Source organism: Gimesia maris (genome assembly GCF_008298035.1).
GTDB classification, from domain to species: domain Bacteria; phylum Planctomycetota; class Planctomycetia; order Planctomycetales; family Planctomycetaceae; genus Gimesia; species Gimesia maris.
This window is the reverse complement of the sequence record NZ_CP042910.1, coordinates 3,107,743-3,223,085: the sequence shown is the minus strand read 5'-3', so window position 1 is coordinate 3,223,085 and position 115,343 is coordinate 3,107,743. Positions and strand designations below refer to the sequence as shown.

77 protein-coding genes (1 of these 77 running past the window's edge) are annotated in these 115,343 nt (G+C 50.2%); 51 read left to right on the top strand and 26 right to left on the bottom strand.

The genetic code is table 11. The annotated features are described in order from the left end of the window. Positions 1 to 20 precede the first annotated feature (20 nt). From GmarT_RS11995 to GmarT_RS11985, 3 genes are all read left to right on the top strand, one after another. Positions 21 to 1,331, top strand: coding sequence for a UDP-glucose dehydrogenase family protein (locus GmarT_RS11995; RefSeq protein WP_002648178.1), 1,311 nt, complete (start codon positions 21 to 23; stop codon positions 1,329 to 1,331). 94 nt (positions 1,332 to 1,425) lie between these two features. Next, positions 1,426 to 2,536 (top strand): peptide chain release factor 2 gene (gene prfB / locus GmarT_RS11990; protein WP_198139437.1). Its coding sequence is split into 2 segments (ribosomal slippage): positions 1,426 to 1,494 and positions 1,496 to 2,536, totalling 1,110 coding nucleotides; the frame shifts between segments, so codons are not numbered across the junction. A gap of 53 nt (positions 2,537 to 2,589) precedes the next feature. Then, the gene (locus GmarT_RS11985; RefSeq protein WP_002648181.1) at positions 2,590 to 3,888 is read left to right on the top strand and encodes a 3-keto-disaccharide hydrolase; all 1,299 of its coding nucleotides are present in this window, start codon (positions 2,590 to 2,592) and stop codon (positions 3,886 to 3,888) included. On the opposite strand, the gene GmarT_RS11980 is transcribed toward GmarT_RS11985, so the two are convergent. Continuing rightward, positions 3,860 to 4,648 carry an ANTAR domain-containing protein gene (locus tag GmarT_RS11980; protein WP_002648182.1) on the bottom strand — a complete coding sequence of 263 codons (789 nt, stop codon included), beginning with the start codon at positions 4,646 to 4,648 and terminating at the stop codon, positions 3,860 to 3,862. The two genes, GmarT_RS11985 and GmarT_RS11980, sit on opposite strands and share 29 nt — an antisense overlap. Positions 4,649 to 4,859: 211 nt before the next feature. On the opposite strand from GmarT_RS11980, the gene GmarT_RS11975 reads away from it, so the two are divergent. From GmarT_RS11975 to GmarT_RS11945, 7 genes are all read left to right on the top strand, one after another. Further along, the gene (locus tag GmarT_RS11975; RefSeq protein ID WP_157158980.1) at positions 4,860 to 7,193 is read left to right on the top strand and encodes a serine/threonine protein kinase; all 2,334 of its coding nucleotides are present in this window, start codon (positions 4,860 to 4,862) and stop codon (positions 7,191 to 7,193) included. A 157-nt stretch (positions 7,194 to 7,350) separates the two neighbouring features. Next, entirely contained in the window at positions 7,351 to 8,331 is a 981-nt protein-coding gene (locus tag GmarT_RS11970; RefSeq protein ID WP_002648184.1) for an aspartate carbamoyltransferase catalytic subunit, read from the top strand. Next, entirely contained in the window at positions 8,328 to 9,608 is a 1,281-nt protein-coding gene (locus GmarT_RS11965) for a dihydroorotase (RefSeq protein ID WP_002648185.1), read from the top strand. Before GmarT_RS11970 ends, GmarT_RS11965 begins: the two co-directional genes overlap by 4 nt. A 276-nt stretch (positions 9,609 to 9,884) precedes the next feature. Continuing rightward, the gene (locus GmarT_RS11960; protein WP_002648187.1) at positions 9,885 to 10,703 is read left to right on the top strand and encodes a hypothetical protein; all 819 of its coding nucleotides are present in this window, start codon (positions 9,885 to 9,887) and stop codon (positions 10,701 to 10,703) included. A gap of 172 nt (positions 10,704 to 10,875) precedes the next feature. Beyond that, a complete protein-coding gene (locus GmarT_RS11955) occupies positions 10,876 to 13,365 on the top strand; it encodes a vWA domain-containing protein (protein ID WP_081459575.1) in 2,490 nt (829 codons plus the stop codon). Positions 13,366 to 13,411: 46 nt separating this feature from the next. Continuing rightward, a complete protein-coding gene (locus GmarT_RS11950) occupies positions 13,412 to 15,691 on the top strand; it encodes a glutamine amidotransferase (protein WP_002648189.1) in 2,280 nt (759 codons plus the stop codon). Between the two features lie 161 nt (positions 15,692 to 15,852). Beyond that, positions 15,853 to 19,422, top strand: a complete 3,570-nt coding sequence (locus GmarT_RS11945) for a hypothetical protein (RefSeq protein WP_002648190.1) — start codon at positions 15,853 to 15,855, stop codon at positions 19,420 to 19,422. A gap of 27 nt (positions 19,423 to 19,449) precedes the next feature. On the opposite strand, the gene GmarT_RS11940 is transcribed toward GmarT_RS11945, so the two are convergent. Then, positions 19,450 to 22,782 carry a DEAD/DEAH box helicase gene (locus GmarT_RS11940; RefSeq protein ID WP_002648191.1) on the bottom strand — a complete coding sequence of 1,111 codons (3,333 nt, stop codon included), beginning with the start codon at positions 22,780 to 22,782 and terminating at the stop codon, positions 19,450 to 19,452. A gap of 487 nt (positions 22,783 to 23,269) precedes the next feature. Here GmarT_RS11940 and GmarT_RS11935 point away from each other — a divergent pair, with 487 nt between their 5' ends. The 5 genes from GmarT_RS11935 to GmarT_RS11910 all read left to right on the top strand — a co-directional run bounded on the left by GmarT_RS11935 (position 23,270) and on the right by GmarT_RS11910 (position 30,578). After that, complete coding sequence (locus tag GmarT_RS11935) at positions 23,270 to 24,514, top strand: lactate racemase domain-containing protein (protein ID WP_002648192.1); 1,245 nt, start codon at positions 23,270 to 23,272, stop codon at positions 24,512 to 24,514. A gap of 75 nt (positions 24,515 to 24,589) precedes the next feature. After that, a complete protein-coding gene (locus GmarT_RS11930; protein WP_002648193.1) occupies positions 24,590 to 25,393 on the top strand; it encodes an inositol monophosphatase family protein in 804 nt (267 codons plus the stop codon). Positions 25,394 to 26,163: 770 nt separating this feature from the next. Next, entirely contained in the window at positions 26,164 to 26,883 is a 720-nt protein-coding gene (locus GmarT_RS11920; protein ID WP_002648194.1) for a metal-dependent hydrolase, read from the top strand. 112 nt (positions 26,884 to 26,995) lie between these two features. Then, the gene (locus GmarT_RS11915; RefSeq protein WP_002648195.1) at positions 26,996 to 27,844 is read left to right on the top strand and encodes a carbon-nitrogen hydrolase family protein; all 849 of its coding nucleotides are present in this window, start codon (positions 26,996 to 26,998) and stop codon (positions 27,842 to 27,844) included. A gap of 292 nt (positions 27,845 to 28,136) precedes the next feature. Then, a complete protein-coding gene (locus tag GmarT_RS11910) occupies positions 28,137 to 30,578 on the top strand; it encodes a YfhO family protein (RefSeq protein ID WP_002648197.1) in 2,442 nt (813 codons plus the stop codon). A 10-nt stretch (positions 30,579 to 30,588) separates the two neighbouring features. Here the strand turns inward: GmarT_RS11910 and GmarT_RS11905 are convergent, their stop codons facing one another. Then, positions 30,589 to 32,352 carry a hypothetical protein gene (locus tag GmarT_RS11905; protein ID WP_002648198.1) on the bottom strand — a complete coding sequence of 588 codons (1,764 nt, stop codon included), beginning with the start codon at positions 32,350 to 32,352 and terminating at the stop codon, positions 30,589 to 30,591. Positions 32,353 to 32,603: 251 nt separating this feature from the next. Here GmarT_RS11905 and GmarT_RS11900 point away from each other — a divergent pair, with 251 nt between their 5' ends. Then, positions 32,604 to 33,335 carry a class I SAM-dependent methyltransferase gene (locus GmarT_RS11900; RefSeq protein ID WP_002648199.1) on the top strand — a complete coding sequence of 244 codons (732 nt, stop codon included), beginning with the start codon at positions 32,604 to 32,606 and terminating at the stop codon, positions 33,333 to 33,335. Beyond that, positions 33,332 to 34,396 (top strand): glycosyltransferase family 2 protein, encoded by a 1,065-nt coding sequence (locus tag GmarT_RS11895; protein WP_002648200.1) that lies wholly within the window; start codon positions 33,332 to 33,334, stop codon positions 34,394 to 34,396. The genes GmarT_RS11900 and GmarT_RS11895 overlap by 4 nt, the downstream gene beginning before the upstream one ends. An 18-nt stretch (positions 34,397 to 34,414) precedes the next feature. On the opposite strand, the gene GmarT_RS11890 is transcribed toward GmarT_RS11895, so the two are convergent. Next, complete coding sequence (locus tag GmarT_RS11890; RefSeq protein ID WP_002648201.1) at positions 34,415 to 35,767, bottom strand: glycosyltransferase family protein; 1,353 nt, start codon at positions 35,765 to 35,767, stop codon at positions 34,415 to 34,417. A 444-nt stretch (positions 35,768 to 36,211) separates the two neighbouring features. On the opposite strand from GmarT_RS11890, the gene GmarT_RS11885 reads away from it, so the two are divergent. Then, on the top strand, positions 36,212 to 39,235 hold the full coding sequence (locus tag GmarT_RS11885; protein WP_002648202.1) for a PQQ-binding-like beta-propeller repeat protein: 3,024 nt from the start codon (positions 36,212 to 36,214) through the stop codon (positions 39,233 to 39,235). Positions 39,236 to 39,413: 178 nt separating this feature from the next. Then, positions 39,414 to 40,469, top strand: a complete 1,056-nt coding sequence (locus GmarT_RS11880) for a hypothetical protein (protein WP_002648203.1) — start codon at positions 39,414 to 39,416, stop codon at positions 40,467 to 40,469. A gap of 146 nt (positions 40,470 to 40,615) precedes the next feature. Here GmarT_RS11880 and GmarT_RS11875 read toward each other — a convergent pair whose 3' ends face one another. Beyond that, positions 40,616 to 40,843 (bottom strand): hypothetical protein, encoded by a 228-nt coding sequence (locus GmarT_RS11875; RefSeq protein ID WP_002648204.1) that lies wholly within the window; start codon positions 40,841 to 40,843, stop codon positions 40,616 to 40,618. A gap of 80 nt (positions 40,844 to 40,923) precedes the next feature. On the opposite strand from GmarT_RS11875, the gene GmarT_RS11870 reads away from it, so the two are divergent. Together GmarT_RS11870 and GmarT_RS11865 are read left to right on the top strand one after the other, a co-directional pair. Further along, on the top strand, positions 40,924 to 41,130 hold the full coding sequence (locus GmarT_RS11870; RefSeq protein ID WP_002648205.1) for a Sec-independent protein translocase subunit TatA/TatB: 207 nt from the start codon (positions 40,924 to 40,926) through the stop codon (positions 41,128 to 41,130). A gap of 109 nt (positions 41,131 to 41,239) precedes the next feature. Further along, positions 41,240 to 41,566 carry a Sec-independent protein translocase subunit TatA/TatB gene (locus GmarT_RS11865; RefSeq protein ID WP_002648206.1) on the top strand — a complete coding sequence of 109 codons (327 nt, stop codon included), beginning with the start codon at positions 41,240 to 41,242 and terminating at the stop codon, positions 41,564 to 41,566. Between the two features lie 34 nt (positions 41,567 to 41,600). Here GmarT_RS11865 and GmarT_RS11860 read toward each other — a convergent pair whose 3' ends face one another. The 3 genes from GmarT_RS11860 to GmarT_RS11850 form a co-directional block, all read right to left on the bottom strand. Further along, a complete protein-coding gene (locus GmarT_RS11860; RefSeq protein ID WP_149302751.1) occupies positions 41,601 to 43,247 on the bottom strand; it encodes a hypothetical protein in 1,647 nt (548 codons plus the stop codon). Positions 43,248 to 43,592: 345 nt separating this feature from the next. Beyond that, positions 43,593 to 44,240 carry a bifunctional 4-hydroxy-2-oxoglutarate aldolase/2-dehydro-3-deoxy-phosphogluconate aldolase gene (locus GmarT_RS11855; protein ID WP_002648287.1) on the bottom strand — a complete coding sequence of 216 codons (648 nt, stop codon included), beginning with the start codon at positions 44,238 to 44,240 and terminating at the stop codon, positions 43,593 to 43,595. A gap of 45 nt (positions 44,241 to 44,285) precedes the next feature. Beyond that, the gene (locus GmarT_RS11850; protein WP_002648288.1) at positions 44,286 to 44,771 is read right to left on the bottom strand and encodes a hypothetical protein; all 486 of its coding nucleotides are present in this window, start codon (positions 44,769 to 44,771) and stop codon (positions 44,286 to 44,288) included. Between the two features lie 716 nt (positions 44,772 to 45,487). Here GmarT_RS11850 and GmarT_RS11845 point away from each other — a divergent pair. The 5 genes from GmarT_RS11845 to GmarT_RS11825 all read left to right on the top strand — a co-directional run bounded on the left by GmarT_RS11845 (position 45,488) and on the right by GmarT_RS11825 (position 48,780). Further along, entirely contained in the window at positions 45,488 to 45,841 is a 354-nt protein-coding gene (locus GmarT_RS11845; protein ID WP_002648290.1) for a hypothetical protein, read from the top strand. Positions 45,842 to 46,042: 201 nt separating this feature from the next. Next, positions 46,043 to 47,329 (top strand): ATP-dependent Clp protease ATP-binding subunit ClpX, encoded by a 1,287-nt coding sequence (clpX, locus tag GmarT_RS11840; protein WP_002648291.1) that lies wholly within the window; start codon positions 46,043 to 46,045, stop codon positions 47,327 to 47,329. Positions 47,330 to 47,424: 95 nt separating this feature from the next. Then, positions 47,425 to 47,967, top strand: coding sequence for an FHA domain-containing protein (locus tag GmarT_RS11835; RefSeq protein ID WP_081459580.1), 543 nt, complete (start codon positions 47,425 to 47,427; stop codon positions 47,965 to 47,967). Between the two features lie 32 nt (positions 47,968 to 47,999). After that, positions 48,000 to 48,386 carry a DUF4440 domain-containing protein gene (locus GmarT_RS11830; RefSeq protein ID WP_002648293.1) on the top strand — a complete coding sequence of 129 codons (387 nt, stop codon included), beginning with the start codon at positions 48,000 to 48,002 and terminating at the stop codon, positions 48,384 to 48,386. Between the two features lie 19 nt (positions 48,387 to 48,405). After that, positions 48,406 to 48,780 (top strand): DNA-binding transcriptional response regulator, encoded by a 375-nt coding sequence (locus GmarT_RS11825; RefSeq protein ID WP_002648294.1) that lies wholly within the window; start codon positions 48,406 to 48,408, stop codon positions 48,778 to 48,780. Between the two features lie 98 nt (positions 48,781 to 48,878). Here the strand turns inward: GmarT_RS11825 and GmarT_RS11820 are convergent, their stop codons facing one another. From GmarT_RS11820 to GmarT_RS11790, 6 genes are all read right to left on the bottom strand, one after another. Beyond that, on the bottom strand, positions 48,879 to 50,675 hold the full coding sequence (locus GmarT_RS11820) for an aspartate kinase (RefSeq protein WP_002648295.1): 1,797 nt from the start codon (positions 50,673 to 50,675) through the stop codon (positions 48,879 to 48,881). Between the two features lie 379 nt (positions 50,676 to 51,054). After that, complete coding sequence (murG, locus tag GmarT_RS11815; protein WP_002648297.1) at positions 51,055 to 52,212, bottom strand: undecaprenyldiphospho-muramoylpentapeptide beta-N-acetylglucosaminyltransferase; 1,158 nt, start codon at positions 52,210 to 52,212, stop codon at positions 51,055 to 51,057. Positions 52,213 to 52,298: 86 nt separating this feature from the next. Further along, positions 52,299 to 53,759: an FtsW/RodA/SpoVE family cell cycle protein gene (locus GmarT_RS11805; protein WP_002648298.1), complete on the bottom strand. Its 1,461-nt coding sequence runs from the start codon at positions 53,757 to 53,759 to the stop codon at positions 52,299 to 52,301. A 221-nt stretch (positions 53,760 to 53,980) separates the two neighbouring features. Continuing rightward, positions 53,981 to 55,087 carry a phospho-N-acetylmuramoyl-pentapeptide-transferase gene (gene mraY / locus GmarT_RS11800; RefSeq protein WP_002648299.1) on the bottom strand — a complete coding sequence of 369 codons (1,107 nt, stop codon included), beginning with the start codon at positions 55,085 to 55,087 and terminating at the stop codon, positions 53,981 to 53,983. Between the two features lie 279 nt (positions 55,088 to 55,366). Next, positions 55,367 to 56,779 carry a UDP-N-acetylmuramoyl-tripeptide--D-alanyl-D-alanine ligase gene (locus tag GmarT_RS11795; RefSeq protein ID WP_002648300.1) on the bottom strand — a complete coding sequence of 471 codons (1,413 nt, stop codon included), beginning with the start codon at positions 56,777 to 56,779 and terminating at the stop codon, positions 55,367 to 55,369. A gap of 52 nt (positions 56,780 to 56,831) precedes the next feature. After that, positions 56,832 to 58,373 (bottom strand): UDP-N-acetylmuramoyl-L-alanyl-D-glutamate--2,6-diaminopimelate ligase, encoded by a 1,542-nt coding sequence (locus tag GmarT_RS11790; RefSeq protein WP_081459581.1) that lies wholly within the window; start codon positions 58,371 to 58,373, stop codon positions 56,832 to 56,834. 697 nt (positions 58,374 to 59,070) lie between these two features. Between GmarT_RS11790 and GmarT_RS11785 the strand changes: the two genes are divergently transcribed. The 6 genes from GmarT_RS11785 to GmarT_RS11760 all read left to right on the top strand — a co-directional run bounded on the left by GmarT_RS11785 (position 59,071) and on the right by GmarT_RS11760 (position 66,183). Continuing rightward, positions 59,071 to 60,123 (top strand): DUF1559 domain-containing protein, encoded by a 1,053-nt coding sequence (locus GmarT_RS11785; RefSeq protein WP_002648302.1) that lies wholly within the window; start codon positions 59,071 to 59,073, stop codon positions 60,121 to 60,123. Between the two features lie 72 nt (positions 60,124 to 60,195). Further along, entirely contained in the window at positions 60,196 to 60,717 is a 522-nt protein-coding gene (locus tag GmarT_RS11780; protein WP_149302746.1) for a hypothetical protein, read from the top strand. Between the two features lie 114 nt (positions 60,718 to 60,831). Beyond that, positions 60,832 to 62,160, top strand: coding sequence for a PhoPQ-activated pathogenicity-related family protein (locus GmarT_RS11775; RefSeq protein WP_002648304.1), 1,329 nt, complete (start codon positions 60,832 to 60,834; stop codon positions 62,158 to 62,160). Positions 62,161 to 62,332: 172 nt separating this feature from the next. Next, positions 62,333 to 62,647: a hypothetical protein gene (locus GmarT_RS11770; RefSeq protein WP_149302743.1), complete on the top strand. Its 315-nt coding sequence runs from the start codon at positions 62,333 to 62,335 to the stop codon at positions 62,645 to 62,647. Positions 62,648 to 62,997: 350 nt separating this feature from the next. Next, on the top strand, positions 62,998 to 63,549 hold the full coding sequence (gene rimI / locus GmarT_RS11765; RefSeq protein WP_002648306.1) for a ribosomal protein S18-alanine N-acetyltransferase: 552 nt from the start codon (positions 62,998 to 63,000) through the stop codon (positions 63,547 to 63,549). A 12-nt stretch (positions 63,550 to 63,561) separates the two neighbouring features. Next, the gene (locus tag GmarT_RS11760; RefSeq protein ID WP_002648307.1) at positions 63,562 to 66,183 is read left to right on the top strand and encodes an excinuclease ABC subunit UvrA; all 2,622 of its coding nucleotides are present in this window, start codon (positions 63,562 to 63,564) and stop codon (positions 66,181 to 66,183) included. Between the two features lie 16 nt (positions 66,184 to 66,199). Here the strand turns inward: GmarT_RS11760 and uvrB are convergent, their stop codons facing one another. The 4 genes from uvrB to GmarT_RS11740 all read right to left on the bottom strand — a co-directional run bounded on the left by uvrB (position 66,200) and on the right by GmarT_RS11740 (position 72,044). Then, positions 66,200 to 68,245 (bottom strand): excinuclease ABC subunit UvrB, encoded by a 2,046-nt coding sequence (uvrB, locus tag GmarT_RS11755; protein ID WP_002648308.1) that lies wholly within the window; start codon positions 68,243 to 68,245, stop codon positions 66,200 to 66,202. A 175-nt stretch (positions 68,246 to 68,420) separates the two neighbouring features. Next, the gene (locus tag GmarT_RS11750) at positions 68,421 to 69,284 is read right to left on the bottom strand and encodes a segregation and condensation protein A (RefSeq protein ID WP_002648309.1); all 864 of its coding nucleotides are present in this window, start codon (positions 69,282 to 69,284) and stop codon (positions 68,421 to 68,423) included. Between the two features lie 324 nt (positions 69,285 to 69,608). Further along, the gene (locus GmarT_RS11745) at positions 69,609 to 70,373 is read right to left on the bottom strand and encodes a gamma-glutamyl-gamma-aminobutyrate hydrolase family protein (RefSeq protein WP_044239512.1); all 765 of its coding nucleotides are present in this window, start codon (positions 70,371 to 70,373) and stop codon (positions 69,609 to 69,611) included. 474 nt (positions 70,374 to 70,847) lie between these two features. Beyond that, positions 70,848 to 72,044 carry an MFS transporter gene (locus GmarT_RS11740; RefSeq protein WP_044239489.1) on the bottom strand — a complete coding sequence of 399 codons (1,197 nt, stop codon included), beginning with the start codon at positions 72,042 to 72,044 and terminating at the stop codon, positions 70,848 to 70,850. A gap of 216 nt (positions 72,045 to 72,260) precedes the next feature. Here GmarT_RS11740 and tsaE point away from each other — a divergent pair, with 216 nt between their 5' ends. The 15 genes from tsaE (at position 72,261) to GmarT_RS11665 (ending at position 98,917) form a co-directional block, all read left to right on the top strand. Beyond that, positions 72,261 to 72,743 carry a tRNA (adenosine(37)-N6)-threonylcarbamoyltransferase complex ATPase subunit type 1 TsaE gene (gene tsaE, locus GmarT_RS11735; protein WP_002648312.1) on the top strand — a complete coding sequence of 161 codons (483 nt, stop codon included), beginning with the start codon at positions 72,261 to 72,263 and terminating at the stop codon, positions 72,741 to 72,743. A 46-nt stretch (positions 72,744 to 72,789) separates the two neighbouring features. After that, the gene (locus GmarT_RS11730; RefSeq protein WP_002648313.1) at positions 72,790 to 73,794 is read left to right on the top strand and encodes an NAD-dependent epimerase/dehydratase family protein; all 1,005 of its coding nucleotides are present in this window, start codon (positions 72,790 to 72,792) and stop codon (positions 73,792 to 73,794) included. A gap of 695 nt (positions 73,795 to 74,489) precedes the next feature. After that, positions 74,490 to 78,005 carry a DNA polymerase III subunit alpha gene (gene dnaE / locus GmarT_RS11725; RefSeq protein WP_044239493.1) on the top strand — a complete coding sequence of 1,172 codons (3,516 nt, stop codon included), beginning with the start codon at positions 74,490 to 74,492 and terminating at the stop codon, positions 78,003 to 78,005. Between the two features lie 135 nt (positions 78,006 to 78,140). Continuing rightward, the gene (locus tag GmarT_RS11720) at positions 78,141 to 78,707 is read left to right on the top strand and encodes a hypothetical protein (protein WP_002648316.1); all 567 of its coding nucleotides are present in this window, start codon (positions 78,141 to 78,143) and stop codon (positions 78,705 to 78,707) included. A gap of 283 nt (positions 78,708 to 78,990) precedes the next feature. Further along, complete coding sequence (bioB, locus tag GmarT_RS11715) at positions 78,991 to 80,052, top strand: biotin synthase BioB (protein WP_002648317.1); 1,062 nt, start codon at positions 78,991 to 78,993, stop codon at positions 80,050 to 80,052. Between the two features lie 272 nt (positions 80,053 to 80,324). After that, on the top strand, positions 80,325 to 82,481 hold the full coding sequence (locus tag GmarT_RS11710) for a terpene cyclase/mutase family protein (protein ID WP_149302740.1): 2,157 nt from the start codon (positions 80,325 to 80,327) through the stop codon (positions 82,479 to 82,481). A gap of 331 nt (positions 82,482 to 82,812) precedes the next feature. Further along, positions 82,813 to 83,793, top strand: coding sequence for a DUF1559 domain-containing protein (locus tag GmarT_RS11705; RefSeq protein WP_002648321.1), 981 nt, complete (start codon positions 82,813 to 82,815; stop codon positions 83,791 to 83,793). Between the two features lie 373 nt (positions 83,794 to 84,166). Continuing rightward, positions 84,167 to 86,770: a tetratricopeptide repeat protein gene (locus GmarT_RS11700; RefSeq protein ID WP_002648322.1), complete on the top strand. Its 2,604-nt coding sequence runs from the start codon at positions 84,167 to 84,169 to the stop codon at positions 86,768 to 86,770. Positions 86,771 to 86,821: 51 nt separating this feature from the next. Beyond that, a complete protein-coding gene (locus GmarT_RS11695; RefSeq protein WP_002648323.1) occupies positions 86,822 to 87,628 on the top strand; it encodes a DUF4159 domain-containing protein in 807 nt (268 codons plus the stop codon). Positions 87,629 to 87,673: 45 nt separating this feature from the next. Then, positions 87,674 to 88,699: an AAA family ATPase gene (locus GmarT_RS11690; RefSeq protein ID WP_002648324.1), complete on the top strand. Its 1,026-nt coding sequence runs from the start codon at positions 87,674 to 87,676 to the stop codon at positions 88,697 to 88,699. Continuing rightward, positions 88,696 to 89,628, top strand: coding sequence for a DUF58 domain-containing protein (locus GmarT_RS11685; RefSeq protein WP_002648326.1), 933 nt, complete (start codon positions 88,696 to 88,698; stop codon positions 89,626 to 89,628). The genes GmarT_RS11690 and GmarT_RS11685 overlap by 4 nt, the downstream gene beginning before the upstream one ends. A 28-nt stretch (positions 89,629 to 89,656) precedes the next feature. Next, on the top strand, positions 89,657 to 91,765 hold the full coding sequence (locus GmarT_RS11680) for a BatA domain-containing protein (RefSeq protein ID WP_002648327.1): 2,109 nt from the start codon (positions 89,657 to 89,659) through the stop codon (positions 91,763 to 91,765). A 2-nt stretch (positions 91,766 to 91,767) separates the two neighbouring features. After that, positions 91,768 to 95,517, top strand: coding sequence for a hypothetical protein (locus GmarT_RS11675; RefSeq protein ID WP_002648328.1), 3,750 nt, complete (start codon positions 91,768 to 91,770; stop codon positions 95,515 to 95,517). Continuing rightward, positions 95,514 to 97,853, top strand: coding sequence for a glutamine amidotransferase (locus GmarT_RS11670; RefSeq protein ID WP_002648329.1), 2,340 nt, complete (start codon positions 95,514 to 95,516; stop codon positions 97,851 to 97,853). The genes GmarT_RS11675 and GmarT_RS11670 overlap by 4 nt, the downstream gene beginning before the upstream one ends. Then, a complete protein-coding gene (locus GmarT_RS11665) occupies positions 97,853 to 98,917 on the top strand; it encodes a hypothetical protein (protein ID WP_149302736.1) in 1,065 nt (354 codons plus the stop codon). Before GmarT_RS11670 ends, GmarT_RS11665 begins: the two co-directional genes overlap by 1 nt. 38 nt (positions 98,918 to 98,955) lie before the next feature. Here GmarT_RS11665 and GmarT_RS11660 read toward each other — a convergent pair whose 3' ends face one another. From GmarT_RS11660 to GmarT_RS11650, 3 genes are all read right to left on the bottom strand, one after another. Continuing rightward, entirely contained in the window at positions 98,956 to 99,795 is an 840-nt protein-coding gene (locus GmarT_RS11660) for a sigma-70 family RNA polymerase sigma factor (RefSeq protein ID WP_002648331.1), read from the bottom strand. A gap of 480 nt (positions 99,796 to 100,275) precedes the next feature. Beyond that, on the bottom strand, positions 100,276 to 102,201 hold the full coding sequence (rpsA, locus tag GmarT_RS11655; protein ID WP_002648332.1) for a 30S ribosomal protein S1: 1,926 nt from the start codon (positions 102,199 to 102,201) through the stop codon (positions 100,276 to 100,278). A 482-nt stretch (positions 102,202 to 102,683) separates the two neighbouring features. Next, positions 102,684 to 103,862 (bottom strand): aldose 1-epimerase family protein, encoded by a 1,179-nt coding sequence (locus GmarT_RS11650; RefSeq protein WP_002648333.1) that lies wholly within the window; start codon positions 103,860 to 103,862, stop codon positions 102,684 to 102,686. A 338-nt stretch (positions 103,863 to 104,200) separates the two neighbouring features. Between GmarT_RS11650 and GmarT_RS11645 the strand changes: the two genes are divergently transcribed. From GmarT_RS11645 to GmarT_RS11635, 3 genes are all read left to right on the top strand, one after another. Next, on the top strand, positions 104,201 to 105,043 hold the full coding sequence (locus tag GmarT_RS11645; protein WP_002648334.1) for a glycosyltransferase family 2 protein: 843 nt from the start codon (positions 104,201 to 104,203) through the stop codon (positions 105,041 to 105,043). A gap of 285 nt (positions 105,044 to 105,328) precedes the next feature. Further along, on the top strand, positions 105,329 to 107,323 hold the full coding sequence (gene ftsH, locus GmarT_RS11640; RefSeq protein ID WP_002648335.1) for an ATP-dependent zinc metalloprotease FtsH: 1,995 nt from the start codon (positions 105,329 to 105,331) through the stop codon (positions 107,321 to 107,323). Between the two features lie 66 nt (positions 107,324 to 107,389). Next, a complete protein-coding gene (locus GmarT_RS11635) occupies positions 107,390 to 108,646 on the top strand; it encodes a DEAD/DEAH box helicase (RefSeq protein WP_002648336.1) in 1,257 nt (418 codons plus the stop codon). Between the two features lie 5 nt (positions 108,647 to 108,651). Here the strand turns inward: GmarT_RS11635 and GmarT_RS11630 are convergent, their stop codons facing one another. From GmarT_RS11630 to GmarT_RS11615, 4 genes are all read right to left on the bottom strand, one after another. Then, the gene (locus GmarT_RS11630; RefSeq protein WP_002648337.1) at positions 108,652 to 109,530 is read right to left on the bottom strand and encodes an alpha/beta fold hydrolase; all 879 of its coding nucleotides are present in this window, start codon (positions 109,528 to 109,530) and stop codon (positions 108,652 to 108,654) included. 92 nt (positions 109,531 to 109,622) lie between these two features. Then, positions 109,623 to 110,750 (bottom strand): 8-amino-7-oxononanoate synthase, encoded by a 1,128-nt coding sequence (gene bioF / locus GmarT_RS11625; RefSeq protein ID WP_230682332.1) that lies wholly within the window; start codon positions 110,748 to 110,750, stop codon positions 109,623 to 109,625. Between the two features lie 103 nt (positions 110,751 to 110,853). After that, a complete protein-coding gene (locus tag GmarT_RS11620) occupies positions 110,854 to 111,993 on the bottom strand; it encodes a M24 family metallopeptidase (protein WP_149302729.1) in 1,140 nt (379 codons plus the stop codon). Positions 111,994 to 112,047: 54 nt separating this feature from the next. Next, positions 112,048 to 113,100 (bottom strand): FAD-dependent oxidoreductase, encoded by a 1,053-nt coding sequence (locus GmarT_RS11615; protein ID WP_002648340.1) that lies wholly within the window; start codon positions 113,098 to 113,100, stop codon positions 112,048 to 112,050. A gap of 676 nt (positions 113,101 to 113,776) precedes the next feature. Between GmarT_RS11615 and panB the strand changes: the two genes are divergently transcribed. Then, a complete protein-coding gene (gene panB / locus GmarT_RS11610; RefSeq protein WP_002648342.1) occupies positions 113,777 to 114,592 on the top strand; it encodes a 3-methyl-2-oxobutanoate hydroxymethyltransferase in 816 nt (271 codons plus the stop codon). Positions 114,593 to 114,614: 22 nt separating this feature from the next. Here panB and GmarT_RS11605 read toward each other — a convergent pair whose 3' ends face one another. Continuing rightward, positions 114,615 to 115,343, bottom strand: the 3' portion of a protein-coding gene (locus GmarT_RS11605; RefSeq protein ID WP_044239498.1) for a polyprenol monophosphomannose synthase. Its footprint extends 33 nt past the window's final position; 729 of the gene's 762 nt are visible here — the last part of the coding sequence; its start codon lies off the right edge, out of view — the gene reads right to left on this strand; its stop codon occupies positions 114,615 to 114,617.

Below are 115,343 nucleotides of genomic sequence, written 5' to 3'. Positions count from 1 at the left end.
TTCAATCAAAAGAGAATTATATGAAAATTGCAGTAATTGGCACGGGGTACGTAGGACTGGTGACAGGCACTTGTTTTGCCGAAAGCGGAAACCATGTTACCTGCATCGACATTGATGAGCAGAAAGTTCAGAGATTGAACGCTGGTGAGATCCCTATTTTCGAGCCGGGCCTCGAAGAAATGGTGAAACGTAATTCAAAAGCCCGGCGACTACTCTTCACAACCAGTTATGATGAGGCTATTCCAGAGGCCAAGTGTATCTTCATCGCAGTGGGAACCCCTCAGAAAGAAGATGGCTCAGCCAATCTTGATAGTATCTGGAAGGTCGCCGAGTCACTTGCCCCCCTTCTACCAGAGGATTCGATCGTCATCATCAAAAGTACGGTCCCGGTAGGAACGAATCGCAAACTCGCAGAACTGCTTCAGGAACTGACAGGCAGAGTTGTTGATGTCGCTTCGAATCCGGAATTTTTGAAGGAAGGGGCAGCCATAGATGACTTCTCCAAGCCCGACCGTGTTGTCGTGGGAGTTTCTCGACCCGAAATTTCTGACACACTCCACGAACTCTATAAACCATTCCTGCGTACCGAACACCCATTCCTTTCCATGGAACTCGAGAGTGCGGAAATGACAAAATATGTCGCAAACTGCATGCTGGCGACAAAAATCAGTTTCATCAATGAAATGGCAAATCTGTGTGAACGGGTGGGGGCCGATATCAATCAGGTGCGCCGGGGAATCGGCCATGATCAACGGATTGGCTTTTCCTTTCTTTTTCCTGGAGTCGGATATGGGGGTTCCTGTTTTCCCAAAGATGTCTCCGCACTGATTTCCGTAGCCAAAAACCAGCAGATGGAACCATCCATCCTGAACGCTGTCGACCAGGTCAATACGGCTCAGAAAAAAGTGTTATTTGAAAAAGTAAACAAGTACTTCAAAGGCTCACTGCAGGGAAAGACTTTTGCGATCTGGGGACTGGCCTTCAAACCAAAAACAGATGATATCCGTGAAGCACCTGCCCTGGTTTTGATTGACCAACTTCTACAGGCCGGCGCGCAACTGAAGGTTCACGATCCGGTGGCCATGGACAATGTCAAAGATATCTATGGGGATCAGCTTGCTTATTTCGATCATCACTATGATACTCTGCAGGGATCCGACGCCCTCATTATTGTCACTGAATGGAATGAATTTCGGCACGCCGATTTTGATTATATTCTGCATAAGCTGCAGAAACCTGTCATCTTTGACGGACGGAACCTGTATGACCCCGATAAAATGAAACAAAAGGGTTTTGAATACATTGGCATCGGACTCAGTAATGTAAAATAACTGTGGAAAACAATTCACAGACAGTAAAACCGGAATCAGAAATACATACGGTTCTTAGATCTCAGTGATCGAGAACATCAAGAAAGAACGAAAAATGGAACACGAACTCAAAGAGAAATGCACGGGAATCATGGATCGCATCGTCAAGCTACGAGACTCTCTTTGACTACACTGACAAAAAAAAACGCGCTGCTGAAATTAATGAGCTGATGGGAGCTGCCGGCTTCTGGGACAACCAGGAGAAGGCACAGGGTCTCGTCAACGAAATGCAGCAGATTCAACTGGTTGTCAAACCATTAACTCAACTTGTTGAGGGCGCGGAAGATCTTGAAGTCCTGATAGAGTTCATTGAGGAAGAAGGCAGCGAAGACAGTATCCCGGAACTCTCTGCCACCGCCGAGCGACTCGAATCCATTCTGGAGCATCTGGAGCTTCAGGCGATGATGTCCGCTCCGGAAGATGGCTCTGCTGCCTACCTGAGCATTCAGGCGGGAGAAGGAGGCACCGATTCTTCTGACTGGGCAGAAATGTTGCTGCGCATGTATTTGCGCTGGTGTGAACGTAGAGGCTTCAATGTAGAGTTGCTGGATCGTTCCGATGCAGAAGAAGCGGGCATCCGCAGCGCGACCATTCGGATTGAAGGAGATTACGCCTACGGTTATCTCAAAGGAGAAACCGGAAACCACCGTTTAATTCGGATCAGCCCGTTTGACTCTGCAGGACGCCGACATACATCCTTTGCCGCAGTTGATGTTTCGCCGGACATGGGTGAAGTTGCAGAAATTGAAATCAGCTGGGACCAGGATGTACGTGAAGATACCTATCGTGCCAGTGGAGCAGGGGGGCAGCATATTAATAAAACGGATTCTGCCATCCGCCTGACCCATCTTGAATCAAATGTGGTCGTACAATGTCAGAACAACCGCAGTCAGCATAAAAACCGTGCCGAAGCCCGTAAAATGCTGAAATCAAAACTGTTTCAGATTGAGCAGGAAAAACGCGACGCAGAACTGGCTGCAAAACGAGGCGGTAAGTCGAAGATTGGGTTTGGAGGCCAGACAGTGCGAAATTATGTTCTGCACCCCGACCAGTATGTCAAAGATGCTCGTACAGGTTTTAAAGCAGGTAACCCGGGCCCCATTCTGGATGGTGACCTCGACGGATTCCTGGAAGCGTTTTTGCGTTGGGGTATGACAGAAAACTAACAGAAAAAACAGAATAGAGACTGTTATCTCGTCTCATTTGGGGGGAAGAAATCATGTTGCGGAATTCGTTTGCCTGCCTGGTATTCATCACATTTATATTGAGTGCACTGACAGGGTGCCTGAAAGTGGAACATCCTTCCCCGGATGCAAAATCTTATGCGGAACCTCAAGCTGCTGAAGTTGTCAAAACGCCGCCACAAACCAAAGAACCTGCAGGTGATGTGATACCTGAGACAGGCCTGACTGAAGAAGAGATCGCGGCAGGCTGGATCGCACTCTTCGATGGCCACAGTCTGTCTGGCTGGAAACCCAATAATGATGTCAACTGGCATGTCGATGAAGGGGTTATCAAAGCAGACAAGGGGGAACCAGGTCTACTGCTCACCACATCTCCCTTTGCAGATTACGAACTGAAATTCGAATTCAAATTGACTCCCGAAACAAACAGCGGGATTTTCCTGAGAACCACCTTTAACCCCACGGATCCCAGTAAGGACTGCTATGAACTGAATCTGTGTGATCAGAAAACCGAATTTCCAACCGGAAGCCTGGTCGCCCGCAGCAAGATCGATAAACCACTCCCCGTCAGTTCCGAATGGCAAACTTGTGAAGTAAACCTGGAAGGTTCGAACATCAAAGCCATTATCAATGGCAAAGAGGTTCTGAATTTTAATGATACTTCTAAGAATCTGCGGAAAACCGGATTCATCGGTTTACAGAAAAATGAAGGGGCGATTGAATTTCGCAAAATCTATCTGAAACCACTCCGGATGTCGACGATTTTCAATGGTGTCGATCTGGCAGGCTGGAATGTTGTCCCCGGTTCACAAAGTACATTTGAAGTCGTCGATGGCACCATTCACGTCACTGCTGAAAAACAGGGCTACCTGGAAACAGAAGAAATCTGGGGAGATTTCCTGTTTCAGGCAACAGCGAAGTCAAATGGGGACTCACTCAATAGTGGTTACTTTTTCCGTGCGATTAAAGGCTCGGAGAAAGGTATGGCTAATGGATATGAAGTTCAGATTCATAATGGAATCAAAGAGGGTGACAGGACCAAACCTGAAAATGCAGGGACAGGTGCCATATTTCGTAGAACCGAAGCCAGGCGTGTGGTTGCCAATGATCATGAATGGTTCACAACGACGCTTTCTGCCTCTGGACCGCATATCGCAGTCTGGATCAACGGTTATCAGGTGACTGACTGGACCGACACCAGAAAGCCGGATGAAAACCCTCGCAAAGGATTGAGACTGGAAGCAGGGCACATCAGCCTGCAGGGGCATGACCCTACTACAGATCTGAACTTTAAAGACCTGAAGGTCAGCACTCTTCCGGCAGATTCTCCTTGATTCCCCCAATACAGCGAATCGCGTGAAACAACTCAGCCTCAGGAGCAAGCTTAGTCACCACTTTGCGCACTCCCCAGAGTTTTGCTGCAGTGATGATTTCCGGATGCGCCAGTCCCATCATCCCGATGAGGGGGGCAGGCTCAATCCGGGTAATCAATTGATCCAGAACCGTGTCCCAGGGATCCAGATCATATACAATGACATCAGCCGTATTCTGGTGAGAGGCTGTCACGATTTCGCATCCCCAGTTTCTGAGCTGGGCTTCCAGCATGCTGCGATACTGGCTGTCACCGGAAATCACACTGATACGCGGCGCATTCCCCTGTCCATCCAGCCGTAATGGTAAAATCGACGATTCCCACAGGAATATTTCATCTCGGCCGGCAGTCAAAGGAAAGACCTGGGCATCCACCTCAATGATTTCCAGTTCCCTCTGAATTCGGGATGCAGCACTGCGTGCGGGTACGCGGATGCTGAACGGCCAGGTTGCCCGTGTCCGGCCATCAGATTCACACCAGACTCCATAACAGCAGACAAAACGACTCAGTGGAAAGCGACTGACGAGATCATCTAAGATATGAGGACCAAATTCATCAGGCCAGTTCTGACAAACGATGATCAGATCCGGATTTATATTTACGGTCCCGATCAGTTCCATTCTGGAAATTTCCAGTATTTGGGCTTCACTGCAGATTTCTCTGACTGAAGTGGAAATCGAATCCATTTCCGGGGTCAGATCACCAATGATCAACACGTGCATCTGATACAGACCTATTTAAATTACACTTTTGTCCAGATATCAATCTATTAAAACAACTGCATTTATACCCTAAAGATCGGGTTTCTGAAATGCCTTTTCTAAGGAATGAAAACCCTCTTTAAAGCAGCAGATCACTATTGCGAAATATTGTAAATTTTGCCATAACTCATTTTCTATCAGGCTGATCGGACTCAACCTGGACTTACAAATATTGACTCGAGGCAAGCTGCCTCGCTGGAACGTTGTGGAAAAGGATTTCGTCACGTTGCTCGAACCACCGTCTCCCGAATTACTGCATCGATTAACAAAGCTCAAGCTTTGTACCACTACCGATGTGAGACGCTGCAGGCGCCGTGTACGTAAACTGGCGCGGGGCATTCCCGCTTTCGACTCCGTCTGGATCGACGCACTGGTTCAGGCACAGAAAATCACCCCCTTCCAGGCACGCGTACTGGAATCCGGTCACCCGGAACATCTGGCTGTAGGACCGTATCTGCTGATTTCAGAACTGGGACATTCGCCACAATCCCAGACCTATATCGCCAGGGTACCTGATAGCACCGAACAATGCGCTCTGAAAATCACAACTCCCCAATTGGAGCAGCCACAGCAGTTACAGAAACATTTCCAAAGTCTGCTGCAACGGTTACAGGGACTGCATCATCCTTCCCTGGTATTACCCCGGGTCATTAAACAGCTTCCCACACAGTTTGTGATTATCAGCCATTATCTGCCTTCAATACCTGTCTCAGAACTGCTGATTCGCCGGGGACGTTTTCCGGTTCCCGTCGTTCTGGCGCTGGGCGCGCAACTGCTGGAGGCGCTGGTATTGCTTGAACAGCGAAAAGTAGTACACGGGGACATACGCCCCTGGAATGTCCGCCTGGCAGCAAAGGGAAATGCCGCCCTCGTCGATCCGGGCCTGGCCCCCATCCTCTCTCCCGAACTGACCATTCATGCCGCATTACCGCCGCGTTGCTACGATGGTATCGCTCCGGAACTGATCGGAACCGGTCGCCATCCTAATACACAAAGTGACCTGTATGCCCTGGGTTGCTTACTCTGGGAATTACTGGCAGGACGACCTCCGTTTACGACGGGTGACCCCCTGGCCAAACTGGCCTGCCATCAGACAAAATCCGTGCCTGACATCCGCAGTTGGGCTCCCGAAACACCTGCGGGCCTGGCCGAAGCATTAATTCGCTTTACAGCGGCTGATCCCCGACAGCGTCCCGGGGATATGCAGGCTGCACAAAAACTCTGGCCTGGAACAGCATCACGAAATCTTCTCGCCCGATTCCACGATTCTTTTCAGCACCAGACATCACGCGTAGAATCAGAACCGAAATCAGAAAAACCAGGCCGACTACCACTGATTGCCGCACTGATTTTTGTACTCTCGGGATTATCCTATACCCTGCTGGACGAAGGGGCCCGGAACCAGCTGCTGGAAATTACCTCCAAAGTTTCGTTCAACCAGACTGACAAAAAGCTTTCCCCACCCCCTGATACTCAGCCCCCCAAAGTCAAAACAGAAAAAACGGTTCATACTTTGCTCCCGGCCCCCGATGGGCAGGGGGTAATCCGGTTGGAAGCAAATACGGTGTATGAATCAACCAGGATCACCACCGTCGGGCCACTCACACTACAGGGGGATCCAGCACATCCCGCCATTATTGAAATCGAAGCAGATTCATTTCATGTTGTCGCTGAGCAACTGACCGTGGAAAATGTCATTTTCATCAATCGAACCAGTTCGCCCCAGACAGCAGGACAAACCATTCAAGCCCTGTTAAACGTGACAGCCCAAAACGTAAAAATCAACTCGTGTTACTTCACGCAACTGGAATCAAATGCAGAAGCCGGTTCGAATCAGATCTATAGTGCCCTGTATTGGAAACCATTGGATCCACAACATCGAAACGGGACAAACCTGACATTTCAGAATACCTTTTTTGCTTTACCCGGACACGTGGTTCATTTATCTCAATCACCTCAGAATATTTTGCTCAATAATTGTCTGAATCTCACTTCACGCTCACTGCTCTATCTGGAACATCCGCCTGAAATTGACCAGCAGTTAAACCTCAACCTGCAGCACCTGACCATGCGGGAGTCCGGTCCGCTGCTGATGTTGAACTGGTCCGACCAGATTCAGATTCCCGGTGCCATTCAGATGGTAGCCAGGGACTGTGTGTTTGGACTGGTACACTCTGCTCTCATCCAATTCCAGGGATTAAAGCCCCCTGAAAACTGGCTGGCATCAGTCGGCCTGCTGGGAGAAGGGTCTGTAGCTTCTTCCGATATTCTGATCGCTGGCTGGCAGGAGTCCCCCGGAACGTCACTGGAAGAACTCAGTACAGACAAGATGATGATCGAAGGCCTCTCCACTGGAAAATTTCGATATGCGGCTGAAATCAGTCTCCACCCGGCAGATTCTCTGGTCACCGAAGCACAAGTGCCGCGTAAATCTGCACAACCGCCGGGTATTCAGCCTGAATTGATTCCAGACTTTGTCGCAAGCCTGAAAACCCTTAAAAAGTAAGCTGTTGAGTGAGAGTTCTCCGCGCGATCTCCTTGAAGGGAGCAGGGGGGATTGGTAATATCTCTACCAGTCCTGTGATAACATCCTTCGATCGGGGTCTGTACGCATCTGACGTCACCCTGGTTGAAATACGCACCTACACTAATCTGATGCGACTATGAATATCGACCATGAGTATCGAACCGACATCTCCAGTGGATGGAACCGTAAACATATTCTAGGACTGCAGGACCTCACCCGGGATGAACTCAATATCATTCTCAACCAGGCAGCAGAATTTAAGCGGCTTGCCGCCATTGGTGAAACCAAATTAACACCATTAGCCGGTACTGTTGTCGCCAACCTCTTCTTTGAACCATCTACCCGAACCCGTATCAGCTTTGGGCTGGCAGCCAAGCGTCTCAGTGCGGACACCGTTGATTTTTCCGCTTCCGGCAGCAGCCTCTCCAAAGGGGAAAGCTTTGTTGATACTGCCAAAACAATCGAAGCGATGGGAGTATCATATGTAGTTGTCAGGCACAAAACGCCGGGTGCTCCACAACTGCTGGCACAACACCTGGACGCCAATATTCTCAACGCTGGCGATGGGACACACGAACATCCCACCCAGGCGCTCCTCGATATTTTCACGATCCGGGAACATTTTGGCAAAATTGAAGGGCTGACCGTCACGCTGGTAGGAGATATTCTGCACAGCCGCGTTGCTCGTTCAAATATCTGGGGGCTGAAAAAGCTGGGCGCCCACGTGATTGTCTGTGGTCCAACCACATTGATCCCCAGTGAAATCTCAAAACTGGGAGTGGAAGTCTCCAGTAACCTGGATGACGTTCTCCCCCGAACAGACTGTCTGAACCTGTTACGGATTCAGTTTGAACGTCAACGGGGGCACTACTTCCCTTCCATCCGGGAATACGCACACCTCTTTGGTATGAACAAGCAACGCATTAACAAAGCCAAAGAGAATGTCTTAATCCTCGCGCCGGGTCCCATCAACAGGGGTGTGGAAATTACTCCTGATGTGGCTGATGGTCCGCACTCAATCATTCTAGGCCAGGTCAGCAATGGCCTGATCATCAGAATGGCCTGTCTCTACCTGCTTCATCTACAGCGAACTGCCTCCTTGGGAACTCCAGGATGAAATCGATTCTCATTAAAAATGGTCGTATTATCGACCCTTCACAAGATCTGGACCAGTTGGGTAACCTGTTAATTGAAAACGGGAAGATTACCGGTCTGTGCGAAGCGACTGTCACTGCTGACGAAACCATTGACGCCACAGGTCTGATCGTCAGCCCGGGATTCATTGACATTCACGTCTCCCTGTGCGAACCCGGCTTCGAAGAAGACGAAACGATTGAATCGGGAACCGCTGCGGCGTTAGCCGGCGGTGTGACTTCTCTCGGATGTCTGCCGAATACATCGCCCGTGGTTGACGATCGCTCTTCCGCTGAGTTTATTCTGCTCCAGGCGGAACGTGCAGCGAACTGTCATGTCTATCCTCTGGGTGCTATCACCAAAAATCATGAAGGAAAAGAACTGGCGGAAATCGGTCAGTTGGTTGCAGGAAAAGCTGTCGGTTTTACCGATGCTGACCGTCCCATTGATAATGCGCAAATCATGCGATGTGCGCTGGAATACACCCGCATGTTTGACCGCCCGATCTTAAATCGTCCTCAGGTCGCAGAGCTGACTGATAAGGGACAGATGCATGAGGGCTTTTATTCGACAGTACTGGGACTCAAAGGCATCCCGTCCGCTGCAGAGGAGATCATGGTCAACCGGGATATTGCCCTGGCAGAACTGACCCGGGGGCGAATTCACCTGATGTGCATCTCCACCCAGAACAGTGTCTCACAGATTCGTCGCGCCAAAGCTGCTGGAATTCGTGTCTCTGCCGATGTCACCCCCCACCACCTGACACTCACTGATCAGATGCTGGAGAATTATGATCCTAACTTCAAGGTCCTGCCTCCACTGCGTTCCCAGGAACACATCGACGCTTTAATCGAAGGCTTGAAGGATGGCACAATTGATGCGATCTGCTCCGACCACACCCCCCACGCTGCGGAAAAGAAAACTGATGAAATTCTGGGAGCTGACTTTGGAATTATCGGCCTGGAGACGCTACTGCCTGTCTGTCTGCAGAGCCTGATCACTCCCGGTCACCTCTCCTGGCCTGAATTGATCGGGAAACTGACACGGGGCCCTGCTCAAATCCTGGGACTTGAAAAAGGGACTCTGGCGGAGGGAGCAGACGCTGATATTACCCTGATTAACCCGGATATCCGTTACATTCTCGAACCTGCCCTACTCAAATCATCCAGTCACAATACTCCATTTCTTGGAAAAGAACTGCAAGGCAGGGCAGAAGTCGTCATTGTTTCCGGCGAAATCCGATTTCGAGCCGAAAATTAAAAACTTCGCTACACAAAATGATCGAAGTTGACGTTCCCTTCCGTATCATCGACAATATCATTCAGTGATTGGCAAGCAGGGTCTATCGACTTCAGATTGTCTCAAGTTTCAGAATCCCTGAGTCTGATTCAATGTGAAAACGCTGATCCAGACTCGGTAGTTCAGGGAACGGTAAATCTGTCCGTAGATCAGTGAGAGTTGCGGTGCCATTCCGACTTCAGCGACCGTTTTCTACAGATCACAGTCATTCATTTTAGATGGGACATGAAATTGATCATGCAGGACACTTTATTCAGGTTTGATCTGGAGCATTTCACGGGTACTGTCCGAATACTGCTTCTGTCGACAGTGTTGATTCTGTTTCATGGTTGCGGTGCAGAAACCTACGAAAAACGACTCAATGAAACATCAAAATACTTTGCCTACGTGGATACCCGAAATCAGGCGCTTTCCGGTTTCTGGTCATCTCCTACTATCAAAATGAGAGTGCCCCTTGAGTTTCAACAGATGGAGGCCCCGAAAAATCCTGTAGCATCAGCATCAGATGAATCAGAGTCTCCAGCACCGGAGCCAGCACCGACCATTGATCCCCGACAACCTGACTATGCAGACCTGGTACTGCCCGGACTGGAAGGTGCCTGGCGAGCCGAAGTACCCGTCGATCAGGAACAGGATCGCGTCGAGCATCCCGCGTACCTGTATGTTCTCAGTAATCAGTCACTGCTGAAGGAAAAACGTGAAAAAGAGGCACTCGACTTTTTCAATAGCGTCAACAATCAGATTGCCCACACTTTTGACCAGTTTCTGAATCCGGAAAATTTTAAATCAGAACGATTTCCCAAGGGGAAAGGATATTCAAACCCCAAATCATTTTCTGTAGGTACCTTTGTTCCAGAGATGCCGATCAATGGAGTTCCTTATCAGTTTCAGATTTACTTGTCCGAATCAGGAAATCAACAGGTGGTGATTCTACTGGTGATACCCCAAAATATTGCTCGTGCATCAAAACTTAAAGAACAGATGGATTATAGTCTGGAAACCGTGGAAATCATTCCATCAGCATCTCAAGCCCCGTCAGAAAGCGCAAAATTCTAATCAGCAGATCAGATGCAGGATCGCATCCCTTTTAATCACGGCATCTCTCATCCTGTTAAACGCAGTTCAGAGGGCAGGGGAATCGAAACTGTAAACTGGACTCAGACTAAATAGCGTTTCCCGACACCATCGTTTGATTCGCTACTCAATCTCTCCATTAGATTATTGATATATGTCACTTATTCACCCCGGTTTATTACTTGGAATCGTTCTGGCAATAATCCCGGTGATTTTACATTTCCTGCTCCGTTCAAAACCCAAAAAACTGATCTTTCCTGCTCTGGCACTTCTGCAACGTAAAAAAATCCAGAATTCCCGCAGGCTCAAACTTCGTCATTTCTGGCTGCTGTTACTACGCATTCTGGTAATTGTCGCGATTGTCCTCGCGCTGACCAGGCCTTCACTCCCTCCGGCCAATTATGGTTTTTCGACCTATGAACTGACCATGCTGATTACCATCGGGCTGATCGCGGTCCTCGTATACCTCGGCCTGATGCGTCATTTTCAGAAACAGCGAGTTTCTCAGCAGACCCTGAATACACGTCGCACATTTTTACGCGGTGGCATCGGTGCAGCGGCATTTCTACTGGTGGCGTTACTGGTTTTGTGGCCTTATCAGAGACGCATCTTTGCAGAGATTTCTGAACCGCTTCCCGCAGTGGCTGAGAACATCCCGGTCACCGCAGTCTTTCTGTTTGACACCAGCCTCAGTATGGATTATCGACAGGACAGTCTTTCTCGCCTGGACCAGGCCAGAACGATTGCTGATGAGCATTTAAGCAACCTGCCAGCTCAGAGCAGGGTCTCTGTCATGCATAGCAGCAGCGAAGATAATTTTCCCTTTCAATCCGATCTGACAGCAGTCCAGTCCCGTATCAAGTCACTGAAAACATCTGCATTCTCCCTGTACCTGGACGATCGCCTCCGCGCCGCCATCAATCGGCAGGAAGAAGATTTCAAACGCAGCCAGTCAGCACAACAATCCGTTAGCTCCCAGACGGCAGGAGCAGATCAGTTTGTTCGGGAAATATATATTTACACAGACCTGGCCCGTTCGGCCTGGAGAAGCCAGCCAGCACAATCGATCAGACAGCAGTTGGAACGTCTTAAATGGCTCGGAATTTATGTGATCGACGTTGGAGTTACCAATCCGAAAAATATCGGCATTTCGCATATCAACCTCTCGCGCGAAGCGATCACGCTCGGCAATTCCGTAACTGTCAAAGCGGAAATTGTGACCTCCGGAATTACAACAGAAAACACCACTCTGGAACTCTATACTCAAAATGAAAAAGGCCAGTTGATCAAACGTGACCAGCGTCTCCTGTCAACCACCGGTACCTCTGCAGCAAATTCCGATTCCGAGACTGCACCAAAATCAAATCAGGAAACGCAACTCGAAATGAGTCTGACCAATGTCACTCAGAAGGTCACTCAAGGCGAACTTCGGCTGACTTCTTCCGATCCTTATCTTCCAGACGATGTCCGCTATTTCACTGTTCTGGCCGAACCACCTCCCGAAATCTTAATTGTCAGTCCGGACCCCGCTTCAGCCCAAGTCTGGAGTGCTGCTTTGGCACCGGAGAAACTTGTCGCTTTAAAGAAAAATCGCTACCAGTGTAATGTGATTTCGCTGAATGAACTGGAATCGACGCCGCTGGAACAATACGCGGCCGTCTATCTGATTAATGTCACCACTCTGCCTCCCACCGCCTGGCGATTGTGTACCGAGTACGCGGAAAATGGCGGCGGAATCTGCTTCATTTTAGGCAGTGATGGAGATGCACCGGAATCTATGATTGTTTCCTTCAATTCGCTGGCAGCCCGAAAGTTACTTCCGCTGGAATTACTGGGATCACTCAAATTCATCCCTCCGGAATTCCTTGATCTGGAAAATAATCCCCATTCACTGTTTGAATACTTCAAGGAACTGGGTGGAACGGGAGAACTGGCTACAATGGAAGTCTCCCGCTACTGGCGCGTCGAACCGACCGATAAAGGACAGGTGATCGCAACTTATACTGACTCCAGAAACTCTCCCGCAATCGTTGAGCGCAATCTGGGGCAGGGGAAAGTAGTCGTACTCACGACCGGCGTCGATTCCTCTGGCTGGAGTCAACTCCTGTATGCCCGCTGGTCCTATCTGGCATTCGCAGATCAGCTGACCCGCTACCTGATCCACACGAGATCAAATCGTGCGAATTATATAACTGGTGAAATCGCCAGTTATCAATGGCCAGCGACAGCCACGAGACCAGAAACATTTCTGTTGAGAACCCCCGATTTAAAACAATTGCTGATACAGGTTAAATCGGGAGCGCAGCAGGTCACGATACCGGAAACCACCGCTCCAGGTCATTACCAGTTGATCGATAATTCCAGCAATACTGCTCGTTCTTCCAGCGGCTTCAGTGTGAATATCAACGCTGCAGAAAGTAACTTTACGCCGATTTCTGAAAACGAACTTGATCAGTTTCTGGGAGCCGATCGTTACAGCATTACTCACGATATGGAAGGACTGAAACGTACAATTCGCACCGGCAGACTTGGCGTGGAAATTTTTCCCTTACTGGCAACACTGCTGCTGCTGTTGTTCTGTCTTGAACATTTTACCGCGAACTTTTTCTATGAAATCGATCAGGCAGCCGAAACGACTGCCTGAGTTTGAGTCTGACCCCATTCTAATTTCCTGACTTTACAGACATACCATGCAACCGATATTTGAACCAATCTGGTCCTGGCCGACGATGATCCTGCTGATCATCGGGTTGATCACACTGGTTCTTACCACATACCCCAAACGTGTCAGACATTTCTCACCGACAATCCGTCGGCTGCTGATTGGTTTAAGATTAATAACGGTGTTGCTCCTGGCATTCATGTTGCTGCGCCCTTCCATTGAATTCAGTGACCAGACCAGACAGCAGTCATGGCTGTACATCGTTGCTGATGCCAGTCGCAGTATGCAGACTGAAGATGCTCCTGGCAGTGCGCCCCGCCGCAATGAGTTATTAAAAACTCTTCAAACGGTTAAACCACGACTCGATAATCTTGACAAAAATATCGGCATCCGGCGTTTTGATTTCTCAAGCGAACTGATTCCCGTTGAGGCTTTTTCTGAAGAGGCTGCAGGGGATCAGACAGCAATCGGCTATGCGTTGGAAATGATTTCCAGCCAGTTACAACAGGATCGTCTGGTAGGAATCCTGCTGCTTTCCGATGGAGCAGAACGAACAGTGCCTCCCTATGATGTCGATGCCAAAACTCAGGCCAGCTACTTCGGCGACACAGGTATTCCCATCTATACGATCGGCTTTGGTTCATCCAGCCTCCAGGATACAACATTGGATCTGGTCATGGAGAGCCTTGTTATTGACCCGCTGGTATTCGAGAAAAAAAACACTCCCATCAGTGTTAAGGTCCGCAGCCTGGGAGCAGCCAATCGGGATATCACCGTGCGACTGCTGGTTGAAGATCGTACTGGAATCAAAAAAGGCGAAGCGGGCAAGATGGTCCCCGCATCAGCCTACGGTAACTCCCGGGTCGCAACCCAGATCCATCCGAATCAGAACAATGAACTTACCACGGTGGAACTCTTCTGGACGCCGGAAATTCCCGGCGAATACAAAATCGCTGTAGAAGCGGTTCCACTGGAAGGTGAAATCAAACAGACAAACAATCGACTGGAAACGATTGTCACGGTTCAGAAAGGGGGGCTGCAGGTCGTTTATTTCGACTCCCTGCGACCCGAGCAGAAATTCATTCGTTCCATGAATGATCCTAAAATACAGCTGGATTATATTCCGGTGGGAAACGGTTTCTCCGGAAACAACAAACCTATTAATGCAGACCTCAAAGACCTCGCTCGCTACGACGTATTCATCATTGGAGATGTCCCCGCCGACACTTTGGGGCCCACAGTCCTCCGCAAAATTGCAGATCGTGTTGAACAGGGAGCCGGCCTGCTGATGACGGGCGGATATCACAGCTTTGGCCCTGGTGGCTACGCGAATACCCCGCTTGAGAATTTGATCCCGGTCGTCATGCGTGCCAACGAAAAACAGGCCGGGAATGCCATTGCCAAAGATCTACATTACTTTCAGGATCTGAAGATGGTACCGACCTCGCTGGGACTGCAGCGCTATGTGATGCAGCTGGATAGTTCCCGAGAGGCAAACCGACAAAAATGGAACATGCTGGCTCCGCTCAAGGGGGCCAATCGCCTCAAGAAAAGGTTTGATACCGTTGAAGTCCTGGCAGAATCCGCCGGAAATGAAGCCATTCCGCTGCTGTTTGCTTCAGATGTGGGAAATGCACGTGTCATGGCATTTGCCGGCGACACCACGTTTCAATGGTTCCTGACCGGGAATCGAAACGAACATGAACGCTTCTGGAGGCAGATGATTCTCTGGCTGGCTCACAAAGAAAATGAGACTGACCAGAGTGTCTGGGCACGTGTCGAACCGCGTAACGTTGCCCCGGGAAGCCAGGTCCCTGTTCTGTTTGGTGCCCGGGATGACAAAGGAAAGCCCATTTCTGATGTTCAATTCACGGTACAGGTCACAGGACCTTCCGGAAAAACCAGCAAATCGGAAATACAGGGGACCGGGGAAACATCAAGAACCACTTTTTCACAAACGCAGGAACCCGGTGATTACTGGGTCACGGTCAGTGCAGTAAAAAACGGAAACTCACTCGGCTTCGACGCCATCACCCGATTTATCGTCGATCCACGTGATCTGGAACTGGATAACCCGGCTGCTGACTACTCTCTGCTGGAATCCATTGCCTCCCTCTCAGGAGGTAGTTCTTTGCCACCTGAGGAACTGGAAAGTTTTCTGACGCGGATGAACAAAGAAAATTTATGGAATAATGACCTGACACGGTACCGGCGCGTGTCCCTGTGGGATAACTGGTACTTCCTGCTCTGTTTCATTCTTCTACTCAGTGCAGAATGGTTCTTCCGGAAACATAAAGGTCTGGTTTGACTGCCTTTACGGGCATTGTTCCAGTCTCGAAGAGAAAATCAGGGAAAATCAATTCTCCCTGAAATTTCTGGAACATTCATACCATCACCGACGTCGATCATTCTATAATGGGTATAAGTGATTTCTTTCTATTTCTAATCTGATTCAGGCACAGGCTTTCCATGTCAACGGCATCCAATCCGAAGCAGACGACCGAACAGCGATCTGGCCAGTATGCCAAGTTTGATGAATATGTGGATTATCAGGTTTCAAAAACCGGATCCAATATCAAAGCCAATGATCTGCTGACAACAGCTGTGGGAATTACCGCTATCTTCCTAGGCTACCTGCTGGTATTTGTCCTGTTCGATCACTGGATCATCAAAGGCGGGTTCGGTCATACCGCGCGTCTGCTGATGCTGGCAGGAGTTTTTATTGCCTGTCTGGGCTGGGCCGTCTGGAAACTGATTTTACCTTACTTCAAAAAAGTCACACACCTCTATTCCGCACATGCTCTTGAACAGACGTCTGCTGAGATGGAAGGTTCGCTGCTGAATCTGATTGATCTGAAAAACTCCAAACGCGCTGTTAATCCTGAAATCATCAACTCGCTGGAAAAACGCGCAGCGCTGACACTTTCACAAACCGATACCGAGCAGGCTGTCGATCGGCGTCCGCTCATGCGACTTTCCTATATTCTGTTGTTCGTCGTGGCCCTGTTGTGTTTTTATGCACTCTTCTCGCCAAAAGAAATCTGGCCATCCATTTCAGCGGCCATTTCCTTTTCCCCTCAACGAGAGTTTGCCACACAGACCCAGATCAACTCCGTGACACCTGGGAACACAGAAGTCCTCTCTGGGAGTCAACTGGAAGTCATCGTTGACCTGCGGGGAGAAGTACCGGAAACGGTAACACTGTTCTACTCATCCAGCGACGAAGGCCGCGTGGACGAGCCTGTCAAACTGCGTGCCATGGATGAGACTCTGAAACGGTACCAGGGCATGATTGTCGGGATCAACGGACGCGGGATTCGCCAGGAGTTAACCTACCATATCAAGGCGGGAGATGCGACATCAGAAGAGTTTCAAGTCAAAGTCATTCAGCCACCCTCTGCGACCGTACACTCGATTCGTTATGATTATCCGCAATACATGGAATTGGCAGCGGTTGAGCAGCCGGGGGGAGCCATCGATGCCTGGGAAGGGACGAAAATCACCCTCGATGCGACAACGAATATGCCAATCACTTCCTTTGAAGTTCTCTTTTCTGACGAAGAAGATTCTAATTCATTGCTGGAAGAATTCCGAATCGAAAAGAAGATCAATAAGAATTCGATTACTGCTTCCTGGAAGTTGAAACTGCGTGCAGATGGATCCTTTCCCAGATTCTATCAGATCAAATGCCGAAACGAAGCAGGTCAGACAACCCTGTCACCGACCGTCTATCCGCTGATGATCCGTCCGGACCAGGCTCCGGAAATCAGCTTGCTGACACCAAAATCAGATCTGAAGATGCCCGCTAACGGTATCGTCCCCATTTCAGTGATCGCGGAAGATCCGGATTTCAAAATCCGTTATCTGAACCTGAGAGTTGATAAACAACAGGTTCGGATTCTGGATAAAACCCTCTTCGAAGGCGCTGAAAAGAGTGTGGGACTCAATCACGATTTCGAACTGGGGCCACTGCGATTGTCCCCCGGCGAGACCATTTATTTCTGGGTCGAGGCTCGTGATAACAAACACCCGTCTGGTAATCGCCAGAATACCCCCAAGATCAAGATTGAAATCACAGAGCCTGTCACAAAGGAAGAAGCCCAGAAACAACTCGAAGAACAAAAACAGAAAGCGGCACCCCAGAATCCAGACACCGATTCCGATCAGAATAACAAATCGGAACCGATGGAAAACAAATCTGAGAAAGCAGACCGGAAATCGTCTGATCAGGCAGATCCAGACAAAAAAGAAGAAGGACAGCCTGGGGATCAAACCAAACCTGGTGAAGAAAATCAACAGGAGAAAGGTAGCCAGAAACCGGGCAAAAAGAATTCTCCTCAATCCGAATCAACTGACCCTCAAAAGTCAGAAGAGCCGGGCGCTGGTCAGAAACCACAGAAATCTGGCGAAAAAGAGGAACTGGACAGCGATGGCGCCGATGACCAGGAAGCGATAAAACGTATTCTGGAGCAACTGAAAAAAGAAGGGCAGCAACCAGAACCGGGTTCCGAACCAAAACAGGAGCCGGACGCGGAAAAACAGGAACCTGGAAAGTCGGAAAACGATCCACAGATGCAGGACCAGAAATCATCTGGCGCTAACGGCGAAAAGAACAATCCTTCTTCTGATACCGACAAAGGCTCAGAAGGCGAACCTCAGAACGCGCCCGACAAGAACTCAAGCCCCACGTCTTCCGACAAGGCAGACAAACCGGATCATGATCCCAGCGGAAAACAGAAACCGTCTCAGACTGACTCTGTTCCCAAAGGCAAACAGGAACCGGCTGATCCTTCAGATGATGCGATGAAAACCAAATCAAATGGCGATCCTAAAGGAAAAGCAACCCCGAACCATGATCCTGACGCGGATCCCCGTAGAACCGATAAAAATGTAGAACGGGACCCGAACCAGAAACCTGCTACTCGTCCTGGTCAAAAGGATTCTCCCTCCAATGCTTCTTCCCCAAAGCCCAATTCGGATAATCCTGATTCAAAGACTGAAGGTACCGACAATGCTTCAAAAGCAGATCCAAAACAGGGAATGAGGAAACCTGATAAATCAGACCAGAACCCGTCCCCCTCCGACAAACAGCAACCTTCAAATAAACCTGATTCCAAACAAAAGCCGGACCAGCCCGATGGTTCCAATGAACCGCCTCAGGACAAAGGTCGCCTCACAGACCAGAAATCAAAACAACCACAGAATGGCGAGAAGGGTAACAGTTCTCAAAACGACCAGGGGCAGAAAGGGAGTCAGCAACCAGGTAAAGGAGATTCTTCCGGACAAAAGGGCAATCAGGAACAGAGCTCACAGAAACAGCCTGCTGACTCGAAGCAGTCGATGAATAAGCCAGACTCAGACAGCAAATCTGGCGAGAAATCTTCAAAGCAGAACCAATCCGGCCAGAATAAATCCGGCGAAAGTAAATCTGGTGAAAAAGGTGGCAATCAATCGGGTGGGGAAAAAAGTGGTTCAAAAGGTGACAGCCAGTCCAAGTCAAAATCAGGAGAAAGTTCCACCTCCAGTTCCAGTCAACGGTCTGGAGATCCGCAGGGCAGTGGCTCGACCAAGGGAGGGCAGTCTGCAGCATCGGATAATCAGGATTCTGGAAACGCCTCGCCACCGGGCCTGCCTGAGGCAGAAGATGCCAATCTGGAATACGGAAAAGAAGCCGCCAATCTGGTTCTGAAGCGAATTAAAGATGAACTGAAACGCAAAGAGGTTGATCAGGAACTGCTCAAAGAACTGGGTTGGACCAAAGAAGAGATGCAGCAGTTTTCTGAGCGGCTACAGAAGCAGTTGCAGACTCCGGAGCAGGAATTACAGTCGCCTGAATCGCTGGCCCGGAAACGTCAGTTCGAAGAAATGTTGAAATCACTCAAGCCCGCGAATCGGGCAGGACAGCGCGAACGAACCAGTACCCGAAAACAGAATACTGACAGTATTGGCCCCCGACGCCTGCCCGTTCCTGAAGAATACCGGGAAGCATACGAAGCCTTTACGCGTGGTTTATCTGAGAAGCAGGCCTCAGATAAGTAAACCATGACCGACTGTAAGATATCCCGTTTATGACAGCAGCAATTCCAGATCGTCGCTCGAGAGGTTCTTGAGGACGCTCTGGTTCTCTTCCAGGATCGCATCCGCCAGTTCCCGCTTCTGCTGCTGCAATTCGGTGATTTTTTCTTCGACCGTATTGCGGCAGATCAGCTTGTAAGCAAACACGCGTTTGGTCTGGCCGACACGGTGTGCCCGGTCGATCGCCTGTGTTTCCACAGCAGGATTCCACCAGGGATCCAGAATGAAAACATAGTCCGCGGCAGTCAGGTTCAAACCCAGGCCTCCCGCTTTCAAACTGATCAGGAAGACGCCACAATCTTTGTCGGTCTGGAACCGGTCCACGCGTTCCTTACGGTCACGGGTCTGACCATCCAGATATTCGTAGACGATATTCTTCTGATCCAGGTGTTCCTGCACAATTGAAAGCATACTGGTAAACTGCGAGAAGACCAATGCTTTGTGACCTTCTTCAATCAGTTCTTCCAGATGTGGAATCAGTACATCCATTTTTGCAGAAGCGTCCAGGGCCCGACCACGATCTAACAGAGCAGGGTGACAGGCCGCCTGGCGCAGACGTAATAACGCTTCGAGCACATGAATTTTGGTTTTACCCAGACCTTTGGATTCAACCATTCCCAGGATGGAATCCCGGTAGTGCTGTCTCAATTCGTCATACAGGTTGGTCTGATCTTTACCCATATCACAATACAGAGTCTGTTCGACTTTTTCAGGCAACTCGTTGGCAACCTGTTCTTTCGTCCTTCTCAGAATGAAAGGGCGTAATGCATTGCCTAACATGACACGGGCATTTTTATCTTCGATATCATTCGTATAAGCTTTGAAGACGGAACTGCGTCCCAGCATTCCCGGATTCAGGAACTCAAAGATTGACCAGAGATCTCCCAGATGGTTTTCGACAGGGGTACCACTGAGTGCAATCCGATGACGGGCCTGTACCAGTCGCGACGCTTTTGCCACCTGCGAACCCGAGTTTTTGATCATCTGGGCTTCATCGAGCACAGCATAATCAAACTGGATATCTTTGATCTGAGTAATGTCACGTCGCATCGTCCCGTATGTCGTGAGCACCAGGTCATATTCCGTCAGTTGTTCAATCAGCTTACTGCGATCGCCGCCTGCATATTCAATCACTTTCAGCTCAGGGGTAAACTTGGAGGCTTCCTGCATCCAGTTAAACATGAGCGATTTCGGTACAACAGCCAGTGAGGGAAGATGCTCGCCCCGCGCCCTTTTCCGCCGTAGCAGCAGCGCCAGGAGTTGAACGGTTTTTCCCAAACCCATGTCATCGGCAAGACAGCCACCAAAATGGAAGTCCTGCAGGAACTGCAGCCAGCCCAGGCCTTCCAGCTGATATTTGCGCAGATCTCCTTCAAAGCCATCTGGTTCTTTATCGATAGAGATTCCCGAGAAAGAGCGAATCTTTTCACGGATTTCATCGAACTTGGCATCAGTCTCTACAAACTCCTGTGCATTCAGCAGCGCATCCAGCAGCGCGACCTGATTGGGTGCAAATCGCAGATGATCTTCATCCGTGACTGCTATTCCAGCCAGAATTCCGTATTGTTCGATCCACTCTTCCGGCAGGATCCCCAGAGATCCGTCATCAAGGCGAATCGATGAATCGCCGCGTGCCAAGGCGGAAAGCAACTCAGGAAATCGGACGGTCTGACCTTCGAAGTCGACATCGGCATGCAGTTCAAACCAGTCAATGCCCGATTCAACCTTAAACATCAGGCTGGCCGGTTGATGGACCTGCTTACCATCGGCGCGAACGGCCCAACCCTCTTTGATCAGTTCGCGGACCGCTCCTCCCAGATCGCGTGCGGAGATCTCAACATCCCGTCCTTGAATCCGCCGGTCGAGCAGTCTGCGAAAACCGCTATCCTGCAGCAGGGTCCAGGCACTCGATTCTTTTTCCCGGTTTCGGAGAATGCAGCGTTTTTCTTCCCGGTCCACGATCGCCCATTGGGTGCTCGAGCCGGATACCAGATGATCCAGGTAGTTAAAGTGGATCTCACCATACAGACGATCCTGCTGCCAGCGTTTTTTCTGCGGCGAATGGATCAGCAGTTCCGGCAGGGGATCACAGGTCACTTCTTCCAGATGCAATTCTTCAGGAAGTTCCAGCCGAGGCAGTACCGGCATATCCAGCAGACGATCAACCAGTTCCTGCTGCTCGCCTTCTTCCACTTCGATCGTTTCGTTCAGCTGAATCATTTTGATCCAGGGAAATGCATCATAGTCTTCGAGAGGAGTAATTTTATCATGGGTCAATACCAGGCCCCCCGCGACGATCAGTCGTGCAGAGGAGATCTGTAGAACTTCATCGTCCCGTTTCAGATGACCGTGCAGTTTCCAGTTGGAATTTTTCCGGTCCCGTTCTACCCCCATGCAGAACTCCCAGGTATGCTCGCCATCCCATGTCAGGGAATCAACATCGTCGGGCTGACGATCCAGGTAACGTACATGCCCCGTACCGCACATCAACGGCAGAATCAGTTCACACAGTTCATAGGGAATTCGATAACGAAATGCAGCGACCTGAGTTTCTGTCTGCTGTGCCCGCCAGTTTGTCCGTTCGGGCGTTCCCCCGGACAGATAGGCCAGAATCCGTCGGTCGTCTTCATGTTCGACTTCCTGAAGTTGACCTGCCTTCAGCTTGAGGGGTTTCAACTTGCCCCATTGCCCATTCGCTCGTCGCTGACGCTGAGAAGTCTGAACGACCAGTTGCCCGGATTCGAGGCTTTCCTCGATGTCGATTTCATAAAAGATCTCTCGTTCCTGCTGTGTCGTTTTGGAGAGAACGGGAGTCAGAGCGAACTCATTCTTTAGCTCAACCAGACGTGCTTCCCAGTCACGCAGACGCGGTTTGGAAGAAACCGCTGTTGACTGGCTGCTGCTGGTACCAGATTTGGTTTTACGAGACCGCCCGCCACCCAGATCAAAATCGTCGGGCATCGAAAACTCGAAATCGTCCACCTCGTCTTCAAAAGAGATCGGGGCATTTTCGATGATAAACGGCGGAATGTAACCCGGTTTAACCGCACCGGCGAGGTAGCCCGCTTCATCCACGGCCAGGATAGCGGCCCAAAGATGCTTACAGACATTGAACTTCTGAAACTGGTCACAGGTGCAATATGTTTTCAGATTGCCATCATCGCGTGACAGTTGCGTCTGGTACTCGACACCATCGCGCACCACAGCAAAAATATGATCAGCGGTGATCCGGGTCAGTTCAACCCGTTCCGCTTCTATATATGCTGCACCACGAAATCGAATATCGGCACGAAATTGATTTTCAAGCAATTCTGCCAACGTCATGGACGGCCTCCTGCCTGATCCCAAAACGCGTTTCGCATTATTGAGACACTCCCGGATATTTTCATAAGTCAGTCCTGAATTGAACCTGGACCAACGCTGGTATCGGTCGGAACACAAACATTTTAATCGTGCGGCTCTCAAAAAAGCCTGTTGAAGAATTGGGCCTTACAACCCTCAAACCCCATTCAGAGCGCATCTTACGAGGTTACTAGATCACCGTTGCTTTTGACCAGTCATTATGGCGGGTTTTCTTCTGAAATTTTGACTTCCATCAAAAAAGAATGTGAACATTCCGTTATCTCAAAGAGTTAGCCAAGTTCCGCCCCCTGAGACTGGTCCAGCTGTAAAAAGTGTGATATACGACTCCCACAGTCTGCTCAGTCGATTCACTTTTTTGAAAAATAATTTATAGTATCTGTTTTCATCATCAGTCCGGCCCTGAACAGCAATCATGAGGTCGGGGCTTATCTGAAAGCAATATGCAACTATGGAACATCTCCATCAAACTCTTAGCGAGCAGGAAGTCATTCAGTGGTTTGAATCCAACCTGCCTGTTGAAGACTATCGAAACAAGAGTATTCTGCTGATCGTACCCGATGCGACCCGCACGGCTCCTTTACCCCTGTTGTTTTCGACCTTTCATCGAATGCTCAGTCCTGTAGCAAAACGGATTGATGTCCTCGTGGCACTGGGGACACATCCTCCCATGCCTGAAAAAGACATTTGTCGGCTTCTGGGTATCTCTGAAGCAGACAGACAGGCTGAATACAGGGACGTCGGACTTTTCAACCATGAATGGGACCAACCTGACAAGCTTACACAAATCGGGACGCTCACGAAAGAGCAGACTTCACGAATCTCAGCAGGACTCCTGGAAATGGATGTCCCGGTCACCATCAATGCACGTATTAAAGACTATGATATCCTGCAGGTCATGGGCCCCGTCTTTCCTCACGAAGTCGTCGGCTTTTCCGGCGGTAGCAAGTATTTTTTCCCTGGTATTTCCGGCCCGGATCTTCTGAACTTCTTCCATTGGCTCGGTGCCTTAATCACCAATGTCGGGATTATCGGGGTCAAACAGACTCCGGTTCGCGAAGTCGTAAATCAGTCCGCCGCGATGATTCCCAACGAAAAACGCTGCATCACCTTCGTCGTGGCTCCTGACAGTTCGTTATATGGTCTGTTTTACGGCTCTCCTGAATCCGCCTGGGAATCTGCCGCTGACCTGTCTGGCCAGATCCATATTAAACGAAAGCCGAAGCCGTTCAAGCAGGTTTTGTCCTGTGCACCGTTGATGTACGATGAACTCTGGGTCGCCGGCAAATGTATGTACAAGCTGGAACCAGTGGTCGCCGATGATGGCGAACTCATCATCTACGCTCCCCACATGAAAGGAATCTCGATCACACACGGCAAGCTGATTGAAGAGGTCGGCTATCATGTCCGAGACTATTTCACAAACCAGTGGGATCAGTTTAAAGACTACCCCTGGGGCATCCTGGCACATTCGACTCACGTCCGGGGGACGGGGACCTTCGAAAACGGAATCGAACGTCCGCGGGTTCGCGTCACACTGGCATCGCAGATTCCTCCGGAACTGTGTGAGAAAATCAATCTCGGCTACCGGGATCCCGACAGCATCGACATCGAATCGTTTGCCGACCGGGAAGACGAAGGTATTCTGCTCGTCAGAAAAGCAGGGGAGCACCTTTACCGTCTCGAAGAGGAATAGCCTTGTCAGCTTAAAGAAGCAAACTTTCATTCGATCGACAACCATAAACATTCAAGAAATATTCGAAACAAAACCATGAATACACATTCTGAGAAATTTGAATTAAAAGCACGTCTGGAACTGGCTTTAACGGCATCAGAGAAAGCCAGTGACCTGATTATGCAGTATTACCAGTCTCCTGATCTCAAGGTCGATCGAAAATCTGATGACTCTCCGGTAACGATTGCTGATCGTGGTGCAGAAGAATTGCTTCGAAAAGAAATCACGCTCGCCTTTCCTGAAGACAGTATCCTGGGAGAAGAACTGCCACCCGTCGAAGGGACAAACGAGTTCAAATGGATACTCGATCCCATCGATGGCACCAAACCTTTCACACAGGGTGTCCCCCTGTTTGGGACGCTCATGGGACTGGAAGAGAACGGGAAACTGGTTCTCGGTGTCTGTCGATTCCCGGCTTTGAACGAAGTGGTTTACGCCATCAAGGGAGAAGGCGCCTGGTGGAAAATTCGAGATCAGGAACCTCGCCGCGCTCAGGTGTCTGATAAATCTCAGCTCTCGGAGTCCGTCTTCTGTACCACCACCATGACCCGCTGGGAAACGATTGGCAAACAGAAAGCATATGAATACTTCTGCCGCAACTCCTACCTCGCTCGCGGCTGGGGAGACTGCTACGGTCACATGCTGGTCGCCACCGGTCGTGCCGAAGTAATGATCGACCCTACCCTCAGCCCCTGGGATGCAGCCGCTCTGCTCCCCATCCTGGAAGAAGCCGGAGGACACTGGATCGATTTCGACGGCAACCCGTCCATCTACACTGGAAATGGCCTGGCAGTGAATGCGGCCCTGAAAGACGAAGTTCTGAAGATCATCGCTCAATAAACAGCCTGCTCTGTCGCTGTTCTGTACTGAAACGTGTCCAAATATCGTGCTGTTTGCCGTTTGGGGGCGTTTCAGCCTGCGATGAACCCAACTTCGTAATCCAGCAGCATAGACTGAAAATATTCGACTTGACGCCGCTGCGCCGCGAAACATGATAAGCGCTAAATTGGGTCGCGCGCGTGACCAGTTTACAGTGCACTGAAACACGCGACAGTTGTTCGTAGTCTGCACCCGTTTTTCGGTCCTTTTTTCCAGATTTTCAGTTCGCATAACCGCACCAGTTACCAATGTATGCCTGCGGGTCGCCGCACATCGCAGGCTATCACCACAGAACCGCCCCGGCATCGCAGCAGGTCGCGCCTGTGTCACCCTGTATCGCCACCCGATTTTGTTCAGATCCTCTTGACTCACTCGTGCCACTCCACAAAATAGTCCTTCATCACGGAAGCAGAAAAAACAGGCCATCAAAATACCTCCTGATACTCAAAGAAATCGCTTTCTCTCGGTCGAGCATTGATCTTCCGATACCGCGCGAACATTTCCGTATGAACAGAGAAGAAAAATACTCATCGTCAATTCTACCCGATCTCACCAGACCGCACGCAGATGAACAACCTGAACCAGATCAGGTCCCAGCAGCCGATTTCCGCCTCAAAACCAGTGATTTGAACTCCCATTGATCCATGTACCCCAAGTTTGCTACGATTGACTCAGCAAGGACTTAGCTACCAACATTCCGGAATCACACCGTAACATTCAGGGAAGAGACGATGGCCGGTTACACGGAACATATCAGCGTCAGCGGCTTACTGGGAATCGGCTACGGCACAGCCGCCAGCCTGTTCATGGGATTTACGCCGACACAGGGCATTCTGGCCGGTGTACTGACCTGGGTGGGTGGTATGCTGCCGGATCTGGATTCCGAAACAGGCCGCCCGATCAAAGAACTGTTCTCCCTGACCGCGGCTGTCGCCTCATTCGTTGCCATGCGTTGCATGATTCATAAAGGGGCCGACCCGGACAACGCGATTCTGATGGCCGTCGTCACCTATGCTGCCGTTCGTTATGGTGCCGCCGCCATCCTCAGTAAGTTTGCAGTCCATCGCGGTATGTTCCACAGCATCCCGGCATTGATCATCGCCGGGGAAACGGTCTTTCTGGCTTATTTCAGCGATTCCTTTACCGTCAAATTTCTGATGGCCGGTGGAATCTCGCTTGGTTTTCTCTCTCATCTGGTTCTGGATGAAGTTTACAGCGTGGAACGTAAGGGAGTGAGCATCCGATTGAAGAAATCCTCGGGCACTGCGATCAAATGGTTTGGAAAAGGTCTGTTTGGTAACGCCGTCGCCTATGCGATTCTCCTGACGATGACCTATATCACACTAGTCGATTCAGGGGTGCTCATCCCACCTCAACAGACTGCGCCCGTGGAAAAAATCGATGCCCCGGTCCAGCAGGCATCTCCCTTCAGAACGACAGAACGACTTTGATTCAACTGCACCTTGAACAGAAACGATGGAAACCTGCAGCGCAGACTCCTATAATCAGTATTCTGCCTGAATTGGTATATTCATTTATTCGGAATTCTGAGGACCGCACTCAATGAAAATCGCCGGCGTGCAAATGGATATTTCTCTCATGGACAAAGAGGGAAATCTGAGCCGTATAATCGAGAAAATCAAAGAGACTGCTGCCGCAGGAGCCAGTCTCACCGTGTTTCCCGAATGTGCGCTGACTGGTTATTGTTTTGCCAGCCTCGAAGAAGCCCTGCCTTATGCAGAATCGATTCCCGGTCCCTCCACCGACAGACTGCAGGAAATCTGTCGGGAACTGAACCACTCCGTCGTCGTCGGGATGCTGGAACAGGCAGAGCAGGGTGTGTATAACGCGGCTGTTCTGATTACACCGGAAGGTGTCCTGGGCAGCTATCGAAAAATTCATTTGCCCTACCTGGGAGTCGATCGCTTTGCGACCCCTGGCGACCGTGATTTTGCAGTTTACTCACATCCCGAAGCAAACATTGGTCTCAATATCTGTTATGACAGTGCGTTTCCCGAATCATCGCGTATCATGACGATCGAGGGAGCCGATCTGATCGTCCTGCCGACCAACTGGCCCACCGGCGCGAATCATGTCGCCGAGCATGCCATCAATACACGATCGATGGAAAACGGCATCTACTACTGTGCCATTAACCGCATCGGGGCAGAACGTGGTTTTGAGTTTATCGGCAAGAGTCGCATTACGGGTACGGCAGGAGAAACGATTGCCACATCCACAGGTACGGACCCGGAAATTCTCTATGCGATTATAGATCCGGCCCTGGCCCGCAATAAGCGGGTCGACCGTGTCCCCGATAAACATGTGATTCATCGCCTGGCCGATCGACGTCCCGAATTGTACGGCAAAATTACAGAGCCGCATGGACTCCAGCCCCCCAATCGGGACTGAATCACACCCCGGTAGCAGGTTGCCGCCTGGCAGCAGCTGATTGCCTGCGGATTGATTGCCTTGAATTCATCCTGTGCACGGGACGGCTTGGCACGAACTGTGCTCTTAAATCCGCTTCCGACCGTTACCGGCGACAGGCTCTCGATTACCGAACTTTACTCCCGAAACGACTTTCCTTTCGTGGAAAATGTATCTGTTCGCAATCGTTTTGTCCTGTGATGTATCAGAACCTTTACAATGCTTTTGTCTTTCTGATGGTTTCTCCGCTCCAGGTTGAGATGAAACTTTACACATGAAATCCAGACTGTATCAAAATCTGATCGCTGCATTGCTCCTGACCATTGCTACGGGAGCCTGTTTTTTGCCACTGGTAAGTCAGCCAGCCGACGTGCTGGTCGGACCTCAGAGTCAGGGCTATAACGACACGACCAGTCAGTTCATTGCCTTTAAAAGCTATCAGAAAATCTGTTGGGAACAGTTCCAGCAGCTTCCTTACTGGAATCCGTACTCACTTCTGGGCATGCCCTGGCTGGGAACGCCGCAGTCGTCCCTGTTCTATCCTGGTAACTGGCTGTTCTTTTTTACGAATGCCGTGAATACCATCAGCTGGTCGCTGGTGCTGCACCACTGGTGGGCCGGCCTGGGTGCCTTTCTACTGGGTCGAAAATATAAACTGAGTTTTTTCAGCGCGCTCCTGTCCGGGATCGTCTTTCTTGCCGCCCCCTATTTTCTGGCAAAAACAGGCGAAGGGCATTTCACATCAGTCACACAAATTTCCTGGTTCCCCTGGATCTTATATGGCTATGAACTCCTGCGGGAAGGCAGCAGAAAAGCGGTCCCACTCCTGGCAATTTTCATCTCACTCTCCTTCTTCTGTGGCCATGTTCAGGAACTGTACTACCTGCTGTTGTTTCTCAGCCTCTCCCTGACCATCGAATGCCTGGTGGATTTCATGCTGCAGAAACCCCAGACCAGCACCAGAGGCCAGGAAAAAATCACTTCTGACAGCCCCGTCACAATGAGTACGCCCGGTACAAGATTCAAAGGCTGGATATTAGTCAGCCTCTTTGTGGCCGGACTGGTCGCCATCGACCTGATCCCCGTTTTCATCTATACGAAGCAGGCGGTTCGCGCCAGCGGGATTGACATGGCTGCCTTGTACCAGGGAAGCTTGAATCGATACAGCCTCCTGCAGTTGATCGATCCGTTTGTGTGGGGCCACCCCGATCATTACCAGGGTCCTGGACAGTTTTACTGGGAAGCCCTCTGTTCGTTTGGCTGTCTGCCACTGTTGCTGGCTTTGCTGGGAACGGGGGTGTTCTTCCGAAATCGAAATGTTATTCGACTCACGCTGATCGGCCTGGCTGCCTTGCTGCTCGCCTTTGGTCCCCATCTCCCTTTCTATACACTGTGTTATAATCTGATCCCGGGATTCTCCATGTTTCGACTTCCCGTGCGTCTGCTCTGGCTCTGCTCACTGGCAGTCGCCATGCTGGCCGGATTTGGATGTGAATCCCTCTTTCGACTCTCACAGAGTCAGCACAGGAAGCTCTTGCGACTCATCATCGGCATTGGCTTGACCGCGGTCCTGCTGCTGGTGGGTTATCAGCTCTTCCAGTCCCAAGGCGAAATCACGTTCAATATGGGAACAAAACAGACATTCCGAATTCAACTCGCCTGGTTCTTTGCAGCAATCACGACAGTGTTCATAACACTCTTCCTGGCCAGTTTTTCCCGCAAATCAGCGATCGCGGGCACACTGCTTCTCAGCCTGATCTGCACCTGGGAACTCAGTACCCATGCGTATCAGATCCTGCGGACTGTTCCTCAAAGCTCATTCCGGGGAGAAACAAAACTGATTACGTTTCTCAAGGCAAACCTGGGCGAACATCGTGTGCTCGTAAACCAGAAACTACTCAGCGACCGCGAAGCCTGGCAACATCAAATCATGAAAATCCAGGGGTACGATCCGGTGCCGCTCACACGGCTCGGACTGCTGGCCGCGGCTGCGTTCCCGCAACCGGATGCCGCTGCGATGATGGCGGGATTCAAATCACCCGATCTCTTAACGGCAAGAAAGCCACTGCTGGATCTGATGAGCATCAAATATGTCATCCTGCAGACAGACCAGAAGCAGGAAATCGAGGGCTGGAAAACCATCGACCAGGGTACCATTCCTGAGGAGTTTCACCTGCAAAATTCGACACACGAACAGCTACCTTACCTGATACTGGAAAACCTGAATCCGCTCCCCCGGGCATACCTGACAGGAGATATAAAGCTTTTCAACGCCAATCAACCAGGTCAGAAAATCGTTGCGGCACTTTCAGAAGTTCAGCCACGCAATGAAGTCTTATTACAGCAGGATGTCCTGCCTCGTGGAAAACGCCAGGCTTTTTCCGTAGCAACGATCAGTCATGCAACTCCCAGTCAGTTGACAATCGAAGCCAGCCTGACTTCTCCCGGATACCTGATGATGTCTGATATCTACTATCCCGGCTGGACCGCACGAACAGGCAGTCAGGATCTACCCGTCCTGCCGGCTGATTACTCATTGAGAGCAATTCCTCTTCCAGCAGGCGAACATCAGATAGAACTGTCTTACATACCCCCCGGTTTTCAAATCGGGCGAATCATTTCGATCACAGCACTGGTTCTCTTACTGATCCAACTGCTTGGTGCGTTTCGTAAGCCTCACAGCAAACAGCCAGCATCAGCTGTTGCTGACCTCTGAGAATCAGCTTTTATTTGCCGGGTGTCGGTACAGAATCTCTTTTTTCCTGCTTTGATTTCTGACGTCGTGCAAATGCCTGTACCTGCTCCTCGGTCGGGATAAACCCTCTGCCGAAAATATCTCCCAGGGGACGATTGACCTGATGAACCAGGTAGCGTCCTGCCCGAAAGACAACAGGCTGAGACCAGGGATACGCGCCTTTCAAGCTGACAGGATAGGCGGGAGGCGTCAACTGGTCTGAATTTTGTGATATGGCGAGCGCCGTTTTCCTGTCAAAACCACTCTCCAGCAGATCAGTGACAATCATTTTCTGCGGGCTGGTTTTGACCGACTCCAGAATTTCTTCGCGATGGCTGGGGCAAAATATCAGGGTGGAATCAAAAAATACAAATCGGGTTGCCGGAGCAATAGAAAGCTCCGGATACAGGTAAATCAGAGTCGTGTTGTAACAATGCAACTCGTGATCTTTCAAATTTTGAGATTCTAAATAATCACGCACAGCGGCCAGATCTTCCCAGTCAACCTGAACCATCAAGGCCAGCTTTGCTTTGAGCTGTAAATCACTGGAATGGAAAACACAGGTCTGCCAGAGCCGAATTCGATCAGGTTTGAAATTGGGAAATGAGAGAACGACCATGCTGACAAACAGGACCATCCCAGTTTTCCAGACCAGGTTCAGGGGCTTTATTTGCACTCGCCTGGCCAGGTAAGAACCTGTCAGCACAATTGCCAGCAGATGAGAAGGGGGGTGTACATAATCAAATAAATGCTGAAAAGCATAAGACTGGAAGAGCCACCCCAGGTACATTAACGATAACAGAAGCGAATCGCGTTGCCCTGTCTGCATTGTTGAACGACGCTGTTTCCACTGTTTCCCGCACTGCCAGACTGTTGATAAAGCTAACGGAACCGCAATCAGTTGCAGCAGAAACCAGGGAAAAAACCGGTACAGAAACTGAGCAAATCGCATCGTATTCCAGCCGGTTTTTCGTGACTCAACATACTCCGGATTCCATTCAGTAAATGTTTCGTAGAACCAGGGCCAGGCGCCGGTCTGCCACAACCAGATAATTCCGACTGCTCCCAGAACTAATCCCCCCAGCAATAACCCAGATAAATCCACCAGCAGCTTGCGCGGCTGTCTCATTAAGAACCATGAGCCAAACCAGACGCACAGAGCGGGTACCGCCACAAATGGTTTAATCCAGAAAGCCGTTGCCCAGCACAACCCCTCCAGAAATGCCCATCCCCAGACAGAAGGCTGCGCGGTCTCAGAGACAGCCTGTTGATTTTCCAGAATGCGTTCCACCTGCTTCCGTCTTAACCAGAGTGCAGTCAAAGCCGGCAAGAGAATGAGTGTATCCCGCTGGAAGTGGCACCATTCCGAAAGCGAAAAATAGAACGCAAACAGAGTGATTCCGATCCAGAGCATCACAGAGACCGAGTTCTGATTCCGGCGATCCCAGCACATCAGCAGTAACACACTGCCACTGAAGATTAACAGGTCAACAATACGCAGGGCATCGGAACTCATTCCGATCAGCGGACGGATTAACATGTGTAACCAGATAATGCCTGGCATGTTCGTCTCGAATATGTCTTTATATAAGGTCCCGCCCTTAAGTGCTGTCTCAGCCTGCAGATCGTAAAACACAACATCGGTCGCAAGAGGCATCCTTATAAACAATGGTACACACAACACCAACAAGGCGACAAAGACCAACGCAGACACCCACGTAAAGACTGTGATCTGCTTGCCTGACTGATCCCCCATCACACATACTCCACATATACACACTAAAACGATGCATTCTGACCTGCCCAGAAGCAACACTATAGACAGCATAAGTAATACAGGTAAAATAAATATGTTAAAAGTAAGGCTTTTTCTCTGATTTCATGGGGAATTCTGAGGAGTTGTCCCGGTTGCACTGATATCCTGAGTGTTTCAGCATGACGCACCTTGCCTAACCCTGATTTTCTGCTGATTTACCCCCTCGACTTCTAATATCAAATTGAGACCAAGTGGATCCGGGACATCTATCAGAGTTAATCGAACTGGAAGAAACCTATTGGTGGCATGTCGCGAAACGCAAGCTGGTAATTGACATTCTGAGCAGGGAATACCCGGCTCCTGGTATTTTAATCGAAGGTGGAATCGGCGCCGCCCGAAATATTCTTGAGTTCAGTCAAATGGGATATGAAGTAGCTGGGTTTGATCTGATGCAGGAGTCCGTCGATTATGGCCGTGCGCGTGGATTAAAGAATCTCTCAGTCCATGAATTGAGTCAACCCTGGCCGGTAGCTCCGTCTTCTGCCAAAGTCATAGTATTACTCGATATGATGGAACATATGAAAGATCCCGTTCAATTACTGAAAAATGCAGCAGAAGCATTGTCGGATGAGGGCGGCATCATCATTACCGTCCCCGCCTATCCACTTCTGTTCTCAAATTGGGATCAAAAGCTGGGCCACCACTGCCGTTATACGAAAAAACTCTTTCGTCAAAATGCTGAGCAGGCTGGACTCAAGGTAAAATGGCTGACTCACTGGAATTCGTTTACACTGCCCGCTGCCATTCTCAGCAGGGGAGCCGACCGGATACTCAACCGAAACCCGGATGAGACACCTCGCTTCACACGGGTTCCTCATTACGTAAATCGTCTGCTGCTGACCTGTGCCGGGGTGGAACGCAAGTTAATCCATTTAACAGGTGTCCCATTTGGTCTTTCACTGGTAGGGGTATTGGTCAAATGAATCACTCAATTCCTGCAGCTGACTTCACCGAAAGAAAAGCAATCAACGAGATTCTCATCTCGGTGGTTTTACCTGTTTTTAACGAGCAGAATGTGTTGCCCCAATTGTTGCAGTCTGTGGAAGAATCCCTCCAGCAGATTGACTGCTGTTATGAGATCATCTTTGTCAACGATGGCTCCGCAGATCAAAGTGGCGCAATTCTGAATGATCTGGCAGAACTCAACTCCCGGATCAAGGTCCTGCACTTTGCTAAAAATTTCGGACATCAGGCCGCCGTACAGGCTGGTTTATTACATTCGACCGGTGATGCAATCATCATTATGGATTCGGATATGCAGGATAGCCCGTCGGCCATCATTGACTTTGTGGAAGCCTGGCAGGCCGGGTTTGATGTCGTCTATGCCATTCGCACGGAACGCAAAGAAAATCTCGTAAAACGCTGGGCATTCCATGCGTTTCATAAAACATTGAATCTGATCGCGAATACCCACATCCCCAGGGATGCCGGAAATTTCGGATTGATCGACCGTAAGGTCGCAATCCAGATTGCAAAACTGAACGATCGTGATCGCTATTTTCCAGGCTTACGTTCCTGGGTCGGGTTTCGGCAGACCGGTGTGACCGTGGAACGACTGGCCCGCTATGATAACACGCCACGTGTATCGTTCCTCCATCTTTGTCGGCTGGCAAAAACGGCGATCTTTTCGTTCTCGTTCCTGCCATTGACCATTTTTTACCTCATCGCAGCGCTCTCCGCTGTAGTGTGTACGCTGGTAGTCAGTTTTGTTCTTTACCATAAGCTGTTTACCGGGCTGGCAATTCCTGGCTGGGCTTCAGTCACCATTACTGCATCATTTTTTGGTGCACTCAATGCACTGGGGATTGGTATTCTGGGTGAATACGTCACGCGTATTTACGACCAGGTCAGAGCCCGTCCCATGTTTATCGTCAACACGAAAACCAATTTTGATTTTCCGGACACCGAAGTGCCGCTCTTTTCGAGCAACAAAGAGGATGCAGCAGGCGCCAGTCAGGATCAGGAACTTTCACAGCAGTCCTGAAATCGTCTCACACAACTATTATTGTGTGGTATGTCTGACGATGCTTCCGGAATCCTGGAACCGGGAAACCGGTTTTTCATTTACCTGCTGGTTCCGTCCCACGCCTGTGCTCTGTGTTGTATGCAGCAGGCGCGGCCTGAAGACAACCATCAACAGCATAGGCAGATACCAGAGCAGATAAACGCTTCCCTGCTGCGGATACCACAACAGGGTGGCAATAATAATCGCCGTTGTGTGCGACATGAGATGGCCTAAATTCTTTCTGCGGGGCCAGATGGTCAGACAGATGATCAGCAGCAGAAAGACCACAAACACAGGGATGCGATAGGCAGAATCATACGCACTCCAGAAGCCTGGAATCTGTTGCCCCCCCTGAAACTTGATCACGGACCAGTCGATAGAACCTATCGTCTGCTGGGTAAATGAGAGCCGATCAACTGAAGTCAAAATCAGGCTTCCCACCAGCACGATTCCAACCACACTTCCTGAAAGCACAAATCGCTTCAGACCATTCTTCCAGTAGTAGCTGGCCCACAACGGTAAGAGAAAGACCGGAAAAAACATCGCTCCACAGGCCAGGCCCATGAAGATACCGGACAAGATCGGTTGCTTATATGTCACAAACGCCCAGACCAGCAGTGCCGCCGGTAAAACATGGTTCGCTTTACTCACATCATAGGCAGTACAAGGCAGCAGAAGATACAACAGTGCCATCGCCAGCCCCACTTGGGTATCCGCAAAATGTACTTTTCCCATGATGATCAGTCCCACGATGACAAAGGCATGGGCCAGGATCGACATGATCCGTGCTGCCAGCGTGGAATGATCCAGCGAAGAAGGGCTGGTACTCGTCACAGGACTGGATCCCTGGACAACCGCATTTGAAAGAGGCACAACTGGCGCAGCCAGCAGTCGGGCCGTGGGGCCAGCCTCGGGAGGTGTTTTTTGTTGCGCTGCACTCACATCCTGCATGCTGAGCAGTCTGTCTGCCTGCTGGACAGTCTGGATCGTTTCCGGCGCAGGAATTTCCGTAAACACACGAACGATGAAAAAGGCAAAGATCGAGATACAGAGAAACGCCATCCCAAAACTGTTGAGATTCTGCTCGCCCCGGGGACGCCTCTGAAAGAAACAGTCGACACACATGCGAATGACGAACAGTCCCGTCCCTGCGAACAGCCAGATATTTCCCAGTACCGGTCGGTCACTTAAAAATAACAGCCCCGGTGAGATGGAAAGCAACAGCACCAGGTCCAGATTGCGCAGCGAAAGAATCCGGTCAAATCGGAAAAAGACCGCTAGAGAGAGCAACAGGGAAAGATAAAACCATGTTGCCTCACTTACGTAATAATCAGGTAAGATATGGTTCATACAAGAATACCGCCAGTGATGAGAATATATCACCAGTCGAATCATTGAGTCCGAGTTTCAAACAGGTCCCCTTGTTATCACTCAAACTTAGTACCAGCACGCATTCCGAATTCATTTCTGAAGACTCAGTCAAACTGCTGGATCGAAAATATCAGCGTCTATTGTTCACACATTTTTCATTTTAACCAGCCGATAATTGGATTTTTCTCAAGATCGTTCGGATTTCACTCGTAGAACACCTTACTCGTACACATCCCGTACAGTAAGCCAAGCAGTAAAGATCACATCCATTTCCCTCTCCCGGACCCAGACTACCTTTGACAAGTTAGTAAGAGACCATAAATTCTGCTTCGACGCATAAATATTCTTTGAAATATGATTCTAATCTGACATCATATTAAGGCACACATCTCCGTTTTATTCATCACACCATGGAGGATGAGCATGCCGATTCTGAAAAACCGATGGTGGTACACATTCGCATCAATCTGGTTTCTGCTTGCAGCAAGTCTGCCGGCAGCCGAACAGGCAGGTCCGATACCGGAGATCTCGCAGTCAGCCGCTGCCCGTCTCAAAAAACTGCCCTCACAAAAAGGGATCTGTGTGGTACTCGGCTTGCCGGCAGAAAAGCAGGGCTCTATCTTGATCGAACTGATTCGCAATTCAGAGTTCCAGATTTTTTTTCAGTCGGATTCTGCTACAGACGTAACCCAGGTCAGACACCTGGCTGAAAAAAACGGGTTTCTTGGCAATCGAATCTTTGCAGAACACGGCCCGATCCAGTCGCTGGCCCTGGCCAGTAATCTGGCTGATGTCATCTTGGTCGAAAAAACGGCAGACCAGCAGGTATCACAAACCGAACTTCTGCGCGTGTTACGTCCACAGGCAATCGCTTACCGCGCTGATTCAGAATTGAAAAAACCTGTTCCCTCCGGGAATGACGACTGGAACCATCCTTACCATCGCCCGGATAACAATCCCCAGTCGACCGATCAGAATGCGCGCGCTCCCTACCGAACCCAGTTCCTGGCAGATCCGAAGTTCTCTCCCATGCCCGAAGTTTCCGTTGCAGCGGGTGGCAAAGTTTTCAAGGCGTTTGGACACATTGCTCACAAGGAAAACCAGAACGCGATCCTGAATACGCTGATGTGCATCAATGCCTTTAACGGAACCATCCTCTGGAAACGTCCGCTGCCGGAAGGTTTCATGATTCACCGCAATACGATGATCGGCACTGACGACGCCTTGTACATGGCTGACAATGAGTCCTGTAAAATCATTGACAGTGAAACTGGTGAAATTCGTGACGAAATCAAAATTGGTAAAGAGCTGGCGGATGGCCCTGTCTGGAAATGGATGGGCATGCAGGACGGAGTTCTTTATGCCCTGATCGGCAACGAAGAAGTCAAAGTCGATACGCAAAAATCAGCCCGGCGGGGACTGGGACACTGGCCTTGGGGCATGTGGAAAGGGCACGACTATTCCGATCCGAAGCAGGCCTTTGGGTTCGGTCGCACTTTCGTCGCAATCAACCTGGCAGACCAAAATATCCTCTGGAATTACCAGGAAAAAGATTACATCGACAGCCGAGGCGTCTGCATGAAAAATAATCGCCTCTTTTATTACTGTCCGGACAAATTTCTGGGATGTCTCAACACGAAAACCGGGAAACAACTCTGGAAAAACAGTGATGAAAAATTACTGGCGTCCATCGGTTCCAATCAGAAAGCCCAGCATTATGTCACCGGTTACGCGACCACGACCTACCTGAAGTGCAGCGACGACTATCTGTTCTTTGCAGGACCACAGCGTCTGCATCTCGTTTCGGCATCCGCCGCGGATGGCTACATGCTGTGGGAAAAAGAGCACGGGAACCTGCAACTGGTGCTGCGTAATGACGGCATCTATGCAGCGGGCCCCAAAGAAACCGGGATGAAACTGGATTACGCCACGGGCAAAAAGCTGGCGTCTTTGCCCACACGTCGTGCCTGCACGCGTGCTACCGGCAGCGTCGACAGTATTTTCTTTCGCACACGCGGCGGCACCGTCCGGCTGGAAACTGCCTCCGATACCGCGCAACATATCGCTCCCATGCGGCCTCCCTGTCAGGACGGCGTCATCGTCTCCAACGGCCTGCTTTACTGGGGCCCCTGGATGTGCGGTTGTGAACTGTCCCTTTACGGACACATCTGCCTGGGACCCGAGAAAAATTCAGCAGCTGCCACACAAAATATTCCACCGCGTCGAACAGTTTATACAAATCAGCTCGATGCCGTAGAATCTCTGGCGGATCATTCCGCAGCCTGGCCTGCCTATCGCGGTGACCAGCATCAGTCATCGACAACCCAAATCCCGGTTCCAAAGCAAACCCACCCTGCCTGGTCAACACAGGTCACAAAATCAGCGCTGCTGACGGCTCCTGTGATCGCAGGGAACATGATCTTCCTCGCTGACCGAAGTGGTGTCATCTACGCGTATGACAGGGAGGGAAAACTACTCTGGAAACAATACACGGGCGGCGCGATTTTTTATCCTCCCACAGTCAGCAAAGACCGCCTGTATGCAGGTTCTGCCGATGGTCGTGTTTACGCATTTGCCGCAAAGACAGGACAGCCCCTCTGGTCATTTCGCGTTGCGCCTGAACAACGCTGGATCCCCGTTTATGGAAAACTGATCTCCACCTGGCCCGTCGCCGGGGGTGTTGTCGTTCATGACGATACGCTCTATGCCGCTGCTGGAATTGCTCATTTTGATGGCACACACCTGGTTGCCCTGGATCCCATCACGGGAGAACTCAAGCAGGAAAACAATACCTCCGGCGTCTTGTCGCCCACCGTCAACAGCGGCATCAGTCTGCAGGGCAGTCTGTTTATCGATGAAGGCGAACTCCGCTTTCTAGCCGGAGGCGTGTATGAAATTGCCCGCTATGACCTGCAGACGTTAAAATGCCTGAATACGCCCCGCACGGAAGTGCAGTCTCAGTTCAGAACCGCTTTCTATCCCTACTACCCGGAGTACGGAAAATATCTCTCGATTGAACATACCCTGGCAGACCGCCGGGAACTGGTGCACGATGCCAGTTATGAGGGAAGCGTGTTTACCAACCTGACATTGAAAGAAGCGTTGCCTCCCGGCGCTCCCCAGGAGAAAAAAGAGGTTGCCCGCTGGCTGAGTATGCGGGCCCGACGCACAGGAGAAAGCTTCAAACGCAAAAATATCTGGGAAGATCAGCAGCAGCGCCGGTTTACCAGCTTCATTGTTTCTCCCGAAGTACTGCTGACCGCCGGTCATCCTGATGAACAACCGGAGGCTCCCTTCCTGACAGCCATTGATATCGAACAGGGAACCGATCTCTGGTCGCATGCCTTGCCCGCCCAGGCGGTGAAGGGGGGAACGGCAATCAATGTCGATGGCAGCATCATCGTTTCTCTGGAAAACGGCCAACTCCTCTGCTTTCAGGCAGATTAAAAACGGAATTGCTACAATCGGGCAGCGTGACTTTCCGTCGGGTGGAAAATCCGTTAGTTTAGCCTGAAACACAGGTTAATCGGCACACGCGCTTATCATTACGCAATCATGGTACTGCGAAGCGTTCCCGCAAACCCGCTCAAAACTGTATCGACTCATTCTCAGAAATCAGATTGTCATGACTGCGACCGTAAAACTATATCTGCCCCAACGAATTCTGGAGCCCTTGAACTACCCGAACGGCGATTCTTCAGTCAGTCTGGGTACACTCGAACAAATTTCACCCGCTTCACTGACGCGGACAGAACTGGTTTCCCTCTTTGAAAGTTCAACCGACGAGTATGTCGGTTTTGTCGATGCCCCTCAACTGACCCAGGCAGACCTGGACCAGTTGTTGGCCCTCGATCCAGGTCAGCTGCAGGCAGGAGTCTGTCTGCTCCCATTCTCTGCTTCCGAGCCACTGATACAGACATATCAGACACTGCCTCCGCAGGCGGCAGCATTAGCGATGAACCCACTTCCTCATGCCGGCATCCTGATTCGAAAAACAGACTTTCTCAGCCTCAATCATCTGCCGGACTCTCTGGATCCACTCTGGCAGACGTTGATCCTGCTGGCTAAACAGAAAGTCCCGTTTCAATTGATCGAAACTGAAACCCCTCTTACTGTGGAAAGTAATGATCCCGGTTCTCTCCCGGAATTAGCGCCTTCTCTACCAGGCCCTGACAGAAAATGGCTGCTGGACCTGTTACGGGGATATAATCCTCAGCAGGATCTTCCTTCGATTACATCGTCAGCGGATGCAACCGCGCTCAAAGCCGGCTTGCTCTGTCTGCATGACTATCTGGACGAAAGCCACGAATACTCACAGTCCGTCCAAAGCCAGGGCAGGCACGGCGCAGGCGATTACTGGCATCACATCATGCACCGCCGCGAACCCGATTACTCCAATGCCAAATACTGGAGCAGGGCAGTCGGCTACCATCCGTTACATGACGAACTGCCGACAGCGGTAGAGCCTCTGTTTGAACAGTATGCAGGCCTCTCTCACGTCGCCTCCTGGAAGCCAAAATTAGTCCAAAACAAACGCTGGCTTTTAAATGCTTTTGTTGACTGCTGCCAGGAGTGTGAAAACAGCCAAGATCCGGAACTGAATACCTTTGCCCGTCAGGTCCAGTGGCTGGAAATGCTGCTGTTACTGCAGAAAACATCTCATGACGCGATAAGTAGTTAAGTCAAATCGCGTTTTTTCGGTTTCTGCCCGGTTGAGATGCCGAAACAAACCACTTTTACAGGCACCTATGCCAGGCAGAATCGGAATTCACCCGATTTGGGACGTTAAATTCTGTTGACAGCCGCGTTTGCGAGGTTATGATTTAATTACTTACCGCTCAATCCTCCTGCGACTCCTGCGGGCAAACCGAGTGGATATCCATCCATGGGATCTCCTCCGAGAACTGTTTTCGCAGGTGCCATCATACAGGAATGATAACCTACCGACTGGTCTTTTCCTTTACACCAGCTGAGCATACCTGGCAGTGCATACCTGATTGAAACATCCCATTTACGCTGGTGTTCATTTTCGGTGAAGTCTTCTTCTGTTACCATTTCACCGAACGAACCTGATTACTCCATTGTAATGTAATCGTCTACTCGACTGATTCATAGAAGTTAACGGGACTCACAGTATGTTTGGCTTTCCAGGCTGGATTGAAATCACCATCATTTTAGTAATTATTCTGCTTCTGTTTGGTAAGCGTTTACCTGGAGTGATGAATTCACTGGGTAGAAGTATCGTCGAATTCAAGAAGGGCTCTCAGGAAGGAGCCGATGACGAAGGGGATTCATCCCGTATTCAGTCGCAAGACTCAAAACAGGACAACCCGCCAAACTGATCGATCACCCGGATTTTATCGTTTTACTCTCAACCACAAGATCCCAGGATCAGGGGGAACCAACTGATGTTTCCCCCTCAATACCTTAGTCATAAAAAGAGGTAAGAAAATGTTTCAGACAATCACACACATCACACCTGTTCCCGCTTTTCTGGGAATGCCCGGCGGTTATGAAATGATCATCGTCGGCATCATTGCTCTGCTGCTGTTTGGTAAGCGTTTACCGGAAGTCGCACGCAGCCTGGGCAAAGGCATTGTCGAATTCAAAAAGGGCGTCAGTGGCATCGAAGACGAAGTGAACCAGGCATCCTATTCACATTCACAGCCTGAAACACCACGTCCCACACCATCGGAACGATCTGATGAATTCACGGCTCCCAAGTTTGAAGTTCCCAGCTCTGAACCCAAGTCGGAAGAAAAATCGGAACAGGCCTGAGCTGCCTGGCGGCTGTAAGTCTGATTGAACAGGCTTAATAGGGAGACGCCTTACTCAGCACTTCCACATCAACGATTCTCCCGGAGGGCTTGGTTAAATCCAGGATAATCGGCTGGGATGTGACTTCCTGTGAAACATTGCCGGCGGCATCCCGGGCAATCACCTGAAGGTAAAATTTCGAAGGATTGCCTGGTCGAACAGACCAGGTAAACCGCCCCTGATCCTCCTGCCAGTCAACGATGGGCTCCCAGGGGCCCCCTGGTTGCGTCGAGAAATTGATGGCAATCGATTTCTCTGCAGGGTTCTGATCACTCATGGCCCACGAGATCGTCACCTTATTCGCTTCTCCACCCAGTCCCTGTACCACCGGATTCAATTTCAAAGCAGGTGCCGTCCGGTCAACCACGATGACCACATCGGGCTTCTCACCAGACTTGGGTAATGCATCTGCCAGACCGACACCACTTCGCACGCGCAGGGAGAATCCATAAATCCCATCGTGGGGCACTTCGACATGGAAGGGGCTCTTTTTATCCGGGTCTTCGCCGTATTTATACCACTTCTGGCCATTGTCCTCTGTGATATAGAGCTCAACGGCGCCAATCCCCGAGGGCCCGACTTCGTCGACCTCGAATCCAATCTGGAATTGCGTCCCATTCAACACCTGCTTGCGTTCTGCAGCCCAGTTTTGTGTGGGTGTCTGAGGATAGCGGTTTTTAGCGTAATTCGGACGCTTCTCCGGATCATCGGTAACAAAATGATTCTTGACCTGCCCCTGACCGGGTTGCACTCCCGGTTCGACCTGGTCAAATCGTTTTTGCTGGGGAAAAACACTGGGAAGCTGACGGTTTGCCAGAGGTGTCTGTGAGTCCAGACTATGTGGTTGCGTGGGTTGAGTTGTCGCATTCTCGCCGGAATAAGGCGCCAGTGTTGCCGGCTCGGATTGTGTCAGACTGTTATCAGGCATCGTTCCCTGAGCGATAGGCTGATTAAAATCGGGAAGATCCTGTTTGGGTTTGGGAATCGTAGTGCGACTGGCGGCGGCAACGACCCGAATCTGTTTCTGACTGCTGCCGGTATTATCAGCCCTGTCTTTGATCACGCCCCGCACAGAGACCACACCACCTTGTGAAATTGACCAGGTTGTCTGGCCTTTACCGTGGGGCGCTACAATCACACGCTGCCAGTTCTGGCTGCCATTCTGGGCGTATTCCAGAACCAGTTTGGTCGGATCCAGGTTCTGATCTTCGGCATTCCAGATCAATTGAACTTTGCCCGGGGAGATCTGTCGCAGATCCAGATCCAGCTGCGGAGGCGTTGTGTCAATCACAACCCGTAAACCGGGTTCGAAGACACGCCCGGAAGGATGGAGCTGATTTTGGGCATCCAGCGTCCGAACAGAGAACCAGTATTCCCCATCCTGAGTTGCTTTAAAGGGAAATTTACGAGTTGAAGGTGGCACCGACTGCTGATGATTCCAGGTCACTCCCCGGTCAGTCGAGACATACAGTCTGATTTCCCGTGCACCCAGTCGATCAATTTCAGCCTGATCATAATGGTAGGGGATCCGAAACTGGGTTTTACTGGTAAATACGGGAGACGAAGGGGCAGCTGCCGAAGCGGAATTCGATTGAAATCCCCCAAACAAGCAACTGACTACCAGTAATGTAAATAGTCTCATGCCAATGCACCTCCCTGCCTGAAGAACACTTTTTCTCGTGATCCCGGCCTGGAGTCCCTCCTGAGATGGTGTGAATTTTACTAACAGTCAATTCACCGGGTACAAAGCATGTATCTCGATCCCTGACAGCATCTCTCGACGAACGTAGTGTATGTCAAACTGAATGAGACGCAACACCAGGAAATACGCGCACTGGTAAACCGAAGATTGACTATCTAGCCATATCGTCAATTCAGTTCGTATGACTTGAGACGATCTTTCGGGTTAAAGCAGAAGCGCAACAGGAGAAAACGTGAGGAATTCTTCCTGTTGTGAAGAGAAATCCCCCGGCAAAAGAGGTGGTAATTACCCTTTGCGCAGCTCTTTAATTTTACCCATATACTCAGCGGTCAACTTCTGAATGCCATCCAGATCACCCGCTTCAACCATTTGTGAAGTGACCAGTGAGCTGCCCAGTCCCACAGCACAGGCACCGGCTTTGAGATAAGCAGGCAGGGTTTCCAGATCGACGCCTCCGGTGGGCATCAGTGGGATCTGGGGCAGAGGACCATGCAGTGCTTTCAGATAGGCGGGTCCTCCCACAAAAGCAGGAAAGACTTTAATAATATCTGCGCCTGCTTCCCAGGCCATTAAGACTTCCGTCGGCGTGAAAGCCCCCGTCATAATCAGTTTGTCATACCGGTTGCATAAATCGATGACATCGGTATTCACGGTGGGAGTCACAATGAATTCCGCACCGGCAAGAATTGCTGCCCGGGCTGATTCCGTATCAAGCACGGTTCCCGCTCCCAGCAGGATCTTATCGCCCAACTCCCGTTTGGTCTGTGCCAGAATGTCGAGCACACCAGGCACGGTAAACGTAACTTCGATTACATCCAGTCCGCCGGCATAAATTGCTTTGGAGACATCAACCAGTAATTCTCCCGAGGAGGCACGAATAATAGCGACCGCACCACGATCTAAAACCTGCGTTAAATCTGCATGACGACTCATCTGCTGTTTACCTTAATTATTGTAACGGTTTGGAGGGATTCTTGATCAGCCCTGAAATGAAAACTGCTCGGCAAATTCCAGAATCCAAAGGTCCATCAGGTCCTCAAAAGACTGCATATCAGCTTCGGCGATAAACTGATAATGAGAACGATTATAAATTTCTTTGTTCCGAATCGTGGCTTTGGCAACCAGTTCAAGGATATGCGTTTCTGTGAAAGGGCGAACGATCATTTCCAGGCGGCTGTAAAGCGTCCGTGCCTGTTTGCCGGAATTCAGGCTGACATCGTCACGCGTAATTTTCGAACCCCAGCCTTCTTCCCCCATCAGGGTATTGAACTGAAATCCGGGAAAATGATCGGCCAGTTTTTTCAGGCAGCTGTCGATATGATCCGTCAGTTCCAGGCGGTATTTTAAATGAAGATTCCGAAACTCTTCCTCAGTCATCTTTTTACCGACTTCCTGCCGTATTTCTTCATCTTTGGCGGCGCGCCCTTTATTGATGGCATGCTGAAGGCGTTTCTCAAAGTCCATTCAAAATCCTCAAATTCTATCGATCTGTATTAAAATGTATTAAAAACATCAGCCTGACCTGTTGTCAGTCAAACCGGGAATTGTAATTGATGTCTGATTTGAAAGTCGATCATAAAATTGAACCGTTCAGGATGCAATGCAAGCGGTCTGCAGACCTCACAGGCAATTTTCCCTCTGGTTCCAATTCGAAATCGCAACTGTCAGAATTCCTGAACCATGCTATTCTCCCATGCCAGGTAAAATCAGTCAAATCACAAGTCACATTATACTTACGGTAAGTTCGACAATGTAATTTTTACGATTCAACCTGCATTCCTCGCCGACGGGCAGAATTTGGAGCTGAACTTCTACAAAGACTGGGAAGACCTGATGATTTTATCAGCCCCCGATTCAACGACACAATTGACGCTGGAAAAGCAGGCTTTTTTACCAAGAACAGCGAATCTGCCACTAGACACTCCTGTTTCCCAGTAATCCTATTTCTGTTTCTTATCGTAAACTGACCATTTTTGGCGCGTGAAATGCTTATTCTCGCATATACTGATACTGACCTGAGACTCGAGAAGACTTGCCTCGTTCTGACTTGTCCCTAATAATAACGACAGTCCGTTCGTTAAAACATCGAGTCCATCGCCGCAGACCATTGATCATGCGTCGTACTTTTCAGTCAGTATTCTAGGGAAGGCAGGAAGACTTTACTCTCTGCCTGAATTACAGTGATTTTCATTTTTTTAACTTTGGGAAATCAGGCGGATAAACAAAAGCTGTTCAAGGAACTGCTGGGGGACCGTCTCGTGGAATGGATCCTGGCAGTCTTCATTGTCAGTTTTTTGATTTGGTTGATCGTATGGATCGTAGGACGTTTTCGGGAAAATGAGGATCGTCATGTGGATGCCCGTGAATTACTTATGCAATTCGCAGAAATGCAGCGAGAAGGTGACCTTACCGACGACGAATTCCGATCCATCAAAAAGCGACTCGTTGCACCAGCCAAACCCGGCCTGGAAAAGGACGCCGTTGATGCAAATTCTGATCAGGCTGAAATTAACAATCAGTCGGATCAGCAATAACTGTCAGCGGTTCCTCTTAATGCAAATAGAATTAGATCACTTTTTTTTATCCGATAACGGCCTCTTAGAAATCGATATCGATTCTTATCAGGAATCCATTTCAAAATTTATTTTACCTATCGAGTGATTTGCACGGAGGCAGAATCAAAACTCACTGGACGTTGATCGCCATTATTTAGTTGACACCGTTGAAGGGAAGCTATGCCCACCGGACGAGATATCACCTCTGGAAAACGTAATTCTTCTGGGAAGAAAAACGCGAACTGTTCTTTTTGCAGAAAAAGCTATCGTGAAGTGGGGCCCCTGGTAGAGGGACCCGATAACGCGTATATCTGTGGCGAATGTATTGAAGTTTGCCAATCCATTCTGGAACAGGAACACCGCCGCAGAGGCACCACCAAAAAACTGTTCAAGAATGTTCCCACACCAAGGGAAATTGTAACACACCTCAACGACTATGTGATTGGCCAGGAACGAGCCAAGAAAGTCATGGCGGTTGCTGTTCACAATCACTACAAACGACTGATGCACTCTGAAGAAGAGGGCTCGGACGTTGAACTGGATAAATCCAACATACTGCTGATTGGTCCTACCGGATCTGGTAAGACCCTGCTGGCCAAAAGTCTGGCCCGCTACCTGCAGGTCCCCTTTGCCATTGGGGATGCCACCACGCTAACCGAAGCCGGTTATGTGGGCGAAGATGTTGAGAACCTGTTACTCAAGCTGTTACATGCCGCCGATTTCGATGTCGAAGCTGCCCAGCGTGGTATTTTATTCATCGACGAAATAGACAAGATCGGCAAAACCAGCCAGAACGTCTCCATCACCCGGGATGTTTCCGGCGAAGGCGTTCAGCAGGCGTTGCTGAAAATGCTGGAAGGGACCGTTGCCAATGTGCCTCCGCAAGGTGGTCGCAAACATCCCGAACAGCAGTATATTCAGCTCGACACCAGTAACATCCTCTTTATCTGTGGCGGTACCTTTGTGGGACTGGAAGATATTGTCGGGAAACGACTGGGGCGAAAAACAATCGGTTTCGGACAGAATAACCAGCAGAAGAAAGTACAGGAACGGTCTAAAAATGACCTGCTGGCACAGGCATCCGTGGATGACGTGCTGGAATTCGGTCTGATTCCGGAACTCCTGGGACGTCTGCCCGTACTCTCTTCTCTCTCCCAGCTCGGCGAGGGAGACCTTGTACGTGTTCTGACCGAACCCAAGAATTCTCTGGTCAGGCAGTTCCAGAAATTCTTCGAAATGGAAAAGGCCGAACTGGAATTCACTGACGGTGCACTGCACGAAATCGCCCGTATTGCTCAAAAGAAAAATACGGGAGCACGTGGCTTACGCAGTGTCATTGAACAGGCCATGTTCGATATCATGTACGAACTTCCCGAACAGGAAGCCGGCAAGAAATATGTGGTCACTCCGGAAATCATCCAGGGTACTGAACAACTTTTCCCCAGTGATGACTCTGCAGCCGCATAGACTTGCGTCAGCAGGGGGCCTATAATAGATCCAACGATCAACTAATTTCCCGCCGAAGCCTTACTTCGGCGGGTTTTCTTACGTGTGGTAGAGTCATGAAAATTCGTTTGAGTGTTCAAAGTTCGTCCCCTAAAACTAAAACCATGACGCTCACAAAAACGACTTTGATCGGAAGAGCTGCTGACTGCGATATCAAGCTGAAATCCGATCTGGTCAGCCGGCACCACTGCAAAATATTCCTGACCGGTTCTGTAGCCCTGGTCCATGATCTGGGCAGTTCCAATGGTACCTTCATTGATGGTCAGAAACTGACTCCGAAACGGGACACCAAGCTGATTCCCGGCTGCCTGCTGTCGATTGCCGACGTCAATTTTCAGGTCGACTACGATCCGCAAGTCTTTGTCGACGTCGGCTCGACAATCAACCTCAAATCACTGGAGGGGATCTTACCGGAAAATACTCTGACAGCAGTTTCTGATGATGTACGGTCACTGGACATTCCATTGCCGGAGCATCAAAAAAAATCGAGCGAAACGGCAACCATTGATGAGTACGTACCAGATCAGAGTTCTTCAGAAAATAAAAAGACCATTCAATTTCCAGAAATTGAACTAACGGATAAAATGGATCAAAACTGAACTCCATCAATCCGTTTCTGAAAGACTCATTCATGTCCGATAACGACGTACAAGAGTTGTTAAAACTCAGCAAGCAACTTCTGGATTCCATCGACCATAAAGACTGGAACACCTACACCAGTCTCTGCGATGAAGAGCTGACCGCCTTTGAACCGGAAGCCAGGGGGCACCTGATTTCAGGGATGGATTTCCATCGCTTTTATTTCGACATGAATCCCACGGGCAGGCCGCGCCAGTCGACCATCAGTTCGCCCATGGTCTCAATCATGGGCGAAGTCGCCCTCATTACTTATGTCCGCATTGTCCAGGCAATCGATGAACATGGCCACGATTCCAGTGCTGCCTGCGAAGAAACCCGCATCTGGCAGAAACAGGATGGGGAATGGCAACACGTCCATTTTCATCGCTCCACAATCTGAAAATACCCGGTAACCAATTATGACAAAACCAGCATCCCAGGTACTCATTCTCTGTTCGGACATCATGTTTTCGAGCCAGATTACCGGGGCCGCCCGACAGTTGGAATACACATTCTGTACCGTGCTCAGCACGCGTCAGGCCCTGGCGCAACTGGATGACACCATTCGCCAGGTTCTGCTGGTGGATCTCAACCAGCCCTCATTAAACTGGGAACAGCTGAAATCAATCCACCAGGAGCATCCCGCTCTCATCAGTGTCGCGTTTGGACCGCACGTGGATGTCGAAAAACTCGAAGCTGCCCGGGAAGCAGGCTGCTCAGAAGTCATGCCGCGGAGCAGATTCTCTGCACAACTTCCTCAGATCCTGGAGTCTGCGCTCGCTGAAGAGTTGTAAATGAATTCAGACCGAATCATATCTAACCAGAGCGGCACTCAAGCTAATAGACTCGTCCCAAATAGACCTGGAAACGCTACAGTAAAACGGGACACAGTCTAGCCCAGGTCGAATTTCTGCAACAGTCCCCGGTAAGCGGCTTCGCCCTGTTCATGATCGACAACGGCACTGATGCGGGTTTCGCTGGTGTTAATCATTTGAATGTTGATGCCCGCTTCCGCGAGCGCGCTGAACATGGACTGCCCCACACCCGTATGGCTGCGTAAACCAATCCCGACGACAGATAACTTGGCAATTTCAGCCTCGTGACTCAGTTCGGCATCGCCCCATTCTTTCAACAGCGGGCTCACCAGTTCCAGGCTTTTTTCCAGGGAAGTCCGCGGAACTGTAAATGACAGATGTGCCTGCTCGTCTTCTCCCATGTTCTGTACGATCATATCGACCGAAACGCCCCCCTCGGCAACGACCGAGAACAACCGCGAACAGATTCCCGGATTGTCAGGCAGATTTCTGACCGTAACGCGGGACTGGTTTTGATCCAGCAGCACTTCACTGACCACGATGTCTTCCATGTGAGACAGCTGATTAATAATGTCCTGCTCAAGCGTCGTCAAAACCTGGGCAGACTCACCTGTCTGCTGACCATCTGACAGCTTTTCATTGGTTGCAAACGAATAACTGGAAAGCTGATTCAACTCGAATCCGTTATGAATTACCTGGACCGCCTTTTCACACTGATCGCGGTTCACAAGCACGGTCAGCTTAATTTCACTCGTCGTAATCATGCCCACATTGATACCGGCTTCAGCCAGAATGGTAAACATGCGGCTGGCCACTCCGTAATGGTTCCGCATTCCGCAGCCCACGATGGAAACCTTGGATAGATTTGTGCCATGTTGGATTTTCCCGGCTCCGATTGCCTCGATGGCTTCGGTAGCAGCCGTCAATGTTTCTGCCAGATCGGACTGGGGAACGGTAAAGGAAACGCGGGCCAGACCTGCGGTTCCCACATCCTGCACGATCATGTCCAGGCAGATCTTACGCTCGGCCATCCGTGTGAAGATACTCCCCATGATCCCCGGTTCGTCAGGGATATCGGTCAGACTCACGCGCACTTCATCCCGTACGAATGCCACCCCGGTCACCACGGGGGCACCTTCCAGCGGTTGAACCGCAATCAGGGTTCCTTCTCCATCAGAAAAAGAAGGGCGTACTTTTAGAGGGACCTTATATTTTTTCGCGAACTCAATCGACCGGGAATGCATGACGCCCGCACCCAGACTGGCCAGTTCCAGCATTTCATCGTATGAGATGCTGTCGATTTTATGTGCTTCCGTAACAATACGGGGATCGGTGGTAAATACACCTTCCACATCCGTATAAATTTCACACATGTCCGCATCCAGCACGGCAGCCAGGGCAGTCGCCGTCGTATCACTGCCACCACGCCCCAGTGTTGTGATATTCCAGTCTTTATCCCGCCCCTGGAATCCAGCGGCGATCACAATTTTTCCTTCATTCAGAGCAGCACGCATCCGCTCGGTAGAGATTGAAATAATCCGGGCTTTGGTGTGGGAAGAATCGGTCACGACCCCGATCTGCGACCCTGTCAGGCTGATCGCTTCGACTCCCAGCTTATGCAATGCCATCGCCATCAGAGCCACTGATTCCTGCTCGCCTGTCGAGAGCAGCATGTCCATCTCGCGCGGAGTAGGGTGGTCCGTTATTTCTGCAGCCAGCCTGACCAGTTCGTCTGTTTTTTTACCGCGCGCACTGACGACCATCACAACCTGGTGCCCCGCCTGTTGCATTTCGGTTGCCCGACGGGCCGCTGCCAGAATCTTACTGGTATCTGCTACACTCGTTCCACCAAACTTCTGGACAATGAGCGACACTTTCTCTCTCCGTTTCTCTGCAAAAAAATGAACAAACTACTGATTACACTGACCGGCGGTCGTGTTTAGAACGCATCACATTTCACCAGAGCACCCCACGGTCTAATATACCCGGTTCAGATGATCCTGGAGACGCTACAGTAAAACTGGACACAGTCTAGTCGACTCGACTCCATCTAATGAATGGAATTCTGTTTTGTCTGTGAATCAGGAATGGGAAAAGGTAACAAATCGACTCTGATTCGTGAATCATCAAACTTTGAGGTTTCGTTAAAACCAGAAAAAGCAGCCGGAAAAAAGGAACATCCCCCTCAGTTGCACTGTGAAAATGACTCTGGACGGAACCGAACAGTGTTCCCCTGAACACATTGCGGTCAATTCAACCAGAGATCAAAGACACCACTTCGTCAGCAACCCGAGTTGCTGCTGCAGGCAAAGCCAGGGGGCGCATGTTTTCCGCCATTTGCATTCGTCGCCCTTCATCAAACAGCAACTTCAAAACAGCATCCTGCAGCTGACCTGCCGTTAGTTCAGAATCAGGAGACTGTTCGACAATCGCAGCGGCCCCGTGCTGTTCAAAATAGCGGGCATTCAGTAACTGATGCTCATTCACCGACCCCGGATAGGGAATCAGAATTGTGGGGCAGCCGGCACAGGCCAGTTCGGCGAGAGTTGTCGCCCCTGAGCGGGAAATGACGAGATTAGCGCGAGCGTACCAGTCCAACAGCTCATCGAAGAAGGGCTGAATCGTCACATTCAGACGGGGAATCGCATCCACCAGTCTTTCATAAGCTTTTTCGACACGGTGAAAATCTTTTTCCCCCGCCTGATGCACGAGCCGAATAGTTTCCGGTAGCTGATCCTGAGACCGTTCCAGCATATTGATCACAGCAGAATTCACCGAGACAGCTCCCTGGCTGCCTCCCAGCACCAGGATCACAAATTCGCCATCTTTACCGCGAGAAGTAATCTCCTGCGCTGATTCAGCCAGTCGCCTGATTTCCGTCCGCACGGGATTGCCAGTCACCACGACGCGCGGCTTCTGCCTCGTCTCAATCTGGGAACGGTTCCAGATCGTATCGGGAAAGGAACTGCAGATCACATCAGCCCGCCCCAGAAGAAAGTGATTCGCTTTACCACAGACAATATTCTGTTCCAGCAGCATGATGGGCAGCTTTAAACGGGAAGCTTCCAGAATGACGGGCACACTCGCCATGCCTCCCAGGCCGATCACCAGTGCAGGCTTAGTCTCTCTTAAAAAGGAACGTCCCTTCCAATAGGCCTGGAAATGATTCACGAAAAAACGGAAGGGGTTTCGGAACGCCGTATTCAATGGAGCGACAGGCAGATCGACATGCTCATATCCGGTCCGCGCAATGATCTGTTGTTCGACTGACCGGTTGGTCCCCACAAAACTGATCCTGCAGTTCCCCCGTGAAACCAGTTCCGCCGCGACAGCCAGACCGGGAAGTAAATGGCCACCAGTGCCACCACCTGCAAAAACGATCGATTTGCCATCAAGAATCGAAGGGGACATATTAGAATGGGACTACCTGACAAGAGTGATGGAATCAAACTGATACATGCTTTACCAGCATAGAAACATCTCTCCTCAAATCCCAGCTAAGACTTCTCTTCTGACTCGAGATCTTCTTCATCCTCGTACTCTTCATCCTCGTACTCTTCATCCTCGTACTCTTCATCTTCGCACTCTTCATCTTCGCACTCTTCATCTTCGCACTCTTCATCTTCGCACTCTTCATCTTCGCACTCTTCATCTTCGCACTCTTCATCTTCGCACTCTTCATCTTCGCACTCTTCATCTTCGCACTCTTCATCTTCGCACTCTTCATCTTCGCACTCTTCGGAGGAATCCACCTCTAACGGTGTCTTCTCCTCAGCGAGAACAACCGCTTCATTCATGAGCAGTTCATCATTCTGATCGAGCTCGGGATCAATCACGAGATCGTCATCTGTCACAGAACGTGTCAGGCTGATAATAATTCCCAGCGAGAGCAGACTTACCATCAGGTTCGTACCACCATAACTGATTAAGGGATGCGAAATCCCTTTAGGAGGCACCATGGCGGTGACCACAGCCACATTGAGAATGGCCTGAAAAACCAACTGCATCAGTAAAGTCAGGCTGACCACATACGCGTAGGAATTCTGTTTCTGTGAGCGAATGATGTTCAAACCAGCCAGAAACAGACCAAGCCACAATCCGACAATCGCGAGAGTACCAATCAGCCCCAGTTCTTCACCAGCGACGGAAAACACAAAGTCGGTATTCGCTTCAGGAAGAAAGCTTAATTTTTGCGCCCCTTTTCCCAGCCCGGATCCAGAAACGCCGCCGGTTCCCAATGCCATGAGTGACTGCTTCAACTGGTACGGTGCCGATTCCCAGTTGGTCCAGGTATCCAGAAAACCGCTGATACGCTTCAACTGATAAGGACGTAACGCGACCAGCATTCCAACAGCAGGCAAGGCACACAGCAGTCCAACAATAAAGTTTCGGATCGGCCATCCCCCCAGAAAGAGGGCAATCATGACACCACCCGCCAGAAACAGGGTCGTGCCCAGATCGGGTTGCTTGATCACCAGGGGAATAATAATCGCCAGTGGAATCAGTAAGGGGACCGTCCCTTTGAACCAGTGTCTGACCGAACTGCGACGCTGTACCATCAAGCGCACTGTCAGCAGCGGGAGTGCAATTTTTGCCAGTTCCGAAGGCTGAAGAGAAACAGAACCAAACCGCAACCAGCGCTGGGCGCCATTCACCCGCGTTCCGATTCCAGGAATCAACACCAGTATCAGCAACACCACCGTTCCCCAGAAAAGCAGGGGAGCACGGTCGTACCAGAACCGGGCGGGAAGATACGAAGCACTCGATGCCACACAGGCCGCGATCGCCAGGAAGACCAGGTGCCTGGATAAATACACCTGCTCGAATTCGGTCGGCCAGGATGTGATGCTGGCACTGTGCACCATCAACACGCCGATCCCCAGCAGCGCGCAGGCCATCGAAATAAACAGGCTGCGATCGTGCTCCGGCTGAGAATCGATTGGGAATGATGACTTCATCGATAAACTCTCATTGATAATGAAGAATGCATATCAATGAAATCGACTTCAAAAACGATCAGCCCTGAATGGTAAGCCCTATGGGATATCACGATTTAGAAACAATCAGCAATGATGCGAACCAGCTGACAAAACCGCGCTAACAGGCCTTTTCCCAGCTCTGCTATTTCCGCTGATCAATAGAAACGGCACGATCGGAAATCCAGTCGCAACAGGTCAACTCAAGTCGCAATCTTCAAGCTGGAGATGGCAATGATCGCCAGCAGGGCAGAGCAGATCCAGAAACGGACCACAATCTTCATCTCATGCTGACCCTTAAACAGATAATGATTATGCAGCGGACTGCAGGCCAGCACACGCACGCCGGTCCGTCGATACCAGAAAACCTGAATGATCACACTCAATGTTTCCACCACAAAGACACCACCGGCGATGACCAGTAACGCTTCCTGGCGGATGACCAGCGCGGAAAATCCCAGTAGTGCCCCCAGAGGCAGCGAGCCCGTATCCCCCATGAAAACCTGGGCGGGATAACAGTTGAACCAGAGGAACCCCAGCACCGCGCCGACTGTGGCTCCCAGCAGAATACTTAACTCACCCGCTCCCGGAATGAAGGGGACCTGCAGATATTCCGCCATCACTTTATGTCCCGCCAGATAGGTCAGGCCGGCGAAGGCAGAACCGGCAAATACCATGCAACCGCTGGCCAGACCGTCCAGGCCATCCGTCAGGTTCACCGCATTCGAACTGCCGGTCATGACAAACATCGACCAGGGAATGAAGAACAGCCCCAGGTAACAGACCATGCGGGTCACAGGCATGATCAAATCCAGACCGGAGGGCACTTTGTTATGATCAAAGTACAAAACGGTCCCGATGACACAAGAAAAGATCAGTTGAACGAGGAGTTTCTGTCGAGGTTTTAAGCCGTTCCGGGTGGTACTGAGTTTGATCCAGTCGTCGTACGCCCCCAGCAAGGCAAAGCCGGCAGCCGTCAACAAGCCCAGTTGGACATAGCGATTTGAAAGATCTGCCCAGAGCAGGCCCGAGATCAGAATCGAACCAACAATGAAGATGCCTCCCATCGTCGGCGTTGCATTTTTGGAAGCATGAATTTCATTCAGCTTCTCAGAATCGCTGTCGACCCGCTCTCGAAAGCGTTTCTCCAGCCAGCGGATTGCCAAAGGTCCCAACAGAATGGCGATCAGGAAGGAAGACAGACTGGCTAATGCCATCCGCGCCGTCAGAAACACGCGGGAGTCACCCGTCGAAAGTACTTCGAGTTGCTCCAGGAGAGGAGAAAACGTCTTCACCAGCCAGATGATCATGAAGTAATTTACTCGCTACTAACAATCTGAACCAGACCAGTTTCTCTGTTTCGCCCCGTAATTTCAGAGACGGTAGTGAATACAATTCCGTCACAACATAACAATACAAAAAGACTCCGGACGCCGAGACCCCAATCCCGACGTCCGGAAATGATTTCACCATAATACAGCTGAGGAGTGATCGACCCAAGTAATCACAATTTCCGACGCTGATTTGTCCGCCGAAGCGGACGCGCTCTGGATTCCCGCAAACCCGAAGCATATGGTGAAATCACAAGTTTAGACACATGATATTTTTGTCGCTCCCGCTGTTACCCTGTCTGAAACAATCTGCTGAAGATGCTGTAATAAACGTTCCATCCGCATCCCGCGAGATCCCTTCACTAACACAACGTCTCCCGGCTCAAGAAGATCGGTAACATCCTCAGCCAGCAGCTCCACATCAGCAGCAGTTATTATTTTAGTATGAGACATCCCCGCAGACCGGGCGCCCTGCGCCACCGACGTTGCCTGCTTTCCACAAGCAAACAACAGATCAACGCCTGCTTGGCAAACCAGGATTCCCAGCTCACGATGATAGCGTTCGGTTTCCGGCCCCAGTTCCAGCATGTCTCCCAGCACCATGATCCGTTTACCTGTTCCGACATGGTCGTGCAATACCTGGCACGCGGCCCGCATGGAGTCAGGACTGGCGTTATACGTATCATCAATCACAGTCCAGTCGCCAATCTGCATTTGATGACAGCGTCCCGGAACAGTGGAATAGTTTCGCAGACTCTCTGCGACATCCTGTTCAGAAATCCCCAGTTCCCGGGCTACAGCGATCGCCGCCAACGCAGCATTGACGAAATGCCGACCCACAACTGGTAACAGATACTGCTGACCATTCACCCGAAACGAGATTCCCTGCTGGTCCTGCTCAATCGAGACAGCCTGCAGATCATTGTTTTCTCCCAGGCCAATCCGCACTTTTCTGGCAGTGGTGCGGGATGCCAGACAGTCGGCAAACGGGTCATCGCCACAGACGATCGCCAGCCCTGTAGCCGGCAACTGTTCGAACAATTCCCCTTTCGTCTCTGCAATCTGTTGTAATGTTCCAAAATGCTCCAGATGCGAGTGACCGATGGCGGTAATCACTCCAATCTGAGGCAGTGCAATCGCAGCCAGCTCTCGAATTTCTCCCACATGCGATGCGGCCAGTTCCAGCACCGCAAACTGATGAGACGATTCGATTCCCGCGATGCTTAAAGGCACACCGAATTCATTATTGAAATTCGCAGGGCTCTGAATCCCGGTCAGGCAGGACGACAATGCGGTATAAATCATCGATCGCGTGGTCGTTTTTCCGACACTGCCTGTGACTCCGATGACCCGGGCCGACTGCTGCTCCCGGTACCAGCGGGCAAACTGCATCAGTGCGTGATTGACATCGTCGACTTCAAGCAGTAACTGAGAACCAGGATCGGTAACCTCGCCTCGTTTTACTACACAGGCAGCGGCACCTCGCGTTAATGCCTGGTTGACAAACTGATGCCCATCGAATCGTTTTCCCTGAATGGCAAAGAACAGATCGTCCTCTTTGGCGGTGCGCGAATCAATCGAAATCCCCGCAACCTCAGCCAGTTCCTGAAGCGGGTTGGTTGCCCCCCTCTGAATCACCTGGCTGATTGTGTTGATAGAGATACGATCCATTGGACTCTGACGTTTTTTCTAAGACAGGGGAATGATTGTTATGCAATAACAGTTAAGCAGGAACCTTCTGTGACTTTGTAATTCGATGACTTCGGAAATAATTCTCCACCACCAGCCGATCACTGAAGGGAATGATCTGATCACCGATAATCTGATTGTTCTCATGGCCTTTCCCGGCGATGAGAACTAAATCTCCCCTGCGGGCTTCTGACAGGGCATAGTGGATCGCTTCCCGCCGATCTATGATCTGCTCAGGAGAAACGCCTTTATTCAGACAACCCTCGGCAACCGCCCTGATAATCTGTGCTGGATCTTCACTGCGAGGATTATCGCTGGTAATGATCACGCGATCTGCCTCGCTTGCTGCCATCCCCAGCAGACTGCGTTTTCCAGTATCCCGATCTCCGCCGGCACCAAACACGCAAAAGACACGTTGGGAACAGAGCCGTTTCGCAGACCGAATAACATGGCTTAAGGCATCGTCTGTGTGAGCATAATCAATCAGTACTGTAAAAGATTGACCGCAAGTCACTCGCTCCATTCTGCCGGGCACCGTCACAAGCCGCTCGATTCCCAAAGCGATCTCTGATAAAGAGACACCCAGGCTGAGACAGGCGGCCGCAGCAGCCAGGCAGTTGGAAATATTATGCGTTCCGATCAGCGAAGTTCGCACGGGGACAGAATCTCCGTTAAACAGAATTTCGAACTCCGCACCAGCCGTTGACTCCTGTAGATTCTGGGCGACCAGGTCAGCCTGCCCATCGATCGCATACGTCAAAAGTGTCTGCGATGATTTCACCTCGGCTGCAAACGAACGGCAAGTGGGATCATCCCAGTTCAGAACCAGCGTACCTTCCGGCTTGACCTGTTGGATCATGCGGGCTTTGCAGGCAGCATAGTTTCCAAAGTTCTGATGGTAGTCAAAATGATCCTGCGTCACATTTGTGATTACACCCACGCTAAGATCGATTCCTGCCAGGCGATTCTGATCCAAGGCGTGACTGGAAACTTCCATCACTGCATGTGTGGCTTTTCTGCAGACCATTTCCGCCAGCAGTTGAGAAAGTTCGTTCGCATCAGGCGTGGTTAGCGAAGCAGGTCGGGATGAGATACTGTCGTGGTACTCAACGGTTCCGGAAAGTCCCGTTCTCCTGCCGGAACTCTGCATGATAGACCGAATCAACCAGCTGACAGTGGTTTTCCCATTGGTTCCTGTCACCCCTGCTGTTTCCAGATGTCGTGCAGGACGTCCCGCCAGTTCAGAACAAAGCAGGGCATAAACCTTACGCACATCGGGAACAATACATTGTGGCACCTGTAGCCCTGTCAGCGGACGTTCTGTCAGAATTGCTTTCGCACCTTTCTGAATCGCCTCGGGGACATATTTTGCTGCACATTCTTTTGTACCATTCATGACGGCAAACAGATCACCCGGCTGACAACAACGACTGTCAGAGTGTATCGAAGTTACAAATACATCAGCGCAATCAACAAAGCTTGCAGAGGGAACCAGTGATCGGAGACTGACGGCAATTGTCCCGGGTGACAAGCTGATTGAAGCAGATGACATGGATGTGAGGTAAGAACCATGCATTCCAGGAAAACCATTAGGTTAAAGAATTGATGACGACAGGAAACTTCAGTGACGTGATAGCGTGGTAAATAAATCCGGGAAGCCCGAACAGGCAAAGGTATGTGAAATGGATTTATTCAGAATTGGTTATGACTTAAGGTGGGGAGCATTCTCGTAATTCTCTGATTCAGGTCAACCCAGGAAATTCAAAAAAACAGTTCCCCACAAGCCGGCTTGTAAATATTACACAAACCGCACAACGCAGGTCACTTCGGCATGGCCCTCAATGTATGGCTCTGCTCCGCAGGATATTGAACAACTTCTTCTGACCGTGCCCCCGAACAGGCCCCCTGAGCTTCAAATACCAGGATTGTCATCCAACACCAAAATCAACCATTATTTCACTTCACTTTTACCAGAAATTAAAATTGGTATTTTCACCTATTTCCTACACAATGATATGGATTCTGTAAATTTGCCTCGGTATCCTGATAGTAACTCAATCGTTACCCGTTCATCTCCCCAACCGTTTGAGCAAAGAGGATCTGCAGCCCGACAGGCTGATCGACTTATATATCAATACAGCAAATTCTTGCTCGTACATTCGGAACTTCTATTAAAGGAGTTTAACTACTTTACCCGTCAACTGGAGAAGTATTCTTACGATAATTATCCCCATCTCAGCCAACTAATTCCGATGTGACCAAGGAGATAAAAGATGCAACCAAATGCGCGCTTCAAAAAAGGCTTCACTCTGATTGAACTACTTGTCGTCATCGCCATCATCGCTATTCTAATTGCGCTACTGCTTCCCGCAGTGCAGCAGGCTCGGGAAGCCGCACGCCGCTCCACCTGCAAAAACAACCTGAAGCAGATCGGGCTGGCTTTTCACAACTACCATGACACATACTCGCGATTTCCCATGCCAGCGATACTCGCTGTAAATGGATCGACGGGCGCGCTTATGACCTCAAACAGCTGGGGGCTTGCGATTCTCCCTTACGTTGACCAGGCGAATACTTACAACTTATACAATTTTAATTCCAACTGCTGGACTGCAACCAATACAGCCGCGACTCAAACATTCATCCCCAGCTATGTTTGCCCCTCTTCTCCAGGCGGTGGCAATCGAATCAATGTTTCTATTCCAGCCGGGGGTACAGATTTCAATCCCGCTCAGGCGTTGAACTTAACCAACGCAGGTCCGATTGACTATGTTAGCACTACCGTCGTCCAGGATGAGTTTCTGGCAGCAGTAGGCTTGTCAGGCAGTGATCGGAATGGATGGGCAGAAGGTATAATCGCCGTTGCAGGCGTCCCCAGTGCAAACCAGGGAGGATCGGGAGGTAAACTAAGAGATATGACCGACGGTGCTTCCAATACCATCTTAACAGGCGAACTGGCAAACCGGAATAATCTGATTCGTAAAGGGGTTCAAGTGGCTTCCTCAGACCCCGAAGCACAGTTCCAGGCAGCGTTTGGCGGAGGTGCCTGGGCTGATCCACTCAACGGGACATGGCAATTAACTGGCAGACTCTTTGATGGTACATCTGACCGGGGCCCCTGCGCAATCAACTGTTCCAATGCCCGTTCCGAGTCATCGCACAGCGATCCCAATCGTTACGCTGCCGGACTGTACTCCTACCACGTCGGGGGTGCACATATTTTACTGGCAGATGGTTCGGTCCGATTTCTCAGTGAGAACCTTTCAGGAATTATATTCGCTTCGCTCGTAAGCCGGGCCAGCGGTGAAACGATCGGAGAATTCTAAGCCTCCCTTAAGTTCTCATTTACACATGTGAAGGATGACACATCTAGAACCGTCATCTATTGTCCTCGCCCTGTGAATTCAGACACAGCCGTTTATTCCGGGGCGAGGTACTTCAATGGCATACCACTAGTTAGTTGCAAAAAGGACGTAGCTCATAAAATGATTGGGACGAAATCAGTAAATAATCTCCTTTCACTCTGTATCATATTTACTATTTTTGGATGCGGCGATTCTGCCCCCCAAGGGGGCCCCAGGGCAAAAACAGTTCCCTTAACAGGAAGAGTATTAGTTGATGGAAAACCAGAAGAAGGCGTTACGGTCTCCTGCCATCCCATTAATGGAGGAGTAGATAACCGCGTCCTCTCGGGAGCAACCGATGCTTCCGGCAAAGTTTTTGTCAGCACCTATGTCTCGGGGGATGGTGTTCCCCCGGGAGAATATACTCTTACGTTCAAATGGATGAAAAAGGGCCCTGGTTCAGAAAAAGATCTTCTGAATGGTCGCTATTCCAACCCAGATAAATCAGAGTACCGGGTTACTGCAGTTGAGGGACAGGCTGCAGACTTGAACAAGATTGATCTGAAAACAAAATAATCTCGATAGCCATAGTCAATCATCTCCTGAAAGTGCATTCAATAATCTCATTGTTCGATGCTGTCATGAGCAATTTGCCAGTTATTCTCCACACCGATACACGGAACAAATAAGATGCGACTCAAAATAGTTCTCCCCCTGCTGGCTCTCTCTTTATCCGTTACATCTTATGCAGCAGAGCATACGAATATTCCCGCAAGGCCAGAAGCGGCCAGCCAGATTCCTGACGCGTTTTTCAAATATATCGAACGCGAAGAACCTGCCTATAAATGGGAAATCCATGACTCCTTCTCTTATGAAGGTGTCACCGCGTATCCGGTGGAACTGACTTCACAAACCTGGCAGGGGATGACATGGAAACACTGGCTTTATATTTTCGAACCGGAGAACGTCCAGATTAACAGTAAAGTGCTGCTGTTTGTTACGGGTGGCAGCAATGGAGGTCAGCCCAATGAAAAACGGTTAAAACCTGCTTTCCTGCTGGCCAAAACAACCGGCGCCCGGGTCGCTCTACTGACACAGGTCCCCAACCAGCCGCTGTTTGACGGTAAGAAAGAAGATGACCTGATTACCGAGACCTGGCTGCGCTATTTGAAAACGGGTGATGAAAACTGGCCGCTTCTATTCCCGATGGCTAAAAGTGCTGTCAAAGCCATGGATGCCATCCAGGAAATCGCTTTGGAAAAACGGAACCTGGTCATCGACGGTTTCGTAATTACCGGAGCCTCGAAACGTGGCTGGACCAGCTGGCTCACTCCCGTGGTTGATAAACGGATTATCGCCACCGCTCCGATCGTGATTGATACACTCAACTTTCGCGACCAGATGAAGCATCAGATCAATACCTGGGGAAAATACAGCGTACAGATCATTGATTACACGAGCAAAGGACTGATCGTGGAAGGCGAGGAATCGGATCGAGAAAAACGCCTGCGCCTGATGATGGACCCTTACACATATCGCCAGCAGCTCAAACTTCCCAAGCTGCTCATCAATGGCACCAATGACCCCTACTGGGTGGTTGACGCCATGCGTTTTTACTGGTCAGACCTGGTAGGCCCAAAATACGTTCTTCAGGTCCCCAACGCCGGTCATGACCTGGGGGATGGAGTGGAATACGCTCTACAGACACTGGCGGCATTCTTCATTCATGCTGCCACTGGTAAAGAACTCCCTAAACTCGACTGGGACAACTCGAAAGACTATGAACTGAAGCTCACCAGTTCCAGCAAACCTGCCCAGGTACGATTGTGGACGGCACAGTCAGATAACAAAGACTTTAGACAATCAAAATGGACCGCCACCGAGGTCTCGGCAAACGAATCTGTATACTTGGCTAAAATAAACAAACCAGACAAAGGACATATTGCCTACTACCTGGAAGCAATCTACACCATCAATAATATCCCTTATTCGCTCTGCACAATTACCACGTCAAAATGACACGGTCGTCTGTTTACCGGCCATTCACAACCCTTTCTTCACAAATTAGAAAGAAGTTTTGTTTTTCATCTATAAGTTTCAAATTTGAATGTTAAGATGACGCTTAACATGACAATTCCGCCAAAAATCTGGAAGGATGGACCGAACCTTACTGGTGGTAAAGGAACTCAAAATGAAAAACGAAACGCTCGCCCACGAAACAAATCGTATCCCCTCAAAGACAGCCGCACGATCCGCCCCGATGCAGTTCAATGCCGCTCATTCCCTGGAATGTGAAATCCAGCATGCACTCACGGAAGATTCTGACGTCTGCCTGAACTCTCTGGTCGTACACCGCACAAAAAACGGTGTCTGCCTCAAAGGCGTTCTGGAGTTTGACGGCGAATGCCCGGATATCACCAAACGTATCCAGGCCCTGACCGGAATCGAAGAGGTCATTAATCACCTGCTCATTAAACGACGGATGCCTCTGCCCAAAAAAGGCTGAGAGATTTTAGGCGTTGGTTGATCCCTGTTGAGAGTATTCAAGGCTCAGTATGACGTTGCGCTTAGACTTTTTTGAATGCGACATGACCACCTGTTTTCAATGAGTTTTTGAAAAAAACAAAAAATTCCCCTGTGCGCCGTTTTCGACTTCTGATAACTTTCGCGAATCAACCTCAAGATTCTAGGCGTCCTAATCCCTGAATCACATCCATTATCATGATCACCTGTTTCGACGCCTGATCCAACCCTAAATGATTCACATTAACTCCGGACTGATGCAGTATTTCAGGATGAAAAAAGCAACAGATCCCGGCACTTATTGAAGAACTTATCAGTAGCAGGAAGGCGACTATGAGTCTCAATCAACCCCCCAACCAGGACTTAATGGTTCAAATTCGCTGGCTGATCCGCCGAGACATGCCAGAAGTTCTTCGAATTGAAGAAGAAAGTTTTGAATACACCTGGTCTGAAGAATACTTCCTCAGTTGCCTGAGACAGCGAAACTGCATCGGTATGGTCGCCGAGCATAATCACCAGATCGTCGGCTTCATGATTTATGAACTTCATAAATCGATGATCCAGGTGCTTAACTTTGCCGTCGCTCCTGAATTCCGTCAGCAGGGAATTGGCCGCCAGATGGTACAACGCGTGGTTGATAAGCTCTCGCAGCAACGCCGTCGCGAGATCGCTCTGGAAGTGCGAGAAACGAACCTGCCTGCCCAGCTGTTCTTCCGCAAAATGGATTTCCGTGCGGTTTCCGTACTGCGAAACTACTTCGAAGATGCGGGCGAAGATGCCTATGTCCTGCAGTACCGGCTCGAACGATCAGAACAGGATTTTGCTCCCGGTCTTTCTCCCAAAAACCGGATCAGCAACTACCTGGACGCTTCTGACGCTGCCTGAAACTGACAGCACATGACTACACATCTGCCAGACGAGACTGCTTTCCAACATCCTTCGTCAATGATTCAGGTGCGTGGAGTTCGGGTTCATAACCTGAAAAGTATCGATCTTGATATTCCCTTGAATCAACTGATCGCAGTCTGCGGCGTCAGCGGGTCAGGCAAAACCAGCCTCGCCTTCGACACGCTCTACGCTGAAGGCCAGAGACGGTATCTGGAAACACTTTCTCCCTCGGCCCGACAGTATTTAAACCAGCTCCCGAAACCCGATGCGGACCAGATCACGCAAATCCCTCCAGCTATTGCCCTCAGGCAGAATACCAGTCAGCGCCACTTTACCTCCAGAGGCCTGGAGACAACCGCTGGTATTGAATCGGGAATCCAGCACTACCTGCGACTTCTGTTTAGCGCTTCAGGGCAGATTTTTTGTCCAGACTGCGAAATCCCGATCTCTCCACAATCACCGGAAACCGTACTGGCATTTATTAAAACCTTACCCACAGACCTGCGTTTTCAAATCTGTTATCCGGTTACGACAGAAGAGCATTCATCCCCTGAAATCATGCAGGAGCTGAAACAGCAGGGACTCAATCGGGTGATTTTGAATCACGAAGAATACCAGCTCTCAGATGATCTGACTGAACCGCTATCTCAATTCGACACGAATACACATGAAATCCTGGTTGTTCTCGACCGTCTTTCCACTCGATCATTCGATGATTCGCGGATTCTGGAAAGCCTGGAGTTCGCCTTCAATGAATCAGCAGGGAAGGTCACCCTCCTGGTGATGGAACCTCTTTCCGGCCAGACAACAGGCATTCCTTTTCAAATCGGTCAGCGGCAATCGTTTCGGTTTGATTTTTCAGCTGACATGTCATGCCCGCAATGTCAGCGGGAATTCGCTCAACCCGAACCTCAGCTCTTTAATTTTTTCAGCCCCAGCGGCGTCTGCACGAATTGCGGGGGATCAGGATTGATCTCAATAGAATCATCCGGAGGCCGTTCTGCAGAAACCTGCCCTCACTGCCAGGGCAGCCGCCTGAATGCGTCTGCTTTAGCAGTTCGCGTGAATGGATCTAATATTGATCAGTTGGGCCAACAGCCGATCCAGCAGATAGGCGCCTGGCTGGAACAATTCTCGGAAGGACTGACAGCAACAGAAACAAAACCACTGGCTCCCCTGCTACGTGAGATCCGGGAACGACTCTCCCTGCTGAACGAACTGGGGCTGGGCTATCTCACATTGAATCGAACACGCTCTACACTCTCCAGTGGGGAAATCCAGAGAACCGCGCTTACGTCTTTATTATCATCGAACCTGGTCAACACCCTCTATGTACTGGATGAGCCTTCCTCAGGACTGCACCCTGCCGACAGCCATCGCGTGCTTACCGTTCTGCAGAAACTGCGACAGTTAAACAACACACTGCTCATTGTCGAACATGATGCCGCCTTCATTCGTGCTGCAGAGTATGTAATTGAACTGGGGCCTGCAGCAGGAAGGGCAGGGGGAGAAGTCATCTTTTCTGGTCCACTGGAAGCGTTGCTTGCGAGCAACAGCTCACCAACCAGTCGCTTCTTGAATACAGCAGAAAACAGGGCCCTGAAATCAGTACCCGACCAGCCGACCTCAGAGTGGATCACGCTGACCGATGCAAGCCGAAATAACCTGCAGAACATCACCGTGAAATTTCCGCTCAGGCAATTGAGCGTTGTAACCGGAATTAGCGGCAGCGGGAAAAGCAGTTTGATCGAACAGACACTGTTTCCTCTCCTCGCTGCTGAACTTTCCGAAACGGGAACCAGCCCCCTTGCTGATGGTTGCCAGTCCCTGTCCGGCGCGGAGCAGATCGATGAAGTCATTCTACTCGACCACTCTTTCACAGGTCAGAATCCGCGCAGTATCCCGGCAACTTACCTGAATCTGTTTGACGACATCCGCTCGATTTTCGCCCAGACACCTGATGCCAGGCTCCGTAATCTTTCCCCGGGACATTTCAGCTTCAACAGCAAGTCTGGCGGTCGCTGCCCGGTTTGCAAAGGAACGGGAAAGATCGAAATTGACCTGCAGTTTCTCGCAGATATATCAATGGACTGCCAGGAATGTCACGGCAAACGGTATCAGCGGGAACTGCTGGAAATCAAGTATCGAAAACTGAACATCGCAGAGGTCCTGAAATTGACTGTGGACGAAGCATTTCCGTTTTTTCGAGGTCAGCCGGCCTTACAGAAAAAACTGAAACAGCTGAAAGACGTCGGCCTGGGATACCTGCCTCTGGGCCAGCCTCTCCCCACACTCTCAGGCGGGGAGTGTCAGCGTTTGAAACTGGCTGCCTACCTGAATACCAGCAGCCGCAATAAAACCCTGTTCCTGATGAACGAACCGACGCGCGGCCTGCATCCCCTGGATATTCAGTCTGTATTAAACTGCTTTCACTATCTGCTGACAGCAGGGCATTCGATCATTTTGATTGAACATAACCTCGATCTGATTCGTGCAGCAGATCACATTATCGACCTGGGACCGGAAGGGGGAGCAGAAGGGGGCCGCATCGTTGTGACTGGCACGCCAGCAGAAGTCGCCGCCCATCCCACCTCTTATACAGGGATGGCACTGAATGCGAAGTTTTCATAATTCCGACCAGGTTTGCTTACCGTCTTTTCCGCTGACGTTTTCCTTTTTTCCCGGAGCGTGAAGAAGTTTTCTGAGCCTGGCCTCCCGTTTTCCCCCGTTGATTTTTCAGATCATCGATCCGATCCCGCAACAGGGCAGCCCGTTCGAACTCCAGTTTTTCTGCTGCTGCCAGCATTTCCTGCTCCAGTTCACCCAGAAACTCCTGGGTAATGTATTCCGACTCATCCTTAAATCCTACCGACTCCCGCACAAACTGGCGTGCTTCGATCTCCTCTTCAATCCCCCGCTTGATGGCTTTTTTGATCGACTCGGGAGTAATCCCATGTTCCCGGTTATATTCTTTCTGAATCGCACGCCGCCGCTCAGTCTCATCCATGGCATTCTGCATACTGGGCGTCACACGATCCGCATACAGAATCACTTCCGCATTCACGTGTCGGGCGGAACGGCCGATCGTCTGAATCAGGCTGGTCTCACTTCGCAGAAACCCCTCTTTATCCGCGTCCAGAATCGCCACCAGTGAGACTTCGGGAATATCCAGGCCTTCGCGTAACAGATTGATTCCGATCACCACATCGTATTTCTGCTCTCGCAAGCCACGCAGAATTTCCACGCGTTCAAACGCATCCAGTTCCGAATGCATCCAGGCACAACGAATCCCCTCTTCCTGAAAATAGGATGCCAGGTCTTCTGCAAGTCGCTTGGTCAAGGTCGTCACCAGCACGCGTTCGTTGACGGCAACCCGCTTGAGAATTTCTTCTTTCAGATGAGGTACCTGCCCCCGTGCAGGTTCGATTCGAATCACGGGGTCGATCAACCCGGTCGGACGAATGACCTGTTCCACCACTTCACCTTCAACGCGTTCCAGCTCCCAGTCTCCCGGGGTTGCAGATACGAATACAGTCTGTTTTCTCCGGGCGTTCCATTCATCAAACGTCAAGGGCCGATTATCCAGCGCCATCGGCAGACGAAATCCATGATCGACCAGGTTCGTTTTCCGGGAACGGTCGCCGGCATACATTGCCCGCACCTGAGAACAGGTCACGTGGGATTCATCCACAAATAACAGGTAGTCTTCCGGAAAGAAGTCCAGCAGTGTATCAGGAGGAGAGCCTGGCTTTCTGCCCGCCAGCGCTCGACTGTAATTCTCGATACCCGGACAAAAACCGACTTCTTCCAGCAACTCCATGTCATAGCGGGTTCGCGCACTCAATCGCTGCGACTCCAGCAGTTTCCCTTCGCTCTGCAGGACCTGGATGCGTTCATCCAACTCCGTCTGAATCTCCTGAATTGCTGACTCAATCCGTTCCTGGGGCAGAACAAAGTGCTTAGCCGGATAAATATAGGCTTCTTTGACAGTACGCAGCACTTCGCCGGTAAGCGGATCGATGATCGCCAGGTTCTCAATTTCATCCCCCCAGAACTCGATTCGGAAGGCAAACTCTTCATACGCGGGCCAGCATTCCACGACGTCCCCACGTACCCGGAATTTGGCCCGTGCTAATTCAACGTTATTTCGGTCATACTGAATATCAATCAACTTTCGCAGCATTTCATCGCGATCGATTTCTTCCCCTACCCGCAGAGGAATCATCATCTCCAGATAGTCTTTGGGAGACCCCAGACCGTAGATGCAGCTCACGCTCGCGACCACAATCACATCGCGACGGCTGACCAGGGCACTGGTCGCCAGTAACCGCAGACGATCAATCTCATCATTGATGGATGCATCCTTTTCAATGTAAATATCACGCTGCGGAATGTAGGCTTCCGGCTGGTAATAATCGTAATAGCTGACGAAATAGCTGACGGCATTTTCGGGAAAGAATTCCTTGAACTCGGAATAAAGCTGTGCAGCCAGCGTTTTATTATGCGAGAGGACCAGGGCAGGGCGGCCCAGTTCGGCAATGACATTCGCCATGGTAAAGGTTTTACCAGAGCCAGTCACCCCCAGCAGAACCTGATCCGATTTACCCGCCTTGATTCCATTAACCAGTCCTGCGATGGCTGCCGGTTGATCGCCCGAGGGTTGGAATTCACTCTTCAGTTGAAACACAGACATGCTCGCTCTCAGTCTCTAGGTTCAGCCCCTGCAGTAAAAAACGACAGGGCACTCAGACGAAAAATAGACTCTCAGTCTGTAGTATTGTAGAACGTCGGCGTACCATTAAGAAAGGGTCTGAGGGTACTCCAGTGAAAGAAGGGAGACTCTGACAAAAGGACACCTGGAAAACGGATTACACTTCCGGCTCCGATTCGTCTTCGACAGGTGATTCCGCCTGTATTTGAGCTTCAGGAACAGATTCAGTAACGTCTGCTTGTTCCTCAGTCGCCTGTTGATCCGGGGAAGATTCGATTGCTTCCGCTGTATCTTCCAGGGGAGGCATCACCCAGATTTCTCCATGCTCGACAGGCTGATCTGCCCGGAAGTGGTGATGGCGTAACAATTCCAGAATCGCCAGAAAGATACCAATAATCCGACTGCGAACTTTTTCACCTTCAAAGAAGCTACTGAAAGTAACGCGCTGCTCGACACGAACACGAGAACCAATTCGTTCCACATAGGTAGAAATGGGAGTATCGTCATACGTAATACTGGAATGCTCTTCCACTTCCTTACGTTTGACAACACGTGCCAGGGCACTGACCAGGTCCCATAATTCGACCTCTTTAATCAGGTCTTCTGAAGGATCTTTACCCGACTTGGGACGCTCATCAGAAAGTCGGGGATAGTGCTCCTGCCATTCCGCAGCATGTTCTTCAAGTGCATTGGCCGCGTCTTTGAATTTTTTATATTCCAGCAGCTGTTGAATCAGATCACTGCGCGGATCATCTATGACTTCCGCGATTTCTTCTTCTTCCGCACGCGGTAGAACCATTCGACTTTTAATTTCGGCCAATGTACTGGCCATCAGGATAAAATCACCCACCAGATCCAGATCAATCAGTTCCAGTACATCCAGAAAGTCATTGAAAGAAGCCGTAATGGAGGCGACAGGCAGGTCGAGAATGTCCAGTTCATTCCGCCGAATCAGGTATAACAGCAGATCCAATGGACCACTGTATAGATTGAGGTCGACCTTATATTGGGCAGTCGTCATAAGATTTTTTCGGGCTCAGTCGTGGAAAACGAACGCTAGAAGAGCATTAAATCGTTTTCTCATTGCGGGTTACAGAATATTCTCGAAACGGGATCGAATCAAATTCGTCGTCAGTTCCCGCTCTTTTGGAGGTTGATACTATCGTTATCGTCAGATTAACCGGTACAAGTTCAAATTTTCCGATTACCTGGCCGTTAAAGAAAAAAATCGGCAAGCCGTAATGACTTGCCGATTTCGAGTTCCTCGTATTACAAGGACACAAAGCAGAAGCGACTCCCGGTTACCCTCAAAAACCAGGAACACCGCCGGTGATCCAGCTGTGGGTTACGCAGCTTTGCGGACAGGCATTTGCAGAATTTGTGGTTCGGGTTCTTCACAGGCAGACAGAAAGTTTTCGAAGACCTGCATATCCAGAGCGGAAGCGGAATGATTCTGGGGATGCCATTGCACGCCGACGCAGAACCAGTCTTCATCGGGAACTTCGATGGCTTCAATCACACCATCCGGAGCAGTTGCCGAAACAACAAACATTTTTGAAACATATTTCACAGCCATATGATGCTGACTGTTCACACGAATTTCACCTGGACCGTACATTTTGTCAACGCGGGTACCGGGTCCGATATTGATAATATGACGCAGGTTGGCTTCCACACCATCACGATGATACATGGCACCAGGAACATCTTCGGTCACATGCTGATGCAGTGTGCCGCCACTGATGACATTCATCAGCTGCATTCCCGAACCAATCGCCAGCAGGGGCATTTTCATTTCCATTGCCATTGTACAGACACGACGATCAAAGTCTTCGCGGCGTAAAGGCATGGCGCGGGAAGCAGGGTGTTTTTCAAATCCCAGACGGATCGGATCCAGGTCTAACGCACAACCGGAAAGAATCAGGCCATCCAGTTGTTCCAGAAATTGTTTCAGGTCATCGTCATCAGCCAGGGGAGGCATCATCACGGGAATACCACCGGCGTCTGTTACAGAATCATAGTATCCGGTAAAGAACCAGCTTAAAGCCTGAGACTCTTTTTGCTCGGGGCGAAAGTCTCCAGTAATTCCAATCAAGGGTTTTTTAGACATCGAATCCATCCTTCACTTCAGTGCACTTCCTGTGCGGTCAAAAAACAATTGGGGTATAACGGGAATTCCCCAGATTCAGCGGATGGAAGGAAGCGACTTGCGTAGAGATTCGCATTCGAAGTGCGTTCGAGCGGATGAAAATCCCCCCTGGTCGAACGTTTAGAAATAGAATCCATTCTCTTTTCGCGGTCCGTTCCTTCGGTCCGTCTGCTACTGATCATTTACAGTAACTTCAAATGATTTGTGTTTTCAACTTTCAAATCACTTGAGTGAGCGGATCTTAGTGGCGTCCCATCATGCTGTCCAGCGAATCGATCATTTTGAGCGAATATTCTGACCTGTTGACCTTCTCATACCATATCTTGTGCAATTGACCCTGGTAGAACCCGAATCTACTGATTCTGCTCACAATTTTTTTTAAAAAATCTAAAAACGGCAAAACGTCTACGGTTCAGGCCGTGCACCAGGCCTCCCTCACACGGTTTCGACAACTTCCTTTTTTGATTCTGCAACAGAGGGCAACGCCGGCAACAGCATCGCCCCCACCGCTGCCAGTATCAGACAGGGAATAATCGCATGGAATGCCCGCTGAGGAATCCCCAGCGCGACAAAGTGACTGGTGATCTTTGCCTGAATCATGCCACCTCCGCCCCAGGCCATCCCCATCGTGATCGCAGACGCGACACCTCCCCCTTTGGGGAACAGCTGATGCGAATAAGAGACCATCGCGGGACTCGTGCCCCACAAGATCAGACCACTGGGAATCAGCAACAGCGTCATCAACCAGATCGGACATCCTTCCCAGCCCAGTACTAGCATGAGGGGAATGCCCAGCAGAGGACAGACAATCATGAATAGCTTTTCATGACCGGATTTGAAGCGAAATGCCATCAACAACATCCCGGCACTGGCCGAAAACAAAAAGACAGACTGGATCAAACCGATCTGAAATGCAGAAATGTCCTGATCTTTCAGAATGAAAGAAATCAGTTTATCCATCGCCATATTGGGAACCAGCCTGAGTGAGCAGACCATAAACAGAAAGCTCGCTAACAGTACGCGTCCCTCCAGCATTTGTGACAGAGACTGCGATTTTTGTTTTCGATCCCGCTCAAACAAAGCCGCCGGTGGTTTTCCAATCCTGTAAAGCAGAAGAATCAGTCCGGCATACAACGGCGCCAGTATCCAGACGCTCGACAGGCCCCACGTGGAAACGATCGCACCGCAGATAATCGGCCCGACCGCCAGCCCCATCGCGCCACCAAACATGAAGAGCGACAGGCTTCGCGTACGTCGTTCCGGAATCAGGGAACCTGCGACCACTGCCGCTTCCGGATGAAAAGAACCGATGCCGATACCCCCCAGCAGTAAAGCCACACACAGAAAAAAGACACTGTTTGCCGGTCCGACCAGCGGCATCATCACTGCCCCCAGAAGTGGCCCGAGCCACAAGATGGATTTGATCGGGTATCGGTCACGGATGTATCCGAACACGGGCTGTGCCAGTGACGATGCCAGCGCATGGATGGTCAGTACGAGGAACAGACCATTTTCCGTTAAAGAATGAACACGTTCGATTTCTCCCCACAAGGGACCAACTACAATTGCTGAAGCATCAACAATGATATGAGTGAGCGTGAGACAAATCAGACTACGATAGGCGTGAGACATTTTCAGGAAAGCTTCAAGGCAGGAATTCGATTCAGAAGTCAGCAGGTATTCTATCGGGCAGGTGACCAGAATGCGAATCGCCCGAGCCGGACAGTCCGCTGTATTCTTATTTCCTGATTCCGCATTAAACAGTTTGTATTGTGATATTTACGAAAACCAGCTATACCATCAGAATCATTGAGTATTCAAAATCAAACTTTATCGAGAGAATTTTCGTTGCAATCTGAAATTGAATGGACCTTTGAGTCAACCAGTGAACTCGATACACAGCGCCTGGGGAAAAAGCTGGCCGAATATCTGACCCCGGGAACGGTCATCGCGTTAAATGGTAACCTGGGAGCAGGCAAAACCCGCCTGGTTCAGGCGATTGCCACAGCACTCGACGTCGATCCGGCTGAAGTAACCAGCCCGACCTTTGTCCTGATCCAGGAATACCAGGGACGGCTTCCCCTGTATCACTTCGACACCTATCGCCTGCGGGATACCGATGAGTTTCTTGAACTGGGAGCCGATGACCTGCTGTACTCTAACGGTGTCTGTCTGATCGAATGGGCCGACAAAGTCAGAGACGTCCTTCCAGGCGATCTCCTGCAAATCAATATCGAGCACTCCTCGCAAACGGCTCGCACATTTCGGTTCCAGGGGCAGGGGCCACGTTCCAGACAGATCATCGCCCGGCTGCAAACGGAATCATTCTGAATTGTTCAATTCGCGACGACACCCAATCTGAATCAGGAAAAAAAACATGACCGTTCAATCGGAACAAAAACTGCTTGTGACAGGGGGAACAGGTCTGGTTGGCAGCCATGTCATTCAACGCGCACGACAGGCGGGGATACCAACAGTCGCACTGGTTCGCTCTCTCGATCAGGCAGAGTACCTGAAAGAATTCGACGCCGAGCTGATTGAGGGTGATTTAACCGATAAAAACTCACTGCGTGATGCCCTGACAGGTGTCACGATCGTCGTCCACACGGCAGCCAAAGTAGGTGACTGGGGAAGTGTCGACGAATATCGAAATACCAACGTCAGAGGTTTAGAAAATCTGCTGACCGCACTCGAAGAACAATGCCTGATCAGACATTTGATTCACATCAGTTCGCTGGGAGTCTACGAAGCCCGCGATCATTATGGCACTGACGAAACAGAGCCGCCCCACGCTGCCGGCATCGATGGATATACACTGAGCAAAATTGAATCCGAACAACTGCTCCGGAAGCATTCCATCCCTTATACCGTTCTGCGTCCGGGATTCATTTATGGTCCCCGTGACCGGACGGTTCTGCCCCGTATCCTGGAGAGATTAAAATCCGGTCGATTCGCGTACCTGGGCAGCCCCGAAAAGCTGATGAATAATACCTATGTCGAACATCTGGTCGATGCCATATTCCTGGCTCTGTTCAACGAAGACGCATTGAGCCAGACATACAATATCACAGATGTCTCACTGGTCAGTAAGCGCGAATTTATTTCCACCATCGCGGAACTGGCTGAATATCCTCCACCTAAGAAAGTAGTCCCTCTGCCAGTCGCCAGAAATCTGGCCCGCGTAATGGAAGGTCTCTGGAGATTTCTGGGCAAAAAACAGGCCCCGATCCTGTCGCAGGCACGCATCAAGTTTCTGGGACTGAACCTGGATTTCAGTTCGCAAAAAGCGCAACAGGAACTGAATTATCAGCCACAAAAAACTTTTCAGCAGTCCATGAGTGCTACCATCGAATGGTTTCGCACTCATCATAAATTACCATAATTCAATTCCGCTTATGAATTCTGCGTAAAATCCATGAGAATGCAGCTGAGTGCTGGAATCTGGCAATTGACCTGCCCCATAGCTGAAAGTTAGAATAGTATCCATGGAAAGTTCACCAACGCAGTCACCTGATCAATCAGACCATCAACGGCAATCTGTTCAGAAACCGTGGTCATGGCGGCGATACATTATCACTTCCACGATCCAAGTCACTGTCTTTCTCCTTTTGTATGTGTTATCCATCGGCCCTTTATTCTGGCAGTGGTACGCTTCATTTAACTCAATGAGTTCGCCATTCTTCGCTGCGTTCTACACGCCGCTCCTGTTGGCGTGTGACCTGATTCCTCCCCTGTCTGATGGAGTGAACTGGTATATCAACCTCTGGATCGGTTGAAAAAATCTAAGTAAAGCTGCTTCGGGCTTTAAAAGAACGATGTAGTAACTCACCTCTTTCTTCTGTAATACTTTGCAGCGACAGTGTGAAATTCAAGCGTACTTTCATCAATCAAAGTACATATCAAAAACCAGAAGTGAAGTATCTTTTGGTAGATTGACAAACCAGATAATCCCCATACACTCAGGGAATGGAATGCTGTAGCAGAGTCCTCTCCAGCTTCCGGAAATCACAAATCTCTCACAGCCAGAGCTGTATTTTGCCTGGATGGCATTTATAAAAGACGGGAGCACGGAATAATATGAGCGACCCCAGACCTTTTGCTCACCTGCATTGTCACACTCACTTCAGTATGCTGGATGGTGCCAGTCGCATCCCCGAAATGGTAAGTAAAGTCAAAGAAGCGGGCATGAATTCGCTCGCGATTACTGACCACGGCAACCTGTACGGTGCGATGGACTTCTATCAGCATTGCCGCAGTCAGGACGTGAATCCCATCCTGGGGCTGGAAGCCTATATCGCCCCCCGGAGCCGTTTTGAAAAAGGGGCTTCGCGAATGAAAGAAGCCAGTTTTCACCTGACACTGCTGGCACAGAACCGGCAGGGGTTCGAAAACCTGATCAAGCTCTCTTCGGCATCCTACCTGGAAGGTTTCTATTACAAACCCCGTATCGACAAGGAAATCCTGGAGGCACACAGTGAAGGCCTGATTCTGCTGACAGGCTGCGCCGCCGGTGAACTGTCACACCACATTCTGGGTGAAGACTGGGAAGAAGCAGAAAAATTATGCGCCTGGTATGAAAAAGTGTTTGGCGACCGAGTCTATATGGAAATCCAGAATGCAGGTCTGGAAATACAGCGGCAGTGCCTGGAAGGAACCGTGGATCTGGCCAACCGCATGGGATTGCCTCTCGTCGCGACCAATGATGCACACTATGTCGATCAAAAAGATGCCGAAGCGCAGGATGTCTTGCTCTGCGTGAGTACACGCGCCGTCGTCAGCGATGAAAAACGCATGAAAATGACCGGTGACCAGTTCTTTGTACGTACCCAGGATGAGATGTATAATGCATTCCCCGGACTTGAAGATGCGGTCGCCAGAACCCAGGAACTTGCAGAACGCGTCGACATCCAGATGTCGGATAAAAAGTTCTACCCGGTATTCCAGCCACCAGATAATTTGACCGACACGCAATACCTGCGAAAACTTTGCGAAGAACGTCTGCCCATAAAATACGGCGACGAATTGACGCAGGCGCACTGGGATCGACTCGATCTGGAGCTCGGCGTGATTGAACAAATGGGTTATTCCAGTTACTTCCTGATCGTCTGGGATTTCGTGCAGTTTGCCGAAAACGAAGGGATCCCCTGTACGGCTCGTGGATCAGCGTGTGGTGCCATCGTCGCATTTCTGCTCGGAATGTCCCAGGTCTGCCCGCTCAAGTATGACCTGCTGTTTGAGCGATTTCTGGATCCCAGCCGTACCGAACCGCCCGATATCGATATCGACTTCTGTCGTGATCGACGCCAGCTGGTGATCGATTACACCAAGCAGAAGTATGGTGAAAAAAGCGTGGCACAGATCGGCACCTTTGGAACATTGAAAGCCAAAGCGGCGATTCGTGACGTAGGACGTGCGCTCGGCGTTCCCCTGGCGCGAGTCAATGAAATTGCCAAGATGATCCCGGAATCATTGGGGATCAAACTGAAAGACGCGTTAAAAGAAAGCCCCGATCTGCAATCTGCCTACGATCAGGATTCGGAGATCAAACGACTGCTCGATCTGGCCATGCAGCTGGAAGGACTATGCCGCAGTGCAGGCACACACGCGGCAGGCGTCGTGGTGGCTGACCTGCCGCTCTCTGAAGTTGTTCCGCTGCAGTCCATTACCGGTAAGACCGACATCATTACACAATGGGATGGTCCCACCGTCGAATCGGTGGGACTGCTCAAGATGGACTTCCTGGGACTGCGCAATCTGACAATTCTGGACAAAGCCGTTCAAAACGTCAAAAAACATCGGGGCATCGATATCAATCCGCATAAGCTCCCCCTGGATGATCAGGAAACCTTTGAACTGCTCCAGCGAGGAGAAACCAAAGGGATCTTTCAGCTGGAAAGTGGCGGGATGCGTGATCTGCTGACCAAAATGAAGCCGGACAAGTTCGAAGATATTATCGCAACTTCCGCTCTGTACCGACCGGGCCCTCTGGAAGGGGGGATGGTGATGCAGTACGTGGATGTAAAAAACAACCGGATCCCGATTCCCAAAGTTCATCCCATTGTCGATGAAATTCTGGATGAGACCTACGGCGTGATGGTCTACCAGGAACAGGTCATGCGGATTCTGAACCGCGTCGGAGGCATCGAACTTTCTGCAGCGTACCGCTGTATTAAAGCGATCAGTAAGAAAAAGCTGAAAATCATTGCCGACTTCAGGGATCAATATCTCGAAGGCGCCAAAAAAAGTGGCGTGGATGTCAAACTGGCAACGGACCTGTTCGAAATGATCGAAAAGTTCGCTGGTTACGGGTTCAATAAATCACACTCGACCGCCTACGGTGGAGTCGCCTACGCGACCGCATATCTGAAAGCGCATTACCCCAAAGAATTCATGGCGGCTTTACTCTCCTGCGGCATGGAAAGTCATGAGCGAATCACCGAACACGTTGATGACTGTCGCCGTATGAAAATCGAAGTACTCCCGCCAGACATCAATCGCTCCGAAGTAGAATTCAGCGTAGATGGTGAAAAGATCCGCTTTGGCATGGGGGCGATTAAAGGGGTTGGCGAACAGGTACTTGAAGCTGTCGTTAAAGAGCGTGAAGAGAATGGCCCTTTTACCAGCCTGTACAACCTGTGTGAACGCGTCGATCCTAAAACCCTCAACAAGAGCACGCTTGAAACCCTGATCAAGGCAGGGGCCCTCAACAGCCTCGGCGGGAACCAGGCGCAGTTAATGCTCACAGTTGAGCGTGCAGTGCAATCCGCCTTGAATATTCATCGCGACCGGGCACGCGGTCAGAAGAGTCTGTTTGGCGACGAAACGGTTGACGAAGAAACCGGTGCAGAAGAAGAAGCATCATTGCCGGAAGCAGAAGACTGGCCGCGCGCACAAAAACTGGGCGCCGAAAAAGAAGTCTTCGGCTTTTATCTCACTTCACACCCACTGGCTGAGATGGGAACCTCGCTTACCAAATATGCTCAAAATCAGACCAATGAACTGGCAGAAATGGATGACCGGGTCGAAGTCATTCTGGCAGGCATGGTTTCTTCGATCAAAATGGCAGCCACGAAAAAACCAAGCAAGAACGGGAACACCCGCTATGTGAACTTTGACCTCGAAGATCCGCACGGACTGGTTCGCTGTATCATGTGGCCCGAACAGTTCGCATCAATGGGCGAGAAGGTCAAGATGGAAGCAATGGTCATTATCAAAGGGAAAATCGACAAACGGGGCAGGGAACCCAATGTTATTGTCGATCAGCTGCTCACCTTGAATGATGCCCGGAAGCAGTTTACCGATCGTCTGGCTATCAATTTTAAGCGCGGAGTACACACCAGGCAGGATATGGTCAATGTTCACGATGTATTGACGCAGTTTCCCGGCCAGACAGAAGTCATTCTGGTCGTCGATTCGGTAGACCAGGAGAAGCCGGGCACACAGCTGCGGTATGTACTCAACCCTCCCGGTAGTCTGCGCGTTTCCTGCAGTAATGAATTTGAAACACAGTTAACTGCCGTCATCGGACAAAGCCATATACATTTCCATACACCGGTCAAGAAAAAAAATACCAATGGAAGTCTGGGCCGGTAACCCTTTTGCATCTACAGACTGTATTTAAAGTACCTGTTCTGCCATTTTTAAAGAAATCTTGGTGTTCCCTGCTGCCGAAAATAAGATATAGTTACGCTGCAATCGGGTCGTTTTGTTGTTCCAGGGACTTAATTGATGAAAAAAACGGGAATCGTGATATTGGCGCTGGTTGGACTTGCAGCTGCCTTCCTGTATCCTTCCGCGAATTCAAATCGTAGACAGTCAGGCAGAGCTCAGACTCACAATCAGAAACGGGTTCTGCATCAGATTCCAGCTCGTGTGACTTCCAAAATCAAACCTGCTGAAACCCAACATCAGCCTGAATCCAATCAGAAATCCGCAGAACTTACCCCTGAAGAACTCCTGGCACGTCTCGTTGGAAAATGGGAACAGACCAAAAGTACCAGCAGGCAGATCCTGACCATTAATGAAAACGGTACAGCCACAATGGTAATTGAACCACAGGGGATCTGGCGTTCGGTTCTGGGCAAAAAAGTCACAATCGATATCGAATGGCGATTAAACGCCGCCACTTTGACATTACGGGCTGTCGGCGGGAGTCCAGAAAACAAGCTGGATTACATCAAACAACTCTGGGGAAGTGAGTTTGTACGTGAGATTCACTCGATCGAAGAAAAAATGTTCACATTGAGGGATGACCAGGGAGATGTCAGTCAGAAGTGGATTCGAACATCCTATTAAACTGATTCAGAAAATCCTCAAAACAGCCCCTCCCCATGACAGCCAGCTTACTTGTACTCTCCCTGATTTCGCCTATCATAGAGCACTACAAGACCCTGACATCAACTGCACACTCTTACACAGCCCGAAATCCTGTCCTGCCACAACAATGCGTCGGTGGATTCAGAAGACATTCAGGGTCCATGATGTGCTGACTGATACAGGCTCCGAATTCCATAATTTTCGCCGGAACGCCCGGCCTACTTCGCAAAACTCGCTCCTTCTGCACTGAAAGATATCTTTGATGAACAATCAGGTCACTTCATCTCCTTCACGCTGGCAAATACTCGCAGATCAGGTTTTAACCGGTTACCAGATCACCCGTGAAGAAGGCTTGGAAATCCTAAACTCAAGTGATGATGAATTGCTGGACCTGCTGTCTGCCACCTATCGCATCCGACAGAAACATTTTGGAAAACAGGTACAACTTTACTACCTGAAAAACGCTAAAAGTGGTCTCTGCCCGGAAGATTGTGGCTACTGTTCACAGGCTCGTGGTTCCAAGGCTGATATTCCTAAATACCGCATGCTCAATGAAGAAAAACTGCTCGAAGGTGCGAAAGCCGCTGATGAAGCGAAAGCGGGAACCTACTGTATCGTCGCCAGTGGACGTGGACCGACAGATAAAGAAGTGGAGCATGTCGCTTCTGTCGTGGAAAAAATCAAATCCTCGTTTGATTTGCGAATCTGCTGCTGCCTGGGTCTTTTGAATGAAGATCAGGCGAAACGTCTGCAGCAGGCCGGTGTGAATCGCATCAATCATAATTTGAATACCAGCCGCGAATATTACGAAAAAATCTGTACCACGCACACCTATGAAGATCGCCTGCAGACATTGAAAGTAGCCCGGGAAGCCGGCATGGAACTCTGCAGTGGCCTGATTGTGGGTATGGGCGAAGTCCCGGAAGACATTGTCGACGCCACTTTCGAACTCCGCGAACTGGAAACCCGCTCTATCCCGGTCAACTTCCTGAATTCCATTGATGGTACCTCACTCGAAGCCGTCGATGAACTCGACCCCCGGTATTGTCTGAAAGCACTCTGTCTGTTCCGGATGGCGCATCCTGCCACAGAAATTCGTATTGCCGGAGGCCGCGAAGTCAATCTGCGTTCGATGCAGGCCATGGGGCTCTATGCAGCCAACTCCATGTTTGTCAGTGATTACCTGACAACCAAAGGACAGGCAGCTGAAGCAGACTATGAAATGATCGCCGATCTGGGATTTGAGGTGATCATTTCAGGGCACGAAATGGATGCGACTAAAGATGAGCCCTCAGAACTGGCTGCCCAGGCGGAATCCTGCTGAAACAGTCAGACCTCTCGACAGCGTTTGAGCCCGGATTCCAGAGCGCATCACATTTAACAATAGCGTCTCCCGATCTATTATACCCGATCCAAATGGCCTTGGAGACGCTAGAGTAAAACTGGATGCAGTCTCAAACCCCTTACCTTGATTGAGGTTGTACAAAAAGCGGTCTCCGCTTATGATCTCAACCTCGAAATTGAATGCGCGCGATCAGCGTCAGAGCAATTTCCCGGGAATGGAATCCATATCAACAACGTCAGGGAGTACCTGAAATGAATTCAGGCAGACTGAGAGCCAGTGATCTGTCCGGCAACCCCGAACCTGGTCACGGAACAGCCCCCACCTTCAAGATTTTCCCCAGCACGGAAGCTGCCCCCTTCGATCATCCAGAGCAGTTGCTCAAAGGGATTAGCCGCTCGCGCGATTACCTGTTGTCCCTGCAGCATGAAGAGGGCTACTGGGTCGGAGAACTCGAAGGAGATTCGATCCTGGAGTCTGAATACATTCTGCTGCTGACCTTTCTGGGAAAACAGAACTCTGAGGAAGCAGTTCAGGCTGCCAACTACCTGATGGATATACAGATGCCTGCGGGGGGCTGGAATATGTACCCGGAAGGGCCCATCGAAATCTCCGCCTCGGTCAAAGCCTACTTCGCGCTCAAACTGACAGGTCACTCGCCAGCAGAGGAATACATGCAACGCGCCCGCAAAGCGATTCTGGCTGCCGGCGGAGTGGAAGCCGTCAACAGTTTCACGCGTTTCTACCTGGCCTTACTGGGAGTCATTCCCTATTCCAAGTGCCCGGCTGTCCCACCGGAGCTGATGTTGATTCCGCGCTGGATGCCTTTCAATATTTTTGAAATGTCAGCCTGGTCCCGTACGATTCTCGTTCCCTTGAGTATCCTCTGGGAATATCGCCCCTCAATCACTCTGCCGGAAGAGCAGGGGATCACCGAGCTGTTTACCGGACGACCGGAAGACTACCCCAGGACGATGCCCAAGTCCGAAGCATTGGATTCTCTCTCGAAAAAACCGTGGTTCAACTGGCATGGTTTTTTCCAGGTAGTCGATCAGGGTATCAAACTCATTGAAAATCTGGGACTGAAACCATTTCGCAAGCGGGCCGTCAACAGAGCTTATCAGTGGATGACCGATCGCTTTGAAAAAAGTGATGGACTGGGAGCCATTTTTCCGCCAATCATCTGGACAGTCATTGCCTTAAAATGCCTGGGACAGGAGGAAAACAGCCCCGGGATTCAGCGTGCTTTAAGCGAACTGAAAAAACTGCAAATCAAAGAGGGCGACCGAATTCGCTTACAACCTTGCAAATCGCCTGTCTGGGATACCGCCCTCAGCACGATTGCCCTGCGGGAGGCGGGGGTCTCCAACCGGCATCTCGCCATCCGAAAATCCGTGAAATGGCTCCTCTCTCAGGAAGCTCGTGAACCGGGAGACTGGGTAAATTCCAGCAAATCGCAAGCACCGGGTGGCTGGTACTTTGAATTCAATAATGAGTTCTATCCCGATGTGGATGACACCGCGATGGTCATCATGGCGCTCAGACGGTGTATGCCTAAAACTCTAAAACAGGACCGGTGGCTGACCGATTTCCTCGTCACACCGGAATGGAACCCCTATGACGAAGATCTCAACACGGAAGCAATCGTTGTCGGTCGCAGCGAGTCGCGCGAGCAGGCCTACGCGGATCTGGACCTGCTGGAACCCATGATTGGCGCCATTCAGCGTGGCATGCACTGGATGCTGGGAATGCAGAATAAGGATGGAGGCTGGGGTGCCTTTGATCGAGATAATGACCGGGAACTGTTTACCCAGGTTCCGTTTGCCGATCACAATGCGATGGTCGATCCCAGTACCGCCGATTTGACAGCACGCGTTCTGGAGGCATTTGCCGACGTACATCTGCCTCTCAGTCATCCCGCCTGCCAAAAAGCGCTCGAATATGTCTGGAGTCAGCAGGAAGATGATCACTGCTGGTATGGTCGCTGGGGTGTGAATTATCTCTATGGAACCTGGCAGTCGATTGTGGGACTGACAAATATCGGAGTCCCCGCTGATGATCCACGAATTGTTCGAGCGGTCGGCTGGTTGAAATCTCATCAACAGCCATCTGGGGGCTGGGGAGAAACCGCGGACAGCTACGCCGATCCTTCGCTACGCGGGCAGGGCGCTGCAACCCCCTCTCAAACCGCCTGGGCTTTAATGGGATTGATGGCGGCCGATGAAATCGACTCTGCCGCCGTGCGGCGGGGAGTGCATTACCTGCTCGAAACACAGAAAGCAGACGGCAACTGGGACGAAGAACCCTTCACCGGAACCGGGTTCCCCAAGGTATTCTATCTCAAATACCACCTCTACCGGACCTACTTTCCGTTGATGGCCCTGGCCCGTTTTGAGCGGCTGCGACGCTGATCAAACATCGTGCCAGTATTTGCAGAACATGGTATTTTTTCCAATGTACAGAACACCACGTTCGTGTAAATCATTTTTTTCTTGACATATTTTCCCAAAATAACTCCTTGTAAAAAGGGGGGTTAGAGCCCGGACACGAGACACAATCACACCGTTCAAAAAAAATTTTGTTTTTTTTTGAACAATATTCAATGATTGCTTGTTTCCTCTACCTGACAGGTATATGTTTCAAATGCGTTTAACGCGCTCGAAGCTACCCACCTTCAAATAGAAGAAACCAGCCGTTTCTCGCAGGCACCCTCTAACCCACCCGAATTTAACTGGAGTTAAGATGAAGAGATGTTTCGGAACCCCCAAGCGTGGGTTCACACTGATCGAACTACTTGTGGTAATTGCAATCATTGCGATCCTGATTGCGTTACTCCTTCCCGCTGTTCAACAGGCACGTGAAGCTGCTCGACGCTCTACCTGCAAAAACAGCCTCAAGCAAATTGGTATCGCCATTCACAACTACGCTGATACCCACAGAGTTTTCCCACTTGGTAATGTAAACGCTGCCAGTTCTTCAACTGACTACAACTGGGCCTGGTCGACATTCCTGCTGCCTTTCGTTGATCAAGCACCGCTCTACAACACAATCAACCCCAATGGTGGATTACTGATGCCACTGGCAAACGCCACCTATGGGTCTACCGCGAATGCTCTGCAGACTGCGATTCCCGTATATCGCTGCCCTTCATCAATCGTACCTGTGGTTAACAACCTGCGTACCGATGGCACAAGCGGTTATGGTGCTCTGAGCTACCCCGCTGTCTCAGGACACATTTCTGACCTGACTGGTACCCCCGTCAATACCTATCAGTACAAAGGTTCCTTCTACCCCCGAAGCAGTGTTCGTTTCCGTGATTTCACAGACGGAACATCCAACACCATTCTGGTCGGCGAACGTGCCTTCCAGCAGACTGGCAGCACAATTACACAGCCATCTGCTGCCATCTGGGCGGGCGGACGTTACAACGCAGCAGGCACTACTGGTATCACCAGCACCGTCGGTGGCCTGGAACAGGATACAACTGGTGTTGTTTCCCAAGCGACAAACATCAATCAGAAAACTAGCGGTTCTGCTCCCCATCGTGGTTTCAGCAGCCAGCACGTAGGTGGATGTCACTTCCTGCTGGGTGATGGTACCGTCCGATTCATCAGCGAGAACATCAATTCAGCTGACTACAATTCCACAGCAGGTGCTGCTGCCATGGGTACCTACCAGAAACTTGCCATCATCAATGATGGTCAGGTTCTGGGCGAATTCTAAAGTCAGTTTGATTTGCCAAACACAGTTTCTGTGATTATTCAACAGAACTGAACTCTGCTAAACAGGCAGCCACTTTACTTCGAAACAGTAGAGTGGACTGCCTGTTTTTTTATGCGCTAAACACTCTGACGCTCTGGGAAAAATTGTCAAATATCCCTCCCCGGTAAAATTCTTATTGCACAATTTGCAATTTTCAGATATGGTTCTCCGTTGGCTCTCCAACTTATGATCTACTTCCAGCGCTGCTCGAGTCAGAAGTAACTTCCTTCGGTGTTTCGGATATGAAGCCGTTTTGGATCCGACTCTGAAGTATGGTATCTCAATGATCACGAAATTCGTTTCGTGCATTGGACTTTCCCAGGGAAGGGCGCATATGCAAAGAGTGCATCGATTCGAGTTCGAACTTGAACTTTCAGCCGCCTGTCTTAAACGGCTCTTTCACAAAAAGCTTGTGAATCGCACTCTCTCCCTCTTCGCCTTCCTGATTCTCCCTCTTTTCAGCCAGACTTCCCTTTACGCCAATGAGCAGGAAGTATGTGAGCAGCTCCTGAATTCCGGTCAATATCAGACCTGTATTAAAAAAACGGAAGCGGCAATACTGAAAAAAACGTATGGTTCCGAATGGCCATTGTTGAAAGCAAAAGCGGAACTGGCCGTCGGTCAATATGCAGAAGCGCAACAGACAATCGACGCGGGACTCAAACGCTACTCCTGGAGCCTGCCGCTTCGCCTCAAAGCGTATGAAATTTATCAGCTCAATAATGAGCATCAAGCAGCCGAAGAATTCCTCAACAGCATTCACGAACTGGCCAGCCGCTCTGCCTGGCGTTATACCGATGCCAGCAGTCTGATTGCCTTAGGACAGGCTTCCCTCCTGAAAAAAGCAGATCCTGCGCTGGTACTGGAGTCATTTTATGACCGCGCCATCAGGGAATACCCCAAGCAGAAAGACGCTTACCTTGCCAGCGGAAATCTGGCTTTATCCAAACGTGACTTCATTCTGGCACAGGAAATCTTTGAAGCAGCGATTAAAATAATCCCCGAGGATACTGATCTGCTGTTTGGGTTGGCTAAAGCTCTGCAAACCGGCAATCCAGAGCGTTCTGAAAAGCTGATGTCACAGGTATTGAGTATTAACCCTCACTACATCCCGGTGCACCTGGAACAGATCTATCGCTGCCTTCATTCCGAACAGTACTCAGAGGCACAACAACGCCTGGAGGTGGTACTTGATATTAATCCTCACCAGGCCGAAGCATGGTCCTGCCTCGCTGTCATCGCCCACTTTGAGCATCGGCCACATGATGAAACAGCCTTTTACTGGCAGGCACTCAGTCACCATGACCAGAATCCACAGGTAGACTACCAGATTGGTAAAGCTCTGTCTGAACACTATCGTTTTGCCGAAGGCGCTGCTTACCAGCGACAGGCACTGCAGAAAGATTCAAATTTCATTCCAGCCCGCATTCAACTGGCTCAAGATGAATTGCGTCTGGGTCGTGAAGTAAGTGGCTGGGAACACGCCATGCAGGCTCACCAGCAGGACGGGTACGATACAACCATATTCAATCTGCTGGAACTCAAAGATCAGCTGGCCAGTTTCAAAACACTGGAAGATGACACCTTCATCGTACGCATGGAAACCCGCGAAGCGGAAGTTTACGGCCAGGAAGTCCTCAATCTTCTGCACGAAGCGAAACAGGTTCTATGCAAAAAATATGAACTGGAACTCAATCAGAAAATCACGGTGGAAATTTTTCCCAATCCGGATGACTTTGCTGTCCGTACATTCGGGATGCCTGCCGTCTCCGGATACCTGGGCGTCTGTTTCGGAAAAGTCATCACCGCTAACAGCCCGGCTTCTCAGGCGGAACATCCCACCAACTGGCAGTCCGTGTTGTGGCATGAATTCTGCCATGTGGTCACCCTGGAACTCACAAAAAACAAAATGCCCCGCTGGATCAGTGAAGGTTTATCTGTCTATGAAGAACGTCAGAAAAACCCACACTGGGGTGAAACGATGATTCCCCAGTACCGGGACATGATTCTCAAAGGGGAAACGACACCGATCAGTGAGTTGAGTAGTGCCTTCCTGAATCCCAAAAGCAGTCTGCACATCCAGTTCGCCTACTACCAGTCATCCATGGTCGTGGAGTACCTGATCAATGAATTCGGTTTTGAAGCGATAAAATTGATCCTGAATGATCTGCGAATCGGGATCCCGGTTAATGTCGCCATTGAACGTCGAACAAAAACACTGGGCGAACTGGAACTGGATTTCGCTACATACATGAAAACAGAAGCCGAGAATTTTGCCCCTTCGGTTGACTGGTCAGAACAGGATCTGACTGCACTGACCAGCGATGATACCAAGCGGTTTGACGACTGGATCCGTAAACATCCCCATCATTTTCAGGGACTGATGGCTTACGCCCGGATTCTGGAAGAGGAAAATCGAACCGCGGAACTGGAAACCACTTTAAAAAAACTGGTTGAACTGTATCCCCAATACGCAGGTGCAGACAATGCCTGTCTGCGACTGGCAGCCCTTTACCAGAAACAGGAACGCTTCGATCTGGAACTATCATATCTGGAACAGCATGCAACATGGAATCCAAATGCACTGCCAGTATTTCAACGTCTGGCGATCCTCTACAAGCAACAGGAAAACTGGGAATCCGTTTATCAGGCCTGCCAGGCTGCTAATGCAGTTAATCCACTTGATCAGGAAACACAGCTGCTGCTGGCAAATGCCTGCATTCAGTTAAATCGTGATCCAGAAGCAGTCGCCGCGTATCAGGCGATTCTTGCATTAGAACCACATAACCCTGCAGAAACTCACTATCAGCTCGCCCGTTTGCTACAGGATACTCACAAACAGAAAGCAAAACGACACACACTCATCGCGCTCGAACAGGCCCCTCGATTCAGGGCCGCTCACCAACTATTGCTCGAATTAACTGCAAACACACCTTAATGTCATACACAGGTTGATGTAGGGACTGAAAAGGCTCAGGAGGAGCCTGACATGAAAAAATCATTGATTTCGCTGGCAGTAATCTGCGCATCTCTGATTGTCGTTACGATCTCCATTGGACAGTATCGCAGGAGCATCCCCGCGGACCGCAATGGTGTTCCCGAGTGGAAGAACGACCCGGAATTCAGGCACGATGTCTTCACCTTCGTCAGGGTCCGCTACAACTCCCACCAGGGCTGGCGCCGCTGGGCCACCGATTACCCGGACAGCGACTTAAACTTTTCCTATCGAATGCAGCAGCTCACCTCCATGAAAGTCGATCCGGAAGGACGCATTCTGGAACTGACCGACAAAGAACTGTTTGACTTCCCTTTCATTTACATGATCGAACCCGGCTCTCTGGAATTCACTGAAGAGGAAGTCACCTGCCTGCGACGCTACCTGATGAACGGCGGATTCATGATGGTAGATGATTTCTGGGGAGAAGCGGAGTGGGATAACTTCGCGATGGAAATGAAACGCGTTTTTCCGGAACGCGAACTGATCGACATCCCCCTGGAACATCCCATCTTTCATTGTGTTTACGACCTGAAAGAAAAACCCCAGGTCCCCAGTATCGGGGTCGCACAATGGGGCCGTTCAGAAGGCATCACCTGGGAACGGGAAGATGCCAAAGAAGTACATTACCGCGGAATCTTTGATGACGCAGGGCGGCTGATTGTCGTTGTCTGCCACAATACTGATCTGGGTGATGGTTGGGAACGGGAAGGGGAAGACAAATGGTACTTCCAGGAGTTCTCCGAGAAGAAAGCATATCCTTTGGGAATTAATATTGTTTTTTACGCCATGACACACTGAATTCAGCGCCCATGAAATTTTAGTTTTTCTATCAGGAGCAGAAACGTGAACCTTAAAGTTGTCTCACCCGATAGTCGCAGTGAAGATGAACGTATCTTCGAACTGCTGCAAAACAGCCGTCGGCAGATCGATTCGGAAATCACAAAAGCAGTCATCGGCCAGAAAGAAATCATTGATCAGCTCCTGATCGCGTTATTTGCCGGCGGACACTGTCTGATTACCGGTGCGCCCGGACTGGCAAAAACACTCCTGGTCAATTCCCTGGCACAAGTCTTCAAACTGAAGTCACAACGAATCCAATTTACTCCGGATCTGATGCCCGCTGATATTACCGGTACGGAAATCCTCTCGGGAGATTCACAGGAAAACCGGGCGATGAAATTTGTCAAAGGACCGGTTTTCACCAACATTCTGCTGGCGGATGAGATCAACCGCACCCCTCCCAAAACACAGGCCGCCCTCCTGGAAGCCATGCAGGAAAAACAAGTCACGGTGACTGGGATCAGGTATGAACTGGATAAACCTTTCTTCGTACTGGCGACTCAAAATCCGATTGAAATGGAAGGCACCTACCCACTACCGGAAGCACAGCTGGACCGCTTCATGTTCAACCTCGTGATTGATTATCTCTCTGAAGATGATGAAGTCGCAGTGGTAGCACAGACAACTTCCCGCAATGCTGAACCCATCCAGCCACTGTTTACCGGCAGTGATATCCAGCAGTTTCATCAGTTCGTCCGCGAAGTTCCCGTGGCAGAGGAACTCGTACGCTACGCGGTTCAACTCTGTGCGGCATCGCGGCCCAGGCAGGAAACAACCCCCGATTTCATCAACGAATGGGTCAACTGGGGAGCCGGATTGCGGGCTGCTCAGAGTCTGATCCTGGGCGCCAAAGCGCGGGCCGTACTGCGGGGACGCGTGCATGTCATCCTTGAGGATATCCATGCCTTACTGGCCCCCGTTCTCCGGCATCGCATCCTGATCAATTACCGTGCCGAAGCCGAAGGCATTACTGTCGAATCCGTCGTACAACAACTGATTGAGACAATCAAAGGGCCCGTCGAAGCATGAGCACACTCCCTTTCAAACAGACATCCCGCTCCAGTCAGAGCCAGAAGTTAATCTCACAACGGATTGACCCTGCCTGCCTGATGCGAATTAAATCGCTGGAACTGCGGGCCAAATCAGTTGTCGAGGGCACCTGGAAAGGCCTGCATCGCAGTCCCTATCACGGATTTTCGGTCGAGTTCACGGAATATCGGGAATACACGCCCGGTGATGATCCCCGCCACATCGACTGGAAACTGGCGGCCCGCTCTAACCAGCATTTTATCAAGCGGTTTGAAGAAGAGACCAATCTCTGCTGTCACATGCTGCTCGATTTAAGCTCGTCCATGCAGTTCGACAGCCTGGGATATTCCAAATCCGATTATGCCAAAACACTGGTGGCAACATTCGCCTACTTCCTGTCAACACAACGTGACGCCAGTGGGTTGATCATCTTCCATGAACACGTTGATTCCATCGTGCCCGCACGATTCACACGCGGGCAGCTCCGGCGCATCCTCATCGAACTGGAACGTCCTCCGCAGGGTTCTCATACAAACTTAATCTCTCCGCTCAAACATGCCGTGGAAACAATCAAAAAACGGGGGCTGGTCGTATTGATTTCCGACCTGATGACATCTGTCGATGAGCTGAATACTCAGCTGGGATACTTACGGGCAAAAGGGCATGAAGTCGCTCTGTTTCAGATTCTGGATCCGGCTGAGGTACACCTGAATTTTCATGAAACTGCAGTTTTTGAAGATCTGGAAACGGGAGAGCGGATCTCGCTGAACCCCAAAGCGGCTCAGAAACAATACCTGGAACAGTTCAATGCACACCTGGACTCAATTGAAACCATCTGTCGAAAACAGGGTGTGCATTATCACAAATTAACTACTGATACGCCCCTCGAAGTGGGACTTTCCGATTTTCTGACCGATCGCGCCGCGTGAAAACGAACCAACAAGGGAAGGATACAAGTTGAGTTTTTTAACGCCTCTCTATTTAGCTGGAATCATCGCTGTTGGACTTCCCATCCTTCTGCACCTGGTCAGACACCAGCCTAAGAACGTACTGTTCTTCAGCTCCCTCCGTTTTCTCGAACACAAACCGCCTCAGACCAATCGCAGAAACAAAATCGAACACTGGCTACTGCTCTCACTACGCGCATTAGCCGTCATTCTGCTGGTAACAGCCTTTGCCCGTCCCTTTTTTAAGAACTCCGATCTCGAGCTGACTACTGCCGAGCCAGCGAAACAGACAATTCTTCTGATTGACACCAGCTCCAGCATGCGCAGAGAATCACTCTGGAACCAGGCGATTCAGACGGCAGAACAGATTCTTAAAGAAAACGCGCAAAACAAGATTTCCATCTACACGTTCGATACCAGTTTACACCCGATCAAACCACTACAGACCTCACAGCAGACTGCAGAGCTCCCGTTAACAGAACTGCACCGGGAACGAATTCAACGACTGTCGCCAGGCTGGCACGCCACTGATCTGGGCCTGGCTTTAATAGAACTGGCTGCACTCCTGCAGCAACAGGCCATCTCAGATCCGACAGGAACCTCGCTGCAAAACTGCACGATAGAACTGATCACCGATTTTCAAGAGGGTTCGCAAATTGCATCCTTAGCGGATTTCTCCTGGCCCGAATCCCTGCAGGTTCGTCTGCATCCCCTCCAGACGCCTCAAACCAGTAACGCCGGACTGCAACTACTGGCGTTCGAAAAGACTCAACCTACAGTGCGAATTCTGAATGCATCAGACTCAAAGCAGGAACAGTTTTCCGTCGCTTATGTATGGCGTCCGGGTGAGCCTGAACTCACTCAGCAGATTTATGTGCCGCGCGGACAATCGCGTGTCCTGCGTCTTCCTGCTCTGGATTCAAATCTCCCTACGCCATTGATCAAACTGAGTGGCGATGATCATCCCTTTGACAACACACTTCATTTTCAACCACTCAAAACAGAAAACCGGACGATCGTCCATTATGGTATTCCTGCAGAAAATTCGATTGAGTCTCCCGATTACTTTGTAAAACGTGCGTTCCCTTCCACCCCGGAACGAAAAATTGAATTCCTGACAGTGGACCCTGCTTCACCACAAGTACTTGTAGGCACAGCAAACATGGACCTGATGATTCTCAGCCGAGAATTGTCTGGGGGTGAAATCCAGCAGGTCGATGAATTTCTCAAGCAGGGAGGTGTCGCACTTTTGTCATTAAACGATCAATCATCGACACACTCTCTGAAGTCGCTGCTATCACTCTCAAAAGAGCAAGATACGGCAACTGAAATCGAGCCCGCTGAAGTCAACGGCTATGCCTTGCTCACCAACATTGATTTCGAGCATAAACTGTTTCAAATGTTTCAGGCACCGGAGTATTCTGATTTCACGAAGCTGAAATTCTGGCGCTATCAGAAACTCTCCCTGCCAGACAGCCTGTCGCATCAGGTTCTCGCACGCTTTGATCACAATGATCCTGCCCTGGTCAGTATTCCTCGCGGTGCAGGGCGGTTAATCGTTTCCACTTTTGGGTGGACGCCACGGGAAAGCCAATTTGCTCTCTCGACCAAGTTTGTTCCCATCATGAATGCGATTTTGAATCTCAAAACAGAATTCGATGCATCACGCACACAGTTCCTGGTCGGACAGAAAGTGAAATTACCTGATCCAGTTCAGACAATTCAGATCAGTACCCCTTCAGAACCTCAGATTCAACTTGTTGCCGGGGTGCAGGATTTCTCGGAAACAGTTCAGCCCGGTCTGTATCAGATTACCACGGAAGATCGCTCAGAGACGACACATCAGTTCGCTGTCAATCTGGATATCAACGAAAGTAAAACTGCTCCAATGCCTGTAGAGCAGTTGGAAGCACTGGGAGTCAAATTGATTCAGACAGATCAAGCGACGGAGAAAGAAATGAACTCAGCCGATATTCAACGCCAGGCTCTGGTTCGTGAACTGGAACAAAAACAGAAACTCTGGCGCTGGTTGATTCTAGGGGCTCTCGCGCTGCTGGGCCTGGAAACACTGCTGGCAAAATGGTTTGCCGACAAAACACCTGCGACACGAAAGGCGTAAGTATGGGCCTGTCCGATCTCGTTAAACAACTCAATCAGATCATTATTCGCTACCAGACCAGCGTGAAACTGAGACGATTGACTGTACTCTGGCTCGCTGCCTGTGGCCTGACACTACTTTCATTATCCATACTGAATCCCGTTGACTCAAAACAGGACCAGGTTCTCCTGCTGGGAGTCATGCTGGGACTACCGGTTCTGATGGCAGTCGGAATCCTCGCCTATCGACCAGGCAATCGTTTCTCACCGGCAAATCGGCACGCCATCGCAACGATGATTGAACGCACTTACCCCGATCTGGATACCAGTCTGCTGGCCACTTTGGAACTGGAAAAAAACACTCAGGAAACGCTTCCCACATTTCTACAGAATCGGCTGATTCAACAGGTTCTCACTCACGCCAGGCAGCATGACTGGAGACAGTCGATCTCAAACCGCCGGCTGATCCTGCAAAGTACCACCCACTTGCTGTGCTTCACAGCCTGGTTTATCAGCTGTCTGAGTTGCTGGTCGTATTTAAAGGCAGCCCCGTCTGCCCCCCGTCGACCATCAACGGTAGCGACCGCCAGAAACATCTATGATGTCGAAATCAAACCCGGTACAACGGAAGTCGAGAAACATCATCCCTTACTGATCACGGCACGATTTAAGGGTAAAACTCCCGACACCGCTGAACTATTCATCAAAAACGCATCGGGGGAATCGCAACAACTGCCACTGACAAAACATCTGGATGACCCCGTATTTGCTGCTCGATTACCTGCTGTAACTGAAGGTTTGACGTATCAGATTCAAACAGCTGACTGGACTTCCGAAACATTTCGTGTTGAAGTCTATATCCTGCCTGAACTGGTCCAGCTGAATTCAAAAATCACTCCACCGGACTACACAGGGCAGCCGATTCAAAACGTGGAAGACAGTCTGAGCATCAGCGCGATTATCGGCTCAAAGGTGGAACTCGTAGCGACTTTTAGTAAACCCGTCGTGACTGCTGCGCTGGAGGCAACCGGGCAGCCTCCGCTGGAAATGATCGTCGATTCTGGCGGCCTGTCTGCACGACTCACTCTGAAAGCAGAGTCTGACCAGACCTGGAACCTGAAACTGATCGACGCCGACCAGCGAGAAAACCGAACGCCCCCCTTTGTTGATCTGGTCGTGATTCCAAACCTGCCACCTGAGATCAAAATCACGTTTCCGGGACGTGACACACGCGTCTCTCCGCTTGAGGAAGCACTCGTGCAGGGAACGATCGTAGATGATTACGGCCTGCAACAGGTGGGAATTGTATATTCCATACCCGGTCAGCCTGCCCACACAATACAGCTTAAGAATTCCAAACCGAATGATCTGGAATTCGCCGCGGAACATCTGTTATCGCTGGAACAGTTACAGGTGCAGCCTGACACTCTGATTTCTTATTACCTGTTTGCAGAAGATGTGTCAGTAGCTGGCAGCCCCCGTCGAATCTCGAGCGACATGTTCTTCATGGAAGTTCGTCACTTCGAAGAGATCTTCCGGCAGGGACAGTCAGCCGGAGGAGCCAAAGGTGGCAAGAGTGGAGGTAATGCACAGCAGGCAGAAAAACTGGCCGAGCAGCAGAAGCAGATCATCAATGCGACCTGGAAAATCATACGACGCGAAATTAAAGCGACTGTCTCGGCAGACTTCAAAGAAGATGTCAGTACACTCAAACAGGCTCAGCAGGCTCTGGTAACGGCCACCCTCGAACTGGCTGCCAAGGTAAAAGAACAGAAATCCAAGGCGATCATCGAATCCATCACAACAAAAATGCAGGAAACGGTGGCTCTGCTCGATTCATCCCTGGAAGCAGCAAAGAGCGAACCACTTACCAGTGCCCTTTCCAGGGAACAGGCCAGTTACCAGTTATTGCTCAAACTCCGTGCTCGTGAACACCGCGTTTCGCAGAATAAAAACGGCGGAGGCAGTAAAGGAGGAGGCAGCAGCCGTTCACAGAATCAGTTGCAGCAACTGGAATTGACGAATAAAAAACAACGCTATGAAACAGAAAACCAGGCTTCTACCCCCCAGGCTGCACAACCGGATCGTGAATCCCTGCAGATTCTCAATCGACTGAGAGAGCTCGCGCAACGCCAGAAAGATTTGAACGAGCAACTCAAAGCATTAGCAGACAAACAGCGATTTGCAAAAACTGATCAGGAACGCGAAGAAATCGAACGCCAGCTGAAGCGATTACGGGAGCGCCAGAGAGAACTGCTCCGGAAAGCAGATGAAGTCGCTCAGCGAATGGATCAGTCAAAACAACCCTCTTCGACGAAGTCCCGGCGTGAACTGGAACAGACGCGAAATCATCTTCAGCAAAGTTCTGAGTCTCTGAAAGAGGGACAAATTTCTCGTGCGCTGAATTCCGGAACCCGCGCGCAACAGCAGTTGGATCAGCTCAAAAATGACTTTCGCAAAAAAACTGCCAACCAGTTCGCAGATACAATGCGCGGGCTGAAGCAACAGGCAGAACAACTGGACGAAAAACAGAAGCAGATCAGTAATCAATTAGACAAGCAGCAACAGCAGGCACAAACTCAGGAACGAAAATCACTCCGCAAAAATCAGGGACAACAGGAACTGGCCAACCAGTTACAGGAACAGGAAGACCGATTGAAAAATCTGATGGAGCAAATGAAGCAGGTCGTTCAGGAATCTGAGAAATCGGAACCGCTGCTGTCGAAACACCTGTACGACGCGATTCGTAAAACCCGCCCGTTTCGACCAGAGGATGCATTACAGAATGCAGCCGAGTTTCTGAATGATGGTGATAACCAACGTGCTCAGGAAGCAGAGCAACGGGCAGCAGCGGGGATCGACACCATGAAGCAGGGGATTCAAATGGCCGCCGAGAGCGTGCTGGGAAATGACCTGGAAGCACTCAAGAAAGCCCGACAGGAACTCAAATCGCTGACATCCGAACTGAAACAGGAAGAAAGCCTGGCAGCAAATACCAACCAGGCAGATCCTGGAAAATCGCCAAAACGTGCCGCGTCCACACCTGCAGAAAACGCCCGGAAACCGGGAAATCAGCAACCATCCACTCAGCCAAGCGGGAGCAAACCTGCTTCCGGAAAAAATCAGCCAGGCCAGAAATCATCAGGACCAACTCCGTCTTCGGATTCGAAATCCAATCAGCCTGGAAAACCTGGCTCTCCCGGGTCTTCACCTGCATCTTCTCCCGGCTCTTCTCCCGGACAGGGTACAGGCCAGAAAAATTCTCCCGTCCAACTCGCTTCGGCGCAGTCAGGCTCCGGGTCTGGACAGTCAAGACAACCCCAAAATGGAACACCTGCACCCCAATCACTGGCTCCCAAATCATTGAAAGGGTCCCGCAGTTCGGGGCAAACCAGTTCTGCAGGAGGCCAGGGGGGACCTGGCAGTCCTGCTTTAGGACCACTGACCGGGAATCAGTTCCGGGAATGGTCAGATCGGATGCGGGATGTCGAAGAGATGGTGGGGGATCCGGAACTACGCAGCAAAGTCGCTCAGATCCGTGAACGTGCCCAGAGCATGCGTGCGGATTTTAAACGTCATTCCAAAGCACCTCAGGGAGACCTGGTCAATGCACAAATCCTGGAACCGCTGGTTGAACTACAAAACATTCTCTCCAATGAAATCAGTAAACGAGGCGAGGAAACATCGCTGGCACCGATTGACCGCGATCCGGTTCCGGAAAAATACTCAGACCTGGTCCGTCGTTACTATGAAGAACTAGGAAATGGAAAATGATGCATCTGGCACAGCTTCAATTTGGTGCACCGGGATGGTTTGCCATCTCTCTGACGCTCATCGCGGGAGCATTCGCATTATTAATCTACGCTTATCGTTCGCTGACTTTAAAACAGTCACTGTCAGGAGCAGCGTTATGCCTGAAACTGTCTGCGATTGCCATTCTCTCCATCGCATTGACTGAACCCTTATGGAGTGGCACACGAATTCAACCCGGTACCAATCTGTTCGCTGTCCTGGTAGACGACAGCGCCAGTCTGCAAATCAGAGACCCTGACACAGGACAAACCCGCCTGCAGCAGGTCCAGCAACTGCTTGCAGGAGAAGCAAAGAATCAGACGTCATCTCAGCCTCAATGGCTGGTTGACCTGCATCAGAACTTTTCCGTTCGGCTCTACTCTGTTGATTCGCGCGCCCATGCAAAAGCCGATTTACAGCATCTGACGTTCACTGGCAAACAAAGTAATCTCATTTCCAGTATCAATGAATTGAATCAGCGTTATCAGAAGCTGCCTTTAGCAGGTATCCTCCTGATGAGCGACGGCATCTCCGCCGGGGAAATCAGCCAGCTGCAACAAAGCGTGCCCGTGTATCCGGTTCCCATCGGCAGCGAGACTCCTTCTACCGATCTGGCAATCACGAACACGTCGGTCAGTTATTCCCCCTTTGAAGACGCCCCGATTCGTATTCTGGCAGACCTCTCCGCGACACACTGTCAGCAGAGCCAGGTCGAAACACAACTGCTGGATCAGACCGGGAAAGTTGTAGAAACAGTCACTCGTCAAATCGAGACTCCCGATCAACAGTTGCAAGTCCGGTTTCAGGTGCGGCCGGACCAACCGGGGATTGCTTTTTACCAGGTCAAAACCAGACTGATTTCGAACGCAAACCAGGAACTGACGCTGGCCAATAACCAGCGCACACTAAAACTGGACCGTGGTCGAACCGCGCATCGCGTGCTTTATGTCTCGGGTCGTCCTAACTGGGAATTCAAGTTTCTGCGTCGCGCGATTGAAGATGATGAGTACATTCACCTCGTGGGGTTGATCCGAATTGCAAAAAAAGAAGCGAAATTCGATTTTCGCAGTCGCGAAGGCGAAGAGGGAAATGCGCTCTACCGCGGATTCGACCAGCAGAATGAATCTGACCTGGAACGATATGACCAGCCTGTTTTCGTACGCATCAATACCCAGTCACCGGATGAGTTAAGCGACGGATTCCCTAAAACCGAAGCAGAACTGTTTCAATATGAGACCATTATCATCGATGATCTGGAAGCTGCTTTTTTTACCCATGACCAGCTGGAATTGATCACTCGCTTTGTGTCTGAACGGGGGGGAGGCCTGGTCATGCTGGGAGGCCAGGAGTCATTCCAGCAGGGAGGATACGACAAAACAGATTTCAAACAGCTGTTACCCATCTATTTTTCTCAGAGAACCGATTCAGAGATTGAAAGCGATTACCAGTTTGACTTGACCCGCGATGGCTGGCTGCAGCCCTGGATGCGCCATCATAAAAATGAACAGGATGAACACAAGCGGCTCGCCGATATGCCTGCGTTTAAAACGGTCAATCATGTGGATTCCATAAAACCGGGTGCGGTTTTGACTGCAGAACTCAAAGGATCACAACAATCTCGACATCCTGCTCTCGCCAGTCAACGGTACGGCCTGGGACGAGTCTCGGCAGTCATGATTGGCGACTTATGGCGCTGGCGATTAAAAGAAGACTCAACTGATCCACAGTTGAATAAAGCCTGGCGACAGTTATTACGGTGGATGACCACCGATGCGCTGGAACCGGTGAATCTGCAAATTGAAGAAGTCGCGGCAGGATCAGCTGGCACTCGAATCAAAGTCCATGTCCGCGATGAGGATTTTCAGAAACGAAGTGACTACCAGGTCGAACTGGAAGTCACCACACCGAATCAGGAAACGCTCAAATTGAATGCAGATCCAGTGGCAGATCAGCCGGGCGAATATCAGTCTGTTTACCTGCCTGATTTACCTGGCGGCTATTCCATTACGGCGCGCGTTACCACACCGGATTCAAAAACCAGTACGACAAAAGGAGGTTGGGTTCATGCGCCTGAAACTGTCGAGTTCCGATCGGTGAACCCGGATCTCTCCCTGTTAAAACAACTGGCGACAGAATCAAACGGAGAAGTCATTCCTGCTGCTCAACTGTCACGTTTTGTCCGTTCAATCGATCAACGCGAAATTCCGGTTACTGAAGAATCAATCTCTCCACTCTGGCATCATCCCTGGGTACTGCTGCTCGTTCTGGGATGCCTGTTTGGAGAATGGTCATTGCGACGCTGGAAAGGATTGCCCTGATGCATCTTGAGAAACCATATCGTTTTCTGACGGGAGTCATCTGTCTCAGTCTGCTGTTACACTGCCAGACCACTTTGGCCGATCCATCAGGTTCCGCTGAAAAGACCGAACGAATGATCGTTGTGCTGGGAGCCGAAGGAACTTCCGAATACGGTCAACAGTTTGCAGACTGGTCCAGGCGCTGGCAGCAACTGGCAGCTGACAAACAGGTTGCCCTGACATTGATCGGTGACAGCGTAGATGCACGTCATAGCGATCTGGAGCTGGTACTGCATGAACTCCACCAGCAGACAGATTATACGGCAACCTGGCTGATTCTGATTGGACATGGAACCTTTGACGGCAAAACCGCCCGCTTCAATCTGCGCGGCCCGGATCTCACTGCAGACGCTTTAAACCAATCCTGTCACGCCATTCAACATCCACTGGCGGTGATTAACTGCTTTTCGTCGAGCGCTCCCTTTCTGGAGACACTCTCTGCGAAAAACCGCGTTGTGATCACAGCGACCAAAACAGGTCATGAATTCTATTTCTCACACTTCGGTAATTTTCTGTCCCAGGCCGCCAGTGACAAACTGTCGGACCTGGATCACGATGGACAGATTTCACTGCTGGAAGCGTACCTGGCTGCCAGTCGGCAGACCTCTGAATACTATCTGGAGAAAGGGGAACTGGCGACGGAACATTCCCTGCTGGATGACAACGCGGACCAGCAGGGAACACGCGGAGATCAATTTCAGGGCTTACATCAGACTCCCGGATCAGTAACAACGACAGCATCGCTACCGGATGGATTTCGCGCGCATCAATTCATTCTGTCTACCACTCAGCGTTTGAGACTTGTCTCTGGCGAACAGAAGCAACTCAGGGATGAACTGGAAATCAAAATTCTGGAGCTGAAACAACGCAAAGCTTCATTTGCCAACCTGGATGAATATTACACACAGCTGGAACCCCTGATGGTTGAACTGGCAAACGTGTATCGCAGTCTTGATCAAAAAGAAAAGCGGATCATTTACGATTCACAAGTCGTCCCTGCCAATGCAAAAAAGACCAGTCAATAACTGGTCTCTTTGCGTATTCATTTTGAATGAATCGCTGGTTACTCGCCGGTAATTTCTTTGGCCAGTTTTTTCAATGCTTCACTCTCGATCTGCCTGACGCGTTCCCGGGTGAGCCCTAAAGCCTGACCGATTTCCTTAAGCGTCTTGGGTTCATCTCCATCCAGACCAAATCGCATCCGCAAGATATTGGCTTCGCGTTCCGGAATTTCCTTAAGCAGACGAAAGACGTGTTTCAGATTGTCGTTCTCAACCAGTTCATCATCCGGACCTTTCAGACGGTCATCGGGAATCATTTCTCCCAGGGACCAGCCGGCATCATGCTGTTCAGATTGAGGGGAAGAATTGTAAAGCTGGATTGCTTTCTTCACGATTTTCAGTTTTTTCGGTGGCAGGTCCAGCTCGCGTGCGACTTCTTCAGTCGTCGGTGTCCGATCCAGTGTATCCTGCAGTTGTGCCGTAGCGCGACGCCATTTTGTAAGCAGTTCGACCATGTAAGCCGGAATACGAATTGTCTTGGCAGAATTCACGAGAGCCCGCTTGATCGACTGCTTGATCCAGTAACTGGCATAGGTACTGAAGCGGGTTCCCATCTCGGGATCGAAGCCTTCGACGGCTCTCAACAGTCCCAGGTTGCCTTCCTCAATCAGATCCTGCAAAGGCAGACCTTTGCCTGAATAAGCGCGGGCAATATTCACAACCAGCCGCAGGTTGGCACGCACCATACGATCACGGGCTTCTTTATCCCCATGTTCAATGCGATTCGACAACTCTCTCTCTTCTTCTGCAGAGAGCAGGGCGGTTTCGTTGATCTCTTTGAGATATGTTTCTAATGGATTCTGTACGGCTGAAGAGGAACGCCGTCGAGCAGTTTTCTGCATGGAAAACCTGTTATCTATTTGTTGTTGACAAATGGTAAGCCGTTCTTGTCCCTGGCTTCCATTAGATTTGCAACCGTTCGCGGGAACTCGTTTCCTCTCGACACGATGATTCAATGACGGGTCACAGAGTAGAAAGACCTGCAACCCGTAAGATTCTTATCGGCAAGATTTGCCCGATTCCTGAATCCTGTCTGGAAAAGCAAGACGCGAAAATCAGAAACTGCAGAAACTGTATCGATTATGCGGGTCAGGCTGACTGGCGCTGCTAAAATCCCTCTGTTACAGGAGTTTTGTTCAAAATGCAGACGCTGGCATTGCATAAAAATCAGCTGATCCATCCCTATGAATACCTGTCAAACCTTATCGCTACTCGAACCGATAGCCGGTCCTTGTTCCTCGACCGTAAGTAACGAAAAAAGCGACGACCTGAAATAACAGACCGTCGCTTTCGATTTCTACACTGGAATCAGCGTGAGAGAATTACTCAGTTTTCTCTTCTGCTTCTTCTTGAACAGCGTCTTCTTGAACAGCGTCTTCTTGAACAGCTTCTTCTTGAACAGCTTCTTCTTCAACTGCAGTTTCTTCAACTGCCTCTTCTTCGACAACAGCTTCTTCGCTGGTTTCGGAAGGCATTGTAAACAGAGGAGCATCACCACCGGTTCCGCCCATCAGTTCCTTACGAGGAGCAGCAGCAGTTCCTGATTCTCCACCTTCGCCAGAAGTCGCTTCTTCTTCGATCGATTCTTCCAGCTTGCGGCTCAATCCGATCTTGCGATCGTCCGTGTCGACACGCAGGATTTTCACATCCAGCTTTTCACCGACTTTGACGATGTCCTCCGGATTTTCCACCTTGTGATCTGCCAGTTCAGAAATGTGCAGCAGACCTTCGAGTTCTTCTTCCAGTTCAACGAATACACCGAAGTTGGTAATCTTGGTGACAGTCCCTTGAACAATCGCTCCTGGCTGATATTTCTGAGGAATATCTGTTTCCCAGGGATCGGAAGCCAGCTGCTTCAGACCCAGAGCAATACGTTTGCGTTCTTCGTCCACTGAAATTACCAGGCACTCGATTTCGTCGCCTTTCTTCATGACTTCACTGGCATGAGAAATCTTACGTGTCCAGGACATATCGCTCACATGCAGCAGACCATCGACGCCTTCTTCGAGTTCGATGAACGCACCGTAGTTGGTCAGATTGCGAACAGTCCCTTTGACCTGAGCTCCTTCCGGATACTTCTTGGTGACTTCGTCCCATGGGTTGGACTGAGTCTGCTTCATACCCAGAGAGATTTCCTGCTTGTCTTTGTTGACGCCCAGGACAACGACTTCGACTTCATCGCCGATGTTGACCAGTTCACTGGGGTGATTGATGCGTTTGGTCCAGGACATTTCACTGATGTGAACCAGACCTTCAATACCATCTTCCAGTTTCACGAAAGCACCGTAGGACATCACGTTGACAACGTGACCATTGACTTTGGTACCAACAGGGTACTTGGATTCGACCAGTTCCCAGGGGCTGGGTGATTTCTGCTTCAGACCCAGAGCGATCTTTTCTTTATCGCGATCAACACTCAGGATCATGACTTCGATTTCGTCATCAATTTTGACGATCTCTGTGGGATGATTAATACGTCCCCAGCTCATGTCGGTAATGTGTAACAGACCATCGATGCCGCCCAGATCGACGAAGGCACCAAAATCGGCGATATTTTTGACAATCCCCTTGACGATCTGACCTTCTTCGATTTTGCTGAGCAGGTCCTGTTTGAGTTTTTCGCGTTTTTCTTCGATGAGCTTACGACGCGAAACAACGATGTTGCGACGGGCTTCATCAATTTTCAGGATCACACACTCAATAGTGCGACCAATGTAGTTGGCAATATCTGAAGGACGACGGATATCGACCTGGCTGGCGGGCAGGAAGACATTGACGCCGATATTGATCAGCAAACCACCTTTGATTTTGCGAACCACAGTACCGGAGACCACATCGCCTTCGGCGTGCGTCGCGATCACTTTTTCCCATTCGCGAATCCGGTCTGCTTTCCGCTTGGAGAGCATGGTTAAACCGAATTCATCTTCTACTTCTTCGAGCAGTACCTGAACCTTATCGCCGGCCTTGGGAACTTCTTCTTCCTCAGACCACTCATCAATGTGAACGACACCTTCACTCTTGAATCCGATGTCGACGAGAACCTCTTCTCCGTCCACACTCAGAATCACGCCGTCAATAATCTGATTGACATCATAGGCACAGGACACGGAAGCATACACGTCATCCAGTACCCAGTCGTTTTCTTCACCTTCCGCATCGGCATCAACTTCCGGCATGACCTCGGCAAACGCTGCATCCAGATCTTCATCGGAAATACTAAACTCTCGAATTAAATTACGATCAACCATACTATAAAAAGTCCAACTACACTTAAAATTTCGAAATTAAATTTCTGCAGGAAAGTCAGCTCATTTTGATGTCAGGGGACCAGGGATCTGAAATCCTTTAGATCAGCCGTCCCGGTGTTACAAAAGCTTCTCTTCGTTAACGATTCTGAGATACCACAAGGGGTTTCAGAATTTCCGTCAACCTGCCAATGAACGCGAACTGACAATCGAAAAAAAAAGCGAAGAGATCAGAGAATCTCCCGCAACCATCCAGTGAATATTAACTTCTCCAAAACCAGTTGTCTCACTTTGTGGTCAATGCCCAACGCATTGATCGATACACCCAGGAGATCAGTCCAGCAAATATATCAGAACCATTTGATTTAATTCCAGCCATATAGGCGGCAGAATGTGATTAAATCGCTGATTTCTTCTATTTTTTCATCGATTCTGGTTCTGTCAGATCATCCTGATCAGAGGAGACAGAACGCATCGTTGCAACATCATGAAAACCGCGAATGAGGTGCGGAGTGGATGACGGCGGGGGCCTGTTCAGTTAGTTTCGTGATTTTCTGTCTCACAGCATCAACTGAATTCGAATTATTCAAAATTGAGACTTCAAATTCCGTCTCATAACTGTCTCCTGGATCAAGATTCTTAACTCGTCCCCGTTCCCGCTCATCTGCGCGAAAATTCGGGAAATTAATGCCTGGTTCCAGACCTGTCACATACCCACTCGCCTCAGGCTGCGTATTCTTCCAGAGAGTAAAGCAGGGCAGAGTCGACTTCTTAAAATCTACCAGAAATCCCATCCCCCCCCTTCTATTGGTGAGCAAGGCAGGGGAAAAGCCATTCTCATCGGCAACGGGTTCAAAATAATATGCCTGCTCTGCATATCCCGAAGTCGGACCCAGATAGGTTTTAAATTCTTTTATACCCTCTGCAGCACGTGGATCCCGGGGGGCCATCTCTGCAAATGGCAGGCTAAACTGTGCCCCCTCTTCGAGAAATGGAGCTCCCACATTAATATGATACAAGAGTTCAGATTCAACATTATCGGCGCCTGGATTGGTCACCCGGTCACGAATTCGAAACTTGTTCGACCCCAGTTGTGTCTCGAGAGTTGATTCCAGTAACAACTGGCTGCCAAACAACATGCCTTCTCCTACTCTCCCCGTAATTCTGATCCAGCCCCCATCCTCGGGATCAAGTGTGACGCTCACAAAATGAGCGGGGGTATTCGCAATCCGTCCATGCAGCGTCAAATCGGATTCCAGAGGATTCCCGGACGGATCCCTTCCGGGCGGACCATTTGAAATCAGTCCACAGCGGCAGATCAGTTCATTGAACCCGCTGAGCCAGCCCAGGCCGCCACGTTCAGAAAGGTTCACATAAGCTGGATTGACCGGGGATTTTACCGGTGACTCCCATCCGAGAGGAGTTCCCTGGAAATCTCCCTTCCAGACGCCCATGCCTCTTGTTGGCACTATCGAGAGCGACAAGGCCCCATTGTTAACCGTAATCAGGTCGACCCCCTCGGATGTCCCTCCATGCAGTTGCTGCTTCTGAATGAACCAGCCGGGATCTCTGGAAAAGTCGGAATGGGTCTCGGCATTGAGCAGAGTTTCTTCGATCCAGGTTTGAGAACTCACATCAGTGAACAAAACTGTTGTGGATTTCATGAGCACGCCTTAACAATTGAAAAATCAGTCGTTCAGAAAATCATTATTATCAGAATAAGAGCTACGACACGGAGAATCAGTCTGACAGTATGGATAATGTAAACCGGTTTGTTCTACTTCGCCAGCATTGAAAGCAAAAAGGAAACAGAAACTCCTCTTGCAGTTACCATTTACGACTTATAATACAGAATAAGCTGTTTTAACACGTAGCAGGAGCCACATCGGGAGACGAGTGTCAAACTCTTCTCCACACGATACAGTTCAACGGTCTGCATCCTGAGCTTTTTCATATTCAATATTGTTCTGATAATTTAAAGTTACCCATGGATCACTTCTCAATGACCTCAGTTCCTCAAGCAGATGAACACGGATATCCTTATACCGACGAATGGTATAATTCACTCAAATCATCCCTGGGGGAGGCTGGTTGTCGCCAGCTTGGCTTTTATCCCATACCAGCCGATTTCCTGCTGTCCGTAGTCATTCCTATTTTCAATGAGCACAAAACCGTCGAAAATCTGATCAATCAGGTAAAGGCCGTTCCTATTCGAAAAGAACTGGTCCTGGTGGATGATGGCAGCACTGATGGTACACGAGAGATTCTGAAGAAACTGGAAGAGCAGTTTCAGATGGAAAATGATTCGCAAAACCTGGTTCGTGTGATCTTCCATGAACAGAACCAGGGCAAGGGAGCTGCCGTCAGGACCGGTTTTATAGAAGCCCAGGGCGACGTCATGCTGATTCAGGACGCAGACCTCGAATACGATCCCTCCGAATACCCGCGGCTGTTACAGCCCATAATTGAAGGCAAAGCAGATGTTGTCTATGGCAGCCGCTTCCTGGGAGATCAACCGCACCGGGTGCTGTATTTCTGGCATTACCTGGGAAACAGGTTCCTGACCACACTTTCCAACTGCTTTACCAACCTCAATCTGACAGATATGGAGACCTGTTATAAACTCTTCAAGAAGGAAGTCATTAAAGAGATTGCACCGGGACTGTGCCAGAATCGATTCGGAATCGAACCAGAACTCACAGCGAAAGTGGCACGACGCCAGTGCCGTATCTTTGAAATGTCAATCAGCTACGACGGTCGCACTTACGATCAGGGCAAGAAAATCGGCTGGCGGGATGGCGTGAAGGCAATCTGGTGTATTGTCCGCTACGGTCTCAAGGATTGACGACAGCACAGGACCTGATGCATTAAGGTCCCAATTATGAAGCACTTAATTTATTAATTGCTTACCTGATCCTTTCTAAAAACTGGTCTGCCAGCATTGCCTGTGACACAGATTTTCCCATAGAATCAGCAACATGTTACTGAAACTCAGAAAGAAACATCTGTCACCTGTAATGTCGCAGTACAAATTTCCGCATAGACGGCTGATTCGACGCGAATAACACACCATGAGCAATGCAGTTATCAGCAAACAGTAATAGATCTCAGTAAACGAACGGAACATCATATGGCCTCTCCTCCGGAGAACCCCCAGGCAACTCCTCCCAAAGGCAAAGCTCCTCAGAAGCAACCAGGCAAAGAAATTCAGAATAATACCCCATCGACCGGTCCCTGGCTGATTATCCTGCTCATTCTGGTGATCGGCAGCCTGATGTTGATGAAAACCTCGCCGGAAAATACCGGTTCGAAGGTGGATTACAGCTTCTTTATTTCAGAGCTCAAACGGGGGAATGTTGATTCGGTTGATTTCCACGGAGATATCCTGACTGGAAAATGGAAAACTAAGCCTGAGAATCCTGATAAAGAGAAAAAAGATGAAAAGCTGGCCGAAGAATTTAATACCGTTCTGCCTTCGCATCCGGTGGAAGACCGCAACCTGATCCCCGAACTGGAAAAACAGGGTGTGACTTTCAAGGCGGAAAGCACGAACGTCGGCATAGGCGCCTACATTCTCCCCTGGTTAATAGGACCACTGCTGATTATTGGTTTCTTCTGGTTCATGTTAAAACGATCTTCGGACCCCATGGGCTCCGGCATGCTCGGTAATTTTACCAAAAGTCCGGCAAAACGGTTTCGACCCTCTGAAGAACAGACCACCTTTGATGACGTGGCTGCCATGGAACAGGCCAAGGCGGAATTGCAGGAAGTCGTGGAATTTTTGAAGACTCCCGCCAAGTTTCAGCGACTGGGGGCTCAGATCCCAAAAGGCGTGCTGCTGATGGGGTCTCCTGGAACAGGAAAAACACTGCTGGCTCGCGCGACCGCAGGCGAGGCAGGAGTTCCCTTTTATTCGATCAATGGTTCTGAATTTATTCAGATGTTTGTCGGCGTTGGAGCCAGTCGAGTACGCGACCTGTTTCGTACAGCCAAAGAAAACGCGCCCTGTATCATTTTCGTTGATGAAATCGATGCCGTGGGACGAATTCGAGGCGCCGGTCTGGGGGGAGGCCATGACGAACGGGAACAGACTCTGAATCAGATGTTGAGCGAGATGGATGGCTTCCAGCAGAATGAAGCAGTGATCATCATCGCTGCCACCAACCGCCCCGATGTACTGGACCCGGCTTTATTGCGTCCCGGACGCTTTGACAGACATATTACCGTGGATCGGCCCACCAAAGACGGTCGGGCCGCAATTTTGAAAGTGCACTCGCGCAAGATCCCGCTTTCAGAAGATGTTGATTTACAGAAAATTGCTGCCGGTACGATTGGGTTCTCCGGCGCTGATCTGAAGAATCTTGTGAATGAAGCAGCATTGTCGGCAACCCGTTTGAATAAAGACCATGTCGACGACGAAGACTTTGACAACGCCCGGGATCGAGTCCTGATGGGACCGCCTCGCGAAGAGATCCTGAGCGCAAAAGAAAGAGAAATGACAGCCTATCACGAAGCAGGCCATGCACTGCTGGCCTGGTTACTGCCGGAAATTGACCCGGTACATAAAGTAACCGTTATTCCTCGCGGCAGAGCGTTGGGTGTGACTCAACTTCTCCCCGATGAAGAGCGTTACAATATGGGAGAGAAACAGCTTCACTCCCAGCTAGCGTTCATGTTAGGCGGACGCGCTGCAGAAGGCATTGTGTTCGGTGAACACACCGCTGGAGCAGCAGATGATATTAAACGTGCCACACAGATCACACGAAAAATGGTGGGGCAGTGGGGCATGAGTGATGTCATCGGACCAGTGGCATTCCGCCACTCCGATGAAAACCCGTTCCTGGGGAAAGAGATGAAATCTCAAGGCGAATGCAGTGAAGAAACGGCACACGTCATCGACCAGGAAATGCAGCGATTCATGAATGCTGCTGAAGAACGGGCCGAGAAAATATTAACAGAAAACAGGGAGAAACTTGATCTGCTGGCAAAAGCACTCGTAGAACAAGAGGCCATTGACAGCAATGACATCAAGCGTTTGATAGGGATTTCGGTTCGAGAACAGGCAAGTCTCGACAGTTTAAAACAGTCTGGTTTGGACAGCGAAAGCAATCCGCAACCAGAGTAATGACCCCATCACGGTTGCCTCGGCGCAGAACGAGTTTTCTCCTGCCTCAGCAGGAAAACACAGGATATGAATCCCAAAAAGAAAAAGAAGAAGAAAAAACCAGTTAATACCAGTTTTTCACAGTTAGGACTGAATGAAAAAATCCTCAAGGATCTGAGTAAAGCGGGGTACGAAACCCCCAGCCCGATCCAGTCGGAACTGATTCCCATCGCTGTTACTGGCCAGGACTGTATTGGCCAGGCACGCACAGGAACCGGCAAAACGGCCGCATTCTCACTCCCCGTGCTGCAGCAACTTGATCTCAGGCGCCCCGGAATGCAGGCCCTGATCCTGGCACCCACCCGCGAATTGAGTGAGCAGGTAGCCGCTGAAATCCGGAAACTATGCACTTCGAAATCGTTAAGCATCGCAGTACTGGTAGGAGGCAAACCGGTCCGCCCCCAGGAAAACCAGCTGAAAAAGGGGGCGCAGATCGCCGTAGGAACTCCCGGACGTGTCATCGACCACATCAACCGGGGAAACCTCCAACTGGGCACACTGGGATTTGTCGTGCTCGATGAAGCTGACCGGATGCTAGACATCGGCTTTCGTCCGGATATTGAAAAAATTCTGCGAAAATGCCCTGAGAAAAGACAGACCCTGCTACTGTCTGCAACATTACCTCCTCCGGTTGAGCGACTGGCAAACCGCTATATGCAGAACCCGGTAATGATCGACCTCTCTGAAGATAAAGTCAGCGTCGATGCCATCGACCAGTACTACATCACTGTCGACCCTGACCGTAAAATCAAACTGTTGTCCCGACTGTTGTTTCAGGAACGACCGAAGCAGACGATTGTGTTTACACGTACGAAACGCGGTGCGGACAAGCTGGATCGAATTTTCTCTAAAAAGCTCAAAGAAGTTGCAGCCATCCATGGTGACTTACCACAACCGAAGCGCGATCGTGTGCTGAAAAAATTCCGCGAAGGGAAAATCAGACTGCTGATTGCCACCGATGTGATGGGGCGTGGAATTGATGTCAGTGGTATTTCCCACATCATCAATTTCGATATCCCGGAATTCAGTGATGACTATGTGCACCGCATTGGTCGTGTCGGACGTCTCTCTTCCGATCAGAAAGGGGCTGCTTTTACTTTTGTTGCACCTGATGAAGGAGAACAGCTGACAAATATCGAAAACCGGATCAATCATATGGTGAAGGAGTTTCGCGTCGACGAATTCGAAGCCTATAAACCTCAAAAACCCCGTAAGAAGATTGAAAAAGTTTCACACCTGGGCAGCACCGAGCACCTCATCAACCCTGACTTCGGTGATTTCTAACTTGATCAGACATGCTGCTCCAGAAACGCTTCGATGCGGGGCAGCATGACTTCATGTGCATCTTCAAACACATAATGACCGGCATCGGGAATTCGCAAGGTTTCCGCTGCCGGGAAGCGTCGTTCAAACTCATCGAGAAAACTGGTTGTAAAACACCAGTCCTTTTCACCCCAGATCAGCAGCATGGGATGCCCGGTGAACTGCTGCAGCCCCTCTTCGACATGCTGCAGAGTCTGATAACTGGGGTGTGAAGACTTCAAAGGAATATCTTTCACAAACTGATGGACGGCGACGCGATGCTGCCAGTTATCGTAAGGCCCCAGAAAACCGGCTTTGACTTCGGCAGACATCCGCTCGGGTTTCTCAACCGCCATTTTCACAGCAGCCCCGGAAAACAGATTCAAACCTCGCACTCCCCATGCGCCCAGAAAAGGAATTCGGCAGACAGCAATACGCAGCGGGATCTCCTGTGAACGAAAGGCGGCTGTATTCATGAGCACAAACTGTTGAAAGCGATCCGGCAGATCAACGGCAGCCCCCATACCAATCGCGCCCCCCCAATCATGTGCAAATAACGTAATCTTTTGCAGATCCAGTTCCTGAATCAGGGTTTTCAGGTTTTCGATGTGTGTCGCCAGCTGATAGGAATATTGCTGAGGTTTATCAGACAACCCACATCCCATGTGGTCGACCGCGATCACACGGTACTTTTGAGAGAGTTGCTTGACCAGACGTCGCCAGGCGAAACTCCAGGTTGGATTGCCGTGCACCATCAGCAAAACCGGTCCTGCGCCTTCATCCAGATAGTGATATTGATGACCGTCGATCTTCAACCAATGAGATTCAAACGGGTATTCATTTTTAATCTGATCACGAAAAGTCATGCGTAGTTCTTTAAACGTTGAATAGGTCAGCCTGAACAGCAGCTGTCGCGTTTCATTACAGTTGGATAGTAGTACATTATGATCTGCATACCTTATCGCGATTTCCCGTATCTGGCGAGGGAACGATCCAACGCTTTTAAAAACCGCTCCAGATCATCACGCTGATGCGCACTGGTCACCGAAATTCGCAGTCGCGAGGTCCCCTGAGGTACGGTGGGAGGTCGGATTGCCCCGACAAGAAATCCAGCAGCCTGTAAATCTGCTGCAATCGACATCGTTCGTTCAGGATCTTCCAGAATCACGGGAATGATCGGTCCGCTAGACGTAACGTCAGCCAGAAGTGATCGATGTGCCAGTTCCTGGCGCAGAAATACGGATAGTTGATGCAGATGCTGTTTGCGCTCTGGTTCTGCCTTAATAATCAGGAGAGATTCACAGGCCGCTGCACAGATTGCCGGGGGCAGGGCAGTCGAATAAATTTGTGTCCGTACCCGGTTCCAGAGCCAGTTGATCAGGGAATCTGAGCCAGCCACAAATCCTCCCATGGCTCCCAGCCCCTTACTGAGCGTACCGATGCGAATGGTGACTCTTGATTCCACATTCAATTCTTCAGCCAGTCCGCGTCCCGTCTCGCCCCAGACTCCCGTCCCGTGAGCTTCATCCACCACCAGAGCTGCGTGATATTGTTCTGCCAGATCGCAAAGCTCAACCAGAGGTGCCCGGATTCCATCCATACTGAAGATCGAATCCGTCACAATGATCGTTTTTCCCTCACCCGTTTTTTTATCCAGTTCCCGTTTCAGCTTTTCCAGACGATCATGACGATAGACGCGGAACGCTGCCCCTGCGAGTCGACATCCATCGATCAGGCTGGCATGATTCAGACGATCACAATAGATTGTGTCTCCCTCACCCGCGATGGCAGACACGACTCCCAGATTTGCAGCATAACCGCTGGGAAACAGAATGGCCGCGTCCGTTCTCTCAAAATCAGCAAGTCGTTGTTCGAGTTGAGCATGCCATTCCGTGCGACCGCTTACCAGGGCACTGGCGCGAGCGCCAACCCCCATGACCTGTAATGCTGAAGCAGTTGCAGAAATCAGGCGCGGGTCGTGAGCCAGATTCAGATAGTCATTACTGGAGAGATTGATCAGTTTCTGACCTTCCAGCAGACAGCGTCCGTTCGGCAAAGGACTGAAGGTTCGTCGAGTTCGAAACAAACCCTCCTTCCGGAGCTTCTGCAGGTCGTCTTCTATCCAATCCGGAAATTCAGAAGAGGACATAGTCACGAATACCTGATTTGAGATTGAAAGCCGATTCCAGTTACTTCAGCGCGATGACGTGATTGCTCAATCGTTCAAAGCCATCTTCCGTGATCAGGTAGTTATGCTCGATCCGCATCCCGCCGACCCCTTCCACATAAACACCTGGTTCAAGCGTGACGACATCACCGGCAAGCAGGGTATCGATGCTTTCCGGTACCAGAATCGGTGCTTCGGGAAGTCCCAGTCCCAGACCGTGACCGGCATGATGCTGGAAGTTTTCTTTGTAGCCAGCATTCCAGAGGGGAGCGGCGGTCGCTGCATGTACTTCGGCACATTTTGCGCCTGCTTTGAGTGTTGACTCGCCTCCCTGCATGGCGGCCTGGCAGAGACCGAACAGTTTTTCCTGTTCAGCACTCGGTTCGCCAACTGCGATCGTATTGGTAAAATCACTGCGATAACCGTGAATCACCACGGAGTAATCCAGAACAAACAGATCCCCGTTCTCCAGAACATGACCGGAAGGCAATCCCCCTGCTTTCGGTACAGCAGGTGTCGAAGCACGAAAATCGCCATAAATAATGACCGGCAGACCAGCAGCCTGCAGGACCGCTGCCTGAACCTTGCGGAAGATGTCGAATTCACTTTTCCCCGCTGCGACGACTTCCCGCGCACACGCATGTCCGGCATCACAGGCTTGCATGCATTGCTTGAGTAAAGCAATTTCATCGTCATGTTTCTGACGACGTAATTGACGCAGGACGCTTCCCAGTTCCAGAGTCGCATCGGTCTGAGTGATTTCCAGCTCCTGCAAGGCACCTACCGGCAGCCATTCTGCTTCTATGGCACCGGGGCGACCTTTGAGTTGAGGTACCACCGATTTCAAGGCTTTAAAGAGCGCATGATCGCGGTTTTCGACTGAGTGCTTGTGATCGTACCAGGTTTCAATCGCTTCATGATCGACATAAAACTCGGCAGCGGAAGAACGAAGCGTGAAATTATCACCAACCAGAGTGACCCCTTTTTCACGGTCCAGCAGTAACAATGCCCGCTCACCCCGGGAAAAGCTGCAGGGCTGCACCAGGAAGTTGGAAAGATACAGAACATGACGGGGATCCGCGATCAGAATCCATTCCAGGTGATCGGGAACCGTTTCCCACAATCGTTTCTGTCGTGCCAGACAACCTTCTTGAGTCAGCATGCTTTATACGCCCTTTCAGACGGAACTCTATCAATTAGTAACCAGGAATGTCGCTTATTCAAAACCTTTTTCAACAAGCCAGCGTTCTGCATCCAGGGCAGCCATACATCCGCTGCCGGCAGCCGTAATGGCCTGTTTATAGTTATCGTCGGCAACATCCCCGGCGGCGAACACACCTTCGACATTGGTATTGGTACGGAAGGGAATCTTCCATTCAATGAAACCTTTGTCGTTTGTTTCAATCTGACCTTTAAGGAAGTTGGTATTGGGTGTGTGACCAATGGCGGCGAAATAGCCGGAAGCTTCCAGTTCTTCGGTCTGACTTTCATCTACCGTGCTGCGAATCCGGACTCCGGTGACACCTTTTTCATCATCGCCCAGAACTTCTTCGACGACCGAATTCCATTTCACTTCGATCTTTTCATTGGCAAGCGCCCGTTCCGCCATAATTTTGCTGGCGCGGAATTCGTCACGACGGTGGATGATGTAAACTTTGGACGCAAACTTGGTCAGGTAATTCGCTTCTTCCATGGCACTGTCACCTCCGCCAACGACAACCAGAGGATGATTCCGGAAACGGGGCATGGCTCCATCACAGACGGCACATGCGGAAACCCCCATGTTCTTAAAACGGTTTTCCGATTCGAGCCCCAGGTAATTCGCCCGGGCACCGGTGGCAATGATGACAGACAGCGCTTCGACAGTTTCGCCGTTAGCCCGAGTCACTTTGAAAGGATGTGCAGATAAATCGACATCAACCACGTCGTCTGTCACAACCTTGGTACCAAAATTTATCGCCTGCTGACGCATCAGTTCCATGAGCTCAGGACCACTGACACCATGCCCCAGATGCGGTGCCATATACTGTCGTTTTGATTTATCGATTGATCCATCAAGGTATGACTCAAGATTCCCGGCAGGAAAACCAGGATAGTTCTCCACTTCTGTAGTCAAAGCCAGCTGCCCCAGGGGCAGTGTCCCCTGCAGTCGATTTTCCTCAGAAATTGCTCCTTCGAAGCAGAGCGGTTCCAAGTTGGCTCTGGATGTGTAAATGCAAGCTGCCCAACCAGCGGGTCCTGATCCGATCACGACGACTTTTTCTGGCACGTTAGGTGACCTCCTGATATGCATTCTCCCTGAGAGAAATCCGTAAATAGATCTCCTGTCAGAGAAGTTGCGTGTGAATTGTAATCCTGAAACATAACCAGCGTACGAACCTGGCGTGAGTCACAATCCTAATGAAGTACGGTCAGGAATTCCAGATGCCCGGAGGAAGGGTTTTTAAGCCGGACCAGAAAATGATCGTTTCGAATGAACACAGCGAAATGTTTTGAAGGTACAAAAAAAAGGTGCTTCGAATCATGTGAATGACTGAAGCACCTTTTCTGTGCTGAATGGAGCAAGTGCGGGCCAACGCTTGCCACCATCGCTGCTATAGTACTAATGCATAAGCTGTACCATTCAGAATATTATTCGTAAAAATAAACGTAAACCTTTTATTGACATAGCATTACATTTTCCAGAGTATATTTGAGTCGAATTCAGACCTCGGCAGGGTGGTCAATTACGCCACACGTGCTGCAAAATAAAACAGTGCAAAATGCAACACATCCTTCGGCGACTCCGATTTTAAATAAAACCCGACCCGAGTATTGCGAATGAGGACTGAGTTTTCATATTGTGAACCCTCCAACTAATGATGATGTCTACAATTACCTAAACTGATGAGTTTCCTTCACCATAGTGTGATTCCGATTTGCTGAGCGTTTTTAAGGAGAGTTCCGTGTCAGATGCGTCCCCCGCACGGCCCCAGAAGTTTACTGTTCCCCGGTTTCTCGCTGCCAAAGAGAAAAACCAGAAGATCACCATGCTGACAGCCTATGATTATCTGTCTGCAAAAATTCTGGATGACGCCGGTCTGGACTGCCTGCTGGTAGGCGACACTTTAGGAATGGTCGTGCAGGGCAAGAGTACCACACTGCCTGTGACAGTCGATGAAATGATTTACCACGGGGAAATGGTCTGCCGTGCCGTCCAGAGAGCTCTGGTCATCGTGGACATGCCCTTTATGTCATTTCATATTTCCCCGGCTCAGGCTCTGGAGAATGCCGGACGCATTCTGAAAGAAACGGGAGCTGACGCCGTTAAACTGGAAGGGGGAGTCAATCAGGCAAAAACCATCGAAGCGATTGCAGCAGCAGATATCCCCGTGATGGCACATCTGGGACTCAAACCACAGTCTGTCCGTGCCATCGGCAGCATGGGAAAAATTCAACGTGATGAAGATCAGCTGATTGCAGACGCACTCGCTGCAGAACGCGCAGGTGCCTTTGGAATTCTACTGGAAATGATCACGGCTCCCATCGCCCGAAAAATCACAGAAACAGTGACGGTGCCCACGATTGGAATCGGATCGGGTTCAGGCTGCGACGGGCAGGTTTTGGTCACACCCGATATGCTGGGAATGAATGCGGAATTTCACCCGCGTTTCCTGAAGAAATATGCCAATTTTGCAGCAGACATGAAAACTGCTGTTCAGGCATATGCCAGTGAAGTACGAGAAGGCACGTTCCCGGATGCGTCTCACAGCCACTCCTGAGTTATCTTCAGTTTCACTCAGGTTATCTGCCAGAATCAGAGGGCAGGGTACGAACGCGTTTTCCCAGACAGTTATCAATTCCCAGGACCAGCATCACCCATAATGCCGAGAACGCTTCCCGCAGGTTGATTTTGGAACTCCCAAACCGACGTTCTTCAAACGTGAAGGGAACTTCCTTAAACGTGCACCCGACTCTGCGGCAGCGGTACAGTATTTCTTCCTGGAACGCATATCCCCTGGCACGTATAAGGGCAAAATCGATTTCCGCCAGCTTGGGAACCCGATAACAGCGAAAACTGCCACTGCAGTCACGGGATTTGAGCCTCAATAATAACCGAGAGTACCAGTTGACGGCACCACTCATGAAATAACGTTTGGGGCTCCAACCCTCAATTTTCCCCCCCGGGATATAACGTGAGCCAATAGCCACATCCGCGGTTTTCGTCGCCTCAACCAGATCCGGCATGAAACGGGGTGGATGGCTGAAGTCAGCATCCAGATTCAGTACCAGGTCATAATGATTTTCAATCGCATATTGAAAACCGGCAATCGTGGCAGTTCCCAGCCCGAGTTTTCCAGAACGATGGATGGAATGAATCCGAGAATCCGTCTTTTTCAGCTCTTTGGCATACTCTCCCGTACCGTCTGGTGAATTATCATCAATCACCAGAATGGCAGCAGAAGGCAAGTACTTGTGTATTTCTGGAATTAACAGCTCCAGATTTTCGCGCTCGTTGTAGGTACACAATGT

Coding starts and splice junctions, on each gene's coding strand:
- GmarT_RS11860 (WP_149302751.1), bottom strand. CDS start 43,247: ATGAGACTATTTACATTACTGGTAGTCAGTTGCTTGTTTGGGGGATTT.
- GmarT_RS11775 (WP_002648304.1), top strand. CDS start 60,832: ATGCGACTCAAAATAGTTCTCCCCCTGCTGGCTCTCTCTTTATCCGTT.
- rpsA (WP_002648332.1), bottom strand. CDS start 102,201: ATGGTTGATCGTAATTTAATTCGAGAGTTTAGTATTTCCGATGAAGAT.
- ftsH (WP_002648335.1), top strand. CDS start 105,329: ATGGCCTCTCCTCCGGAGAACCCCCAGGCAACTCCTCCCAAAGGCAAA.
- bioB (WP_002648317.1), top strand. CDS start 78,991: ATGAACAATCAGGTCACTTCATCTCCTTCACGCTGGCAAATACTCGCA.
- GmarT_RS11750 (WP_002648309.1), bottom strand. CDS start 69,284: ATGACGACTGCCCAATATAAGGTCGACCTCAATCTATACAGTGGTCCA.
- GmarT_RS11830 (WP_002648293.1), top strand. CDS start 48,000: ATGTCCGATAACGACGTACAAGAGTTGTTAAAACTCAGCAAGCAACTT.
- GmarT_RS11875 (WP_002648204.1), bottom strand. CDS start 40,843: ATGGTAACAGAAGAAGACTTCACCGAAAATGAACACCAGCGTAAATGG.
- GmarT_RS11895 (WP_002648200.1), top strand. CDS start 33,332: ATGAATCACTCAATTCCTGCAGCTGACTTCACCGAAAGAAAAGCAATC.
- GmarT_RS11745 (WP_044239512.1), bottom strand. CDS start 70,373: ATGTCTAAAAAACCCTTGATTGGAATTACTGGAGACTTTCGCCCCGAG.
- GmarT_RS11710 (WP_149302740.1), top strand. CDS start 80,325: ATGAATTCAGGCAGACTGAGAGCCAGTGATCTGTCCGGCAACCCCGAA.
- GmarT_RS11960 (WP_002648187.1), top strand. CDS start 9,885: ATGCAGGACACTTTATTCAGGTTTGATCTGGAGCATTTCACGGGTACT.
- GmarT_RS11935 (WP_002648192.1), top strand. CDS start 23,270: ATGGAACATCTCCATCAAACTCTTAGCGAGCAGGAAGTCATTCAGTGG.
- GmarT_RS11825 (WP_002648294.1), top strand. CDS start 48,406: ATGACAAAACCAGCATCCCAGGTACTCATTCTCTGTTCGGACATCATG.
- GmarT_RS11905 (WP_002648198.1), bottom strand. CDS start 32,352: ATGGGGGATCAGTCAGGCAAGCAGATCACAGTCTTTACGTGGGTGTCT.
- GmarT_RS11620 (WP_149302729.1), bottom strand. CDS start 111,993: ATGCTGACTCAAGAAGGTTGTCTGGCACGACAGAAACGATTGTGGGAA.
- mraY (WP_002648299.1), bottom strand. CDS start 55,087: ATGATCATCTGGCTGGTGAAGACGTTTTCTCCTCTCCTGGAGCAACTC.
- GmarT_RS11915 (WP_002648195.1), top strand. CDS start 26,996: ATGAAAATCGCCGGCGTGCAAATGGATATTTCTCTCATGGACAAAGAG.
- GmarT_RS11885 (WP_002648202.1), top strand. CDS start 36,212: ATGCCGATTCTGAAAAACCGATGGTGGTACACATTCGCATCAATCTGG.
- GmarT_RS11945 (WP_002648190.1), top strand. CDS start 15,853: ATGTCAACGGCATCCAATCCGAAGCAGACGACCGAACAGCGATCTGGC.
- GmarT_RS11970 (WP_002648184.1), top strand. CDS start 7,351: ATGAATATCGACCATGAGTATCGAACCGACATCTCCAGTGGATGGAAC.
- GmarT_RS11910 (WP_002648197.1), top strand. CDS start 28,137: ATGAAATCCAGACTGTATCAAAATCTGATCGCTGCATTGCTCCTGACC.
- GmarT_RS11660 (WP_002648331.1), bottom strand. CDS start 99,795: ATGCAGAAAACTGCTCGACGGCGTTCCTCTTCAGCCGTACAGAATCCA.
- GmarT_RS11705 (WP_002648321.1), top strand. CDS start 82,813: ATGAAGAGATGTTTCGGAACCCCCAAGCGTGGGTTCACACTGATCGAA.
- GmarT_RS11890 (WP_002648201.1), bottom strand. CDS start 35,767: ATGAACCATATCTTACCTGATTATTACGTAAGTGAGGCAACATGGTTT.
- GmarT_RS11790 (WP_081459581.1), bottom strand. CDS start 58,373: ATGCATGGTTCTTACCTCACATCCATGTCATCTGCTTCAATCAGCTTG.
- GmarT_RS11685 (WP_002648326.1), top strand. CDS start 88,696: ATGAGCACACTCCCTTTCAAACAGACATCCCGCTCCAGTCAGAGCCAG.
- uvrB (WP_002648308.1), bottom strand. CDS start 68,245: ATGTCTGTGTTTCAACTGAAGAGTGAATTCCAACCCTCGGGCGATCAA.
- GmarT_RS11870 (WP_002648205.1), top strand. CDS start 40,924: ATGTTTGGCTTTCCAGGCTGGATTGAAATCACCATCATTTTAGTAATT.
- GmarT_RS11770 (WP_149302743.1), top strand. CDS start 62,333: ATGAAAAACGAAACGCTCGCCCACGAAACAAATCGTATCCCCTCAAAG.
- GmarT_RS11965 (WP_002648185.1), top strand. CDS start 8,328: ATGAAATCGATTCTCATTAAAAATGGTCGTATTATCGACCCTTCACAA.
- GmarT_RS11940 (WP_002648191.1), bottom strand. CDS start 22,782: ATGACGTTGGCAGAATTGCTTGAAAATCAATTTCGTGCCGATATTCGA.
- GmarT_RS11695 (WP_002648323.1), top strand. CDS start 86,822: ATGAAAAAATCATTGATTTCGCTGGCAGTAATCTGCGCATCTCTGATT.
- GmarT_RS11850 (WP_002648288.1), bottom strand. CDS start 44,771: ATGGACTTTGAGAAACGCCTTCAGCATGCCATCAATAAAGGGCGCGCC.
- GmarT_RS11740 (WP_044239489.1), bottom strand. CDS start 72,044: ATGTCTCACGCCTATCGTAGTCTGATTTGTCTCACGCTCACTCATATC.
- GmarT_RS11930 (WP_002648193.1), top strand. CDS start 24,590: ATGAATACACATTCTGAGAAATTTGAATTAAAAGCACGTCTGGAACTG.
- GmarT_RS11630 (WP_002648337.1), bottom strand. CDS start 109,530: ATGACTTTTCGTGATCAGATTAAAAATGAATACCCGTTTGAATCTCAT.
- GmarT_RS11985 (WP_002648181.1), top strand. CDS start 2,590: ATGTTGCGGAATTCGTTTGCCTGCCTGGTATTCATCACATTTATATTG.
- GmarT_RS11920 (WP_002648194.1), top strand. CDS start 26,164: ATGGCCGGTTACACGGAACATATCAGCGTCAGCGGCTTACTGGGAATC.
- GmarT_RS11795 (WP_002648300.1), bottom strand. CDS start 56,779: ATGGATCGTATCTCTATCAACACAATCAGCCAGGTGATTCAGAGGGGG.
- dnaE (WP_044239493.1), top strand. CDS start 74,490: ATGAGCGACCCCAGACCTTTTGCTCACCTGCATTGTCACACTCACTTC.
- rimI (WP_002648306.1), top strand. CDS start 62,998: ATGAGTCTCAATCAACCCCCCAACCAGGACTTAATGGTTCAAATTCGC.
- GmarT_RS11865 (WP_002648206.1), top strand. CDS start 41,240: ATGTTTCAGACAATCACACACATCACACCTGTTCCCGCTTTTCTGGGA.
- GmarT_RS11635 (WP_002648336.1), top strand. CDS start 107,390: ATGAATCCCAAAAAGAAAAAGAAGAAGAAAAAACCAGTTAATACCAGT.
- GmarT_RS11835 (WP_081459580.1), top strand. CDS start 47,425: ATGAAAATTCGTTTGAGTGTTCAAAGTTCGTCCCCTAAAACTAAAACC.
- GmarT_RS11760 (WP_002648307.1), top strand. CDS start 63,562: ATGACTACACATCTGCCAGACGAGACTGCTTTCCAACATCCTTCGTCA.
- clpX (WP_002648291.1), top strand. CDS start 46,043: ATGCCCACCGGACGAGATATCACCTCTGGAAAACGTAATTCTTCTGGG.
- GmarT_RS11665 (WP_149302736.1), top strand. CDS start 97,853: ATGCATCTTGAGAAACCATATCGTTTTCTGACGGGAGTCATCTGTCTC.
- GmarT_RS11650 (WP_002648333.1), bottom strand. CDS start 103,862: ATGAAATCCACAACAGTTTTGTTCACTGATGTGAGTTCTCAAACCTGG.
- GmarT_RS11720 (WP_002648316.1), top strand. CDS start 78,141: ATGAAAAAAACGGGAATCGTGATATTGGCGCTGGTTGGACTTGCAGCT.
- GmarT_RS11645 (WP_002648334.1), top strand. CDS start 104,201: ATGACCTCAGTTCCTCAAGCAGATGAACACGGATATCCTTATACCGAC.
- GmarT_RS11955 (WP_081459575.1), top strand. CDS start 10,876: ATGTCACTTATTCACCCCGGTTTATTACTTGGAATCGTTCTGGCAATA.
- GmarT_RS11855 (WP_002648287.1), bottom strand. CDS start 44,240: ATGAGTCGTCATGCAGATTTAACGCAGGTTTTAGATCGTGGTGCGGTC.
- GmarT_RS11805 (WP_002648298.1), bottom strand. CDS start 53,759: ATGAAGTCATCATTCCCAATCGATTCTCAGCCGGAGCACGATCGCAGC.
- GmarT_RS11880 (WP_002648203.1), top strand. CDS start 39,414: ATGACTGCGACCGTAAAACTATATCTGCCCCAACGAATTCTGGAGCCC.
- GmarT_RS11980 (WP_002648182.1), bottom strand. CDS start 4,648: ATGCACGTGTTGATCATTGGTGATCTGACCCCGGAAATGGATTCGATT.
- GmarT_RS11995 (WP_002648178.1), top strand. CDS start 21: ATGAAAATTGCAGTAATTGGCACGGGGTACGTAGGACTGGTGACAGGC.
- GmarT_RS11730 (WP_002648313.1), top strand. CDS start 72,790: ATGACCGTTCAATCGGAACAAAAACTGCTTGTGACAGGGGGAACAGGT.
- GmarT_RS11675 (WP_002648328.1), top strand. CDS start 91,768: ATGGGCCTGTCCGATCTCGTTAAACAACTCAATCAGATCATTATTCGC.
- murG (WP_002648297.1), bottom strand. CDS start 52,212: ATGTCCCCTTCGATTCTTGATGGCAAATCGATCGTTTTTGCAGGTGGT.
- GmarT_RS11700 (WP_002648322.1), top strand. CDS start 84,167: ATGCAAAGAGTGCATCGATTCGAGTTCGAACTTGAACTTTCAGCCGCC.
- GmarT_RS11950 (WP_002648189.1), top strand. CDS start 13,412: ATGCAACCGATATTTGAACCAATCTGGTCCTGGCCGACGATGATCCTG.
- GmarT_RS11670 (WP_002648329.1), top strand. CDS start 95,514: ATGATGCATCTGGCACAGCTTCAATTTGGTGCACCGGGATGGTTTGCC.
- GmarT_RS11785 (WP_002648302.1), top strand. CDS start 59,071: ATGCAACCAAATGCGCGCTTCAAAAAAGGCTTCACTCTGATTGAACTA.